The 110,158-nt window shown below is 68.1% G+C and carries 106 protein-coding genes and 1 other RNA gene (2 of these 107 running past the window's edge); 57 read left to right on the plus strand and 50 right to left on the minus strand.

Translation table 11 applies throughout. The features are described 5' to 3' along the window. The 5 genes from QLQ86_RS00725 to QLQ86_RS00745 form a co-directional block, all read left to right on the plus strand. A protein-coding gene (locus QLQ86_RS00725) for a chloride channel protein (protein WP_282733923.1) crosses the window boundary here: on the plus strand, positions 1 to 1,196 show its 3' portion. 577 nt of this gene lie to the left of the window's left edge; the window shows 1,196 of its 1,773 coding nt (coding positions 578-1,773); the start codon falls outside the window, past its left edge; the stop codon is at positions 1,194 to 1,196. Between the two features lie 9 nt (positions 1,197 to 1,205). Next, a complete protein-coding gene (hemJ, locus tag QLQ86_RS00730; RefSeq protein ID WP_282733922.1) occupies positions 1,206 to 1,637 on the plus strand; it encodes a protoporphyrinogen oxidase HemJ in 432 nt (143 codons plus the stop codon). Next, the gene (gene thiD / locus QLQ86_RS00735) at positions 1,637 to 2,497 is read left to right on the plus strand and encodes a bifunctional hydroxymethylpyrimidine kinase/phosphomethylpyrimidine kinase (protein WP_282815605.1); all 861 of its coding nucleotides are present in this window, start codon (positions 1,637 to 1,639) and stop codon (positions 2,495 to 2,497) included. Before hemJ ends, thiD begins: the two co-directional genes overlap by 1 nt. A 175-nt stretch (positions 2,498 to 2,672) precedes the next feature. Further along, positions 2,673 to 3,962 carry a glutamate-1-semialdehyde 2,1-aminomutase gene (hemL, locus tag QLQ86_RS00740; RefSeq protein ID WP_282815606.1) on the plus strand — a complete coding sequence of 430 codons (1,290 nt, stop codon included), beginning with the start codon at positions 2,673 to 2,675 and terminating at the stop codon, positions 3,960 to 3,962. 29 nt (positions 3,963 to 3,991) lie between these two features. After that, positions 3,992 to 5,239 carry a bifunctional aminoglycoside phosphotransferase/ATP-binding protein gene (locus tag QLQ86_RS00745; protein WP_282815607.1) on the plus strand — a complete coding sequence of 416 codons (1,248 nt, stop codon included), beginning with the start codon at positions 3,992 to 3,994 and terminating at the stop codon, positions 5,237 to 5,239. A 7-nt stretch (positions 5,240 to 5,246) separates the two neighbouring features. On the opposite strand, the gene QLQ86_RS00750 is transcribed toward QLQ86_RS00745, so the two are convergent. After that, positions 5,247 to 5,945 (minus strand): LuxR C-terminal-related transcriptional regulator, encoded by a 699-nt coding sequence (locus QLQ86_RS00750; protein ID WP_282733918.1) that lies wholly within the window; start codon positions 5,943 to 5,945, stop codon positions 5,247 to 5,249. Positions 5,946 to 6,351: 406 nt separating this feature from the next. Here QLQ86_RS00750 and rdgB point away from each other — a divergent pair, with 406 nt between their 5' ends. The 4 genes from rdgB to QLQ86_RS00770 all read left to right on the plus strand — a co-directional run bounded on the left by rdgB (position 6,352) and on the right by QLQ86_RS00770 (position 9,812). Continuing rightward, entirely contained in the window at positions 6,352 to 6,963 is a 612-nt protein-coding gene (gene rdgB, locus QLQ86_RS00755) for an RdgB/HAM1 family non-canonical purine NTP pyrophosphatase (RefSeq protein WP_282815608.1), read from the plus strand. After that, positions 6,960 to 8,162 (plus strand): radical SAM family heme chaperone HemW, encoded by a 1,203-nt coding sequence (gene hemW / locus QLQ86_RS00760; protein ID WP_282815609.1) that lies wholly within the window; start codon positions 6,960 to 6,962, stop codon positions 8,160 to 8,162. The genes rdgB and hemW overlap by 4 nt, the downstream gene beginning before the upstream one ends. A gap of 30 nt (positions 8,163 to 8,192) precedes the next feature. Beyond that, entirely contained in the window at positions 8,193 to 8,876 is a 684-nt protein-coding gene (locus QLQ86_RS00765; RefSeq protein ID WP_282733915.1) for an OmpA family protein, read from the plus strand. 87 nt (positions 8,877 to 8,963) lie between these two features. Next, entirely contained in the window at positions 8,964 to 9,812 is an 849-nt protein-coding gene (locus QLQ86_RS00770) for a 23S rRNA (adenine(2030)-N(6))-methyltransferase RlmJ (protein WP_282815610.1), read from the plus strand. Between the two features lie 193 nt (positions 9,813 to 10,005). Here QLQ86_RS00770 and mnmE read toward each other — a convergent pair whose 3' ends face one another. The 4 genes from mnmE to rpmH all read right to left on the minus strand — a co-directional run bounded on the left by mnmE (position 10,006) and on the right by rpmH (position 13,945). Continuing rightward, the gene (mnmE, locus tag QLQ86_RS00775) at positions 10,006 to 11,376 is read right to left on the minus strand and encodes a tRNA uridine-5-carboxymethylaminomethyl(34) synthesis GTPase MnmE (RefSeq protein ID WP_282733913.1); all 1,371 of its coding nucleotides are present in this window, start codon (positions 11,374 to 11,376) and stop codon (positions 10,006 to 10,008) included. Positions 11,377 to 11,478: 102 nt separating this feature from the next. Beyond that, positions 11,479 to 13,176, minus strand: a complete 1,698-nt coding sequence (gene yidC, locus QLQ86_RS00780) for a membrane protein insertase YidC (protein WP_282815611.1) — start codon at positions 13,174 to 13,176, stop codon at positions 11,479 to 11,481. Positions 13,177 to 13,380: 204 nt separating this feature from the next. After that, positions 13,381 to 13,797, minus strand: coding sequence for a ribonuclease P protein component (gene rnpA / locus QLQ86_RS00785; RefSeq protein WP_282815612.1), 417 nt, complete (start codon positions 13,795 to 13,797; stop codon positions 13,381 to 13,383). Between the two features lie 13 nt (positions 13,798 to 13,810). Next, the gene (rpmH, locus tag QLQ86_RS00790) at positions 13,811 to 13,945 is read right to left on the minus strand and encodes a 50S ribosomal protein L34 (RefSeq protein WP_010626003.1); all 135 of its coding nucleotides are present in this window, start codon (positions 13,943 to 13,945) and stop codon (positions 13,811 to 13,813) included. A gap of 508 nt (positions 13,946 to 14,453) precedes the next feature. Here rpmH and dnaA point away from each other — a divergent pair. From dnaA to gyrB, 4 genes are all read left to right on the plus strand, one after another. Continuing rightward, positions 14,454 to 15,917 (plus strand): chromosomal replication initiator protein DnaA, encoded by a 1,464-nt coding sequence (dnaA, locus tag QLQ86_RS00795; protein ID WP_282815613.1) that lies wholly within the window; start codon positions 14,454 to 14,456, stop codon positions 15,915 to 15,917. A gap of 61 nt (positions 15,918 to 15,978) precedes the next feature. Then, positions 15,979 to 17,082, plus strand: coding sequence for a DNA polymerase III subunit beta (gene dnaN, locus QLQ86_RS00800; RefSeq protein WP_282733909.1), 1,104 nt, complete (start codon positions 15,979 to 15,981; stop codon positions 17,080 to 17,082). Positions 17,083 to 17,137: 55 nt separating this feature from the next. Continuing rightward, positions 17,138 to 18,253 (plus strand): DNA replication/repair protein RecF, encoded by a 1,116-nt coding sequence (gene recF / locus QLQ86_RS00805; RefSeq protein ID WP_282815614.1) that lies wholly within the window; start codon positions 17,138 to 17,140, stop codon positions 18,251 to 18,253. 11 nt (positions 18,254 to 18,264) lie between these two features. Continuing rightward, positions 18,265 to 20,685: a DNA topoisomerase (ATP-hydrolyzing) subunit B gene (gene gyrB / locus QLQ86_RS00810; RefSeq protein ID WP_282733907.1), complete on the plus strand. Its 2,421-nt coding sequence runs from the start codon at positions 18,265 to 18,267 to the stop codon at positions 20,683 to 20,685. Positions 20,686 to 20,787: 102 nt separating this feature from the next. On the opposite strand, the gene gmhB is transcribed toward gyrB, so the two are convergent. The 3 genes from gmhB to glyQ form a co-directional block, all read right to left on the minus strand. Beyond that, the gene (gene gmhB / locus QLQ86_RS00815; protein ID WP_282733906.1) at positions 20,788 to 21,378 is read right to left on the minus strand and encodes a D-glycero-beta-D-manno-heptose 1,7-bisphosphate 7-phosphatase; all 591 of its coding nucleotides are present in this window, start codon (positions 21,376 to 21,378) and stop codon (positions 20,788 to 20,790) included. A 261-nt stretch (positions 21,379 to 21,639) separates the two neighbouring features. Continuing rightward, positions 21,640 to 23,706, minus strand: a complete 2,067-nt coding sequence (gene glyS / locus QLQ86_RS00820; protein WP_282733905.1) for a glycine--tRNA ligase subunit beta — start codon at positions 23,704 to 23,706, stop codon at positions 21,640 to 21,642. Next, positions 23,706 to 24,653, minus strand: a complete 948-nt coding sequence (glyQ, locus tag QLQ86_RS00825; protein ID WP_282815615.1) for a glycine--tRNA ligase subunit alpha — start codon at positions 24,651 to 24,653, stop codon at positions 23,706 to 23,708. The genes glyS and glyQ overlap by 1 nt, the downstream gene beginning before the upstream one ends. 94 nt (positions 24,654 to 24,747) lie before the next feature. Between glyQ and rfaD the strand changes: the two genes are divergently transcribed. Both rfaD and waaF read left to right on the plus strand, forming a co-directional pair. After that, positions 24,748 to 25,704, plus strand: a complete 957-nt coding sequence (rfaD, locus tag QLQ86_RS00830) for an ADP-glyceromanno-heptose 6-epimerase (protein WP_282733903.1) — start codon at positions 24,748 to 24,750, stop codon at positions 25,702 to 25,704. Then, positions 25,697 to 26,737, plus strand: a complete 1,041-nt coding sequence (waaF, locus tag QLQ86_RS00835; RefSeq protein WP_282733902.1) for a lipopolysaccharide heptosyltransferase II — start codon at positions 25,697 to 25,699, stop codon at positions 26,735 to 26,737. The genes rfaD and waaF overlap by 8 nt, the downstream gene beginning before the upstream one ends. Here waaF and QLQ86_RS00840 read toward each other — a convergent pair. The 4 genes from QLQ86_RS00840 to QLQ86_RS00855 all read right to left on the minus strand — a co-directional run bounded on the left by QLQ86_RS00840 (position 26,734) and on the right by QLQ86_RS00855 (position 31,592). Then, a complete protein-coding gene (locus tag QLQ86_RS00840) occupies positions 26,734 to 28,410 on the minus strand; it encodes a sulfatase-like hydrolase/transferase (protein WP_282733901.1) in 1,677 nt (558 codons plus the stop codon). The genes waaF and QLQ86_RS00840 overlap by 4 nt on opposite strands. A 199-nt stretch (positions 28,411 to 28,609) precedes the next feature. Next, positions 28,610 to 29,380: a glycosyltransferase family 2 protein gene (locus tag QLQ86_RS00845; protein WP_282815616.1), complete on the minus strand. Its 771-nt coding sequence runs from the start codon at positions 29,378 to 29,380 to the stop codon at positions 28,610 to 28,612. Further along, positions 29,377 to 30,477: a glycosyltransferase family 9 protein gene (locus QLQ86_RS00850; RefSeq protein WP_282815617.1), complete on the minus strand. Its 1,101-nt coding sequence runs from the start codon at positions 30,475 to 30,477 to the stop codon at positions 29,377 to 29,379. The genes QLQ86_RS00845 and QLQ86_RS00850 overlap by 4 nt, the downstream gene beginning before the upstream one ends. Before the next feature lie 368 nt (positions 30,478 to 30,845). Continuing rightward, positions 30,846 to 31,592 (minus strand): 3-deoxy-D-manno-octulosonic acid kinase, encoded by a 747-nt coding sequence (locus QLQ86_RS00855; RefSeq protein WP_282815618.1) that lies wholly within the window; start codon positions 31,590 to 31,592, stop codon positions 30,846 to 30,848. On the opposite strand from QLQ86_RS00855, the gene QLQ86_RS00860 reads away from it, so the two are divergent. The 3 genes from QLQ86_RS00860 to waaA are packed head-to-tail and all read left to right on the plus strand — an operon-like array spanning position 31,591 to position 35,409. Continuing rightward, a complete protein-coding gene (locus tag QLQ86_RS00860) occupies positions 31,591 to 32,688 on the plus strand; it encodes a glycosyltransferase family 9 protein (RefSeq protein WP_282815619.1) in 1,098 nt (365 codons plus the stop codon). The genes QLQ86_RS00855 and QLQ86_RS00860 overlap by 2 nt on opposite strands. Continuing rightward, positions 32,678 to 34,108, plus strand: coding sequence for a bifunctional D-glycero-beta-D-manno-heptose-7-phosphate kinase/D-glycero-beta-D-manno-heptose 1-phosphate adenylyltransferase HldE (gene hldE, locus QLQ86_RS00865; RefSeq protein WP_282815620.1), 1,431 nt, complete (start codon positions 32,678 to 32,680; stop codon positions 34,106 to 34,108). Before QLQ86_RS00860 ends, hldE begins: the two co-directional genes overlap by 11 nt. After that, complete coding sequence (gene waaA / locus QLQ86_RS00870; RefSeq protein ID WP_282733895.1) at positions 34,108 to 35,409, plus strand: lipid IV(A) 3-deoxy-D-manno-octulosonic acid transferase; 1,302 nt, start codon at positions 34,108 to 34,110, stop codon at positions 35,407 to 35,409. The genes hldE and waaA overlap by 1 nt, the downstream gene beginning before the upstream one ends. Before the next feature lie 22 nt (positions 35,410 to 35,431). Here the strand turns inward: waaA and rpiA are convergent, their stop codons facing one another. Next, on the minus strand, positions 35,432 to 36,106 hold the full coding sequence (gene rpiA / locus QLQ86_RS00875) for a ribose-5-phosphate isomerase RpiA (protein ID WP_282815621.1): 675 nt from the start codon (positions 36,104 to 36,106) through the stop codon (positions 35,432 to 35,434). A gap of 155 nt (positions 36,107 to 36,261) precedes the next feature. On the opposite strand from rpiA, the gene ilvA reads away from it, so the two are divergent. Beyond that, the gene (gene ilvA / locus QLQ86_RS00880; protein WP_282733893.1) at positions 36,262 to 37,776 is read left to right on the plus strand and encodes a threonine ammonia-lyase, biosynthetic; all 1,515 of its coding nucleotides are present in this window, start codon (positions 36,262 to 36,264) and stop codon (positions 37,774 to 37,776) included. Positions 37,777 to 38,177: 401 nt separating this feature from the next. On the opposite strand, the gene QLQ86_RS00885 is transcribed toward ilvA, so the two are convergent. The 3 genes from QLQ86_RS00885 to QLQ86_RS00895 all read right to left on the minus strand — a co-directional run bounded on the left by QLQ86_RS00885 (position 38,178) and on the right by QLQ86_RS00895 (position 39,355). Continuing rightward, positions 38,178 to 38,810 (minus strand): 5-formyltetrahydrofolate cyclo-ligase, encoded by a 633-nt coding sequence (locus tag QLQ86_RS00885; protein ID WP_282815622.1) that lies wholly within the window; start codon positions 38,808 to 38,810, stop codon positions 38,178 to 38,180. A gap of 9 nt (positions 38,811 to 38,819) precedes the next feature. Then, a non-coding RNA gene (ssrS, locus tag QLQ86_RS00890) (6S RNA) lies at positions 38,820 to 39,004 on the minus strand. Between the two features lie 51 nt (positions 39,005 to 39,055). Next, positions 39,056 to 39,355, minus strand: a complete 300-nt coding sequence (locus tag QLQ86_RS00895; RefSeq protein ID WP_282815623.1) for a cell division protein ZapA — start codon at positions 39,353 to 39,355, stop codon at positions 39,056 to 39,058. Positions 39,356 to 39,680: 325 nt separating this feature from the next. Between QLQ86_RS00895 and QLQ86_RS00900 the strand changes: the two genes are divergently transcribed. From QLQ86_RS00900 to QLQ86_RS00915, 4 genes are all read left to right on the plus strand, one after another. Further along, positions 39,681 to 40,259, plus strand: a complete 579-nt coding sequence (locus QLQ86_RS00900; RefSeq protein WP_282733890.1) for a YecA family protein — start codon at positions 39,681 to 39,683, stop codon at positions 40,257 to 40,259. 31 nt (positions 40,260 to 40,290) lie between these two features. Further along, positions 40,291 to 41,628: a Xaa-Pro aminopeptidase gene (gene pepP / locus QLQ86_RS00905; RefSeq protein ID WP_282815624.1), complete on the plus strand. Its 1,338-nt coding sequence runs from the start codon at positions 40,291 to 40,293 to the stop codon at positions 41,626 to 41,628. A 65-nt stretch (positions 41,629 to 41,693) separates the two neighbouring features. Then, positions 41,694 to 42,905 (plus strand): 2-octaprenyl-6-methoxyphenyl hydroxylase, encoded by a 1,212-nt coding sequence (ubiH, locus tag QLQ86_RS00910; RefSeq protein WP_282815625.1) that lies wholly within the window; start codon positions 41,694 to 41,696, stop codon positions 42,903 to 42,905. Positions 42,906 to 43,017: 112 nt separating this feature from the next. Continuing rightward, positions 43,018 to 44,289: a UbiH/UbiF/VisC/COQ6 family ubiquinone biosynthesis hydroxylase gene (locus QLQ86_RS00915; protein ID WP_282815626.1), complete on the plus strand. Its 1,272-nt coding sequence runs from the start codon at positions 43,018 to 43,020 to the stop codon at positions 44,287 to 44,289. Here QLQ86_RS00915 and QLQ86_RS00920 read toward each other — a convergent pair. The 3 genes from QLQ86_RS00920 to gpmI form a co-directional block, all read right to left on the minus strand. Then, positions 44,267 to 45,571, minus strand: a complete 1,305-nt coding sequence (locus tag QLQ86_RS00920; protein ID WP_282815627.1) for a S41 family peptidase — start codon at positions 45,569 to 45,571, stop codon at positions 44,267 to 44,269. The genes QLQ86_RS00915 and QLQ86_RS00920 overlap by 23 nt on opposite strands. Before the next feature lie 72 nt (positions 45,572 to 45,643). Then, complete coding sequence (locus tag QLQ86_RS00925; RefSeq protein WP_282815628.1) at positions 45,644 to 46,801, minus strand: murein hydrolase activator EnvC family protein; 1,158 nt, start codon at positions 46,799 to 46,801, stop codon at positions 45,644 to 45,646. A gap of 21 nt (positions 46,802 to 46,822) precedes the next feature. Beyond that, positions 46,823 to 48,397, minus strand: coding sequence for a 2,3-bisphosphoglycerate-independent phosphoglycerate mutase (gene gpmI / locus QLQ86_RS00930; protein ID WP_282815629.1), 1,575 nt, complete (start codon positions 48,395 to 48,397; stop codon positions 46,823 to 46,825). 211 nt (positions 48,398 to 48,608) lie between these two features. Between gpmI and QLQ86_RS00935 the strand changes: the two genes are divergently transcribed. The 8 genes from QLQ86_RS00935 (at position 48,609) to ruvX (ending at position 54,201) form a co-directional block, all read left to right on the plus strand. Beyond that, positions 48,609 to 49,031 (plus strand): rhodanese-like domain-containing protein, encoded by a 423-nt coding sequence (locus tag QLQ86_RS00935; protein WP_282733883.1) that lies wholly within the window; start codon positions 48,609 to 48,611, stop codon positions 49,029 to 49,031. Positions 49,032 to 49,090: 59 nt separating this feature from the next. Beyond that, positions 49,091 to 49,615 (plus strand): protein-export chaperone SecB, encoded by a 525-nt coding sequence (gene secB, locus QLQ86_RS00940; RefSeq protein WP_282733882.1) that lies wholly within the window; start codon positions 49,091 to 49,093, stop codon positions 49,613 to 49,615. Between the two features lie 13 nt (positions 49,616 to 49,628). After that, positions 49,629 to 50,375 (plus strand): 16S rRNA (uracil(1498)-N(3))-methyltransferase, encoded by a 747-nt coding sequence (locus QLQ86_RS00945; RefSeq protein WP_282815630.1) that lies wholly within the window; start codon positions 49,629 to 49,631, stop codon positions 50,373 to 50,375. 49 nt (positions 50,376 to 50,424) lie between these two features. Beyond that, positions 50,425 to 51,138, plus strand: a complete 714-nt coding sequence (locus tag QLQ86_RS00950; protein ID WP_282815631.1) for a CvfB family protein — start codon at positions 50,425 to 50,427, stop codon at positions 51,136 to 51,138. Between the two features lie 89 nt (positions 51,139 to 51,227). Beyond that, entirely contained in the window at positions 51,228 to 52,193 is a 966-nt protein-coding gene (gshB, locus tag QLQ86_RS00955; RefSeq protein ID WP_282815632.1) for a glutathione synthase, read from the plus strand. A 19-nt stretch (positions 52,194 to 52,212) separates the two neighbouring features. Further along, positions 52,213 to 53,133: a TonB family protein gene (locus QLQ86_RS00960; protein ID WP_282733878.1), complete on the plus strand. Its 921-nt coding sequence runs from the start codon at positions 52,213 to 52,215 to the stop codon at positions 53,131 to 53,133. A 17-nt stretch (positions 53,134 to 53,150) separates the two neighbouring features. Continuing rightward, the gene (locus QLQ86_RS00965; RefSeq protein WP_282733877.1) at positions 53,151 to 53,723 is read left to right on the plus strand and encodes a YqgE/AlgH family protein; all 573 of its coding nucleotides are present in this window, start codon (positions 53,151 to 53,153) and stop codon (positions 53,721 to 53,723) included. Positions 53,724 to 53,757: 34 nt separating this feature from the next. Continuing rightward, the gene (gene ruvX / locus QLQ86_RS00970) at positions 53,758 to 54,201 is read left to right on the plus strand and encodes a Holliday junction resolvase RuvX (protein WP_282733876.1); all 444 of its coding nucleotides are present in this window, start codon (positions 53,758 to 53,760) and stop codon (positions 54,199 to 54,201) included. Here the strand turns inward: ruvX and QLQ86_RS00975 are convergent, their stop codons facing one another. From QLQ86_RS00975 to QLQ86_RS00985, 3 genes are all read right to left on the minus strand, one after another. After that, positions 54,202 to 54,849, minus strand: a complete 648-nt coding sequence (locus QLQ86_RS00975; RefSeq protein ID WP_282733875.1) for a hypothetical protein — start codon at positions 54,847 to 54,849, stop codon at positions 54,202 to 54,204. Between the two features lie 93 nt (positions 54,850 to 54,942). Next, positions 54,943 to 55,971: an aspartate carbamoyltransferase gene (pyrB, locus tag QLQ86_RS00980; protein WP_282733874.1), complete on the minus strand. Its 1,029-nt coding sequence runs from the start codon at positions 55,969 to 55,971 to the stop codon at positions 54,943 to 54,945. 81 nt (positions 55,972 to 56,052) lie between these two features. Further along, positions 56,053 to 56,730, minus strand: a complete 678-nt coding sequence (locus QLQ86_RS00985; protein ID WP_282815633.1) for an IclR family transcriptional regulator — start codon at positions 56,728 to 56,730, stop codon at positions 56,053 to 56,055. 190 nt (positions 56,731 to 56,920) lie between these two features. On the opposite strand from QLQ86_RS00985, the gene QLQ86_RS00990 reads away from it, so the two are divergent. From QLQ86_RS00990 to QLQ86_RS01000, 3 genes are all read left to right on the plus strand, one after another. Next, the gene (locus QLQ86_RS00990) at positions 56,921 to 59,260 is read left to right on the plus strand and encodes a cytochrome P450/oxidoreductase (protein ID WP_282815634.1); all 2,340 of its coding nucleotides are present in this window, start codon (positions 56,921 to 56,923) and stop codon (positions 59,258 to 59,260) included. A gap of 71 nt (positions 59,261 to 59,331) precedes the next feature. Next, positions 59,332 to 60,387, plus strand: a complete 1,056-nt coding sequence (locus QLQ86_RS00995; protein ID WP_282815635.1) for a TRAP transporter substrate-binding protein — start codon at positions 59,332 to 59,334, stop codon at positions 60,385 to 60,387. A 176-nt stretch (positions 60,388 to 60,563) separates the two neighbouring features. Then, positions 60,564 to 60,995, plus strand: coding sequence for a hypothetical protein (locus QLQ86_RS01000; RefSeq protein ID WP_282815636.1), 432 nt, complete (start codon positions 60,564 to 60,566; stop codon positions 60,993 to 60,995). A gap of 62 nt (positions 60,996 to 61,057) precedes the next feature. Here QLQ86_RS01000 and QLQ86_RS01005 read toward each other — a convergent pair whose 3' ends face one another. Continuing rightward, a complete protein-coding gene (locus QLQ86_RS01005) occupies positions 61,058 to 61,843 on the minus strand; it encodes a helix-turn-helix transcriptional regulator (RefSeq protein WP_282815637.1) in 786 nt (261 codons plus the stop codon). 129 nt (positions 61,844 to 61,972) lie between these two features. Here QLQ86_RS01005 and QLQ86_RS01010 point away from each other — a divergent pair, with 129 nt between their 5' ends. Next, positions 61,973 to 63,670, plus strand: a complete 1,698-nt coding sequence (locus tag QLQ86_RS01010; RefSeq protein WP_282815638.1) for an FAD-dependent monooxygenase — start codon at positions 61,973 to 61,975, stop codon at positions 63,668 to 63,670. Continuing rightward, the gene (locus tag QLQ86_RS01015; RefSeq protein WP_282733867.1) at positions 63,667 to 63,867 is read left to right on the plus strand and encodes a hypothetical protein; all 201 of its coding nucleotides are present in this window, start codon (positions 63,667 to 63,669) and stop codon (positions 63,865 to 63,867) included. The genes QLQ86_RS01010 and QLQ86_RS01015 overlap by 4 nt, the downstream gene beginning before the upstream one ends. 47 nt (positions 63,868 to 63,914) lie before the next feature. On the opposite strand, the gene QLQ86_RS01020 is transcribed toward QLQ86_RS01015, so the two are convergent. The 7 genes from QLQ86_RS01020 to QLQ86_RS01050 form a co-directional block, all read right to left on the minus strand. Then, positions 63,915 to 65,186 (minus strand): multidrug effflux MFS transporter, encoded by a 1,272-nt coding sequence (locus QLQ86_RS01020; RefSeq protein WP_282815639.1) that lies wholly within the window; start codon positions 65,184 to 65,186, stop codon positions 63,915 to 63,917. Between the two features lie 53 nt (positions 65,187 to 65,239). Beyond that, on the minus strand, positions 65,240 to 65,884 hold the full coding sequence (gene maiA, locus QLQ86_RS01025) for a maleylacetoacetate isomerase (protein WP_282815640.1): 645 nt from the start codon (positions 65,882 to 65,884) through the stop codon (positions 65,240 to 65,242). Positions 65,885 to 65,894: 10 nt separating this feature from the next. Next, complete coding sequence (locus tag QLQ86_RS01030; protein WP_282733864.1) at positions 65,895 to 66,914, minus strand: fumarylacetoacetate hydrolase family protein; 1,020 nt, start codon at positions 66,912 to 66,914, stop codon at positions 65,895 to 65,897. Between the two features lie 69 nt (positions 66,915 to 66,983). Continuing rightward, positions 66,984 to 68,294, minus strand: coding sequence for a homogentisate 1,2-dioxygenase (hmgA, locus tag QLQ86_RS01035; protein ID WP_282733863.1), 1,311 nt, complete (start codon positions 68,292 to 68,294; stop codon positions 66,984 to 66,986). A gap of 14 nt (positions 68,295 to 68,308) precedes the next feature. Further along, positions 68,309 to 68,548 carry a DUF2783 domain-containing protein gene (locus QLQ86_RS01040; RefSeq protein ID WP_282815641.1) on the minus strand — a complete coding sequence of 80 codons (240 nt, stop codon included), beginning with the start codon at positions 68,546 to 68,548 and terminating at the stop codon, positions 68,309 to 68,311. Then, positions 68,535 to 70,259 carry an FAD-dependent oxidoreductase gene (locus tag QLQ86_RS01045; RefSeq protein ID WP_282815642.1) on the minus strand — a complete coding sequence of 575 codons (1,725 nt, stop codon included), beginning with the start codon at positions 70,257 to 70,259 and terminating at the stop codon, positions 68,535 to 68,537. The genes QLQ86_RS01040 and QLQ86_RS01045 overlap by 14 nt, the downstream gene beginning before the upstream one ends. A 70-nt stretch (positions 70,260 to 70,329) precedes the next feature. After that, entirely contained in the window at positions 70,330 to 71,298 is a 969-nt protein-coding gene (locus QLQ86_RS01050) for an MBL fold metallo-hydrolase (protein ID WP_282815643.1), read from the minus strand. Positions 71,299 to 71,667: 369 nt separating this feature from the next. Between QLQ86_RS01050 and QLQ86_RS01055 the strand changes: the two genes are divergently transcribed. The 4 genes from QLQ86_RS01055 (at position 71,668) to QLQ86_RS01070 (ending at position 75,097) form a co-directional block, all read left to right on the plus strand. Next, positions 71,668 to 72,717, plus strand: a complete 1,050-nt coding sequence (locus tag QLQ86_RS01055; protein WP_282815644.1) for a TRAP transporter substrate-binding protein — start codon at positions 71,668 to 71,670, stop codon at positions 72,715 to 72,717. Between the two features lie 20 nt (positions 72,718 to 72,737). After that, positions 72,738 to 73,277: a TRAP transporter small permease gene (locus QLQ86_RS01060; protein ID WP_282815645.1), complete on the plus strand. Its 540-nt coding sequence runs from the start codon at positions 72,738 to 72,740 to the stop codon at positions 73,275 to 73,277. Beyond that, positions 73,274 to 74,569: a TRAP transporter large permease gene (locus QLQ86_RS01065; protein ID WP_282733857.1), complete on the plus strand. Its 1,296-nt coding sequence runs from the start codon at positions 73,274 to 73,276 to the stop codon at positions 74,567 to 74,569. The genes QLQ86_RS01060 and QLQ86_RS01065 overlap by 4 nt, the downstream gene beginning before the upstream one ends. 72 nt (positions 74,570 to 74,641) lie before the next feature. Then, complete coding sequence (locus QLQ86_RS01070) at positions 74,642 to 75,097, plus strand: MarR family winged helix-turn-helix transcriptional regulator (protein WP_407650020.1); 456 nt, start codon at positions 74,642 to 74,644, stop codon at positions 75,095 to 75,097. 78 nt (positions 75,098 to 75,175) lie between these two features. On the opposite strand, the gene bhcR is transcribed toward QLQ86_RS01070, so the two are convergent. Further along, on the minus strand, positions 75,176 to 76,000 hold the full coding sequence (bhcR, locus tag QLQ86_RS01075; protein WP_282734043.1) for an HTH-type transcriptional regulator BhcR: 825 nt from the start codon (positions 75,998 to 76,000) through the stop codon (positions 75,176 to 75,178). 106 nt (positions 76,001 to 76,106) lie between these two features. Further along, positions 76,107 to 76,892, minus strand: a complete 786-nt coding sequence (locus tag QLQ86_RS01080) for an enoyl-CoA hydratase (protein WP_282734044.1) — start codon at positions 76,890 to 76,892, stop codon at positions 76,107 to 76,109. Positions 76,893 to 76,991: 99 nt separating this feature from the next. On the opposite strand from QLQ86_RS01080, the gene QLQ86_RS01085 reads away from it, so the two are divergent. Continuing rightward, positions 76,992 to 78,257, plus strand: a complete 1,266-nt coding sequence (locus tag QLQ86_RS01085; RefSeq protein ID WP_282815646.1) for an amino acid deaminase — start codon at positions 76,992 to 76,994, stop codon at positions 78,255 to 78,257. 57 nt (positions 78,258 to 78,314) lie between these two features. On the opposite strand, the gene QLQ86_RS01090 is transcribed toward QLQ86_RS01085, so the two are convergent. From QLQ86_RS01090 to serA, 3 genes are all read right to left on the minus strand, one after another. Then, complete coding sequence (locus QLQ86_RS01090) at positions 78,315 to 79,658, minus strand: uracil-xanthine permease family protein (RefSeq protein WP_282734046.1); 1,344 nt, start codon at positions 79,656 to 79,658, stop codon at positions 78,315 to 78,317. Between the two features lie 60 nt (positions 79,659 to 79,718). Continuing rightward, positions 79,719 to 81,074 carry an 8-oxoguanine deaminase gene (locus QLQ86_RS01095; protein WP_282815647.1) on the minus strand — a complete coding sequence of 452 codons (1,356 nt, stop codon included), beginning with the start codon at positions 81,072 to 81,074 and terminating at the stop codon, positions 79,719 to 79,721. Positions 81,075 to 81,423: 349 nt separating this feature from the next. After that, positions 81,424 to 82,674: a phosphoglycerate dehydrogenase gene (serA, locus tag QLQ86_RS01100; RefSeq protein WP_282815648.1), complete on the minus strand. Its 1,251-nt coding sequence runs from the start codon at positions 82,672 to 82,674 to the stop codon at positions 81,424 to 81,426. 249 nt (positions 82,675 to 82,923) lie between these two features. Here serA and QLQ86_RS01105 point away from each other — a divergent pair, with 249 nt between their 5' ends. From QLQ86_RS01105 to QLQ86_RS01125, 5 genes are all read left to right on the plus strand, one after another. Further along, entirely contained in the window at positions 82,924 to 83,208 is a 285-nt protein-coding gene (locus QLQ86_RS01105) for an exodeoxyribonuclease VII small subunit (protein WP_282734049.1), read from the plus strand. Further along, positions 83,195 to 84,082 carry a polyprenyl synthetase family protein gene (locus tag QLQ86_RS01110; protein WP_282815649.1) on the plus strand — a complete coding sequence of 296 codons (888 nt, stop codon included), beginning with the start codon at positions 83,195 to 83,197 and terminating at the stop codon, positions 84,080 to 84,082. Before QLQ86_RS01105 ends, QLQ86_RS01110 begins: the two co-directional genes overlap by 14 nt. A 15-nt stretch (positions 84,083 to 84,097) precedes the next feature. After that, positions 84,098 to 86,008, plus strand: coding sequence for a 1-deoxy-D-xylulose-5-phosphate synthase (dxs, locus tag QLQ86_RS01115; RefSeq protein WP_282815650.1), 1,911 nt, complete (start codon positions 84,098 to 84,100; stop codon positions 86,006 to 86,008). A 28-nt stretch (positions 86,009 to 86,036) separates the two neighbouring features. Then, positions 86,037 to 86,795: a co-chaperone DjlA gene (gene djlA / locus QLQ86_RS01120; RefSeq protein WP_282815651.1), complete on the plus strand. Its 759-nt coding sequence runs from the start codon at positions 86,037 to 86,039 to the stop codon at positions 86,793 to 86,795. 135 nt (positions 86,796 to 86,930) lie between these two features. Beyond that, positions 86,931 to 87,560 carry a glutathione S-transferase family protein gene (locus tag QLQ86_RS01125; protein WP_282815652.1) on the plus strand — a complete coding sequence of 210 codons (630 nt, stop codon included), beginning with the start codon at positions 86,931 to 86,933 and terminating at the stop codon, positions 87,558 to 87,560. A 7-nt stretch (positions 87,561 to 87,567) separates the two neighbouring features. Here QLQ86_RS01125 and trhA read toward each other — a convergent pair whose 3' ends face one another. Together trhA and ribA are read right to left on the minus strand one after the other, a co-directional pair. Further along, positions 87,568 to 88,239, minus strand: coding sequence for a PAQR family membrane homeostasis protein TrhA (gene trhA, locus QLQ86_RS01130; RefSeq protein ID WP_282815653.1), 672 nt, complete (start codon positions 88,237 to 88,239; stop codon positions 87,568 to 87,570). 48 nt (positions 88,240 to 88,287) lie between these two features. Next, positions 88,288 to 88,923, minus strand: coding sequence for a GTP cyclohydrolase II (gene ribA / locus QLQ86_RS01135; protein ID WP_282734055.1), 636 nt, complete (start codon positions 88,921 to 88,923; stop codon positions 88,288 to 88,290). A 154-nt stretch (positions 88,924 to 89,077) separates the two neighbouring features. On the opposite strand from ribA, the gene hemE reads away from it, so the two are divergent. Continuing rightward, on the plus strand, positions 89,078 to 90,154 hold the full coding sequence (gene hemE, locus QLQ86_RS01140) for a uroporphyrinogen decarboxylase (RefSeq protein WP_282734056.1): 1,077 nt from the start codon (positions 89,078 to 89,080) through the stop codon (positions 90,152 to 90,154). Next, entirely contained in the window at positions 90,147 to 90,554 is a 408-nt protein-coding gene (locus tag QLQ86_RS01145; protein WP_282734057.1) for a VanZ family protein, read from the plus strand. The genes hemE and QLQ86_RS01145 overlap by 8 nt, the downstream gene beginning before the upstream one ends. Here QLQ86_RS01145 and QLQ86_RS01150 read toward each other — a convergent pair. Continuing rightward, on the minus strand, positions 90,551 to 91,054 hold the full coding sequence (locus QLQ86_RS01150; protein WP_282734058.1) for a hypothetical protein: 504 nt from the start codon (positions 91,052 to 91,054) through the stop codon (positions 90,551 to 90,553). The genes QLQ86_RS01145 and QLQ86_RS01150 overlap by 4 nt on opposite strands. A 213-nt stretch (positions 91,055 to 91,267) precedes the next feature. Between QLQ86_RS01150 and QLQ86_RS01155 the strand changes: the two genes are divergently transcribed. Continuing rightward, a complete protein-coding gene (locus QLQ86_RS01155) occupies positions 91,268 to 91,696 on the plus strand; it encodes a host attachment protein (protein WP_282734059.1) in 429 nt (142 codons plus the stop codon). Positions 91,697 to 91,749: 53 nt separating this feature from the next. On the opposite strand, the gene QLQ86_RS01160 is transcribed toward QLQ86_RS01155, so the two are convergent. After that, positions 91,750 to 92,676: a LysR family transcriptional regulator gene (locus tag QLQ86_RS01160; protein ID WP_106231082.1), complete on the minus strand. Its 927-nt coding sequence runs from the start codon at positions 92,674 to 92,676 to the stop codon at positions 91,750 to 91,752. 144 nt (positions 92,677 to 92,820) lie between these two features. Between QLQ86_RS01160 and QLQ86_RS01165 the strand changes: the two genes are divergently transcribed. Next, positions 92,821 to 93,597 (plus strand): ferredoxin--NADP reductase, encoded by a 777-nt coding sequence (locus tag QLQ86_RS01165; protein WP_282734060.1) that lies wholly within the window; start codon positions 92,821 to 92,823, stop codon positions 93,595 to 93,597. 519 nt (positions 93,598 to 94,116) lie between these two features. On the opposite strand, the gene glnK is transcribed toward QLQ86_RS01165, so the two are convergent. The 3 genes from glnK to QLQ86_RS01195 form a co-directional block, all read right to left on the minus strand. Then, positions 94,117 to 94,455 carry a P-II family nitrogen regulator gene (glnK, locus tag QLQ86_RS01185; RefSeq protein WP_151442144.1) on the minus strand — a complete coding sequence of 113 codons (339 nt, stop codon included), beginning with the start codon at positions 94,453 to 94,455 and terminating at the stop codon, positions 94,117 to 94,119. Positions 94,456 to 94,608: 153 nt separating this feature from the next. Then, the gene (locus QLQ86_RS01190) at positions 94,609 to 95,859 is read right to left on the minus strand and encodes an ammonium transporter (protein ID WP_282734061.1); all 1,251 of its coding nucleotides are present in this window, start codon (positions 95,857 to 95,859) and stop codon (positions 94,609 to 94,611) included. 39 nt (positions 95,860 to 95,898) lie between these two features. Further along, entirely contained in the window at positions 95,899 to 96,237 is a 339-nt protein-coding gene (locus QLQ86_RS01195) for a P-II family nitrogen regulator (RefSeq protein ID WP_106231078.1), read from the minus strand. A 291-nt stretch (positions 96,238 to 96,528) separates the two neighbouring features. Between QLQ86_RS01195 and QLQ86_RS01200 the strand changes: the two genes are divergently transcribed. Both QLQ86_RS01200 and QLQ86_RS01205 read left to right on the plus strand, forming a co-directional pair. After that, complete coding sequence (locus QLQ86_RS01200) at positions 96,529 to 96,870, plus strand: accessory factor UbiK family protein (RefSeq protein WP_282734062.1); 342 nt, start codon at positions 96,529 to 96,531, stop codon at positions 96,868 to 96,870. Positions 96,871 to 96,943: 73 nt separating this feature from the next. Further along, on the plus strand, positions 96,944 to 98,446 hold the full coding sequence (locus QLQ86_RS01205) for a YifB family Mg chelatase-like AAA ATPase (RefSeq protein WP_282734063.1): 1,503 nt from the start codon (positions 96,944 to 96,946) through the stop codon (positions 98,444 to 98,446). A gap of 10 nt (positions 98,447 to 98,456) precedes the next feature. On the opposite strand, the gene QLQ86_RS01210 is transcribed toward QLQ86_RS01205, so the two are convergent. Together QLQ86_RS01210 and QLQ86_RS01215 are read right to left on the minus strand one after the other, a co-directional pair. Then, positions 98,457 to 98,936 carry a hypothetical protein gene (locus tag QLQ86_RS01210; protein WP_282734064.1) on the minus strand — a complete coding sequence of 160 codons (480 nt, stop codon included), beginning with the start codon at positions 98,934 to 98,936 and terminating at the stop codon, positions 98,457 to 98,459. Beyond that, a complete protein-coding gene (locus QLQ86_RS01215; protein WP_282734065.1) occupies positions 98,933 to 99,907 on the minus strand; it encodes an alpha/beta hydrolase in 975 nt (324 codons plus the stop codon). The genes QLQ86_RS01210 and QLQ86_RS01215 overlap by 4 nt, the downstream gene beginning before the upstream one ends. Before the next feature lie 232 nt (positions 99,908 to 100,139). Between QLQ86_RS01215 and QLQ86_RS01220 the strand changes: the two genes are divergently transcribed. Next, on the plus strand, positions 100,140 to 102,314 hold the full coding sequence (locus QLQ86_RS01220; RefSeq protein ID WP_282734066.1) for a malate synthase G: 2,175 nt from the start codon (positions 100,140 to 100,142) through the stop codon (positions 102,312 to 102,314). A 188-nt stretch (positions 102,315 to 102,502) separates the two neighbouring features. Further along, complete coding sequence (locus tag QLQ86_RS01225; RefSeq protein WP_282734067.1) at positions 102,503 to 102,916, plus strand: PaaI family thioesterase; 414 nt, start codon at positions 102,503 to 102,505, stop codon at positions 102,914 to 102,916. Here the strand turns inward: QLQ86_RS01225 and QLQ86_RS01230 are convergent. Next, positions 102,892 to 103,296 (minus strand): DUF423 domain-containing protein, encoded by a 405-nt coding sequence (locus QLQ86_RS01230; protein ID WP_282734068.1) that lies wholly within the window; start codon positions 103,294 to 103,296, stop codon positions 102,892 to 102,894. The two genes, QLQ86_RS01225 and QLQ86_RS01230, sit on opposite strands and share 25 nt — an antisense overlap. A gap of 182 nt (positions 103,297 to 103,478) precedes the next feature. Between QLQ86_RS01230 and trmB the strand changes: the two genes are divergently transcribed. Continuing rightward, the gene (trmB, locus tag QLQ86_RS01235) at positions 103,479 to 104,219 is read left to right on the plus strand and encodes a tRNA (guanosine(46)-N7)-methyltransferase TrmB (protein WP_282815654.1); all 741 of its coding nucleotides are present in this window, start codon (positions 103,479 to 103,481) and stop codon (positions 104,217 to 104,219) included. A gap of 254 nt (positions 104,220 to 104,473) precedes the next feature. Here the strand turns inward: trmB and QLQ86_RS01240 are convergent, their stop codons facing one another. Next, on the minus strand, positions 104,474 to 105,388 hold the full coding sequence (locus QLQ86_RS01240) for an AEC family transporter (protein ID WP_282815655.1): 915 nt from the start codon (positions 105,386 to 105,388) through the stop codon (positions 104,474 to 104,476). A 111-nt stretch (positions 105,389 to 105,499) separates the two neighbouring features. Between QLQ86_RS01240 and QLQ86_RS01245 the strand changes: the two genes are divergently transcribed. Both QLQ86_RS01245 and QLQ86_RS01250 read left to right on the plus strand, forming a co-directional pair. Then, the gene (locus QLQ86_RS01245; RefSeq protein WP_282815656.1) at positions 105,500 to 106,009 is read left to right on the plus strand and encodes a hypothetical protein; all 510 of its coding nucleotides are present in this window, start codon (positions 105,500 to 105,502) and stop codon (positions 106,007 to 106,009) included. Positions 106,010 to 106,011: 2 nt separating this feature from the next. Then, positions 106,012 to 106,608, plus strand: a complete 597-nt coding sequence (locus tag QLQ86_RS01250) for an SCO family protein (RefSeq protein ID WP_282815657.1) — start codon at positions 106,012 to 106,014, stop codon at positions 106,606 to 106,608. Between the two features lie 24 nt (positions 106,609 to 106,632). Here the strand turns inward: QLQ86_RS01250 and QLQ86_RS01255 are convergent, their stop codons facing one another. The 4 genes from QLQ86_RS01255 to QLQ86_RS01270 form a co-directional block, all read right to left on the minus strand. Then, positions 106,633 to 107,682, minus strand: coding sequence for a prolyl oligopeptidase family serine peptidase (locus tag QLQ86_RS01255; RefSeq protein ID WP_282815658.1), 1,050 nt, complete (start codon positions 107,680 to 107,682; stop codon positions 106,633 to 106,635). Positions 107,683 to 107,692: 10 nt separating this feature from the next. Further along, complete coding sequence (locus tag QLQ86_RS01260) at positions 107,693 to 108,382, minus strand: FKBP-type peptidyl-prolyl cis-trans isomerase (protein ID WP_282815659.1); 690 nt, start codon at positions 108,380 to 108,382, stop codon at positions 107,693 to 107,695. Positions 108,383 to 108,528: 146 nt separating this feature from the next. After that, positions 108,529 to 108,972, minus strand: coding sequence for a universal stress protein (locus QLQ86_RS01265; RefSeq protein WP_282734075.1), 444 nt, complete (start codon positions 108,970 to 108,972; stop codon positions 108,529 to 108,531). Positions 108,973 to 108,990: 18 nt separating this feature from the next. Continuing rightward, on the minus strand, positions 108,991 to 110,158 hold the 3' portion of the coding sequence (locus QLQ86_RS01270) for a TRAP transporter large permease (RefSeq protein WP_282815660.1). It continues 116 nt past the right edge of the window; the window shows 1,168 of its 1,284 coding nt (coding positions 117-1,284); its start codon lies beyond the right edge, outside the window; its stop codon occupies positions 108,991 to 108,993.

Consider the following 110,158-nt stretch of genomic DNA (forward strand, 5'->3'; position numbering starts at 1 on the left):
TGGTGATGATGGAGTACACCATCATCGGCTTCATGCCGGTGATCCTGGCTTCCTCCATGGGCGCCGTGGTGGCCCAGCTGGTCTACGGACCTGAACCCGCCATCGGCATCCCCGACCTGCACCTGAGATCCCTGCTGGACCTACCCTGGATCCTTGCCAGCGCCCTGCTGATCGGGCTGCTGGCGGCACTCTTCGTGCGCGTGGCCCGGGGGCATGAACGGCTTCAGCGGCTGCCCATGGCGCTGCGCTTCGCCCTGGCGGCGCTGGCGGTGGCAGGGGTCGCCTGGTGGTACCCCGAGGTGCAGGGGATGGGCTATGACACGCTGCAGCGGGCGCTGGGCGGGGCCGCCGCCGTGGACGTGCTGCTCGCGGTGGCCATCGGCAAGCTGCTGCTCACGGCCTTCACCGTGGCCTGCGGCATCCCGATCAGCATCATCGGCCCCATCCTGGTGGTCGGCGGTGCGGCCGGTGCCCTGTGCGGCCTGGCGGGCCAGGCCCTGCTGCCGGTGGGGGCCTCGGCCCCCGAGGTCTATGCCCTGCTCGGCATGGCCGCCATGATGGGGGCCGTGCTGCAGGCGCCCCTGGCGGCCCTGATGGCCCTGCTCGAGCTCACCCACAATCCCGGCATCATCATGCCGGGGATGCTGGCGGTGGTGGTGGCCGGCCTCACGGCGCGGCAGCTGAGCCGCAGCCAGGGATTCTTCCTCACCCAGACCCGTCAGGGGCTGCACCCGCTGCAGCAGCCCCTGATGCAGGCACTGTCCCGGGTCTCGGTGCCGGCGGTGATGGAGCGCAGCCTGGTGCGGACCTCGCGCATGGTGACCCGTGATCAGGCCAGCGTCCTGCTCGAGTCCAATCCTGCCTGGGTGCTGATCGAGCGTTCCACGGACGACAAGCCGACCCTGGCGCTCAAGGCGGCCGACCTGGCCCGCTGGCTGCTGGAGCATGATGCGCCCGAGTCGGAGGAGGACAGCGCCCTGCTGGACCTGCTGGAGATCCCCGGCCAGCGCCTGGACATGGCACCGATCCACCTGCAGGCGACGCTCTCCGAGGCCTTCGAGCGGCTCAACGACAAGGCGCTGGATGCCCTCTACGTCGAGCACGGTCACCGGCCGAAGCAGAAGCGGATTTCCGGTATCATCACCCGCGACGCCATCGAGCGCTATTACCGCTTTTCCGATTCGACCCACGGCTGAGGAGTCGTCATGTATCTGTGGATGAAGGCCCTGCACCTGGTGGCCATGGTGACCTGGTTCGCCGCCCTGTTCTATCTGCCGCGCCTCTATGTCTACCACGCCATGGCGCGGGACAGGGGCGAACAGCAGGCCATCGATCACTTCCTGGTGATGGAGCGCAAGCTCTACCGCGGGATCATGACGCCGTCGATGATCGCCGTGCTGCTGTTCGGGGGTGCCCTGCTGGTGCTCAATCCCGCCTGGTTCGCTCAGGGCTGGATCCATGCCAAGCTGCTGCTGGTGGTATTGCTGGTGGGCTATCACCATGTCTGCCTGATCTACCTGAAGCAGTTCGCCGAAGCGCGCTGTCGGCGCGGCCATGTGTTCTTTCGCTGGTTCAACGAGCTACCGGTGATCGCCCTGCTGCTGATCATCTTCCTGGCCGTGCTGAAGCCCTTCTGATGGCCGATTCCCCTGAACTCTCCCCCCACCTGCCGACGGTGCTGGTGCTGTCCGGCCACGACCCCACCGGCGGTGCCGGCCTGGTCGCCGACAGCGAGGCGGTGGCGGCCTGCGGCGGTTGGGCGCTGACCGTGCCCACGGCACTGACGGTGCAGAACTGCCGGGACGTGAGCGCGGTGAGGCCCGTGTCCGCCGCTGACCTGTACGCCATGGCGGCGGCCCTGGACGACTTCGAGATCGCCGCGATCAAGATTGGCCTGGTGCCGGATGGCGCCGTGCTGGATGCCGTGGTGGATATCCTGCGGCGCCGGCCGGGGGTACCGGTGGTGATGGATCCGGTCCTCAGGGCCGGCGGTGGCAGTGACTTGTCCACAGCCGAGCTCATCGACGCCATGTGCCGTCACCTGCTGCCGCATGTGGATATCCTGACACCCAACCGCCAGGAGCTGGCCCGGCTGGCGGGAGACGAATTCGACGATGACACCGAGCGGGCGGTGAGGCTGATGTCCCTCGGCTGCCAGGCCCTGCTGGTCACCGGCACCGACCACCCCGCGGGACGGGTGCCGGCCGACCGGGTGGAACATACCCTGCATGCACCGGAGACCAGCCGGCAGTGGACCTGGCCGCGACTCGCGGGGCGCTTCCACGGTTCCGGCTGTACCCTGGCGAGTGCGCTGGCGGCGCGCCTGGCATCGGGCGAGTCACTGGTCACGGCCTGCGAGCAGGCGCAGGCCTTCACCTGGCAGGCGCTGGCCCATGGCTGGCAGCCGGGGCAGGACCAGCGGCTGCCGCGGCGCCTCTGGCAGTTGCCGGCGAGGCCCGCCTTTCTCGCCATCGACGCCGCGACGCCGCCGGGATGACGGGCGGGCTGGTCATCGCTTCCCCGGCAGACGAGAATGGGGCGGAACCGGCAGAGGCGCGGTCAAGCGTCATTCGACGACATTCACCGACGCTTCACTGTCCGTCACGAGGTTATCCAGAGATCTATCCACAGCCCGCCTGGCCGGGCACGCATCAACAGGGCAAGAGGTTGACATGACCACATCCGCACAGCTCTTCGAGCAGGCCTGCCGCCACATTCCCGGCGGGGTCAACTCGCCGGTTCGCGCCTTCAAGGGGATGGACCGTCCCCCGGTGTTCATGGAGCGTGCCCGCGGCGCCTATCTCTTCGATGTGGAGGGCAAGCGCTATGTCGACTACGTCGGTTCCTGGGGGCCCATGATCACCGGTCACGCCGACCCCGAGGTGCTGGGCGCGGTGCGTGAGCGGCTCGACAGCGGCCTCTCCTTCGGCACCCCCACGGCCATCGAGACCACCATGGCCGACCTGATCTGCGAGATGATCCCCACCATCGAGATGGTACGCATGGTCAATTCCGGTACCGAGGCCACCATGTCGGCGATCCGCCTGGCACGCGGCTATACCGGCCGCGACAAGATCGTCAAGTTCGAGGGCAACTACCACGGCCACTCCGACTCGCTGCTGGTCAAGGCCGGCTCGGGCGCCCTCACTCACGGTGAGCCCAGTTCCCCCGGGGTGCCGGCCTCCCTGGCCGAGCACACCGTGACCCTCTCCTTCAACGATCCCGATGCCGTGGAGCAGTGCTTCGAGGAGATCGGCAGCGAGGTGGCCTGCATCATCGTCGAGCCGGTGGCCGGCAACATGAACTGCATCCCGCCGCAGCCGGGCTTTCTGGAGACCCTGCGGCGCGTCTGCGACCAGCACGGCAGCGTGCTGATCTTCGACGAGGTGATGACCGGCTTCCGCGTGGCGATGGGGGGCGCCCAGGCCCATTACGGCATCGAGCCGGACCTCACCTGCCTGGGCAAGATCGTCGGCGGTGGCATGCCGGTGGGTGCCTTCGGCGGTCGTCGCGAGATCATGGAGGTGATCTCGCCGCTCGGTCCCGTCTACCAGGCCGGCACCCTCTCCGGCAATCCGCTGGCCATGGCGGCCGGTATCACCCTGCTCGGGAAGCTTCGCCAGCCGGGCTTTCACGATGCCCTGGCGCAGCGGGTCGAGACCCTCTGCCACGGTCTTCAGGAGAGGGCCGATGCCGCGGGTATCGACATGATCACCCAGCGTGCCGGCGGCATGTTCGGGATCTTCTTCACCGGCCAGAGCCGGGTCGACAACTTCGCCCAGGCCACCGCCTGCGATGCCGATGCCTTCCGTCGCTTCTTCTCCCTGATGCTCGACCAGGGGGTCTACCTGGCGCCGTCGGCCTTCGAGGCGGGCTTCATGTCCAGTGCCCATGCCCCGGAGGACATCCAGCTGACCCTGGACGCTGCCGAGAAGGCATTCGCGGCGATGAAGCCGGCCTGAGACTCCACCTCCATAACGGGAGACCCCAGATGAGCCAGACAGATGCCGATCAAGCGGCCTCCTGCGAGGAGGCGCTGCAGCTGGAGGAGCTGGTCGACCGGCTGGTGGCCTTCCATCGCCGCTCGCGCGGCGCGGCTGGGCCCGAAGATGCCGGGCTGGCTGCCTTCCGGGAACGCCTCGACGGGGAAGTGGCGGCCATCGAGCCGCTGCTCGCCGGGGAGGAGGATCGCCAGCGTCTGGCCTGTCTTCGGCAGTGGCTCGCACAGGACCTCGCGCGACTGGCGCCGGTCTTCCTGGCACGCCGGGAGCGCGTGCTGGCGGCCAGCTGGGCCGTCGCGCATCCCGACAGTCGGCTCTGCGACCAGGGTCGGGTGCTGCTGGCCAATGCCATCGGTCGGGACCTCCAGGGGCCCGGGTGGAATGGCATCGTCGACCCGGGCAGCGACCTGGCCTCGCTGCTGGTGGGACTGGAATCCCATGGCGAGACCGGCCTGGCACGCCAGGCCCTCGATGGCTACCTGCGGCGGTCCGGGGACTATGGGCTGGCTCGCCTGCTCTCGGCCTTCCGTGTCGTCGAGGCCCTGGCCGGTGCGCGACGCGCCCTGCAGCGCCATCAGGCGGCCGGTGAGGACGGCGAACGCCCTGCCCTGCTGGCCGAGACCATGCGGGAGTGCCGTGGGTACCTGGACCTGGCCGAGGCCTATGCCGAGTTCCGCTTCCCGCCGCTGATCATCGGCATCGGTGTCTCGGGCAGTGGCAAGAGCCGCTTCACCCGGACCCTCGTCGGTCGTCTGGGGGCCGTTCGCCTCTGTTCGGATGTGGAGCGCCGACGGCTTCACAGCATCGATCCACAGGCGGTCGTGAGGGAATCGCCTGTGGACATCTTTGCCCGGGAAGCCACCGAGCGGACCTATCGTCGACTGGCCGAATGTGCCGGCACGCTTCTGGAGGCGGGTTTCCCGACCTGCGTCGATGGCACCTTCCTGAAGCGGGAGCAGCGGGATCTCCTGCGCCAGCAAGCCGAGGCCCGTGGCCTGCCGGTGCTGCTGGTCAGCTTCGAGGCCGATGACGTCACGCTGCACCGGCGCATCGACAAGCGCGCCCGGCGTCACAGCGTCCCGGTGGAGGACAGTCTCGCCATACTGGCGCGCCAGCAGGCCGACTTCGAGGCCTTCGGCGACGAGGAGCGCCTGCACCTGCTGCACCTCGATACCACGGCGGACAATGCCGCCGAGACCCTGGCGGGTCTGATCCAGGATCACGTGCGACTGATCTGAGGACCTCTCAGGTGCCGTTGGGTGGTTGGTGACTGGCCTCGCGCTGGCGGCGACCCACCAGCGGCGGCGGGGCACCGAGGTTCTGGCGGGCCCAGTTCACCGCCTGCAGGCGGTTGTGCACCTTGATCTTGCGGAAGATGTTGTAGAGATGGGACTTTACGGTGTGCTCGCTGACGAACAGCTGGTCGGCGATCTCGATGTTCGAGGCCCCCGTGCCCAGCATGGCGATGATCTCCAGTTCCCGGTGGGTCAGGCCGCAGACCGGCCGATAGGAGTTGAGTTGCTGGCGGCGAAAGAACTGGATCATCCGCGTCATCAACGTGCGTGACATCCACAGGTTGCCTTCCAGCAGGATCTTCAGCCCCTTGCAGATCATGTCCAGCGAGTCGCTGCGGTAGAAGACGCCCTGCAGGTTCATGGCCGAGAGGACCTCGACGGCATGCTCCTCGTCCCGCAGGTTGAAGGCGGCCAGCGACATGTCGCCGGCCTCGGCCGCCCTGACATGCCACTGCTGCATGGTGGCCTCGTCGATATGATCCGCATCGAGCAGCACCACGGTCGGCGAGGCATCCTTGCCCTTCCACTCCGTTCCCGGCGCGACGACCGAGACCGGACAGTCGAGCTGATCGTGGAGATAGTTGATGAAGAGTTGTGACTGAGGGTTGTTGGCGGTGACCAGCAACACCAGGCTCTTCCCCTGTTCCATGGTGCGACCCCTTCGCAAGGCGCGGTTAACTTTCATTATGAGGCAATCAGCCATTTGTGGCATAAGCGCCACACTGGCTCTTAGTCTTGGGCATAATGTAATTTTTCGTTACTAACTTTTGGTTATAAATATGTGCTTTTTTGTTTTCGTTTGTTTCTAGTTGGGCCGCCACCTAGCGCGATCAAGGACTTGGCGCCGGAAGAGGGCTCGGCTACCCCTGCCGTCGATACCGCCTGCCAAGGAAATTCATCCTGGTGCTCGCGGTTTAACGACTTAATTTCTCATAATTAAGAATGAGAAAAGTAGTTGTTGTGGATGACATACTTTCAACTCCTTGGCCCAGCCGTTCCCCCTTGTGGTGTCGGCTCGTAGAATGGGCGACCCCTGACCGTCTGGAGAACCGACCATGACCCCAGCCCTGCTGGTCCTGGCCAGTGGCAATGCCGGCAAGCTGCGCGAGTTTCATCAGCTGCTCGCGCCGCTGGGCTTCGACGTACGGCCCCAGGCCGACTACGGCGTTGCCGACGTCGAGGAGACCGGCCTGACCTTCGTCGAGAACGCCCTCCTCAAGGCCCGGGAAGCCAGTCGCCTGAGCGGTCTGCCTGCCCTGGCTGATGATTCCGGCCTGGAGGTTGATGCCCTGAACGGGGCGCCCGGCATCTACTCCGCGCGCTTTGCGGGTGAGCCGAAGAGCGATGCGCGCAATAACGCCCGGCTGCTGGCGTCCCTGGCCGAGGTGCCGGAGGGGCGTCGCCGGGCCCGCTACTGGTGCGTGCTGGTGCTGCTGCGTCATGCCGACGACCCGGTGCCGCTGATCGTGCAGCGTAGCTGGGAAGGCGAGATCCTGCAGGCTCCCCGTGGAGAGGGGGGCTTCGGCTATGACCCGCTCTTCTGGCTCCCGGACCAGGGAGCGAGTGCCGCCGAGCTCACCGCCGAGCAGAAGAACCGGCTTAGCCACCGCGGGCGGGCCCTGCAGGCGCTGGTGGCGGCGATGGATGCCGGACGAGATCGTCCATGAGCGCCCTTAACGAGTCTGCGCGTGCAGTGCCGCCGCTCTCGCTCTATGTCCATGTCCCCTGGTGCGTGCGCAAGTGCCCCTACTGCGATTTCAACTCCCACGGGGTAGGGCGGAGCGCCGAACTTCCCGAGGCGAGCTACCTCGAGGCGCTGATCGCGGATCTCGAGGCCGACCTGCCGCTGGCCGCGGAGCGTGAGCTGGTGAGCATCTTCATCGGCGGTGGTACTCCGAGCCTGATGTCGTCCGGTTTCTACGAGAGACTGCTGCAGGCCGTGGCGAGCCGGCTTCCGCTGGCAGCAGACATCGAGATTACCCTGGAAGCGAACCCCGGTACCCTGGAGCGGGGACGTTTCGCCGGCTACCGGGCGGCGGGGATCAACCGCCTGTCGCTGGGCGTGCAGAGCTTCCAGGATGCGCAACTGGCGGCCCTGGGACGTATCCATGGCGGTGACGATGCCGTGGCGGCTGTCGAGGAGGCGCGTCAAGCGGGGTTTGACAACCTCAACCTCGACCTGATGCACGGCCTTCCCCAACAGACGCCGGCATTGGCGCTGGCCGATCTCGACCAGGCCCTGTCGCTCTCCCCGGAGCACCTGTCCTGGTACCAGCTGACCTTGGAGCCCAATACCGAATTCCACGCCTTTCCGCCTGAGCTGCCCGTGGAGGAGGTCCTGTGGGACATCCAGGACCTGGGACACGAGCGCCTGGAGGCCGCCGGCCTGGAGCGCTACGAGATTTCCGCCTATGCCCGTTCTGGTCGGGGCTCGCGACACAACCTCAACTACTGGCGCTTCGGCGACTATCTGGGGATCGGGGCCGGTGCCCATGGCAAGCTCAGCGTCCCGGGAGCCGAAGGCCTGCAGATCCAGCGCCGCTGGAAATCGCGACTGCCCGATGCCTACCTGCGCCGGCTCGATGACCCGAGGGGATTCGTTGCCGGTCGATTCGACATCGATGAGCGGGAGCTGCCGCTGGAATTCGCCATGAATGCCCTGCGCCTGGTGGAGGGGGTACCCCTGTCGATCTGGAAGGCCCATACGGGTCGCGGGACGCGGACGTTGCTCTCCAGGCTGGTCGCGGCCCGTGAAAAAGGACTTCTTGTGGAAGATGCCGACTGGCTTAGGGCATCACCTCAAGGTCTACTATTCTTGAACGAGCTGCTGGCTCTGATCGATGATGAGCGGGCCAGTGAAGGATGATATTCCTCAACCCAAGGAGAAGAGGACACCATGAGCAGATCGATCCGACTGATTGCACCCCTGGCCGCCGCCGCGCTGCTGGTAGGCTGTACCACCACCGACCCCTATAGCGGGGAGACCCAGCGTAGCCAGACCGGGACGGGGGCGGCCATCGGCGCCGCCGTCGGCGCTGCTGCCGGTGCCCTCAGTGGTGACGGAAGCACCAGCCGGCGCGATCGCGCCCTGATCGGCGCCGCCGTGGGGGCCGCCGCCGGCGGTGGCATCGGCGCCTACATGGATCGTCAGGAGGAGCAACTGCGTCAGAGCACCCAGGGCACCGGCATCGGCGTTGATCGCCGCGGTGATGATATCGTGCTCAACATGCCGAGCGAGGTAACCTTCGATTTCGACTCCAGTGATCTGACGTCCGGTGCGCGCAATGCCCTCAATGACGTGGCCTCGGTGCTGCAGCAGTATCCCGACACCCGGGTCAATATCGCCGGCCATACCGACAGCACCGGTGATGCCGGTTACAACCAGCGGCTCTCCGAGCGTCGTGCCGATTCGGTGGGCAACTATCTGGCCCAGTCCGGCGTGTCGCGCAACCGCTTGAACATGCGCGGCTATGGTGAGAACCAGCCGGTGGCGAGCAACGACACCGAGCAGGGCCGGGCTCAGAACCGGCGGGTGGAGGTTACCCTGTCACCCATCGAGGACCGCTTCCAGGAGCAGTAAGCCGGCTTCCTTAAGCCCTTACCCCGGGCCCGTCACTGCAAGGCAGTGACGGGCCCTTTTGTCTTGCCGACTCACGGATCTCCTTCCATGCTTTCCTATCAGCATGCCTATCATGCAGGCAATTTCGCCGACGTTCACAAGCATCTGACGCTTTTTGCGGTCATCGATCATTTGTTACGTAAGGAATCACCTGTTACGTACATGGATACCCATGCCGGTCGCGGCCTCTACCCGCTGGCGGCGGAGGAGACCGCGAGGCTCGGGGAGTACCGTAAGGGCTTTGCTCGGCTATGGCAGGCGAGAACGCACGTGGCTGACGACCCGCTGCTCGGCGACTGGCTCGCGGCGGTCGGGCGGGTCCAGGCACGGGACGGCACTCTCGACCACTATCCTGGCTCGCCATGGTGGCTGTCGGACCGGTTGCGTGCCAGTGACCGGCTGATGCTCTTCGAGCTGCACCCCGGAGAGCATGGCCACCTGACCCGTCAGGCACTGCCTGACAATGTTCAGCGCATCCATGGTGACGGTCTCGAGGGGCTGGTGAAGTGCCTGCCGGTGGGCACCCCGCGGCTCTGTGTGCTGGTCGACCCCAGCTACGAGCGCAAGGCGGAGTATGGCGAGGTGGTTGATGCGGTGCTCAAGGCCATGCGCAGGGCACGCCATGCCGTCGTGCTGGTCTGGTACCCCCTGCTGCCGGCCGGCCGCCATCGGGAGCTGCTGGAGGGCCTGCGCGAGGGCGGCCTGCGCAAGATCTGGCGTAGTGAGCTGAGGCTGCGCGAGCCCCAGGAGGGCGAGCGTGGCATGGTCGGCAGCGGCATGCTGGTGATCAATCCGCCCTGGGGGCTCGATACGCGGCTGGAAGCGGCCATGCGGCAGGTCACGCCGCTGCTGGGCGCGACCTGCCGCCATCATGGCGACTGGTGGGTCGGGGAGTAGGGTGACGGCCCTGCGGGAAGGGGCTACTTGCCGATACAGAAACTGCCGAAGATCTCGCCCAGCGGGGTGGTAACGACCGCGCTGTCAGCGCGGCCCTGCGGGAAGGGGCTACTTGCCGATACAGAAGCTACCGAAGATCTCACCCAGCGGGGTGGTATCGACCGCGCTGTCAGCGCGGCCCTGCGGGAAGGGGCTACTTGCCGATACAGAAGCTACCGAAGATCTCACCCAGCAGGTCGTCCGCGCTGAACTCCCCGGTGATCTCGCCCAGCGCCTGCTGGGCGTCGCGCAGGTCTTCGGCAAGCAGCTCACCGGCCCCATAGCCGGCGAGCTGCGCCTCGCCGTTGGCGAGGGCCTGTCGGGCCCGGTCCAGGGCCTCCAGATGCCGGCGTCGGGCCGAGAAACGCCCTTCTGTGGTGGCGGCATAGCCCATCACCGCCTTGAGGTGCTCCCTGAGGCCATCCACCCCTGCGCCGCTCCTGGCCGACAGCCGGATCACCGGGGTGGCGGCGTCAGCATCGATGCCGGGGGCTTCGTGGCTGGCGTCAATCTTGTTGCGCACGAGCGTCAGCCGCGAGGGGTCCCGAAGGCGTGCGACGAATTCGGGCCAGATGGCCATGGGGTCGATGGCCTCGGTGGTAGCCGCATCCACCATCAGCAGCACGCGATCGGCCTTCTCGATCTCCTCCCAGGCCCGGGCCACCCCGATCTTCTCCACCGCGTCCGGGGTATCGCGCAGCCCGGCCGTGTCGATGACGTGCAGGGGCATGCCATCCAGGTGGATATGCTCGCGGAGGACGTCCCGGGTGGTGCCCTCGATGTCGGTGACGATGGCGGTGTCCTGCTCGGTCAGCGCATTGAGCAGACTCGACTTGCCGGCATTGGGGCGCCCGGCGATCACCACGCTCATGCCTTCCCGCATCAGGGCCCCCTGACCCGCGGCGGCCCGCACCTCGGCCAGTTCCGACTGGACCGCCGCCAGCCGGATGGCGACATGCCCGTCGGCGAGAAAGTCGATCTCCTCCTCCGGGAAGTCGATGGCCGCCTCGACGTACATGCGCAGCTCGATCAGCCGCTGGACCAGCGACGCCACGCGACGCGAGAACTCGCCCTGCAGGGAGCGCAGGGCGTTCTCGGCCGCCCCCCGGGAACTGGCCTCGATCAGGTCGGCAATGGCCTCGGCCTGGGCCAGGTCCAGCTTGTCGTTGAGGAAGGCGCGCTCCGAGAACTCCCCCGGGCGGGCGAGCCGTGCCCCCAGCTGCACGCAGCGCTCGAGCAGCAGGTCCATGATCATCGTGCCACCATGCCCCTGCAGTTCCAGGACATCTTCGCCGGTGAAGGAGTGGGGCCCCGGGAAGAACAGCGCGATGCCCTCGTCGATTACCGCGGATTCGCCGTGGAAGGGGCCGTAGTGGGCGTATCGCGGGGCCGGGCAGTGGCCCACCATGGCCTCGGCGATCGTCGTGCAGGCGGGCCCGGAGACGCGGATGATGCCCACGCCGCCGCGTCCCGGAGGGGTGGCCAGGGCGGTGATGGTGTCCTGATCATGGAGACTGGCGGTCATCGGCGGCACCTCTGCTGGAAGGGAAACATTGTCCGGGTCGGGCCCCGCAAACGCCAGACCCCCGCCGGGGCGGGGGTCTGGGTGTCGGGGAGAAGCACCGCGCTACTTGGTCTTCATGCCCTTGCCGATACTCGGGTCGGCCTCGATCTTGCGGGTAATCGCATACTGCTGAACGATGGAGATACAGTTGTTGACCACCCAGTAGATGACCAGGCCGGCCGGGAACCACAGGAAGAAGAAGGTGAAGACGATCGGCAGCATCTTCATGATCTTCGCCTGCATGGGGTCCGGAGGCGTCGGGTTGAGCATCTGCTGGACGAACATCGAGGCGCCCATCAGGATCGGCAGGATGAAGTACGGATCCTTCACCGACAGGTCCTGGATCCAGAACATGAAGGGTGCGTGGCGCAGCTCCACGGATTCCAGCAGCATCCAGTAAAGGGCGATGAATACCGGCATCTGCACCAGGATCGGCAGGCAGCCGCCCAGAGGATTGATCTTCTCCTTCTGGTAGAACTTCATCATCTCCTGGGACATCTTCTGGCGGTCGTCGCCGAACTGCTCCTTGAGGCGCTGCATCTCCGGGCCCAGCTTGCGCATGCGGGCCATGGACTTGTAGGCCTTGGCGGAGAGCGGCCACAGGGCCAGCTTCACCAGCAGGGTCAGCAGGACGATGGACCAGCCCCAGTTGCCGATCAGGTCGTGGATCTGGTCCAGCAACCAGAACAGCGGGTTGGCGATGAACCACAGCCAGCCGAAGTCCACCGTCAGCTCCAGGTGGGGGGCCACGGCCTCCAGTCGCTCCTGCACCTTGGGCCCCATGTAGAGGGTTGCCCCCAGCGCTGCCTCGCTGTTGGCGGCCACACTGCTGGTGGGGCCGGCGAAGGCGGCCACGTTGCGGCCGCGGGAGTCGGTGGTGGCGTAGAAGAGGTTCTGCTGGTTCTGGGCAGGGGCCCAGGCCGAGGTGAAGTAGTGCTGGATGATGGCGACCCAGCCCCCCTCGACGTCGCGGTTGTTGAAAGCGCCTTCCTGGATCTCCTCGAAGTCGACCTTCAGGTAGCGATCCTCCGGGGTCGAGTAGGCGGCGCCGAGGAAGGACTGCATGCCCAGGGCCGGTCCGCTGGAGGGGTCGCTGCTGTTGTCGCGGGCCAGCTGGCCGATGAAGCGGGCCGTGACCGGCTCCTCGGTGTTGTTGGCCAGGAAGTAGTCCACGTCCACCGCGTAGCTGTCACGCTCGAAGGTGAAGCGCTTGATCACCTCCACGCCATTCACCTCGGCAGCCAGGTCGACCTCGAGTCGCTCGTCGTTCCCGCCCAGCCGGTATTCGGTCGACTCGGGGGTGAAGGTGATGCGTCCCTCGTGGCCCTCGAGCTGAAGCCCTGAGCGTGCCACATAGCTGCGACCCTCGCTGTCGGAGAGCAGCACATAGGGTCGGTCGGAGTCGAGGCTGAAGCGGTGCTGGGGCAGCGCCGCATAGACGATGTCCCCGCCCTGGGGGTCGATGCGGACATCGAGCACGTCGGTGACGACGGCCACCAGGTCACGGCTTCCCGAGGTAGAGGCGGCCTCGCCGGGGATCTCGCCGGTCATGTCGTCCGACGGGCCGGCGGTCGCGGGGACCGAGAGGTCATCGCTGCCCGATGACGCCTGGTCCTGGCGAGCCCCTTCCTGGGCGCTGCCGGTGATGGCGGGAGCTTGCGGCTCAGGGGTCACCTGTCCGTAGTCCTGATTCCACTGGACGATCAGCAGGTAGGCGAGTACCGCCAGGGGAATCACGAGGAGAAGTCGTTTTACGTCCATGAGGAGTCTGCCCGATGGGTAGTGAACATTCCGATGGCGCAACGCAGGTCGCCCACCCGAGATACACGAAAGCCTGCCGGAGGCAGGCTGGACAACGCGTGCAGGCTGGCTGCATCCGAGGCGTCAGCATGGAGGGGCGCAACGAGGATGGCAGTGGTCATGCCCATGCCGGCGCCGGGACGGACCGGCACGCAGGGGTGCCGGTCATCGTTCGCGGCCCGCGTCACCGCTTTCCGGGCTGAGCAAGTCTGTCCCGTGGGACGACCTGCGCGCCTCTCGCTCCAGGCGACGCCACATCCCGTGGAGCTGACGATGCACGGTGGCATTGTCCAGTTCATGGACTCCTCGTCTTGCCAGCACCACGATATCCACCGAGGGCAGGCGATACTGCTGAAGCCGGATGGATTCACGCACGATGCGCTTGAGGCGGTTTCGGTCGACGGCTCTGCGGACGTTCTTCTTGCTGAAGATCAGGCCGAGACGCGGATGACCTCGCTCATTGGGCGAGGCGAGGGCCATCAGCCCCTTGCCGTGGACCTTGAATGCAGCCGTTTCGAAGACACGTCGATAATCCCCGGCGGTCAGCAGTCGCAACTGCCGGGGATAGCCCTGACTGGACACGCGAGGGCCGCGGTCAGGCGCTCAGGCGCTTGCGGCCCTTGGCACGGCGACGGGCCAGAACGGCACGACCATTCTTGGTGGCCATGCGCGCGCGGAAGCCATGCACGCGCTTGCGCTTGAGGACGCTGGGTTGAAAAGTACGTTTCATAACTGGTTATTCCCACGTGGTTTTCGGAACGAATCGATCATTCGGAGACATCCGGATGCCGCTGGCGGACCCGGGGGTATTCGGTTCAAGACCGGAAATTGTAGTGATTTCAGCCTCGCGGTGCAATTCTTCCGTGCGTCCCGATGCTGCCGGTGGGGCCTGGCACCCTTCTTCCTCCTCGATGAGGCACCAGGCCATCACCGTCAGTGATCCGTGCCTGTTATCACTATTGGGGATATGTATTGTGAGCAAGCCATTATAAATCTTTAATATCAATGTGTTGTTGTCACGGTTTTGCTGTGGACAAGGTGGGGATGCTGCGGGGATGACTTGCCCCGGCAGTCGACGGAGCAGGCGGCATCCGCGGGCCTCTGGTTCTGCCCCGCATGGCCTCCCTGCGGCTCACGGAGGGGTTTTCCACAGACCGTGTCACGGCATCGGGCATGTGGATAACCCGTCGCCTGAACGATACAATAGGCGGTCGTTTTCAATGCAATGGTGAGGTCGCGTGTCACTGGCTCTCTGGCAACAATGTCTGGATACCCTGCAGGATGAACTGAATTCCCAGCAGTTCAATACCTGGATCCGCCCGCTGCAGGCGGAGGAAGGGGAATCCAACCAGTTGCGCCTTCTGGCGCCGAATCGCTTCGTGCGTGACTGGGTCAGCGACAAGTATGCCAAGCGGATCAGTGAACTGATGCGTGAGCTCTCGCCCGCCAAGCCGCCGAAGGTGGTACTGACCGTCGGCAGTCGTCGCGCGACGCCGTCCCCTCAGCCCCGTGAGCTGGGCCATCCCGTCTCGGCGGCGCGTGCCCCTGCCGCGCCGGCGGTCCAGGTGCCGCCGCGGGGGGATGTGGGGGACGAGCGCGAGATCGATCAGTTGCGCGAGGAAGGTGCAGGCCAGCGGCGTGGCGGCGAGCGTCAGGTGCAGGTGGAGGGGAGCCTCAAGCACAGCAGTGGTCTTAACCCCAACTTCACCTTCGAGACCTTCGTCGAGGGCAAGTCAAACCAGCTTGCCAGGGCCGCCTCTCGCCAGGTGTCCGAGAATCCCGGCGGCGCCTACAATCCGCTTTTCCTCTATGGCGGGGTCGGCCTCGGCAAGACCCACCTGATGCATGCCGTGGGCAATGCCCTGGCAACGCGACGCGAGAATGCCCGGGTGGTCTACCTGCATTCCGAGCGCTTCGTGGCCGACATGGTCAAGGCGCTGCAGCTCAATGCCATCAACGACTTCAAGCGCTTCTATCGCAGCGTCGATGCCCTGCTGATCGACGATATCCAGTTCTTCGCCGGCAAGGAGCGCTCCCAGGAGGAGTTCTTCCATACCTTCAATGCGCTGCTCGAGGGCGGCCAGCAGATGATCCTGACCTCTGATCGATACCCCAAGGAAATCAGTGGGGTAGAGGAGCGCCTGAAGTCGCGTTTCGGCTGGGGCCTGACGGTGGCCATCGAACCGCCGGAGCTGGAGACCCGTGTGGCGATCCTGATGAAGAAGGCCGATCAGGCCAAGGTCGACCTGCCCCACGACGCCGCCTTCTTCATCGCCCAGAAGATCCGCTCCAACGTGCGCGAGCTGGAGGGTGCCCTGAAAAAGGTGATCGCCGACTCCCACTTCATGGGCAAGACGATCACTCAGGACTTCATCCGCGAATCCCTCAAGGACCTGCTGGCGCTTCAGGACAAGCAGGTCGGTGTGGACAATATCCAGCGCACCGTGGCCGAGTACTACAAGATCAAGCTTGCCGACCTGCTCTCCAAGCGTCGTTCCCGCTCGGTGGCCCGGCCCCGGCAGGTTGCCATGGCCCTGGCCAAGGAGCTGACCAATCATAGCCTGCCGGAGATCGGAGATGCCTTCGGTGGCCGAGATCACACCACCGTGCTGCATGCCTGCCGCAAGGTGAAGGCGTTGCAGGAGGAGAGCGCGGACATCCGCGAGGACTACAAGAATCTGCTGCGGCTGTTGACCAGCTGAACGGAACACCAGCGGTCGGGTCGCCGGCCTCAACCCCTCCAGGACAAGTAGTGGAGCCGACATGAAATTTTCCATCTCCCGAGAAGCGCTGCTGCGCCCGCTGACGCTGGTTGCCGGCGTCGTGGAGCGACGCCAGACACTGCCGGTACTCTCCAACGTGCTGATTCAGGTCGACCAGGACCAGGTGTCCCTCACCGGTACCGATCTCGAGGTCGAGCTGATCGGCCGCACGGCCGCCAGCCTGGTGGAAGAGCCCGGCTCGGCTACCGTGCCGGCCCGCAAGCTCATGGACATCTGCAAGTCACTGCCGGACCAGTCCGAGATACAGCTTTCCCTCGAGGAGGGAAGGGCGGTGCTGCGCAGTGGTCGCTCGCGCTTCACCCTCTCGACCCTGCCGGTGGCCGAGTTTCCCAACATCGAGGATGACCCGGGTAACGTGGAGCTCAGCCTGCCGCGGGGTACCCTGAAGCACCTGATCGATGCGACCTCCTTCGCGATGGCCCAGCAGGACGTCCGCTATTACCTCAACGGCATGCTGCTCGAGTTGGGCAACAACCTGGTGCGCACCGTGGCTACCGATGGCCATCGTCTGGCCGTCTGCTCGCGTCCGGCCGAGATCCAGGTGGAGCCTTCCCAGAAGCTGATCGTGCCGCGCAAGGGGGTCCTGGAACTGGTGCGCCTGCTCGATGACGGCGAGGAACCGGTCAGTCTGACCCTCGGCGCCAGTCATGTACGGGCCCATACCGGTGACTTCACCTTCACGTCCAAGCTGGTCGACGGCAAGTTCCCCGACTACGAGCGGGTCGTGCCACGCGGGGGTGACAAGGTCTTCATCGCCGACCGTGCCGAGCTGCGCCAGGTGCTGTCACGCACGGCCATCCTTTCCAACGAGAAGTACCGTGGCGTGCGGCTGAATCTCGAGGAGGGCAACCTGCGGGTGATGGCCAACAACCCCGAGCAGGAAGAGGCCGAGGAGAACGTCGCCATCGAGTACAGCGGTCCGGCCATGGAGATCGGCTTCAACGTCGGCTATCTCGTCGACGTGCTCAGCGTGCTGGACGAGGACCGGGTGCAGATGACCCTGGCCGACCCCAACAGCAGTGCGCTGATGGAAGAGCCCGGCGGCGGCGACGCCATGTACGTCGTCATGCCGATGCGCCTCTGAGGCGCCGGCAGATGGCGCCCGTGCCGGGTGCCACCGCCGCGGTCGACCCTGCCTGATGCCACTCGAACGCCTTGCCTTCCACGGCCTGCGCAACCTGCAGGCCGTGGACCTGAGCCCGGGTCCCCGTATCAACCTCTTCACCGGGGCCAACGGCAGCGGCAAGACCAGCCTGCTGGAGGGGATTCATGTCCTCGGCATGGGGCGCTCCTTCCGCGCCCGTCAGCTGCGTCATGCCATCGCTCACGATGCCGACGCCGTGACGTTGCACGGCCGCCTGTCCGGCGATCCGGCGATGACCATCGGCATACGCCGTCTCCGCGAGGGCGGCGAGCTGGAGATGCGCCTGGCGGGTGAGCGTCTGGAACGCGTCTCGCGTCTGGTGGAGACCCTGCCGCTGCAGCTGATCAACCCTGACGCCTTTCGTCTCCTGGAGGGGCCGCCGGTCGGGCGGCGCGAGTTTCTCGACTGGGGCGTGTTTCACGTGAAACATGGCTTTCTCGATGTCTGGCGGCGCTTTCGCCGCGCGCTGAAACATCGGAATGCCCTTCTCAGGCATGGTAGAATGACAGATGCTTCCCTGGATGCCTGGGAACAGGAACTGGTGCACTGGGGCGACCGGCTGGACAACATGCGTCGCGAATGGGTCGAGAGGTTCCTGCCGGTGTTCGAGGACACGCTGGCCGAGCTGATCACGCTGCCCGGGCTGACGCTGCGCTATGCGCGCGGCTGGGACCGCAAGCGTGAGCTGGCGGACATTCTTCGCCACGCCCGAGACACCGACCGACAGATGGGCTTTACCCAGCAGGGTCCGCAGCGGGCAGAGCTGGGTATCCGCCTCGGCAAGCGCCCGGCGGTGGAAGTGCTCTCCCGCGGACAGCAGAAGCTGGTGGTGAGTGCCCTGAAACTGGCCCAGGGGCGCCTGCTCGAGCAGGCCACCGGCCGCACCTGCATCTACCTGATCGACGACCTCCCTGCCGAGCTGGACAGCGAGCATCGCCGGGTGTTCTGCGGCTGGCTGGAGCGCATGCGCTGCCAGGTGTTCATCACCAGCGTCGATCCCGATGCCCTGATGGGCCTCTGGCAGCCGGATACCCAGGTGGCGATGTTCCACGTGAAACATTCCGAATCGGGGCAGGGACAGCTGCTGCCAATGGACAGACAGACTTCATGACGGAGTAGTCAATGAGCGAACAGGCTTACGACTCAACGAGCATCAAGGTCCTCAAGGGGCTGGATGCCGTACGCAAGCGGCCGGGCATGTACATCGGCGATACCGACGACGGCACCGGCCTGCACCACATGGTGTTCGAACTGGTGGACAACTCCATCGATGAAGCCCTGGCCGGGCACTGCAGCGAGATCCGGGTCATCATCCACCCCGACGAGTCGGTGACCGTGACCGACAACGGCCGTGGCGTGCCGACCGATCTCCACGAGGGGGAGGGCGTCTCGGCGGCCGAGGTGATCATGACGGTGCTGCATGCCGGCGGCAAGTTTGATGACAACTCCTACAAGGTGTCCGGTGGCCTGCACGGCGTGGGGGTCTCCGTCGTCAATGCGCTGTCCGAGGAGCTGAAGCTGACCATCTGGCGTGCGGGCCAGGTGCACGAACAGGTCTATCATCATGGTGTACCCGACGCACCGCTGGCGGTGGTGGGCAAGACGGAGAAGAGCGGGACCCGCGTGCACTTCCGTCCCTCGACCGAGACCTTCCACAACATCGAGTTCCACTACGACATCCTGGCCAAGCGTCTCAGGGAGCTCTCCTTCCTCAATTCCGGCGTGGCCATCCGGCTGATGGATGAGCGGAGCGGAAAGGAGGAGCTGTTCCACTACGAGGGTGGCCTCAAGGCCTTCGTCAACCACCTGAACACCAACAAGACGGTGCTCAATCCGGTATTCCACTTCAATGCCGAACGCGAGGATGGCGTCGGTGTGGAGGTGGCGATGCAGTGGAACGATACCTTCTCCGAGAACATCTTCTGCTACACCAACAACATCCCGCAGCGGGATGGCGGTACGCACCTGGCCGGCTTCCGCGCGGCCCTCACCCGCTCGCTGAATCACTATATCGAGGCCGAGGGGCTGCTCAAGAAGGCCAAGGTCAACACCTCCGGTGATGATGCCCGCGAGGGACTGACCGCGATCATCTCCGTGAAGGTGCCGGATCCCAAGTTCTCCGCCCAGACCAAGGACAAGCTGGTCTCCTCCGAGGTCAAGACCGCGGTAGAGCAGGAGATGGGCCGGTTGTTCTCGGAGTACCTGGTCGAGAAGCCCAACGAGGCCAAGGCCATCGTCAACAAGATGCTGGATGCGGCCCGGGCCCGTGAGGCGGCGCGCAAGGCGCGTGACATGACTCGCCGCAAGGGAGCCCTGGATATCGCGGGCCTGCCCGGCAAGCTGGCCGACTGTCAGGAGAAGGACCCCAGCCTCTCCGAGCTCTTCCTCGTCGAGGGTGACTCGGCCGGTGGCAGTGCCAAGCAGGGACGTGATCGACGCACCCAGGCGATCCTGCCGCTCAAGGGCAAGATCCTCAACGTCGAGAAGGCGCGCTTCGACAAGATGCTCTCCTCGGCCGAGGTCGGCACCCTGATCACTGCCCTGGGCTGCGGTATCGGCCGGGAGGAGTTCGATCCCGACAAGCTACGCTATCACTCCATCATCATCATGACCGATGCCGACGTGGACGGTTCGCACATCCGAACCCTGCTGTTGACCTTCTTCTTCCGCCAGATGTCGCAGCTCATCGAGCGTGGTCATGTCTTCATCGCCCAGCCGCCGCTCTACAAGATCAAGCGCGGCAAGCAGGAGCTCTATCTCAAGGACGAGCAGGCGATGATCGATTACCTGACGACGACGGCGCTCGATGGCGCCCGCCTGCATGTCAACGCGGATGCGCCTGGCATCGGCGGCGCCCAGCTGGAAGCCCTCGTCAACCAGTATCGCGACGTGATGAAACGCATCGATCGCCTGTCGCGCGTCTACCCCAATGTGGTGCTGCGCAAGATCGTCCATGCGGCGCATCTCGACGGTGAGCAGAGCCTGCGAGATCGCGTCACCATGCAGAACTGGATCGAGTTCCTGCAGGCCGAGATGGATGCGCTGGTCTCCTACGAGGGTGGACCGCGCTATACCTTCCGCCTCGAGGAGGAGGGCGAACGTGGCGTCTTCCTTCCGGCGGTGTCGCTGACTGCGCATGGCGTCACCACCGACTATGTCTGGGGCATCGAGTTCTTCACCAGTGCCGACTATCGCGCCATGGCAAGCCTCGGCGAGACGCTGGACGGCCTGATGGAGGAGGGCAGCCATGTGGCCCGCGGCGAGCGACAGAAGCCCGTCGCGACCTTCTATGATGCCCTGGAGTGGCTGATGGCCGAGGCCCAGCGTGGCCTCTCCATTCAGCGCTACAAGGGGCTGGGTGAGATGAACCCGGACCAGCTCTGGGAGACGACCATGAACCCTGATACCCGTCGCATGCTGCGGGTATCCATCGAGGACGCGGTCGCCGCCGACATGATGTTCAACACCCTGATGGGTGACGAGGTCGAGCCAAGGCGCGACTTCATCGAACGCTACGCCCTGGTGGCCAACCTGGATATCTGATGGCCGAGACGGCATGTTCCACGTGAAACATCGCACTGCCTGAAGTGACAGCAGAATGACAAGGCCGGCCATCGAGGCCGGCCTTGTCGCGTTCAGCGCTCTCTATCGGAATGGACTGGCTTGCGCGTCGTTGGCGCCTCCCTCCCGGGCCAGCAGCCACTCCACGAAGGCGGCCAGGTCATCGAAGATCATTGCGCCTTCGAGGCCTTCTCCCTTTTCCTCCGTCCGGCGTCCCTTGCCGGTTCGCACCAGTACCGGCCGGCACCCCATCGGCTCACCGGCCTGAAGGTCGCGGAGGCTGTCACCGACCATCCAGCTGCCTTCAAGGCTGTCCAGCGCCAAAGCCTCCCGAATCTCTTCAAGCAGCCCGGGCGATGGCTTGCGACATGCACAGCCATCACCCGGGCCATGGGGACAGTGGGCGATATGGGCAATCTCCCCGCCGGCCTCTTGCACCAGCTCGCGGAGTCGAACGTGTATGGCCTCCAGCATCTCCACGCCGTAGTAGCCGCGGGCTATGCCGGACTGGTTGGTGGCAACGGCCACCGTCCAGCCGTCACGGGTGAGCCTGGCGATGGCCTCGATGGCGGTGGGGAAGGGGATCCATTCTTCCAGAGACTTCACGTACTCGTCGGAGTCCTGGTTGATGACACCATCGCGGTCGAGGATCACGAGCCGTTCGGCTGCGGGCATGGTGGCAATCTCCTGAGGTGGGTAGTCTTTGAGCGGAAGTGTTTCACGTGGAACATCTGATGCCAAGCCGCCAAGCCGCCAAGCCGCCAAGCCGCCAAGCCGCCAAGCCGCCAAGCCGCCAAGCCGCCAAGCCGCCAAGATCGAGCTCTCGTCCATCTGCTCCTGCTGGTCTCGTTGGGGTGTTTCACGTGGAACAGCAAATATCAGGCATGAAAAAGGCCGGCGATTGCTCGCCGGCCTCGCTGTCACCTCAAACTCGCGTTACTGCTGGAGCAGGGCGATATCCGCCACCTCCAGGAAGAGGGCCTGAAGGCCGGCGAGCAGGGCCAGGCGGTTGCGGCGCACGGCCGGATCCTCGGCCATGACCATGACCTGGTCGAAGAAGGTGTCAACCGGTGCGCGCAGGCCGGCCAGGACGTCCAGTGCCTCGCTGTAGCGAGCCTCGGCGAAGAGCGGCATTACCGCCCGGCGGCTCGATGCCAGGGCCTCGTAGAGCGCCTTCTCGGCGGCTTCCTGGAGGAGACCGGCTTCTACCTCGGTGGTGCCATCGTGCTGTTGCTTGCTGAGGATGTTGGAGACGCGCTTGTTGGCGGCGGCCAGGGCCGCGGCTTCCTCGCGGCGAGAGAAGCCCTGGACGGCGCGCAGGCGGCGCGCGAAGTCGAGGGGCTGGGTCACCGGGCGGGCCCGCACGGCGAGGTAGACCTCGGTATCGATGCCCTCGTCGCGTGCCCAGGCGCGGAAGCGGTCGAGCATGTAGGTGAGCACCTCATCCACCAGCCCTTCGGCGTAAGGTAGCTCCTGGTGCTGCGCCGCGGCCAGTTCCAGCAACTCCCTCAGGTCGAGGGCAAGCTTGCCCTTGACCAGGATGTTGATCACGCCGATGGCGGCGCGGCGCAGGGCGAAGGGATCCTTGGTGCCGCTGGGGCGCTGGCCGATACCGAAGATGCCGGTCAGGGTGTCGAGGCGATCGGCCAGTGCCAGTGCCAGGCCGGTGCGGGTCTGGGGGATCGCATCGCTGGCGAAGCGGGGCAGGTACTGCTCCTCGAGGGCCTGGGCCACCTCGGCAGCCTCGCCGTCGTTCACGGCATAGTAGCGGCCCATGATGCCCTGGAGTTCCGGGAACTCGAGGACCATCTCGGTGACCAGGTCGCACTTGCCGAGCTCCGCGGCGCGACGTGCCTGGGCCACGTCACCGTCGATGCGGCCGGCGATGAAGGCCGCCACGGCGGCGCTGCGATGGGCCTTGTCGGCCAGGCTGCCGAGCTTCTTCTGGAACACCACGCCGGCCAGTTCTGGGGCCCGGTCGGCCAGCGTTCGCCGGCGGTCGGTGTCGTAGAAGAAGGCGGCATCGGCCAGGCGGGGGCGGATCACCTTCTCGTTGCCTTGGATCACCTGCTCCGGTTCGTGGCTGTCGATGTTGGCGATAGTGATGAACAGCGGCTTGAGGTGGCCCTCCTGGTCGAGTAGGTGGAAGTACTTCTGGTTGGCCTTCATGGACGAGATCAGGCACTCGGCGGGCACCTCGAGGAAGCGCGCATCGAAGCTGCCGGTCAGGGCCACGGGCCACTCCACCAGGCCGCTCACCTCGACGAGCAGTTCCTCGTCGATCACCGCCGTGGCGTCCTGGACCTCGGCCTCGGCCAGCACCTGCTCGCGGATGCGCTCGCGTCGCTTGTCGCGGTCGGCCAGCACCCAGGCCTGTTCCAGGGCGCCGAGGTAGTCGTCGGCGTGGGCCAGCTCGATGGGTGCCGGCGCATGGAAACGGTGGCCGCGGGTGGCGCGTCCTGCCTGCAGGCCCAGGGCGCTTGCCTCGACGACCTCGTTGCCATAGAGCATGACAAGCCAGTGGACGGGACGGGAGAACTCCACCCGCGAGGCGCCCCAGCGCATGTTCTTGGGCACCGGCAGGGCGCCGATGGCCTGTTCGACGATGGCGGGGAGCAGGGCCGTGGTGGCCTCGCCCTGCTGCTGCTCGCGATACCCCAGCCAGGTGCCCTTGTCGGTCTCCAGGTGGATCAGGTCATCCACGCCGACGCCGCAGGAGCGCGCGAAGCCCTCGGCGGCGCGTGTCGGTTGGCCTTCCTTGAAGGCGGCGGCCAGGGCGGGACCACGACGCTCGACCTCGCGGTCGGGCTGCTTGTCGGCCAGCTCGCGCACTTGGACGGCCAGGCGTCGCGGGCCGCCATGGGCGAGGACCTCGCCGAAGTCGATGTCGGCCTCGACGAGACCCCGGCGGAGGCCCTCGGCAAGGGCGTCGGAGAGGTCATCGATGGCGCCCGGTGGCAGCTCCTCGACGCCCAGTTCGACCAGTAGGGTATTGGCAGCCATCAAGCGTCTCCCTGTTCGGCAAGCAGTTCGCGGCGCAAGGCTTCGGGGGCCAGCGGGAAGCCGGCGGCCTTGCGCGAGTCAAAGTAGGCCTGGGCCACGTCGCGGGCCATGGTGCGCACGCGCAGGATGTAGCGCTGGCGTTCGGTCACCGAGATGGCGTGGCGGGCATCCAGCAGGTTGAAGGTGTGCGATGCCTTGAGCACCTGTTCGTAGGCGGGCAGTGGCAGGCCGGCCGCCAGCAGCTTGGTGCACTCGCGCTCCTGGTGGTCGAAGGAGGCAAAGAGGAAGTCAACGTCGGCGTGCTCGAAGTTGTAGGCCGACTGCTCGCGTTCGTTCTGCAGGTAGACGTCGCCATAGGTGACGCGGCTGCCATCCGGTGCCACCGTCCAGACCAGGTCGTAGACGCTGTCGACATCCTGCAGGTACATGGCGATCCGCTCCAGGCCGTAGGTGAGCTCGCCGGTGACCGGGTAGCACTCCAGGCCCCCGGCCTGCTGGAAGTAGGTGAACTGGGTCACCTCCATGCCGTTGAGCCAGACCTCCCAGCCCAGGCCCCAGGCGCCGAGGGTGGGCGACTCCCAGTTGTCCTCGACGAAGCGGATGTCATGGACCAGCGGGTCGAGCCCCAGGTGCTTCAGGGACCCCAGGTAGCGCTCCTGCAGGTCGGCGGGGGAGGGTTTCATCACCACCTGGAACTGGTAGTAGTGCTGCAGGCGGTTGGGGTTCTCGCCGTAGCGGCCATCGGTGGGGCGTCGGGAAGGCTGCACGTAGGCCGCGTTCCAGGTCTCGGGGCCGATGGAGCGCAGGAAGGTGGCGGTGTGGAAGGTGCCGGCGCCCACCTCCATGTCCAGGGGCTGGAGGATCACGCAGCCCTGGTCGGCCCAGTACTGCTGCAGGGCGAGGATCAGGCCCTGGAAGGTTGTCACGTCTGGCGTCGACTGTGTCATTGGAAGCACCGTTGGCCATGAATTCACGAGCCGTCAAGTATACAATCACCGGAAGATCGGTTATAGGCGCAGGCCCGGAGACGAGAGGATTCCCATGATCGTAGTGACAGGCGGGGCCGGCTTCATCGGCTCGAATCTGGTCAAGGCACTCAATGCCCGCGGCCGTGACGATGTGCTGGTGGTCGACGACCTCAGCGACGGTACCAAGTTCGTGAACCTGGCCGACTGCACCCTCGGCGACTACCTGGACAAGGAGGACTTCCTCGCCCGGGTGACGGCGGCGATGAATGGCGAGGCGTCACACCTGCCGCCCATCGAGGCCATTTTCCACGAGGGCGCCTGCTCGGACACCACCGAGTGGGACGGACGCTTCATGCTCGAGAACAACTTCGAGTACTCCAAGGTGCTGCTTCACTTCTGCCAGCGCGAGGGCATCCCTTTCCTCTACGCCTCCTCGGCGGCCACCTACGGGGGCAGCGAGGTGTTCTTCGAGGCCCCCGAGCACGAGAAGCCGCTCAACGTCTACGGCTACTCCAAGCTGCTGTTCGACCAGTACGTGCGTGCTCGCCACGACGACTTCACCAGCCAGGTGGTGGGTTTCCGCTACTTCAACGTCTACGGGCCCCGGGAACAGCACAAGGGCAAGATGGCCAGCGTCGCCTACCATCACCATACCCAGATCAGCGCCGGCCAGAACGTGAAGCTCTTCGGTGCCTGGGATGGCTATGAGGCCGGCATGCAGAGCCGCGACTTCATCTATGTGGGCGACGTGGTGGACGTCAACCTCTGGTTCCTGGATCACCCCGAGGCCTCCGGCATCTTCAATCTGGGCACCGGCCGCGCCGAGCCCTTCAAGGCCATCGGCGAGACCGTGGTCGACTACTATGGCCGCGGCAGGATCGAGTACATCGATTTTCCCGAGGAGCTGAAGGGCCGCTACCAGAGCTATACGCGCGCCGACATCAGCCGCCTGCGCGAGGCCGGCTACGATCGCGAGTTCCGTACCGTGGCCCAGGGGGTACGCGACTACCTGGAGTGGCTGAATGGCTGAGGCCCGGCAGATACCGGCCTCATGGAAGCCACGCATCCTGGTGGTGGGGCCTTCCTGGGTCGGCGACATGGTCATGGCGCAGAGCCTCTTCAAGACCCTGAAGGCGAGGCAGCCGGGCAGCCGGATCACCGTGGTGGCCCCTGCCTGGTCACGGCCGATCCTCGAGCGGATGGACGAGGTCGACGAGGTGGCCAGCCTCGAGGTAGGGCATGGGCAGTTCGGCCTGGCCACACGGCGGCGGCTTGCCCGTTCCCTGCAAGGACGCTTCGACCATGCCATCGTCCTGCCACGCTCCTGGAAGTCGGCGCTGGTGCCCTTCCTGGCGCGTATCCCCCTGCGTACCGGCTTTACCGGCGAACAGCGCCTCTGGCTGCTCAATGACCGCCGGCGGCTCGACAAGGCGGTGCTGGACCAGACCGTGAAGCGCTTCGTGGCCCTGGGCCTGCCGGTGGAGGAAGCGGCTCGGGGCGACTTCCCCATTCCCCGGCCCCGGCTGCGCCTGGACACCGAGAACCTGGTGGAGCGCCGCGTCGACCTGGGACTCTCGTCGCGCCCTGCCATCGGCATGATGCCGGGGGCAGAATATGGTCCCGCCAAGCAGTGGCCGCTCGCGTATTTTCGGGAACTGGCGAGATCACTGGTGGTGGAGGGATTCGAGGTGCGCGTGCTGGGAGGCCCCAAGGACGTGGATGCCGGCGAGGTGATCGCCGATGCGCTGCCCCACACCCACAACCTCTGTGGAAGGACGCGGCTGGCGGATGCCGTCGACCTGCTCGGTGACTGCCAGCAGGTCGTGACCAACGACTCCGGGCTGATGCATGTGGCGGCCGCGGTAGGGACCCGGGTGCAGGCCATCTATGGTTCGTCATCGCCTGCCTATACGCCGCCGTTGACCGAGAATGCCGAGGTGCACTACCTCGCCCTCGACTGCTCGCCCTGCTTCCGGCGCACCTGCCCGCTGGGGCACACCAACTGCCTGAAGCAGCTCAAGCCCGAACGGGTCCTGCAGGCGATGCTGGCGACCGCCGGCTAGGGCAGTTCCTCGGGTGCCTCTGGTGTCTGGTCCTCGGGGGTCTCGACGACCTGCTCGACGACCGGTTCGGGAGGGGGTGGCGGGGCTTGCGGCGGCGCCAGGCCTTCCCACAGGCGCTCCTGGAGGGCCGTCTCCTCGCGCAGATGGGTATTGAGGGTGTCCAGCCCGTGCTCCTCGATCAGGGTCGGTTCACCGGAGAGCAGCGACACGCCCAGTCCCGCACGATGCCAGTCGATGACGAACCCCATGGCCTCGAGCACCGTGGGCAGGACATCCATGGTCGATGCCTCGACCTTGAGCCGGCGCGGCTCGAGCTGATCCCCCAGCAGCATGAAGGTATTGTCTCGCTTGCCGGCGACCAGCTGCTCCCAGGCAGAGACGCGCATGGTCAGGTGGTCACTGGCGACCACCACCAGGGTGTTCTCCAGCAGGCCTTCATCCTCGAGTCGCTCGACCAGCCGGCGCGCCAGCCAGGCCGAGCATTCCACCGAATAGAGGATGTCCACGCCGTCGAACTCGCCCTGACGCTCCCGGCAGTCGCGAGCCGGATAGCCATTGGGGGCATGGCCGGTGATGCTCAGGTTGACCAGTCCCCAGGGGGCGTCCTGCCGTTCCAGCCGGCGGATCTCCTCGACGGTGAGGTCATAGAGCGTATCGTCATACAGGCCCCAGCTGTTCACGTAGTCGGGCTCCTCGAGCCGTGGCTCCAGCTCTTCCCGTCCCAGTATCCTGTCGAAGCCGTGGTCCCGGTAGAAGACCCCCTTGCCGGCGAAGCGGGTGCTGGCCCCGCCCATGTAGGACAGCTTATAGCCATGGGCGGCGAGCAGGTCGCCCAGGCAGTCGACGCCCGGCACTACCTTGCCGAGGGGCTCGAACTGGCTGTCATGCAGCAGGCCGGCCGGCATCAGTGGCGTGCCGCACTGGCTGGCAATCATGCCGGCCATGGTCCAGCCGGTGTTGTCGACCTGGCGGACCCCCTCGAAGACCACGGCCTTCTCCCCCAGGGTCTCCAGGTGGGCATAGGCATCCCCGAAGCGTTCCCGGTCGGCGTAGGTGCGCTCGATGCTCTCCAGGTAGAGCAGCAGCAGGTTGGGCGGGTCGCGAGGTGCCTCGAGGATGACCGGCTCGACGTACTGGCGCTCCAGCCAGGCGCCATCCTCGGTGACGATGGCGGCGCCGCGTTGGCCGATGCCATAGAGCATGGGGTTGCCTACCAGCAGGGCCAGGGCCAGCAGGCGCTCCGCCAGTCGCCAGCGATGGTCGACCCGCACCAGCCAGGTGAAGGAGGCCAGCAACAGCAGCATGCTGAGGGTATAGAGCAGGGCAGCGCCGATGCGATCACCGCCGCCATGCTCTTCCATGCCGGCCTGGAGGTGAAAGAATACCGCCCCGAGATCGACCATGCCGAAACTGTTGGCCAGGTAGACGTAGAGCCCCCACAGGGCGATCGGGAACAGCGACCAGGGCCAGATCCTGCGCACGGGGCGAGGGTGTGATGGCGCGCCCCAGCGCCACCAGCGGGCCACCAGCAGCCACCCCACGGTGATCGGGACCATGCTCCAGAGCGGAATGCGGGGCAGCGCGGCCACGGCAAACCCCAGCCACAACCCGATGACGATCAGGGCCCACCAGCGGGGCTGGCGAAGCGGGGGCGGCAGGAAACGGCTGGGCATGGTGGGAAACACTGAGGAGAATTCCCCTACAGCTTACCAAGGGACAGGAAGCGAAAGTACCAATGAGTCCTGGAGAGGCGTCCTACCGTCGCGGTGGCTACCCAGCCTGCCACATCCCCCCCGTTCCACCGACTGGTGGAACGGCACCGTGAGTTCGGCGCTTCGCGACCAGGCCGGTAGTAGCGCAGCATCCAGGAGATCAGGCCTGCCCCGAATGATCGGAACGCTCCTTCTCATAGAGCTCGTTGAGCTTGGCATACTTCATGTAGGCATGAAACGCGGTGGTCACGGCCACCGTCATCCCGTCGGCGCCCTGGAACAGGCCTCCCTTGAGGATCAGTTTCCTCAACAGGGCACTCAGTGCATGCCAGGTTGGGCGGCAGCGGGAAGGCTTCTTCCCCCGCTGCTTCATTGCCCAGGCATCCCGGCTCGAGAGCTGATCGATGCGGATGACCCAGTGGGAGAGGTCCCGGTAGGTGAAATGCCGGATATGGCCCTTCGTATCGAGGACCTGCGGTGCCTGAACGGAGGAGTGGGCCTTCTTTGGCAGGTAACCCGAAGTAGTGCGGTTGTAGAGTCGCGTCACCGGGTCCGGATAGAAGCCGGCTGCCTTGATCCAGTGTTGGCCGGCAAAATTGCGGCGGTTGAAGCGATACGCCTTGTCGGGATCCTCCAGTGGCAGTGACCGGATGGCGGCCACGGCATCCTCCTCGAGTCGTTCGTCGGCATCCAGGGCTAGGATCCAGTCGTTGCGCGCCCGGGGCACGGCAAAGGCCTTCTGGGGGCCGTCACCGAGGTAGGGCTGATAGATGACAGAGGCCCCCTCGCGCTCGGCGATCTCAACGGTGTCGTCCCGGCTGCCCGAATCCACGACGATGATCTCGTCACAGACGGGGCGCAGCGAGGCGATGCAGTCGGAGATGTTCTCCGCCTCATCGAGGGTGATGATGATTCCGGTGATCGGCATCATGGGGTCGTCTCGCTGGTCGGGAAGTGGCGAAGGTGGTCGGCGATCCGGCTCGCTGCGGCCTCCAGGTCGATGCTGTCCATGTCGCGCTCGCCGGCTCCGGGGGGCGGGCAGAAGGCCAGTCGGTGGGCCTCGGCATTGCAGGTCTGCCAGCGCAGTGGGGTGGCAGAGCGGCGGGACGGATAAAAGCCCGCGGTGGGGCGATCCAGGCAGCCGGCGATGTGCAGGGGACCGGTGGAGCCGGCGATGAACAGGTCGGTAGCCGACAGGCTGAGGGCGAAGTCATCGAGACCACGGCGGGGCGGCAGCAGGCCTGCCGTCACGCCTTCGCCGAGGAGTCGCCTCCGGAGTCGGTCGGCCGCGGCCTCCTCGCCGGGGCCGGCGGTCAGCACCCAGGCCGGGGCGGGACGACTCGCCTCGGCCAGCCGCGCCTCCACGCCCAGCACCAGGGCGGCATAGCGCTCGAGGGAGAGGTTCACGGCCGATCCGCCGCTGCCGGGATGCAGGAAGAGCCAGGGGCGCGAGCTGTCAAGGCCCAGCTCATCGGCAATGCGCTCCCGCTGCGCCTCGCGGGTCCCCTCGGGAAGCGGCCAGTAGGGCGGCTCGGGGCGTGCCGGCAGCGCGAGACCGAGCTCCCCCAGCAGGGCCTCGGCCAGTTCCATGTTGTAGAGGTACTCCGGCTTCTCGGAGCGGGACCTGCGCTGCACGATGCGTCGGTTGTAGAATAGCTGGGCCCACTTGGTGGCCGGGGCCAGGCGCAGGGGAATGCCGGCTCGCCAGCCCAGCCAGCCGATGCGCGGGGTGGAGAAGAGCGTCAAAAGGGCATCGAAGCGCGCCTCGCGCAGGCGCTGGAGCAGCGCCCGGCGCCCCGCTCGGCCGCCTGCGCCACCCGGGTCGATCAGCACCTCGTCGATCCAGGGACACTGCCTGGCCAGCGGCGCGGTGTAGGCGGGAACCAGCACGCTGACATGGGGCGCCGCGCCGAGGGCCTTGAGGCAGGCAAGTGCCGGCCAGGCGAGCATGAAATCCCCGAGCTTGTCGTTGCGAACCACCAGCAGGCGAGGGCGGTTACCGTCACCGCCGGCAGGACCAGGTGTCATCATCCGGGCTCCCGAGCCCCGTCACCGCAAAGGAGATCTCCTTGTCACGAAAGGTCATGCATATCTGTCTCTCGAACGGCTGGGGCGGACTGGAAATGTATTCGTCGCGGATTATACCCGAGCTTAGGCGACAGGGGGGGGAGGAGGCCCCACGGCCTGGCGCTGGCGGGTTCACGGGTTGCCGCCAGTCTTGCCATCCATGGCGAGACTGGCCGCTTCGCCGCCCCGATGATCCCCTGGCCTGGCGTGACGCCCTGGGAGAACTGGCGGGCGACGCCACGCTGAGGAAATGCCTGGGTCCGGCGGCTCGCCAAGAAGGTGAATGCTCACTTCGCCCTGAGCGTCCATGTGCAGGGGCTGGTGGAGGCTTATGCCGACGCCGGCACGGGAGCGTCATAGCCCCCACGGATGGCCGCCATGGCCTTGGAAGCGCCGAACTTCGCCAGCGAGCGTTCGAGACGCGCCAGGTTGTCGGCCTGCCAGGCGCCCTCGGGCCGCAGCCGGCAGCGGTCGAGGTCGATCAGCCACACCTTGCCCTGCGGATCGACCAGCAGGTTGCGGGCGTTGAGGTCCACGTGATCCAGGCCGGTATCATGGAAGCGCCGGATGGTGGTGCCGACGCGTGCCAGCAACGCGGTATCGGCATCGTCCCGCTGCAGGAGGTCTGCCAGGGCGCGGGCACCGGGGACGCGCTCGGTGATCAGGGCGGCTTCATAGGTGAGGCCATGGCGGGTCACACGAGCGGCGACCGGGCGAGGGACGGGCAGGCCGCGCGCATGCAGGCCGGCGGTCAGGCGACACTCGCGAAAGGCGCGGGTCCGCTCCAGGCCGGTCCACAGGTAGTAGTTGTCGCTGAGCCGGGCGATGAGGCCGCCGCGGCGATAGGGTCTTAGCACCCACTGGGCGCCTTCCTCGAAGGGGCTGGCATCCAGGAAGAGGCTGGCACCGCGACCGGGGGCCTCGCCGATGACCCGACCGGCGTCTCGCCAGCAGGCGGGATCGAAGGCGCATGGGGGAATGGGCGGCACCGTTTGTGGCGCCCGGCCGGCGTCACATAAACTGTCCGCATCATATAGAATGAAAATCTTTCCCGCTCGATACGTTGCCAACCGCATGAAGCATCCTCTGCCCGCCCGACCCCAGCATATCTGCGTACTGCGGCTCTCCGCCCTGGGCGATGTCTGTAACCTGGTGCCGACGGTGCGTGCCCTGCAGCGCCAGTGGCCCGAGGCGAGGCTCACCTGGATCATCGGCAAGGGCGAGCACAGTCTACTGGCGGGCCTCTCCGGGGTCGAGTTCGTCGTCTATGACAAGGCGACGGGACTTGCCGGCATGCGCGCCCTGTGGCGCGAACTGGCCGATACCCGCTTCGACCTGCTGCTGCACATGCAGCAGGCGCTGCGGGCCAGTGTGCTCTCCCTGGGGCTCAAGGCCGACGTGCGGGTGGGCTACGACAAGGCCCGGGCCAAGGATGCCCAGCACTGGTTCACCCAGCGCCACCTGGCGCCCCATCCCCGGGCCCATGTGCTGGAGTCGTACCTCGACTTCGCGCGCCTGCTGGGCGTCGAGGACCTCTCGCTGGCCTGGGACCTGCCGGTGCCCGGAGCGGCCGTCGAGGAGGCGCGGCAGATTATCGGAGAGTCGCCCTACCTGCTGATCAGCCCGTGCGCCAACCCGCGCCTGCGCAACTTCCGCAACTGGTCCGCCGAGGGATACGCGGCGGTGATCGAGCATGCCTGGCGCCAGCATGGCCTGAAGACGGTGCTCACCGGCGGTGGCAGCACCCAGGAGCGCCAGCTCGGCGAGCGCATCCAGGCCCTCTGTCCCGGTGGGGTGGTGATCGACGTCATCGGCGAGACCTCGCTCAAGGGCCTGCTGGCACTGATCCGGAAGAGCCGGGCGGTGATCGCCCCGGACTCGGGCCCGGTGCACATGGCCAATGCTCTGGGCGCCCCGGTGGTCGGGCTCTACGCCACCACCAACCCCGACCGGGCCGGCCCCTACCTGTGGCGCGACTTCGTGGTCGACCGCTATGCGGACGCCGCTCGCGCCTTCCTGCACAAGGAGCCAGCAGAACTCTCCTGGGGCCAGCGGGTCCGTCACCCCGATGCCATGTCGTTGATTCGTGCCGAGGACGTGATCGACCGCCTCGAGGCAGTGCTGGCCTCCCCCGAGACCCCAAAGGACACGGAGTTCCCCGATGAAGCTTGACCTGACCGCCCTGGAGCGCTCCCGCCTGCTGGTGGTGGGCGATGTCATGCTCGATCGCTACTGGCATGGCGGCACCTCGCGCATCTCCCCGGAGGCGCCGGTACCGGTGGTGCGGGTCGACGAGTCCGAGGACCGCCCCGGGGGGGCCGCCAACGTGGCCCTCAACATCGCGTCGCTAGGCGCCCATGCCGCCCTGGCCGGCCTGGTGGGCGACGACGACAATGCCGACCGGCTGGCCACCCGGCTGGAGGATGCTGGAGTGAGCACTCACTTCGACCGCAGCCCGGGTATCCCCACCATCACCAAGCTGAGGGTGATGAGCCGCAACCAGCAGCTGATCCGCCTGGACTTCGAGGAGGGCCTCGGCGACGTCGACACCACCGGGTTGCTGGCACGGGTCGAGGCGGCCCTGCCCGACTGCGACCTGGTGATTCTCTCCGACTACGGCAAGGGAACCCTGAACCAGGTCGAGGCACTGATCCGGCTGGTCAAGGCCGCCGGCAAGCGGGTGCTGGTGGACCCCAAGGGCAGCGACTTCAGCCGCTACCGCGGGGCCAGCGTGATCACTCCCAATCTGGGCGAGTTCGAGACCGTGGTCGGCCACTGCCGGGACGACGCCGAGCTCGCCGCCAGGGGCGAAGCGCTGCGCGCTGAGCTGGAGCTGGAGGCGCTGCTGATCACCCGCAGCGAGAAGGGGATGACACTGATTCGCGAGGGACACGAGCCGCTGAACCTGCCTACCCGGGCCCGCGAGGTCTTCGATGTCACCGGGGCGGGCGATACCGTGATCGGCGTGCTCGGCCTGGCGCTGGCGGCCGGGCACGGCTTCGCCGAGGCGATGACCCTGGCCAACCTGGCCGCCGGCCTGGTGGTGGCCAAGCCCGGCACCGCGACCCTCTCCATTGCCGAGCTCTATACCGCCCTGCACGGCGACAAGCTGGCCGAGTTCGGGGTGATCGAGGAGCCGGCGCTGATCGAGGCGGTGCGTGCCGCCCAGGCCCGCGGCGAGCGGGTGGTGATGACCAATGGCTGCTTCGACATCCTGCATGCCGGCCACGTCGCCTACCTGGAGCAGGCCCGCCGCCTCGGCGACCGGCTGGTGGTGGCAGTCAACGACGATGCCTCCATCGGCCGCCTCAAGGGCCCCAAGCGTCCCATCAATCCCCTGGCGCGGCGCATGCAGGTGCTGGCCGGCCTGGGCGCCGTCGACTGGGTGGTGCCCTTCGGCGAGGACACCCCTCAGCGGCTGATCGAGGCGGTGCTGCCCGACGTGCTGGTCAAGGGCGGTGACTATCGTCCCGAGGAGATCGCCGGCGGCGCGGCCGTCCGCGAGGCGGGCGGCGAGGTCAGGGTGCTGGGCTTCGAGGATGGCGTCTCCACCACGGCGATGATCTCCACCATCCTCGACCGCGAGACATGATGTCGGTGTCTCGCCCCTGGATCCGTCGGGGCTATGCGGCGGTCCTCTATCTGCTCGCGCCGCTGATCTGGCGACGCGTCTGGCGCGAGCAGCTGCCCGGGCGGCCGCGCAGCGAGCGGCTGGGCCTTATCCCGTCCGTCGGCCAGGGGGAACGTACCCTCTGGCTGCACTGCGCCTCGGTGGGTGAGGTGCAGGCCGCCCGACCCTTGATCGAGGCGCTGCGGCAACGCTGGCCCGGTCACCGCCTGGTCATCACCACCATGACCGCGACCGGGGCGGAACGGGTGCTGGCGCTGGCAGGAAGCCGCCAGGATTCGGGAGCTGTCGCCGAAGTGAACCATCACTTCGTGCCGCTGGATTTCCCCGGCGCGGCCCGCCGCTTCGTCGCCCGCTTGCGCCCCGAACTCGCCATCTTCTTCGAGACCGAGCTCTGGCCCAACCTGCTGGCTGCCTGCGACCGGTCGGGCGTGCCGGTGGCGGTGGTCAACGGCCGCCTCTCGCCCCGCGCCTGGCGGGGTTATTGCCGCCTGCGCCCCCTGATGGCGGAGGCCCTGAGCCATGTGGCCTGGCTGGCGGCCAAGTCCGAGGCCGATGCCCGGCGCTACGCCGATCTGGGCATGGCGCCGGCACGCACCACGGTGGTGGGCTCTCTGAAGTTCGATATCGGCACCGGCGGCGAGGCCCGGGAGGTGAGTGATCGCTTGCGTACCCGGCTCGGCAGCCGGCCGGTCTGGGTGGCCGGCTCCACCCATCCCGGCGAGGACGAGCAGGTGCTGGCCGCCCATGCCCGCCTGCGCGAGCGGCTTCCCGATGCGTTGCTGGTCCTGGTGCCCCGCCATCCCCGCCGCTTCGACGCCGTGGCCGCGCTGTGCCGCCAGGAGGGCCTGACGCTGGCGCGCCGCTCGCGCGACGAGTGGCCCCAGGACGACACGGCGGTCTACCTGGGTGACTCCATGGGGGAGTTGCTGACGTTCTATGGCGCGGTCGACCTGGCCTTCGTCGGTGGCAGCCTGGTGCCTATCGGCGGGCACAATCTGCTGGAGCCGGCCGCCCTGGGCACGCCGGTCCTTTCCGGGCCGGCGCTGGCCAACTTCGAGGACGTGGCCGAGGTAATGCGCGGCGCCGGGGCCCTGGTGGAGGTCGATGACGCCGAGACGCTCACCGCGGAACTGCTGCGCCTGTTCGACGACCGGGAGGAGCGGCACCGCCTCGCCGAGGCCGGCCGCGCCGTGGTCGCGGCCAACCGGGGCGCCCTCGCGCGCACCCTGGCGGGCCTGGAAGGGCTCATGCAGGCGGAGTGAGCGTTCACTTCGGAATGAGGAGTCAGGCGGGAAGCAGGCGCTCCACGCCCTTCTCGGTCCCCAGCAGCAGCACATCGGCACCGCGCGCCGCGAAAAGGCCGTTGGTGACCACGCCGACGATGGCATTGAGCCGTGCCTCCATGGCCACCGGGTCGTCGATCATGAACTCGAAGCAGTCGATGATCTGGTTGCCGTTGTCGGTGACCACCCCCTGGCGATAGACCGGATCCGCCCCCAGCCTGACCAGTTCCCGGGCCACGTAGGAGCGAGCCATGGGGATCACCTCCACCGGCAGCGGAAAGTTCCCCAGCCGCTCGACCCTCTTGGAGGCGTCGGCGATGCAGATGAAGCGTTCGGCACAGGCGGCGACGATCTTCTCTCGTGTCAAGGCCGCACCGCCCCCCTTGATCATGTGAAGGTGAGCGTTCACTTCGTCGGCGCCATCGATGTAGAAGGGCACGGTGCCGGCCTCGTTGAGCTCGAAGACCTCGATACCGTGGCCACGCAGGCGCTCGGCGCTGGCCTCGGAGCTGGCCACGGCACCGCGGAAGTCATGGCGCAGGGCCGCCAGCCGGTCGATGAAGCGGTTCGCGGTGGAGCCGGTACCGATGCCGAGGATGGTGTCGCGCTCGAGGCGGGGGCGGATCTCGTCGATGGCCGCGGCCGCCACGGCGTCCTTGAGTTCGTCCTGGGTCATGTCGTGCTCGCTGTCGGGTGGATGGCGAATGCCGCGCCATTATAGGCGATGCCGGTGGCGGGTGCTGGACGCCATGGCCGCCGCAATGCTACCAATAGGGGTTCTCTGCAGCGCAGCAAGATCTGCCGCCCGCGTCACGCCTCTGGGATATCAGGATGCTCGAAGCTACCGTCAAGAAGATTCTCCAGGCCCGGGTCTATGAAGCCGCCCGGGAAACGCCGATCTCCCCGGCCCCCTTCCTCTCCCGCCGTTTCAACAACCAGATCCTGATCAAGCGCGAGGACCTGCAGCCGGTCTACTCCTTCAAGATCCGCGGCGCCTACAACAAGATGGCCCAGCTCAGCGAGGCGCAGAAGGCCCAGGGCGTGATTGCCGCCTCGGCGGGCAACCATGCCCAGGGGCTGGCGATGGCGGCCAAGCTGATGGGCGTCAAGGCGGTGATCGTGATGCCCCGCATCACGCCGGAGATCAAGGTCCAGGCGGTGCGGGCGCGGGGCGCCAAGGTGGTGCTCAAGGGGGATGCCTTCGCCGAGGCGGCGGCCCATGCCCAGGAGCTGATCGCCGAGCACGGCTACACCTACATCCCGCCCTTCGACGACATCGATGTCATCGCCGGCCAGGGGACCATCGCCGTGGAGATCCTGCGCCAGCATGGCGGGCCGATCGACGCCATCTTCGTGCCGGTAGGGGGTGGCGGCCTGATCGCCGGCATGGCCGCCTACATCAAGTACCTGCGGCCCGAGATCAAGGTGATCGGGGTGGAGTCCGAGGACAGCGCCTGTCTCAAGGCGGCGCTGGCCGCCGGGGAGCGCGTGGTGCTGGACCAGGTCGGGGTCTTCGCCGAGGGCGTGGCCGTGGCGCAGGTCGGCGAGGTGCCCTTCTCGATCCTGCGCGACCTGATCGACGACGTCATCACCGTCAACACCGACGAGATGTGTGCCGCGGTGAAGGACATCTTCGAGGATACCCGGGCGGTCTCCGAGACCTCCGGGGCGCTCTCGCTGGCGGGCCTCAAGAAGTACATCCAGCAGACCGGTGCCGAGCACCAGACGCTGGTCTGCATCAACTCCGGGGCCAACACCAACTTCGACCGCCTGCAGCACATCGCCGAGCGTACCGAACTGGGCGAGCAGCGCGAGGCGATCCTCGCCGTGACCATCCCCGAGAGGCCCGGCAGTTTCAAGAAGTTCTGTCGCACCATCGGCAAGCGGATGGTCACCGAGTTCAACTACCGCTATGCGGACCCGGAGAAGGCCCACATCTTCGTCGGCGTCCAGGTGAAGCCCGGCGGCGAGGACCGCCAGGCGGTGATCGACAAGCTCCGTGGGGCCGGCTATCCCGTGGAGGACCTCACCGACAACGAGCTGGCCAAGCTGCATATCCGCCACCTGGGGGGCGGCCGGCCGAAGGAGCGCTTCGACGAGGAGGTCTACCGCTTCGAGTTCCCGGAGCGGCCCGGGGCGCTGATGAACTTCCTCACCCACCTGCCCCACGACTGGAACATCTCGCTGTTCCACTACCGCAACCACGGGGCCGCCTATGGCCGGGTGCTGGTGGGCATGCAGGTCCCCAATGGAGATCGCACCCACGTCGAGGAGTACTTCGATGATATCGGCTATCGCTACTGGAAGGAGAGCGACAACCCGGCCTATCGGCTCTTCATGGCCTGAGGCCGGGCCATCCTCGACACGCCGAGTGAGCGCTGACTCACTCTGCAGCCTGGATCTCCCGAGTGTTTAAAAATGTAACACCCTAAGTATGCTGGTTGTCATACTGAGGCATCAGGCCCTATAGTCACGTCGTTGCCGCATGCCTCGCGGTCACCCCACAACAACATCCACAACGACCCTCGCGGTCCTGTCTCCCACGGAGTCGACAATGAAGCGCAAGCCCGATCTGGTCATGGCACTGGTGCTGGTCTTCGGCATCGGGGTCGTGGCGACCGGCTATGCCCAGGCGCTGGCGGGCGGCTGAATCCCCCCGCAAACGGAGTGGAGAGCGCCGGAATCGCCCGATGACGAAGGTCGATGCATATCTGCATCGGCCTTCGTCGTTCGTGCGGCAGAGTCCCTCAGGGGCGTATCACCCGGGCATCGCTGACGATGGCGTCCAGCGGCACGTCCCAGGGGGCGGCGGGGAGGCGCTCGACACGCTGGCAGTCGTGGGCCAGGCCGATCAGGCGAGGGCGCGGCCCCGGGCGGCGGGTGAAGGCCAGGCTTCGGTCGTAGAAGCCGCCGCCCATGCCCATGCGCTGACCTCGGTCGTCGAAGCCCACCAGCGGCAGCAGGATCACATCGAGGGCCCAGGCCGGGGTGCGCCGCGCACGATGCGCCCCGTGGCGGGCCTCGGGCTCCGGGATGCCGAAGCGGTTGGCCACCATGGGCGTCCCCGAATGGTAGTGCACGAACCACAGCTGGTTGCGGGAGAGCGGCTTGAGGACCGGCAGGTGGACGCGTGTGCCGCGGCGCTCGAGCCAGGGAATCAGTGGGGTGGGATCGATCTCGCCGTCATTGGGCAGATAGAGGGCCAGGCGACGGGCGCGCTGGATCTCGGGCAGTTTCCGGAGGTGTCGGCAGAGGCGTTCTGCGGCGTCACGGCGAGCCTCGGCGCTCAGTTCGCGTCGGCGCAGGCGCAATTCGCGTCTCAGCCGGCGACGGGCGTCGTCGGTCAGGGGGGTGGCGGCGGTATCCTGCATGTGGGTCATGTCGGATGAGGGTTCCCCAGAGTGCCGCTGTCGTTCTGGCCCTTGAACCCAGTGGTTCAAGGTGGGTGGCCGCAGCCGAACCGTCAGGCTTTCCGACGCACGGACATGCACACGGGTCCGGCTAGCATTTGGCCCCCTGGGTACTGCGCATAGGCTCGAGGGACGATAACGACTGGCAAACACCCCAGGGAACCCCTTCATCCTACCAGAGGCACTGGCAGGGCCAAAGGGATGATTGCGTCGGCTCAACGCGCGGGCATGGCGTCCAGCGCTTTCTCGAGGCGGGCGTTGAGCTCGTTGAGGCTCTCCTCGCCGGCCCGCTGGTCATCCAGGGCCTCGAGCAGCTCGTGGGAGATATTGAGGGCCGCCATGATGGCGATCTTCTCGCGGTCGATCACCCGGCCACGGGAGTGGATGCCCTGCATGGCGCGGTCGAGGTAGCGGGCGGCCCGCTCGAGCTTGTCCTGCTCCTCCGGCGCGCAGGCGATGGCATAGCTGCGCTCCAGGAGGGTGATCTCGGTGGTGGGCCGTTTAGGCTCGGTCATGGCAGGCTCCGGAAAGGGGCAGGGGAAGGGGATCGCACGCCGGGTGCGCGTCACAGGGAGCCGATGCGTTAACATCGAGGCCAGGAGCCTGTCGCACTTAACACTGACCTACGACGAGTGTCGGTCTTGCGGCCAATTTCATTCGATCTGATTCATTACATAGCGGGCTATTCGCTACTTCAGATCGATAAATCTGTCTCGAAGTCCGACGCTCTCACGACGATCGGTCAAATCCGACAGGCGCCAAGAGGATGAATGCCAGTCACTATAAGAGAGCCGTTTGCGGGCGGTCAACGCGCCCGGCGGCCCACCAGCGGATCTTGCCATGTCACTGATCAACGAACGCCAGGACTTCTCGACCATTGCCGACACCTTCCTGCTGCACGGCAGCATGCAGTCGCCGGCCTTCCTCGACGGGCGCCTCTGTGCCGAGCTTGCGCTGCACGACCTCACCCCCGAGGCGTGGCTGGAAGAGGTCTGCCTGAGTCTCGGGGTCGACCAGCCCCGCGACGAGCCGAGTGCCGAGCGGCTGCTGGGCTGGCGCCGCCAGACCCTCGAGGCCCTCTCCGCCGCCGAGCTCAACTTCGAGCCCCTGCTGCCGGATGAGCTCTTCTCCCTGGCCGAGCGTGCCCTGGGCCTGCAGGAGTGGACCCTCGGCTTCCTCGAGGTGGTGGCCGATGCCGGCGAGGAGCCCCGCCGTGCCTGGTCGCCGGCCCTGCGCGAGGCCCTCCAGGATCTCGAGGGCCTGACGGGCATCGAGACCGATATCGAGGACAGTCCGGAGAACGAGAACGACCTCTTCGCCCTCACCGAGCACGCACGCATGGCCGCCATGCTGCTCTACACCGAGCGGCATCCCGGCAAGCCCCAGGTCGAGCAGGTCGACGAGCCCACCCGCCACTGAGAGCGGCCAGAGAACCCACCCAGGAGCCGTGATGCACCCCGAGATCCTGCCCCGTCCCGCCCCGATCACCAATGACGAGTACCGTGCCCGCCGCCGGGCCCTGATGGATAGGCTGCCCGCCGACAGCGCCGTCCTGCTGCCGGGAGCGGCACTGGTCACCCGCTCGCGGGACAGCGAGTTCCCCTTCCGCCAGGACAGTGACTTCCACTACCTGACCGGCTTCCCCGAACCGGAGGCCCTGCTGCTGCTGCTGCCGGGCCGCGAGGCCGGCGAGAGCGTGCTGTTCTGCCAGGACCGCGACCCGACGCTGGAAGCCTGGACCGGCATCCGCCTGGGCGCGGAGGGTACCGTGCGCAAGCATGGCATCGACCAGGCCTTCGAGAATGCCGAGCGCGAGGCGCGGCTGGCCGAGCTGCTCGACGGTCGTCACACGCTCTACCTGCCGCTGGGCGATGCCGAGGCCCTGGCGCTCGCCGAGGAGGTGCGTGGTGAGCTGGCCGGCCGCTCGCGTCGCGGGGCGGTGGCGCCATCGGCCTTCGCCGACGTCAGCGAACTGATCCACGAGCAGCGCCTGTGCAAGAGCGAGGCGGAGCTGGCCCTGATGCGCCACGCCGGGGCGATCTCCGCCCGGGCCCATGTGCGGGCCATGCGCACGGCTCGCCCGGGGCTCATGGAGCGACAGCTGCAGGCCGAGCTCGAGCACGAGTTCCGCTGGCAGGGCGGCAGCGGCCCGGCCTACGCCAGCATCGTCGGTGGCGGCATCAATGCCTGTGTGCTGCACTACATCGAGAACCATGCCCCCCTGGAGGATGGCGCCTTGGTGCTGATCGATGCCGGCGGCGAGTTCGATCTCTATGCCGGCGACATCACCCGCACCTTCCCGGTCAACGGCCGCTTCTCCGAGGCCCAGCGGGCCCTCTACGAGGTGGTGCTGGCCGCCCAGGAGCGCGCCGTCGCCGCGGTCCGCCCCGGCATCACCCTGGCGACGATCCACGAGGGCGTGGTGCACGACCTCACCGCCGGTCTCATCGAGCTCGGGCTGCTGGAGGGCGACGTCCAGGCGCGCATCGACGATGGCAGCTACAAGCGCTTCTACCTGCACTCGACCTCCCACTGGCTGGGGCTCGACGTGCATGACGTGGGGGCCTATCGCCACGAGGGGCAGCCCCGCGCCCTGCTGCCCGGCATGGTGCTCACCGTGGAGCCCGGCCTCTACGTGCCTGCCGATGACGATCTGCCCGAGGCCTTCCGCGGCATCGGCATCCGCATCGAGGATGACGTGGCGGTGACGTCCGACGGCCGCGAGGTACTGACCGTGGACGTGCCCAAGCGGGTAGCGGAAATCGAAGCCCTGATGGACAGTAATTGACCGGTCAAGGAGCCGTTGGCAATGCCTTTATGTAATGTACGTTATGGGATAAAAGGGTGCCTGCCATGAGCTCGACCGCGCAGCTGCGGGTGGATATCGCCATCATCGGCGGCGGACTCGTGGGGGCCAGCCTGGGCTGTGCCCTGGCCGCGCTGGTCGAGCGGGCGGGGCTCCGGGTGGCGGTGATCGAGGCGGCACCGCTGCCGCCGCCGCAGGCCGAGCCCTGGCAGCCCAGCTTCGATGCCCGGGCGAGCGCCATCGCCGGTGGCTCCGCCCGGCATTTCGCTAACCTGGGGGTCTGGGGCAGCATGGCCGAGATGGCCGCCCCGATCCGCACCATTCACGTCAGTGAACGGGGCCGCCTGGGCGTGACGCGGCTGCGCGCCGCTGAGCTTGGGGTCGAGGCGCTGGGTCAGGTGATCCCCAATGCCTGGATGGGGCGAGTGCTGCATGGCCGGCTGAGCGAGCTGCCACTGGCCTGGCACTGTCCGGCCAGGGTCGAGGCGATCCACCCCGTCGCCGAGGGATATCGGCTGCAGCTGTCGGATGGCAGCGAGCTGGAAGCCGGGCTGACGGTCCTCGCCGACGGCGGACGCTCGGGGCTCAAGGAACGGCTGGGGATCGAGAGCCGCGAGCGGCCCTATGACCAGGTGGCACTGATCGCCAGCGTCGAGGTCAGCCGCCCCCACAGGGGCGTCGCCTATGAGCGGTTCACGCCGGCGGGACCCATCGCCCTGCTGCCCCTCCAGGGCCAGGCCATGGAGCTGGTCTGGACCCACGAGCGCGGCGAGGAGGGGCGCCGCCTGGCCCTGTCCGACGGGGATTTCCTGGCCGAGCTGCAACGGGCCTTCGGTGACCGGGTCGGGCATTTCCGACGGGTCGGCCACCGTCATGCCTACCCGCTGTCGCTGATCACCGCTCGCGAGACCACTCGCCCCGGACTGGCGGTGCTGGGCAATGCGGCCCATGCCCTGCACCCGGTGGCCGGCCAGGGCTTCAACCTGGCGCTGCGTGGGGTCATGGATCTGGTGGCTGCCATCGAGGCCGGCATCGAGCGGGGCGATGGCCCGGGGAGCGCGGCGGTCCTGCGGGACTTCGAGGTGCGTCGAGACGCCGACCGTGACAACGTCATCCGCTTCAGCGACGGCCTGATTCGCCTGTTCGGGCTCGATATTCCCCTGCTCTCCCATGCCCGCGGCGCAGGTCTCGTGGGGCTGAACCTGCTGGGGCCACTGCGCCGCGGCCTGGCCCGCCGGGCCATGGGGCTGGAACGCTAGAGGCTGTTGCGACAGGAAACGACAAGGGCTGGATGGCAGGAGCGCGAAGGTTGGGTATCGACACGCTGAACAGGCAGCATGGTCATCGGGGCCGTCACGAGGAGCAGAGTTCATGAGCACAGGACAGGGACGCGCCTCGGCGCCGTTCGAGGTAATCATCGTCGGCGGAGGCATGGTGGGCACGGCCCTGGCCTGCCTGCTGGGCCGGGCCGGGCTTGAGGTGGCGTTGCTGGATGCCCGCGAGGCGCCGCTCGACCGCGACGCCGTGGGCAAGGGGCCGCCCTCCATGCGGGTCAGTGCCCTGACGCCGGTATCGCAACAGCTGCTGAGGGGACTGGGTGCCTGGGCGTGGATGGCCTCGCGCCGGGTGAGTCCCTATCGCTTCATGCAGGTCTGGGACGGCGAGGGCAGCGGCGAGGTGAACTTCTCCGCGTCCCAGGCCGGGGTGCCGGTGCTGGGGCATATCGTCGAGAACGACGTCACCCTGGCGGCGCTCGAGGCGTGCCTGGCCGAGTTGCCGAGCGTCCAGGCGCGCTTCGGCGCTCGCGTGGCCGGTCTCGAGGCTGACGACGCCGGGCGGACGGTGCTGCTGGAGGATGGCCGCCGGCTGACGGCCTCCCTGGTGGTGGCCGCCGACGGGGCCCGGTCACCGCTGCGGGCGATGGCCGGCATCGGCGTCTGCTCCCGCGACACCGGCCAGGTGGCGGTGGTCACCACGGTGCGTACGCGCCTCGCCCATGGCGGCGTGGCGCGCCAGGTCTTTCTCCCGACGGGGCCACTGGCCTTCCTGCCGCTGCACATGGAGGGCGGCGACCATCACTGCTCCATCGTCTGGTCCACCAGCCCGCAGGAGGCCGAGCGTCTGCTGGCCCTGTCCCGGGAGGCGCTGGGCGTCGAGATGGCGGTCGCCATCGAGCACCGGTTGGGCGAGGTGACGGTGACCGACCGGGCGCTGGCGGTGCCGCTCACCCAGCGACATGCCGAGCGCTACGTGCTGCCGGGCTTCGCCCTGGTGGGGGATGCGGCGCACAGCATCCATCCGCTGGCAGGCCAGGGGGTGAACCTGGGGCTGATGGATGCGGCGGTGCTCGCCGAGGAACTGGTCACGGGCCGGCGACGGGGGCTGTCACCAGGCGATGCCGTGCTGCTGGGGCGCTACGCCCGGCGCCGGCGTGGCGACAATGCCGCCATGCTGGCGCTGATGGACGGCTTCCGGCTGCTGTTCGGGGCGCGCCACCCGGCGCTCACCCTGGCGCGTAACCTGGGGCTCTCCGGCGTCGACCGGTTCGGGCCGCTCAAGCGGCTGCTGATGCAGCAGGCGACGGGGCATCGCGGGCGCCTGCCTCGCGCCTGTCGCGCCCTCAGCCGCCGCGACGCTGGCTGAGCACGTCGAGGGCCTTGAGCAGGTTGAGGGCCTCGCCGAGCTGGTAGTCCTCGCGCAAGCGCTCGCTCATCTCGCTGCGGGTGCGCTGCTCGTCCTGGGAGCGCAGGTGGCCCTCCAGGTCCGATTCGCGCACGTTCAGGCCACTGCCCTCGGCCACCTCCAGGCGGCCACGGATCACCTCCACGTCGGGCTCGATGCCCTGGGCCTGGATCGAGCGGCCTTCGGGGGTGAAGTAGAGCGCTGTGGTCAGCTTAAGCCCCTCGCCGTTGCCCAGCGGCATGATCTGTTGCACCGAGCCCTTGCCGAAGCTCTCGGTACCCATCACCACGCCGCGGCGCTGGTCCTGCAGGGCGCCGGCGACGATCTCCGCCGCCGAGGCGCTGCCGCCATTGATCAGCACCACCAGCGGCACGTCGGCCGCCGCCGTCTCGCGACCGGCCGAGAAGCGCATCTCGCTGTCCGGCAGGCGCCCCTCGGTGTAGACGATCAGTCCCTCGTCGAGGAAGGCGTCGGCCACGTCCACCGCAGCCTGCAGCACCCCGCCGGGGTTGTTGCGCAGGTCGAGCACCAGGCCCTTGAGCGGCCCGTCGCGTTCCAGGCGACGGATGGTGCTGCCGACCTGCTCGCCGGTGCGGGTCTGGAACTGGCTGACCCGCAGGTAGCCGTAGCCCTCCTCAAGAAGCTCGCTCTTGACGCTCTCGGTGCGGATGACCTCGCGGGTCAGGGTGACCTCCTGGGGGGCGCTCTCGCCCTGGCGCAGGATGGTCAGCCGGATCTCGGTGCCGGGGTCGCCGCGCATCAGGTTGACCGCCTCCTGCAGCGAGAGCCGGTCGGTGGGCGTATCGTCGATGCGCAGGATCTTGTCCCGGGACTGCAGGCCGGCTCGTGAGGCCGGCGTGTCGTCGATGGGGGTGATCACCGTCAGCTGGCCATCCTCCAGGCCCACCTCGATGCCCACGCCGCCGAACTCTCCCTGGGTGGACTCGCGCAGGCTCTCGAACTCCTCGCTGTCCAGGTAGGCGGAGTGGGGATCGAGCTCGCTGAGCATGCCGCGCATGGCGTTGCGCAGCAGGTCGGCATCCTCGACCTCCTCGACGTAGGCGCGCTTGATGCGCTCGAACACCTCGGCGAAGGCCTGGATCTCGGCGACCGGCAGGTCATCCTCCGGGCTCTGGCCCTGTGCGGTGGCAGGCAGGGGAGCGAGCGCCAGCAGGGCGGCCGACAGCAGTGCCGACACCAGGCGGCGCGTCACGGTGGGCAGAGCGGCGGGACGTAGGGACATGCAGATTCTCGCGGTTCCGGAGGTGGCAGCCCAGCATAGCCCGTGGCCGGGCGTCTATGGAATAGCCGGGGCTCACGGCTGGCGGGCGATCCAGCGCCGCGGGTCGATGGGGTCGCCGTTGCGGCGTACCTCGAAGTAGAGCCCCGGCCGCTGTTGACCGCCGCTGTCGCCCACCGCGCCCAGGGAGTCGCCACGGGTGACGGCTGCCCCCACCGGTACCTCGAAGTGCTGCAGGTGGGCATGCAGGGTCATTACCTGGTCGCCGTGATCGACGATCAGCAGGTTGCCGAAGCCGCGCATCCAGTCGGCGAACACCACTCGCCCCGCATGCACGGCCTTGACCGGGGTGCCCGCGGCAGCCTGGATCAACAGGCCGTTGAGGTGGACGCCCTCCCCCTCATGAAAGGCCGAGGCGATGCTGCCCTGCACCGGCCATGGCAGCTCGCCCCGGGTCTGTTCGATGGCCGTGGAGGGCGGTGGCCGCTCCAGGCGCGCCAGCTGCTCCTGCACCTCGCGCAGGGTGCGCTCGGCATGGGCCCGGTCCTGGGCGAGCGTCGCCAGGCGTGCCTGTTCGCTGGCGAAGCGCTCGTCCAGCCTGGCCACCAGGGTGGCACGCTCCGACATCTGCTCGGCCAGGGTGGCGCTGCGTGCGGCAAGCTCCGTGGCGACGGCCTCGAGGCGCTCGCCACGCTCATCCAGTGCCCGGCGATTGTCTACCAGTTCGGCATCGAGCCTTTCCAGCTCGTCGAGGCGCTCGTTGCGTGCCCGGGCCAGGCGGTTGAGATAGTGCTGAAGGCGGTCGAGTCGCGCCGGGTCGTCCTGGTTGAGCAGCAGCTTGAGCTGGGGGGTGCGGCCGAGGCGATAGAGGGCATCGAGCTGGGCCGACAGGGCCTCGACCTGCTGGGCGCGCTCGGCGGCCAGCTGCTCGCGTCGCGCCTCGAGGGAGGCGATCTCGTCGCCGAGCGCGCGTCGCTCGGCCTGCAGGTCATCGAGGTGGCGGTGGGTCTCGGCGAGGGCGGTCTCCACCTCGCGCAGGGCCTCGCTGGCCTCGTCCCGGGCCTCCCGGGTGGTGGAGAGCTGCGCGGAGGCCTCCCTGAGCTCCTCGCCGAGGGCATCGAGGCGCGCCTGTGCCTCACGTTCGGAGGGCTGGGCGGCAAGCGGCGACGCCAGGCCCAGCACCATCGCCAGTCCCGGCAGCCATGCGCCGAGCGTTGTGACGCCTCTCGCCATCCCCTGGCCTCCCCGCCCGGCTCAGTCGCGCTCGATCAGCACCCGGCCGGTCATCTCCTCGGGGATCGGCTGGTCCATCATCGTCAGCAGGGTCGGGGCGATGTCGCACAGGCTGCCGTCGTCCGCGAGCCGCACCGGACGCTCGCCGACATAGATCAGCGGCACCTCGAAGGTGGTGTGGGCGGTCTGGGGCGCTCCGGTCTCGGGGTGGACCATCTGCTCGGCGTTGCCGTGGTCGGCGGTGACCAGGCAGGCGCCGCCGGCGCGCCGGATCGCCTCCACCACCCGGCCGACGCAGGCGTCCACTGCCTCGATGGCCCGGACGGCGGCGTCGAAGTCGCCGGTGTGACCGACCATGTCACCGTTGGCGTAGTTGCAGACGATCAGGTCGAACGTGCCGGCATCGATCGCCTCCACCAGCCGGTCGGTGACTTCCGCGGCGCTCATCTCGGGTTTCTCGTCGTAGGTCTTCACCTCCTGGGGCGAGGGCACCAGCACCCGGGTCTCGCCCCGGTACTCCTCCTCGCGGCCACCGGAAAAGAAGAAGGTGACGTGGGCATACTTCTCGGTCTCGGCGATGCGCAGTTGGGTGAGGTCGCGCTTCTCCATCACCTCGCCCAGGGTGTTGACGAGCTCCGCCGGCGGAAAGGCCGCCGGCGCAGGGATATCGGCAGCATACTGGGTCAGCATCACCAGGCCCTCGGCGGCGAGCCTGGGTCGCACGCGGCGCTCGAAGCCGCTGAAGCCCGCCTCGACGAAGGCGCGGGTCAGCTCCCGGGCGCGGTCGGCACGGAAGTTCATGAAGATGGCGGCATCGCCCTCGGCCAGGGCCACCGGCGCGCCGCTCGGGCGGATGCTGGTGGCAGTGACGAACTCGTCGGTCTCGTCGCGCGCGTAGGCCCGGCGCAGCCCCTCCTCGGCCCCGATCGCCTCGAATTCGCCCTCGCCCTCGGTGATCAGGCGGTAGGCCTTCTCCACGCGATCCCAGCGGTTGTCGCGGTCCATGGCGTAATAGCGGCCGATGATCGAGGCCACGAAGCCGTTCTCGGGGCCCACCAGCTCGGCGAGGCGCGCGTTGGTGCGTTCCAGCGACGCCATGGCGCTCTTGGGCGGCATGTCGCGGCCGTCGAGGAAGGCGTGGACGTAGATCCGCCGTGCGCCGCGGCGGGCGGCCAGCTCGGCCATCGCCAGGAAGTGGTCCTCGTGGCTGTGCACGCCGCCTGGCGAGAGCAGGCCCAGCAGGTGCACCGCCTTGCCGTCTGCCACGGCGGCATCGATCGGCGCCGTCAGCACCTCGATGGTGTCCAGGTCGCCGTCCTCGACGGCCTTGGTGATGCGCGTGAAGTCCTGGTAGACGATGCGCCCGGCGCCCAGGTTCATGTGGCCGACCTCGGAGTTGCCCATCTGGCCATCCGGCAGGCCCACGTGGCGGCCGTCGGTATGGATCAGGGTGTGCGGCTGCTCCTGCCACAGGCGATCCATCACCGGGGTGCGGGCGGCGAGCACGGCGTTGTCCCTGGCGTCCTCGTTGTAGCCATAGCCGTCGAGGATGATCAGCGCCACCGGACGCGGGGTAGGGGTGCGGGGTTCGGTCATGGGGAGGGCCTCTTTGTCCTTGTCAGCCCCGGCAGGCGCGCGGGCGGTCACCGGGGTCGCGACTTGCATCTGCTTGCGGCATCATATCGCAGGGCACCGCCAGACGTCATTTGAGCGGCCCCCGGCCTGCCGTGGCTTTGTGTATACTGGGCGCCGCCGCGACGAGCCGGCCCCGTTCACCGTGCATCCGAGACAAGAGTTAGCCGAACCCATGATCGATCAGCTGTTCGAATTCGTGCAGAATCACCCGCTGCTGGTGGGGGCCTTCCTGCTGGTGTTGACCGCCTGGATCGCCTACGAGGTCCGCAACAGCAGCAGCGGTGGCGTGACCTCCGGCGAGGCGACCCAGCTGGTCAATCGCGAGGACGCCGTGGTGCTCGACCTTCGCGAGGCCGGCGAGTTCAAGGCGGGCCACATCGCCGGCGCGCGCAACATCCCCCAGAGCAAGCTCGACGAGCGCATGCGTGAACTCGAGAAGTTCAAGGGCAAGCCGATCATCGTGGCCTGCAAGCATGGCCAGAGCGCCGGCGTCGCCCAGGCCAAGCTGACCAAGGCAGGCTTCGAGCGGGTGCTCAAGCTCAAGGGCGGCATGGCCCAGTGGCAGGCCGATGGCCTGCCGGTCGTCAAGAAATAGCGCCCATCAGGCCGCGACGCATCATCGACACGCATTCACCGAATCAAAGGACCTTTCCCATGGCGGAAGAGAACAACCAGAACGCCGGCCCCAATGGCCAGGCGGCCGGCCAGCAGGACAAGCCCCAACTGCAGTTCGCCCTGCAGCGCATCTACGTCAAGGACATCTCCTTCGAGGCCCCCAACTCGCCGACGGTCTTCCAGCAGCCGTTCAAGCCCAAGGTCGGTCTGGACCTGAACACCACCAGCCGCCAGGTCGGGGAAGGCCTGTACGAGGTGGTCATCAAGGTCACCGCCCAGGTCACCCACAGCGAGGAAGGCACCACCTCCTTCCTGGCCGAGATCGAGCAGGCCGGCCTGTTCCGTATCAGCGGCATCGAGGGGCAGCAGCTCGACCACACCCTGGGCGCCTTCTGTCCCAACATGCTCTTCCCCTATGCCCGGGAGTGCATCGACAATCTGGTCAATCGGGGCGGCTTCCCGCCGCTGATGCTGGCGCCGGTCAACTTCGAGGCGATCTACGCCCAGAAGAAGAAGCGTCAGGCCGAACAGGCCCAGCCGTCGGGCGAGCAGGCGACCCAGTAAGCGTGACCGGCCCGTGTCAGTGAATGCCCCGCGAGTGAAGGCCCCGCGCATCCACGTTGCCGCCGACCNTGTGGTCGGCGGCGACGTGGTTCTGCCCGAGGGACCGGCCCGCCACGTGGCGCGAGTGCTGCGCCTTACCGAGGGCGCGCCTCTGCGGCTCTTCGACGGCGCCGGCCGGGAGGCCAGGGCGGTGATCGTCGAGGCCTCCCGCAAGCGGGTGGTGGTGCGCATCGAGGCCGTGGCCCCGGGCACCGGCGAGTCGCCGCTCGCGGTGCACCTGGGGCAGGCGATCTCCAAGGGCGATCGCATGGACTACGCCATCCAGAAGGCGGTGGAGCTCGGCGTCGCCGCGATCACCCCGCTCTACACCGAGCATGGCGACGTGCGCCTCCGGGGCGAGCGCGAGGCGAAGAAGCTCGCCCACTGGCAGGCCGTGGCGGCCAGCGCCTGCGAGCAGTGCGGTCGCGCGACCCTGCCGCCCGTGCACCCCCCCGCCGGCCTGGCCGACTGGCTGGCCGGCCGCGACGAAGCGCTGCGCCTGGTGCTGCATCCCGGCACCACCGGGGCCCTGGAACAACGGGAAGCGCCTGCCAGCGCCGCCCTGCTGATCGGCCCGGAGGGTGGACTGTCCGAGGCCGAGGTCGAGGCGGCCCTGGCCGGCGGCTTCGTCCCCCTCTCCCTCGGCCCGCGCATCCTGCGCACCGAGACCACGCCGGTGGTGGCGCTGTCGCTGCTGCAATCCCGCTTCGGCGACCTGTGAGCGCCAACGCATCCCCGGCGCCTTGTGCCTCTCCTCACCGGAGCTCCCCATGCCCGACTCCCGAGACCGCCGCCCATCCACCTCGCCTCGCTCCGCCGGCACGCGCAACTATTGTGCCCCCAGGGCGGCCGTCGGAGAGGTGGCCTACCTCGAGGTGGTTACCGTCAACGACACCGGGGCCTTCCTCGACTGGGGCCACCCCCGCGACCTGCTGCTGCCCTATGGCGAGCAGCGCTTCCGTCCCAGCGTGGGCAAGCGGGTGCTGGTGATGATCTACGAAGACCAGCAGGGCCGGCCGGTGGCCTCCCAGAAGCTCGAGCGCTTCATCGCCGACGAGGCCGTGGGCCTGCAAGCAGGTGATGCGGTGTCACTGGTGATCGCCGAGGCGACCGACCTGGGGGTCAAGGCCGTGGTGAACCACCGCTTCTGGGGCCTGCTCTACCGTGACGACCTCAACCGCCCGCTGCGCCGCGGCCAGCGTCTCACCGGCTACGTGAAGCGCCTGCGTGACGACGGTCGGCTGGACCTCTCGCTGCTGCCGCCGGGCGAAGCGCGGCTCGACGTGGTGGGCGAGCAGGTGCTCAAGGCCCTGCGCGAGAGCGGCGGCTACCTGCCGCTGGGCGACAAGAGCGACCCGGCGGAGATCAAGGCGCGGCTGGGGGTGAGCAAGAGCGCCTTCAAGCAGGCCATCGGCCGGCTCTACAAGCACCAGCAGATCACCCTGGAGCCTGGCGGGATCCGCCTGGTGCCGGGCGGGGAGTAACCGGTTGGTGCAGGCCTGGCAACTTGGTGCGCCTGCCGGCCCTGCGGCATACTGACCGGACCCACTCCCCGGACCGGAATCCCGACCCCATGAACGAACCCGCGCTGAAGATCGGCGTGGTGATGGATCCCATCGCCGACCTCACCTACAAGAAGGACACCAGCCTGGCCATGCTGTGGGCCGCCAGGGACCGCGGCTGGTCGCTGCACTACCTGGAGCAGGAGGACCTCTTCCTGCGCGAGGGACGTGCCTTCGGCCGGATGCGCGCGCTGGAGGTGCACCGCGACCCCGGGCACTGGTTCGACCTGGGCGAGCCGGAGGTGGGGCCCCTGGCCGAACTCGACGTGATCCTGATGCGCAAGGACCCGCCCGTCGATGGCTACTTCCTCAACGCCGTCTACCTGCTGGGCTTCGCCGAGCGCGAGGGCGTGCTGGTGGTCAACCCCACCCAGGCGCTGCTGGAGTGCAACGAGAAGCTCTTCGCCCAGCAGTTCCCCCAGTGCTGCACCCCGACCCTGGTCTCCTGCAACGAGGCCGTGCTGCGCGACTTCCACGCCGAGCACGGCGACGTGATCTTCAAGCCGCTGGACGGCATGGGCGGCACCGGGATCTTTCATGTCCGCCCCGAGGGCCGCAACCTGGGCGCCATCATCGAGATGCTGAGCGAGCGCGGCAGGCGCCAGGTCATGGCCCAGCGCTACATCCCCGAGATCAGCGAGGGCGATACCCGCATCCTGCTGGTGGACGGCGAGCCGATCCCCTACGGCCTGGCCCGCGTGCCCATGGCCGGCGAGACCCGCGGCAACCTGGCCGCCGGCGGCACGGGGACCAGTCGCGAGCTCACCGCCCGCGACCACTGGCTGATCGAGCAGGTCCAGCCGACGATCCGCGAAAAGGGGTTGATGTTCGTCGGCCTCGACGTGATCGGCGACTACATTACCGAGATCAACGTCACGAGCCCCACCTGCGTGCGCGAGATCGACGACCAGCGCGGTACCGATATCGCCGCCCAGCTGATGGACGCCATCCAGCGCCGTCTCGGCGAGCGGCGCTGATCCGGGAGGCCTACGGCCCATGACGAGCAGCCCCCTCAGCGACCCCATCCAGTATGCCCCGGTCTCCCGGCCGTACCGGCACTGGCTGGCCTGGTCGCTGGCGCTGCTGCTGCACCTGGTGGTCATCGGGGTGGTGGCCAGTCGCCAATTCGCGCCGGCGCCCGTCGAGCGCTCCAGCATCGACGTGGTGCTGGTGAGCCGGCCGTCGCCGGAGGCCGTGGAGGCTTCGGCCATCGCCGAGGCCGACCAGCGCGCCGCCGGCTCGCCCCAGGAGCAGGCTCCGGCGGAGGCCAGGGCCGCGCCCATGGACGAGTTGCCCGAGCTGCAGGCGGCCGAACCCGAGGTGGACCCGGCCACCCCGGCAGAGCCGGAGAGTGCCGCCCGCCCCGAGCCCGAAAGCGAGGCGCCCGAGCCCCCGGCGGCCGAGCGCCCCCGCGAGGCCCAGGCGACGCCCGTGCCTCGCGACAGTGCCCCCCAGTCGGCCGAGACCTCGGCGCCACCCACCGCCTCGGCCCCCTCCGCCTCGGGGCGCGACCTGCTCGCCCAGGCCACCTCCAGCATCCGCGAGCAGGGCCTCTCGTCGGAGTTCGCCGGCGAGCAGCCGGGGGAGGGGCGCCAGGCCGCCCAGCAGGCCGCCGAGGCACGCTATATCGACGACTGGACCCGCCGGGTCGAGGATTACGGCAACCGGGTGCACCCGGCGCCGCGTCACCTGGAGGGGCAGCTGCGCATCCGGGTGGTGATCGGCCGCGACGGTCAGGTTCGCCAGGCAGAGGTGGTACAATCCTCGGGACATGCCGAACTCGACCAGGCGGCCCTGGACACGGTGCACGGTGCCGCCCCCTATCGCCCCTTCGACCGGGGCATGGGCACCCTGGACAGCCTGTCCATCACCCGGGTCTGGCGGTTCGGCCAAGGCAATCATTACGGCGTGCAATAGGTCCGCCGGGGAGTCTCATGCAATCCGTGCAACACTTCGGCTTGAAAAACCACTTCCTGCTGGCGATGCCGCACCTGGAAGACCCCAATTTCGCCGGCAGCCTCAGCTACCTCTGCGACCATGACGAGAACGGCACCATGGGCGTGATCGTCAACCGGCCCCTGGAGCTGACCCTGGACGCCCTCTTCGAGCAGCTCGAGCTGGGCGGCGACGAGAGCCCCCATCGCGATGCGCCGGTCTACTATGGCGGCCCGACCCACAAGGATCGCGGCTTCATCCTGCATCGCGGGTCCAGCGATTCCTGGGATTCCAGCATCCAGGTCGCCGACGATATCGCCCTGACCACCTCCATGGATATCCTCCAGGCCCTGGCGGACGGCAAGGGGCCCGAGCAGTTCCTGGTCTGCCTGGGCTGTGCCGGCTGGGAGTCGGGCCAGCTGGAGGCCGAGCTCAAGGAGAATGCCTGGCTCACGGTGGAGGGGCGCGCCGACATCCTCTTCACGGTGCCGCCCGAGCAGCGCCTGGGCGCCGCCGCGGGCATCCTGGGCATCGACCTGAACCTGATGACCCGCGAGGCGGGCCACTCCTGATGAGGGGGCGGCGCGTGATGACGGAGCCGGACTGATGGCCGAAGCCGGTTCGCGACTGATCCTGGCCTTCGACTTCGGCACCCGGCGCATCGGCGTGGCGGTGGGCAACGAGCTGCTCGCCAGTGCCCGGGAGCTCGAGCCCTTGCCGGCCCGGGACGGCATCCCCGACTGGGCGCAGGTGGCGCGGCTGGTGGACGAATGGCGCCCGGACCTCTTCGTGGTGGGGCTGCCGCTCAACATGGACGGCAGCGAGTCGGTCATGAGTACCCGCGCGCGCAAGTTCGGCAAGCGTCTCTATGGCCGCTACGGCATCCCCTGCGAGATGGTCGACGAGCGCGGCTCCACCCGCGAGGCCAAGTCGATCGCCCGGGAGGCCGGCCACCGCGGCAACTATCGTGAACAGGGCGTCGACGGCATCGCCGCGGTGCTGATCCTGGAGGGCTGGTTCGCCCGGCACGAGGGTCTGCCGCCGCGCTGATCAGGCCGGACGGGTGTCGCCGGCACGGTATTTCGTGGCGAAGTCGCCCACCGAGATGCAGGTGAACTTCTCGATGAAGAACGCCAGGGTCGCCGGGCAGCGGAAGCGCTCCTCGAAGGCCTCCACCTCTCCTTCCCGCTCTCGCTCGACGCTCGCCAGGTAGCCATCACCGGCCTTGCGCACCCTGACGGTCGCCTGGCTGTCCTCGGCCTGTTTCTCGACCATCAGCTCTGGCTGCCCCTCGAGCAGCTCCCCCAGCACCTTGCCCCCCTCGCGCTCCTCGGGCGAGGCCCAGAGGGGCTGGTCACGGTCGCCGTAGCGATACAGGAAGATCATCGGCAGCACCGAGAAGATGGCGGTCGTGAGGGTCCAGGTCAGCGCCGCGCTGGAGAGATCCGCCGTGAACACCGCGACCATCTGCACGACGATGCCCAGCGCCAGCAGTCCCGCCAGGGGGCGCCACATCCGCGGGTTCATGAAGCCCCTGTCCAGGAAGTAGCCCCACAGTCCGATCACCACCACCGCTCCCACGCCCAGCTGGATCATGGCGAGCAGCGACCCTCCCCCCATCAGCAGGGCGATGACGCCGATCAGGATCAACAGGGTGTAGAAGCCACACAGCAACAGGTACGCACGCTTCAGGTTCATCGGTGTTGCGCCTCCAGGCCTGGTCGCCATGTGCGGCGACGCGGATTGTCGTTCCCCACCAGCATAGGCGATCGGTTGCGACCTGCAGGCCGCTCAGAAGGTGGCGTCGTCAACGCCCAGGCGGTCGGGCACGAACCAGGGCACGTCGCGCAGGTCCCTGTCGATGAGCGCCTCGACCCCGAGCAGGGTCGCGAAAATCGCCATGCGCACCGGGATGCCGTTGTCGGTCTGGCGGAAAATCGCCAGGCGCGGGTCGCCGTTGAGGTCCACGTCCAGGTCGTTGGCCTCGGGGCGGCTGTCGCGGGGCAGCGGGTGCATGACGATGGTGGAGGGGCCGCAGCGGCTGTCCAGGAAGGCGCGATCCACGGTGAAGTCCCGGGAGAGGTTGAAGCCCTCGCTCATCTCGGCGGTGAAGCGCTCCTTCTGGATGCGGGTGGTGTAGACCACGTCCACGTCGGAGAAGTCGCCGGCCAGGCTCTCGCGGACCTCCACGCTGAGCCCCTGGCGGCTGACCCGCTCGATCAGGTGGCTCGGCATCTCGAGGCCGGGCGGCGCCACCAGGGTGACGCGCATCGGGGCGTAGCGAGACAGCAGCTTGATCAACGAGTGCACCGTGCGGCCATACTTCAGGTCGCCGGTCATCAGCACGTGGGCGTCCCTGAGCGCCTTACCCTGCAGGGCGAACTCCTTGTCGATGGTGTAAAAGTCCAGCAGCGCCTGGCTGGGATGCTCGCCGGGGCCGTCACCGGCGTTGATCACCGGCACCTTCGTCGCGGCGGCGAATTCGGCCACCGAGCCCTGGTCCGGGTGGCGCATGACGATGGCGTCGCAATAGCCGCTCATCACCCGGCTGGTATCGTAGAGCGACTCGCCCTTGGCCATGGACGAGAAGGTGAAGCCGGTGGTGTCGCAGACGCTGCCGCCGAGCCGGCAGAAGGCGGCATGAAAGCTGACCCGAGTACGGGTGCTGGCCTCGAAGAAGAGGTTGCCGAGCACGGCCCCTTCCAGTACCCGGGTGATCTTGCGCCGACTTGCGATGGGCTCCATCCGCGCGGCGACGCGCATCAGGTGGTCGATGTCGTCGCGGGACAGGGAGTCGATGGATAGCAGGTGGGAACTCATCACAGGCCTCGGCTGGTGGCTGGGGGACGGGGCTAGTGTACCCCCCCCGAGGGGATGGCTTCACGGGCCGCCCGCCTCAGGCTACTGGCCGATCAGGTCGGCGAGCTGGCCGGCATGGTCCATCACCTCGCGGATGGCCGTGTCGGTGTCCAGATCATCCATGGCGACCACCCCGACGCAGGCCTCCACGCCGGGCCGGACCTGCGGCGAGGCGATGGCACTGGCCACGCCGACGGCCCCGCGCTGCAGCTGACCGCGGGTCAGGCTGAAGCCCTCGGTTCGCGCCTGGCGTACGGCCTCGTCATCGTCTGGCTGCGGGGGACGAGCGGCCAGGATGGCGATGCCGGCCGCCCCTCGTTTCAGCGGGTGGCGGCTGCCCACCCGGTAACCGACCCGCAGCAGCCCCTCCTCGGGCTCGGCTTCCATGATCACCACGCACTCATCGCCCTGGGCGACCGAGATGAAGGCCGTGGCCCGGGTGGCCCTCGCCAGCCTTTGCAGCAGGGGCTGTGCCACGCCGCGCAGCTGGGGCTCGAAGCGCGAGGCCAGCAGCGAGATGCCCGCCCCCAGGCGCACCGGGCCCTCACGGGTCCGCGTGATCAGCCCACGCCCCTCGAGGGTGGTGACGATGCGATAGGCGATGGCGCGGTGCACCGCCAGTTGCTCGGCGAGTTCGGCGATGGTGACGCCCTCGGCATGCTCGGCGACGATTTCGAGCGCGCGCAGGCCGCGATCCAGGGTTTGCAGGGTGGTGGCCATCGAACGACATTCCTCGAATCGGGGGTGGCGGGGCAAGGAAGTGCAGTCGCCCGGGGATTGACGTCCCCATCGGAACTGCCTATGTTCAGCCATAAGTTCGATAAACGATACATCTTGTGCGATAAAAGTAACAATAGATCCGCGACTCATGACCGCTACGATGCCGGGCGACAGTCCCGCGGGAGGCCCCATGACATCAGCAATCCACCGGACCGAAACCGGCGGGGGCGGCTGCCCCTTCCACCAGGCCGCCGTATCGCCCACCGGCTGCCCGGTATCGCCCGAGGCCGCCGCCTTCGATCCTTTCGATGCGCCCTATCAGCTCGACCCTGCCGAGGCGCTGCGCTGGGCGCGCGAGCAGCAGCCGGTGTTCTACAGCCCGAGGCTCGGTTATTGGGTCGTGAGCCGCTATGAGGACGTGAAGGCGGTGTTCCGCGACAACCTCCTCTTCTCGCCCTCAATCGCCCTGGAAAAGCTCACCCCGGCGCCTCCCGAGGCGATGAAGATCCTCGAGAGTCACGGCTATGCGATGCGCCGCACCATGGTCAACGAGGACGAGCCGGACCACATGGAACGCCGCCGACTGCTGATGGAGGCCTTCCTGCCCGAGCACCTCGAGAAGCACGAGGCATGGGTGCGCGAGTTGGTGCGCGACTACATGGACCGCTTTATCGACAAGGGGCACGTCGATCTGGTGGCCGAGATGTTCCGAGAGATTCCCATGACCGTGGCACTGCGCTTCCTGGGGGTGCCCGAGGAGGATGCCCAGGAGCTTCGCCGCTTCTCGGTCGCCCACACGCTCAATACCTGGGGCCGCCCCTCCCCGGCACAGCAATTGCAGATTGCCGAGGACGTCGGCCGCTTCTGGCAGTCGGCACAGGCGATCCTCGATCGCATGCTGGCCGAGCCGACCGGCGAGGGCTGGATGTATGACTCGATCCGGATGCACGCGGAGCATCCTGACATCGTCCCGGAGAGCTATCTGCGCTCGATGATGATGGCGATCCTGGTGGCCGCCCATGAGACCACCGCTTTCGCCACCACCAACGCCTTTCGTACCCTGCTGTCGCACCGCGAGTCCTGGAACGACATCTGCGAGAACCCTGCCCTGATTCCCAGCGCGATCGAGGAGTGCCTGCGCGTCGCCGGGTCGGTTGTGGCCTGGCGTCGCATCGCCACCGACGACACCGAAGTCGGTGGGGAGAAGATTCCGAAGGGCGGCAGACTGCTGATCGTGCAGGCGTCGGCCAACCAGGATCGTCGCCACTGGGAGAATCCCGAGGCGTTCGACATCTACCGCCACAACGCGGCCGAGCACCTCACCTTCGGCTATGGCGCGCACCAGTGCATGGGCAAGAATATCGCCCGGATGGAAATGCGGGTCATCCTCGATGAATTCGTTCGTCGTCTGCCGCATATGCAGCTGGTCGAGGACCAGGCGTTCGAGTACCTGCCCAATATCTCGTTTCGTGGCGCCACGTCGCTATGGGTGGAATGGGATCCCGCGCAGAATCCCGAACGGCGCACTCCCTCGGTGCTGGAAAACCCCACGCATTTCCGCATCGGGGCACCGGTCAAGGATGACATCCTGCGCCGGGTCGTCGTCAGCGAGGTGGAGCGCGAGGCCGAGGCGGTGATCCGTGTCGACCTGGTCGATCCCCATGGGCGTGAGCTGCCCGACTGGTCCCCCGGTTCCCATATCGAGCTGGTGTCGGGCGAATGGCGCCGCTGCTACTCGCTGTGCGGGACGCGCGGTGACCGCCGCCGCCTGTCCATCGCCATCCTGCGCGAGCCCGAGGGGCGCGGGGGCTCGGTGCATTTCCACGACACCCTCGAGCCGGGTGACGTGCTGCATATCGCCGGTCCCAAGAACCACTTCCCTCTGGACGAGGCCGCGCCGCGCTATACCCTGATTGCCGGCGGTATCGGCATCACGCCGATCCTGGCCATGGCCGATCGGCTCAAGGCGCTCGGCAAGCCCTATGCGTTCCACTACTGCGGCGCCGGGCGGCGAACCATGGCCTTTCTCGACCGGGTCGAACGTGACCATGAGGCGGCGCTGACCCTCCATGCCGGCGACGAGGGCTGCCGACTCGACCTGCCGTGGGGGCTCGCCGGCCTATCCGAGGGCGAGCAGGTCTACGCCTGCGGCCCGGAGCGCATGCTGGAGGCGCTCGAGGCGCTGGCGGTGGACTGGCCGGAGGGTACGCTGCATGTCGAGCATTTCACGGCCCGCTCCAGCATCCTCGATCCCGAGCACGAACATGCCTTCGACGCACGACTCGCCGACTCCGACCTGACGGTACGGGTCGGCAACGACCAGACCCTGCTCGAGGCACTGACGGCGGCCGGTGTAGATGTGCCCAGCGACTGCTGTGAGGGCCTGTGTGGTACCTGCGAGGTGGCGGTGGCCGAGGGCGACATCGATCACCGCGACCTGGTGCTCAGCCGCGCCGAGCGCGATGCCAACGACCGGATGATGGCCTGCTGTTCGCGTGCCAAGGGCAAGCGTCTGGTGCTCTCGCTATGATCCTGATGATCATCAGGACAGCCTGTTGCGCACGCCAACCCCGATATCAATAACAACCAAGGAAACCGACAATGAAGAAACTGGCGACACTGACGACACTCACCGCCCTTTCCCTTGGCGCCTTCCAGAGCGCTGCGGCCACCGAGCTGCAGGTCAGCACCTGGGCGGGCCCCAACCACGGCGTCAACACCATCGTCTGGCCGACCTGGGCCAGCTGGGTGGAGGAGGCGACCGAGGGGCGGGTCACCGTCAACGTGGTCCACGACATGGGCCCGCCCGACGCCCAGATGGAGTTGATCGCGGACGGCGTGGCCGACGTCACCTGGCTCTTCCATGGCCTGATGCCGGGGCGCTTCGAACTGACCAAGCTGCCCGAGCTGCCCACCTTCGAGGACTTCTCCTCCGAAGCGGCCTCGGTAGCCTACTGGCGCACCCACAATGAATACCTGGTCCAGGCCGGCGAGCACCGCGGCGTCGAGGTCATCGGTCTGGGCGTGCACGGCCCCGGGTCGCTGTTCCTCGATGAATCGATCGACAGCCTCGATGACCTGGACGGCAAGCGCGTGCGCATCGGCGGCGGGATCATGGCCGACATCTCCAACGCACTGGAGCTGACCGGTGTCGCCCTGCCGCCGGCCAGCACCTACGAGGCCGCGACGCAGGGCGTGATCGACGGCGCCATGCTCACCCTCGAGGGCCTCAAGAGCTTCCGCCTGGCCGAGGTGCTGCCCTACACGGTGCAGATGCCAGGCGGCTTCTATCGCGGCAGCTTCTCCCTGGTCATCAACCCGGATACCTGGGCGTCGCTCTCCGACGAGGACCGAGCAGCGATCGAGGAGGTCTCGGGTGAGCGCCTCTCCCGGCTGTTCGGCTACATGATGGATGTCGTGGACGTGCGCGGCATCGAATTCGCCGAGCAACAGGGCAACACCTTCATCGAACTGCCGGACGAGGAGGTCGAGCGCTTCCAGCAGATGGCCACAGAACTGCCGGGTGCCTGGTTCGAAACGGCCGGCGCCCAGGGGGTGGATGGCGAAGCCGCCCGCGGCTACTTCCTCGAACAGCTCGATGCCGTCGGCGAGGAAGAAGGCCTCTCCGCCGATGAGGTGATCGACCCGGGCGCCTGATCCCTGGCAGCCATCGGCCCGACCCACGAGCACGGCCACGGCCGTGCTCGCCATCGTTCGGACCGGGATCCGTCATTCTGTTTCAATTGAAACTATTTTGATCCCCGTCAAGGCAGCCCGGCTCCCCCAGCTCGATACTGGTACCGACAGCACGATCACCTGACGGGAGCATTACGATGGCCACTGCACAGACCACCCGCACCGCCTCCTGGTGGGAGCGCCTGACCGAACGCTGCTATGCCACGTCCACGGCCCAGCTGGTGCGTGACGTCCAGCACGACGCGGGCCCTACCTATCATGCCCTTCTGAATGACCTGGAGAGCCCCCTCGAGCCTGGCTTCGAACGCGAGATGGCGCGCCAGCTGGCGGCGGGGCAGCCGAGTGACTTCGTCCCGGCCAGGACCCTGATGCCGGTGATGATGCAGCGCTTCGGCCTGCAGGATGCCGAGGTGGCGGCGGAGCCGGGATACAACGCGATGCGCAAGACCTGCAATGGCTGCCCGGTCGTTGGCCAATGCTGGAGGGCCATGCGCGCCGGTGCCGAGGTCGAGGAGTGTCGCGGCTTCTGCCCCAACGCCAGGGCGTTCGACAGCCTCGCCGCTGGCTGAGGTCATTCGGCACAAGGCGTCGTCGGGCCCTGGCCATGCGCCGGGGCTTCTTATGACTGGAGTCAGCCTTTCCGGCACAGCGCCACCAGCCGTGCCTTAGAGCGCACGCCAAGCTTGGCATACGCACGCTTGCGGTAGGTCTCGGCGGTGGAGAGGGCGATGTCGAGCTCGGCGGCGGCGGTCTTGAGGGTGTGGCCGCGCAGCAGCGAGAGGCAGAGCTGGCGTTCCCGCGCGGAGAGCGGCTTGAGGGCCTCGGCTTCCTCGTGACTGGCGGGCAGGGCGGCCGGGTGTGCCTGGCGATAATGGCGGCATACCAGGCTGGCCAGCAGCGGGATCAGGGCCTCCAGCCGCGCCATGTCCAGGGGAGCGAAGGGGCCGCGCCCGAGGTCACGGTAGAGGTTCAGGTAGTAGACGGTTGCGCCGGCGGGAATCACCACCGAGACCTTGTCGGCCAGGTCGGGAAAGGCGAACAGGTGGCTGCGGTAGGCCGGCGACATCGCCTCGGTCGGCATGGGCATCAGTTCGGCGTCTGCCTGCTCCCTGCCTGCCTCGAGCAGCTGTCGCAGCCGGGGATAGTTGGGGTCCTGACGGAACAGCCCGCCGGCGTAGAGGTCGGCCAGGCGTCCGGCCACCTTGGGGTAGCGCGGGTTGTCCACCAGCAGGGACTCCATGGTGTCGCGTCCCGAGTAGGCGAAGAGAATGCACTGCTCGATGCCCACCCCCTGACGCAGCAGGGCGATCAGCTGGCCGTCGAAGCGTTCCGTGCCCAGGTGCGTGACGCACTCGGCCAGGGTGGCCAGCAGCCCCGGCCAGTCCGGGGGGGCCTTCCTCGGGAATCCTGTCGCCATCAGGGTTGCTACCATCGTCGTAGGGAGTGTGTCGTCTGTCCCCGCTTTCACGGGACAGGGTGCGGCGCGGCACCGGGATAACCTGCCCGCACGTCAGACCACAACCTGAACTCCTGGCAGGAGGTGCCCATGCGACCCGCCGGACGCGCCGAGACCGACTCGCTCTACTTCGATTATCCGCATTTTCCCTTCGTTCGTCCTCCCGAGCTGGATGGCCAGGCGGTTCGTCACCGCGTGGCCATCGTCGGTGCCGGGCCGGTGGGGGTGACCGCTGCCCTGGAGCTGGCCCGCCACGGCATCGCCTCGGTGGTGCTGGACGACAAGGACACCGTCAACGACGGCTCGCGGGCGATCTGCCTCTCACGCCACAGCTTCGAGATCCTCCAGCAACTCGGCGTCGCTGCGCCCTTCGAGGAGAAGGGGCTGGGCTGGACCCAGGGCCGCACCTATTTCCGCGACCGCGAGATCTACCGCTTCCAGATGCCGCACTCCGACCAGGAGCGCTACTACCCGATGGTCAATCTGCAGCAGCAGTACATCGAGCAGTTCCTGATCGACAAGGCTCAAGCCAGTGACCTGATCGAGATGCGTTGGCAGAGTGCCGTGACCGGTGTGAGTCAGGCCGATGCCGGCGTCACCCTGCAGGTGACCACCCCCGAGGGTGACTACCGGCTGCAGTGCGACTACCTGCTGGCCGCCGACGGCGCGCGCAGCGTGGTGCGCAAGGCCTTCGACCTCTCGTTGCATGGCGAGGCCTATGAGGGGCGCTACGTGATCGCCGACGTGCGCCTCAGGTCCGACTTTCCCACCGAGCGCCGCGCCTTCTTCCACTCCCATGCGCTGCCCGATACCACCATCCTGGTGCACAAGCAGCCCGATGATATCTGGCGCATCGACTACCAGCTCGGCCCCGGCGAGGACCCCGAGCAGGCGGTCGAGGAGACCAAAATCCGTGAACGGGTCGAGCTGATCGTACGCGAGGTGATGCACGAGGAGGGCGACTGGGAGCTGGAGTGGTGGAGCCTCTACAAGGCGCATACCCTGGCGCTGGACGACTATCGCCACGGCCGTGTGCTGTTCATCGGCGACAGTGCCCACCTGGTGCCGATCTTCGGTGTGCGGGGCCTCAACAACGGCCTGGCCGATGCCGCCAATGCCGGCTGGAAGCTGGCCTGCGTGCTCAAGGGCCAGGGCACAGACGGGCTGCTCGACAGCTACAGCCCGGAGCGCCGTGGCGCCACCCTGGATGTCTTCGCCAACGCCGGCAAGAGCACGCGCTTCATGACCCCGCCGACCCGGGGCCATGCGCTGATGCGCGATGCCGCCCTGGCCCTGGCGTTCCATAATGATTACGCCAGTGGCTTCGCCAACCCGCGTCAGGTCACCCCCTACACCTATGCCGACAGCCCGCTGACCCTGGCCGACGGTGCCGCCTTCGAGGCCGGGCCGATTCCCGGCGCGCCCCTGATCAATCGCCGTCTGGGGGATGACGACTTCCTGCTCGACCACCTCGGCACGGGCTTCACCCTGATGCACTTCAGCGAGGCAGGCGAGGTCGAGCCGCCCCTGCAGCAGAGACTCGCGGCGCTTCAGGCCAAGGGTATCGATCTCACCCTGCTGCGCGTGGCCCGGTCGCCGGGCGCCGAGGACGCCCTGGTCGACCCCGACGGCAGCCTTTTCACCGGCTATGGTGCCGCGCCGGGCGCGGCCTACCTGGCGCGCCCCGACCGCCACGTGGCGGCCCGCTGGAAGTCTTTCGAGCCCGCCGCCCTCGAGGCCGCCCTGAACCTTGCCCAAGGTCGGGCCCTGGAAGGAGAAACATCATGACCGATGCGACACTGCCCTTTGCCGACCTGGAGCGGGTCTACGAGCACCTGGCCGAGACCCTCGACGCCCTGCCCGAGGCGCAGGAGAGCCACTTTCTTGCCCAGCTGGCGCTGGCCCTGGCCCACCGCGTGCCCGAGGTCGAGCGGGTGATGGCCGCCATCGACGAGGCCCGGGAGGGCGCCAGCATCAGTTCATGAGGGCTGGCCAGGGTGCCCGGCGCTCTCGCGCCGAGCTTCTTTGCTGATCAGCCTTGCCGGCAGTTCGGTTGAGAGATGCTTGAGGCCCCGTTGCGTTGCCTGATCAATCCAAGATAGGAGGTGAGCGATACAAGGCCCCCCAATGCAATGGCGATGGCCATGGTGCGCGAGGTGCCGTCGTGGAACTGGCCGACCAGGGCGCCGCCCAGGGCGGCGATGGTCATCTGCAGGAAGCCGAACAGCGACGAGGCCGAGCCGGCGCACTGGGGGTTGGGTGCGAGTGCGCCGGCCATGCTCTGCGGCATCACGATCCCGAAGCCGAACAGGAACAGGATGTGGGGCCCGATCACCGCCCAAGGCTCATGAAGGCCGGCGATCGCCAGTCCCGCCATGGTGGTGCCGGCCAGGGCGCACAGCAGGGTGGCCAGCAGCAATAGTCGGTCGCGTCCCAGCCGGTGGCTGTAACGGCCGCTGAACAGGGTGCCCGAGAAGAAGCCCAGGACGATCAGCATGAAGCCGATGCCGTACTGGAACGGCGACAGGCCCATGTATTCGATGAGCACGAAGGAGGATCCCGAGAGAAAGGCGAACAGGCCGGCGAAGCCGCTGGCGTTGATCAGGGTGTAGCCGATGAAGGCCCGCTGGGTCAGCAGCATGCGATAGTTGGCCAGTATCACTCGGGGGGCCACCGACTGGCGACGGTCGGCGGGCAGCGGTTCGGGCATCATCAGGGCGAGAACCAGCAGCATGATCGCCGCATAGATGGCCAGCAGCAGGAAGACTGACTCCCAGCCGAAGAACAGCAGCAGCCCTGCTCCCACCACCGGCGCGAGCGCCGGGGCCATCGCCATGGTACTGGCCATGTAGGAGAGCACGCGTCCGGCCTCGACCGGGCCGTAGATATCGCGCACCGCGGCGCGGCCTAGCACCGGGCCGGCGGCACCGCCGAAGGCCTGCAGGAAGCGCCCCGCCAGCAACCACTCGACATTCGGCGCGAAGGCACACAGCAGACTGGCCAGCAGGAACAGGCCGAAGCCGGCGATCATCACCGGGCGCCGCCCGAAGCGGTCGGATACGGGCCCGCAGAACAGCTGGGCGAGGGCAAACCCTGCCATATAGAGGCTCAGCGTCAGCTGGACCTGGTCGGGACCGGTATTCAGCGCCTCGGCCATGGCTGGCATGGCCGGCAGGTACATGTCGGTGGCCAGTGGACCCAGCGCGGTCAGTGCCGCCAGTACCGCCACGGTGGCGGGAGAAGTCAGCCTCAGCACCCGGTTCTCCTCGATGATCTTGTTGTCCTGGTACAGAAAAGCGGGCACGGCATCGGCAACTTGCCGTGAGCCGTGCCCGCATCATTAGCCCGCTTAGTATATCAGCGAGCGTCCGGCTGCGCCTCCGGTGCGGCCTGACGGAAGGCAGGCAGCGCCCGACAGTTGGCGGTGATGCGCTGGATCGTCGGGTAGGCCGAGAGGTCGCACGCGAAGCGCTCGGCGTTGAAGACCTGAGGCACCAGGCAGAGATCGGCCAGGGTCGGGGTGTCGCCATGGCAGAAGTCGCCGGTGCCCAGCTCTCGCTTCAGCAGGGTCTCCAGTGCATCGAAACCCTCGATGATCCAGTGCCGGTACCAGGCCAGCTTGGTGTCGTCGTCCACCCCGAGCTCGCCCACCAGGTATTTGAGCACCCGCAGGTTATTGAGGGGATGGATCTCGCAGGCCACCAGCTGGGCCAGTGCACGCACCCGAGCTCGCCCCTCGGCATCGGCCGGCAGCAGGGGCGGTTCGGGGTGCACCTCGTCCAGAAACTCGCAGATCGCCAGCGACTGGATCAGCTGGACCCCGTCATCGGTCTCCAGCGTCGGTACCAGGCCCTGGGGATGACGCGCGACGTTCGCCTCAGTGCGCTGCTCGCCCTTCACCAGGTTGACCGGGACCTGGTCATAGGCCAGGCCCTTGAGGTTCAGGGCGATGCGCACCCGGTAGGCGGCCGACGAGCGGAAGTAGCCGTACAGCGTCGTCATGGAGCCTCCCTTACCTGGGCTGGTACTTGACGACCTGCTGGTCGATAGCGCCGAAGATGCTCTTGCCTTCCCGGTCGAACATCTCGATGCGTACCCGGTCGCCGAAGCGCATGAACGGCGTCTTGCTGTCGCCGTGCTGGATCTTCTCCACCATGCGCACCTCGGCCAGGCAGCTGTAGCCCACGCCGCCGTCGGCCACCGGCTTTCCGGGGCCGCCGTCGGGGTCCGGGTTGGAGACGGTGCCGGAACCGACGATGGCGCCGGCGCCCAGGTAGCGGGTCCTGGCCGCATGGGCCACCAGCTGCGGGAAGTTGAAGATCATGTCCGGCCCGGCTTGCGGCTCGCCGAACTTCTCGCCGTTGAGGTGCACGGTCAGCGGCAGGTGGACGCGGCCGTCCCGCCAGGCGTCGCCCAGCTCGTCCGGCGTCACCGCGATGGGCGAGAAGGCGGAGGCCGGCTTGGCCTGGAAGAAGCCGAAGCCCTTGGCCAGCTCGCCCGGGATCAGGCCGCGCAGGCTGACGTCATTGACCAGCATCACCAGCTTGATGTGCGCTGCCGCCTGCTCGGGCGTCACCGCCATGGGCACGTCGTCGGTGATCACGGCGATCTCGCCCTCGAAGTCGATGCCGTGCTCCTCGCTGATCGCCTCGATGTCCTCGGTAGGTGCCAGGAACTTGTCGCCGCCGCCCTGGTACATCAGCGGGTCGGTCCAGAAGGTCTCGGGCATCTCGGCGTTGCGCGCCTGGCGCACCAGCTGGACGTGGTTGAGGTAGGCGGAGCCGTCGGCCCAGTGGTAGGTGCGCGGCAGCGGCGAGTGCAGGGCGCTCTGGTCGAGGTCGAAGGCGCCTTCGGCCTTGCCCGCGTTGAGTTCGGCGTAGCGGGACTCGAGCGTCGGGCTGACGGCGTCCCAGTTCTCGGTGGCCTGCTGCAGGGTGGGCGCAATGTCCGCGGCGCGAACGGCGCGGGTCAGGTCGCGGGAGACGACGACCAGTTCGCCGTCGCGGCCGTTCTTGAGGGTGGCGAGCTTCATCTTGTCTCGGTCCTTGTCGTCAGGGGCGGGGCAGTCGGCCCCGGCCGGTCGATTCGTGGCGTCGGTGGTTCAGGGTTGGCGCGGGTCGAAGTGCGAGCGCAGGGTGGACCAGACGTCCACGTAGTCGCGCTGGCGGAAATCGGCCTCCAGCGCCGCCTCGGTCGGATGGTAGACGTAACGGCTCTCGAACATGAAGGCCAGGGTATCGCCCTGGTACTGGGGCGTCAGCTCGGCTTCGCTGGCCTTCTCGAAGGTCTCGGCATCCGGCCCATGGGGCGACATGCAGTTGTGCAGGCTGGCGCCACCCGGCAGGAAGCCCTCGGCCTTGGCATCGTACTCGCCGTGGATCAGGCCCATGAACTCGCTCATCAGGTTGCGATGGAAGTAGGGCGGGCGGAAGGTGTTCTCGGCCACCATCCAGCGCGGCGGGAAGATCACGAAGTCGAGGTTGGCCATTCCGGGGGTGTCGGAGGCCGAGGTCAGCACGGTGAAGATCGACGGATCGGGGTGGTCGAAGCTCACGGTGTTGATGGTGTTGAAGTGGGCCAGGTCGTACTTGTAGGGCGCAACGTTGCCGTGCCAGGCCACGACGTCGAGCGGCGAGTGCCCGAGCCGTGTCTCCCAGAAGCGGCCCGAGAACTTGGCGACCAGCGAGAACTCACCCTCGAGGTCCTCGTAGGCGGCCACCGGGCTCAGGAAGTCGCGCGGGTTGGCCAGGCCGTTGGCACCGATGGGTCCCAGGCCGGGGAGCTCCAGCGGGCTGCCGTAGTTCTCGCAGACATACCCCCGGGCGGCATCGGCGCCGTCACCCAGGCGGACCTGGAACTTGATGCCGCGCGGGATCACGGCGATCTCGCCGCTGGCGACGTCGAGCTCGCCCATCTCGGTGCGCAGGCGCAGGGTGCCGAGCTGCGGCACGATCAGCAGCTCGCCGTCGGCATCGTAGAAGAAGCGCCCGGTCATGTCGCGGTTGAAGGCGTAGACATGTACGCCAACGCCGCTCTGGGCCCCGGCATCCCCGTTGACGGCGATGGTCAGCAGGCCATCGACGAAGTCGGTGGGCTCGCCGGGCACCGGTACCGGGTCCCAGCGCATCTGGTTCGGGTCGGCGGCAGGCCGGGCCAGCGGAGAGGTGGCCACGGGCCTGTCGGGCAACGGCTGGTAGGCGCTCTGCAGCACCGAGGGACGGATGCGGTAGAGCCAGCTGCGCAGGTTCTGGTGGCGCGGGGCGGTGAAGGCCGAGCCGGTGTACTGCTCCGCATAGAGGCCGTAGGCGCAACGCTGGGGCGAGTTCTGCCCCTCGGGAAGGGCACCGGGCAGGGCCTCGGTGGCGAAGTGGTTGCGAAAGCCGCTCTGGTACTGAAGCGTATCGGTGGTCATGGAAATATCCTCGTTCAGCGCTGTTCTTGTTGGGCGGACGGGCCTTGAGCCGGTGCCGGCTCCACGGCCTGGCCGGCGATGGCCAGGGCCTCCTCGAGTACCCGCTGGTCACCGACATGATTGGCCAGCAGCAGGATCAGCCGGGCGTTGATGCGTTCGCTCGCCTCCTCGCTGCGCTCGCGGTGCACCTCGGTCAGCGCCGCGTAGAAGGCGTCCGGATCGGTGAAGTTCGGGGTCAGTTCAAGCCGTGGCATGGCGACCTCCCTGAATTCGGGAATGAGGGGTAAGGTGGATGCCCAGGGCGCGGTCCAGTGCCGTGCCGACCGCCTCGACCGACACCTCGCCCCAGCGGGCCGTCACGTGCTGGTCGGGGCGGAACAGGTAGCCGGCGCCGGGGGTCAGGCCGTAGCGCTCGGCCACCAGGCCCTCGGCATCCTCGATCAGGGTGATGCGTGGCAGGCTCGCCAGGGCCTGGGAGGCGGGCCCCAGCACCAGCAGGTCGAGGTCGGGCCGCGCCTGCAGCAGTTCGTCCAGGCGATGCTTCAGATCCTCGGCCGTTGCCGTCCCCAGGCGGCCATCGATCAGCAGCACGAAGCGGTTGCCGACCTGATTCAGCAGCCAGGCACGCTGATCGCCCAGGCGGATGGGGGCATCCTTGGCCGGGCTCCCGGGGCGCAGCTCGGCCGGCATCCCCTCGGCATCGGGGCCATTGAGCGGCGAGTCCTCGTAGCGGCAGGGCTTCGACAGCCGACCGCTGTTGACCAGGCTGCGGGCAAAGGGATACTGCTCCGCCAGTTCCAGGGTGGTGTCGCGGAACAGCCGGCTGACGCGGCTCTTGGGCGTGATGAAATCGGTGGCACGGGTGGAGTTGAGGATATTCTCCTCTGCCCCGTGCTGGCGTTCGGTGTCGTAGGTCTCGAGCAGCGCCGCGGGCGCCTGGCCCTTGATCACCCGGGCCAGCTTCCAGGCCAGGTTGTCGATGCCCTGGGCCCCCCCGTTGGCGCCGCGGGCCCCGAAGGGTGAGACCTGGTGGGCGGCATCGCCCATGAAGAACACCCGCTGGTGGATGAAGTTGTCCATCTTGCGGCAGCGGAAGGTATAGACGCTGGCCCATTCCAGCTCGAACTCCACTTCCTCACCGAGCATGGCCTGCACGCGGGGGCGGATGTTCTCCTCCTTCTTCTCCTCTTCCGGGTCGGCGTCCCAGCCGAGCTGGAAGTCGATGCGCCAGACGTTGTCCGGCTGCTTGTGCAGCAGCACCGACTGGCCGGGGTGGAAGGGCGGGTCGAACCAGAACCAGCGCTCGGTGGGGAAGTCGGCCTTCATCACCACGTCGGCGATCAGGAAGCGGTCCTGGAAGATCTGGCCCTTGCACTCCAGGCCCAGCATGTCGCGGATCTTGCTGTTGGCGCCGTCGGCCACCAGCAGGTAGTCGCAGCTGAGCCGGTAGTCACCGTCCCGGGTGGCGATCGTCACCACGCTATGCTCCGGCTGGCTGTCCACCGCGGTGACCCGGCTCAGCCAGCGCAGGTCGATGTGCGCGTCCAGCGCCTGGGCGCGATCGACCAGATACTCTTCCAGGTAGTACTGCTGCAGGTTGATGAAGGCCGGCACGCGGTGGCCCTCCTCGGGCAGCAGGTTGAAGTCGTAGACCTCGCGATCCTGGAAGAAGACGCGACCATGCTGCCAGGTCACGCCCTTGTCGAGCATGGGCTGGGCGGCGCCCATCCGATCCATGATCTCCAGGGTGCGCTTGGCGAAGCAGATCGCCCGCGAGCCGACGCTCACGGTGTTGTTGTCGTCGAGCACGATGCTGTCGATGCCCTGCAGGGCCAGGTCGATGGCGGCGGTCAGCCCCGAGGGGCCCGCCCCGACGATCACCACCGGGCAGTGGCGTACCTCGCTGAGGTCCAGTTCGGACGGGCGTCGATAGGGATAGACGGGATTCTTGTAGGTCTTGGGCATGAGTGGCTCCCACGGCTTCGCCGGGCCAGGACCCCGGCGAGCGTGTCGTGATCCGGACGGCAGTTAGGGGTTACTGGTTCTCGACGACGTCCTGCAGCGAGTGCCACATGTCGTTGTCACGCTCGGCGGTCCAGATGCGCGGATCCGGGTACTCGCCACCCGCCTCGTCATAGCAGCGCGTGATGTCGAAGGGCACACAGTGGTCGAAGATCACCCAGTGGCCGTACTTCGGCTTGAGCAGGGCGTAGGTCTCGGCGTAACACTCGGACAGCGACTTGCCGGCGGCCTTGCCCGCCTTGACGCTCTCGTACATGTCGGCGAGGAAATCGCGGGTACCCTGGATCGCCTCCTCGCACTGCTCGGGTGTCTGCAGCGCCTCGCCGCGTCCCGGCACCAGCTTCTCGGGGGCCATGGCCTGCAGGCGGTCCAGGGTGGCGGGCCAGTATTCGTGATAGGCGTCGCCGGTGTAGGGGGTAGCCCCGAACTCGACCAGGTCGCCGGAGAACATCACCTTCTCCTCGGGGAGCCAGACGATGGTGTCGCCCTTGGTGTGGCCGCGGCCCAGGTGGATGATGCGCACCTCGCGCTTGCCCATGTACACCGTCAGCTCCTCCTGGAAGACGATGTTCGGCCAAGTCAGGCCGGGCACGGAGTCGACGCCCTTGAACAGGCGCGGGAAGCGGCCGACCTCGGACTCATAGTCCTGCTGGCCGCGTTCCACGATCAGATCAAAGGTGTGCTGGCTGGCGATGATGTTCTCGGCCTCGTAGGCGGAAGCACCCAGCACGCGTACGGCGTGGTAGTGGGTCAGCACCACGTGCTTGATCGGCTTGTCGGTGATCTCGCGGATCCGGCGAATCACGTCCTGGGCCATGATCGGGGTGGCCTGGGTGTCGATGACCATCACGCTGTCATCGCCGATGACGATGCCGGTGTTGGGGTCGCCTTCGGCGGTGTAGGCGTAGAGGCCCTCGGCCAGTTTGTCGAAGCTGATCTGCTTCTCTTCGGTATCGGCGTGGGACGCGAACTTCTTGCTCATGATTCCTCCAGTGTCGTCAGGGCGCCGGGGTCCCCGGTCATCATCGGGCTATGCCGACGGGGGTTCGGCAGTGAAGCGATAATAGTTTCCTGTGAAACTTTATGTCCAGTCGAACATACTTCTCTGTTGCTGTGAAGGCCTGGGAGAGGCGCGCATAGGCCGGTAAGCCGGCCTCTACCACCGCTGTTAGACCTAAGTTCTAGGCATTTTAGTTGCACAGGAGACTAAGCAGCGGGCAAGGTGTCGCCCAGAGGAACATCGTTCCCCGTGCAACTGGCAGCGTTTCCTGCCTCTGCCCGATAGAAGAAGATCCTTACAACAACCGGCGGTGACCTGGCCGCCTTTCCCGTGACGACGGAGGAGTACAAGATGAAGAAAGCGACCGGACTGATCTTGGGGACCCTGGCGGCAGCTATTCTGAGCTCCACGGCTCTTGCCCAGACCACCATCAATGTCAGCAGCTGGGGGGGTCCGAACCACGGCATCAACACCATCGTCTGGCCGACCTGGCAGGCCTGGATCGAGGAAGCCACCGAGGGGCGCGTGACGCTTCAGGTCACCGAGGACCTGGGTCCGCCGGCGGCCCAGATGGCCCTGGTGGCCGATGGCGTCGCCGACGCCAGCTGGATCTTCCATGGCCACATGCCGGGCCGTTTCGAGCTGACCAAGCTGCCGGAATTCCCTACCTTCGAGGACTTCTCTTCCGAGGTTGCCTCCTCCGCATACTGGGAAACCTTCGAGGCGCATCTTGCCCAGGGCAACGAGCATCGCGGCCTGGAGGTCATGGCCGTAGGGGTACACGGCCCGGGGCAGATCTATACCGCCGACAAGGTGGAGACCTTCGACGAGCTGGAAGGCAAGCGCCTGCGGACGGGTGGCGGAGTGATGAGCGACCTGGCGGATGCCATGGGCGTGACCGGCGTCGCTCTGCCACCCACCGGGGTCTATGAGGCGGCCTCTCAGGGGGTCATCGATGGTGCCATGCTGACCCTGGAAGGTCTGCGCAGCTTCCGCGTGGCAGAGGTGCTGCCCAACACCCTGCAGGTCGATGGCGGCTTCTATCGTGGCAGCTTCGCCATCATCATGAGCCCGATGGTCTGGGACCGAGTCTCCGCCGAGGATCGCGAGGCCATCGAGGCCGTATCGGGCGAGTCGCTGTCGCGCCTGTTCGGCTACATGATGGATGTCTCGGATCAGCGTGGCGTCGAATTTGCCAAGGAACTCGGCAACACCTTCACCGAGGCTTCCGAAGAGGACATCGCCATGCTTCAGGAGGTCAGCGATGACCTGATCGACCAGTGGGCGGACAAGGTCAGCAACGGCGACCTGGACGCCAGGGAGGCGCTGGCGTACTTCCGTGACCGGCTTGCCGAAGCGGCCGACGCCGACAGCATCGAGTCCCGTGTGGTGCAGGAATAAGCCCGTCTGGAGTGTTGACCATGACTAGCATGCCGACCCGCTGGCATCGCGTCGGCCGGGGCCTGCAGCTGGGGCTGGAGGGGGTGGCGGGAGCCACCCTCTTTGCCATGATGCTGCTGACCACGGCCGACGTTACCGGCCGCTTCATCTTCAACTCCCCGATCCTCGGCAGCGTGGAGCTGACCCAGCTGATGCTGGCGGCAGTGGTCTTCCTGTCACTGCCAGTGGTCTGCTGGCGGGAGGAGCACGTCAGCGTCGACCTGCTCGATGCGATCTTTCCGGCGCGCTGGGTCTGGTGGCGACAGGTGATCGTCAACTTGATCGTTACCCTGGCCCTCTGGGTCATGGCCGGGCGTGTCTGGGCACTGGGTGTACGAGCCTTCGATTGGGGGGATGTCACCGAGTTTCTGCGCATTCCCGTGGGTTACCTGATCTACCTCATGGCGATCATGCTGGCTCTCTCGGCGCTGCTCACCCTGATGCGCGCTGGGGGCTACCTGCTGGAGGGCATCGGCGTCCTCGAGCGGGGGGGGCCGCTGAGCCCGGGAGGTACTCCATGATCGAGTCGCTCTACGGGTTTGCCGCGCTGCTGATGCTGGCGTTCCTGCGGGTGCCACTGGCCTTCGCCATGGGCATCGTCGGCTTCGTCGGGTTCTACTACCTCACCGGTAACTGGACGGCAGCCGAGGCCATGGCGGCGCGCCGCGTCGTGGATACGGGGATGGATTATGGCCTGTCGGTGATCCCGCTGTTCATCCTGATGGGTAACCTCGTATCCCATGCCGGCCTATCGGATGCCCTGTTCCGCGCCTCCAATGGCTTTCTCGGTCACCGCAAGGGGGGCCAGGCGATGGCGACCATCGTCGCCTGCGGTGGCTTCAGTGCCATCTGCGGCTCGAGCCTGGCCACCTGTGCCACCATGGGTCGGGTGGCCATGCCCCAGATGCGCAAGTACGGCTACAAGGACTCGCTGGCCGCGGCCTCCATCGCCGCCGGCGGCACCCTGGGCATCCTGATTCCGCCCAGCGTGATGCTGGTGATCTACGGTATCCTCACCGAGACCAGCATCCGCGAGCTGTTTGCCGCGGGATTCATTCCCGGGATGATCGGCATCCTGTTCTACCTGGTGGCGGTGAAATGGGTGCTGTGGCGCGACCCTGATGCCGGCCCGGCCGGCGAGACGGTGCCTTGGTCGGAGCGCTTTGCCGCCCTCAAGGATGTCGGCAGCACCCTGGCACTGTTCGTTCTGGTGATCGGCGGCATCTACCTGGGCGTGTTCACGCCCACCGAGGCGGCCGGCATCGGGGCCATGGGGGCCTTCGTGATCGCTCTGCTGAAGCGGGCGCTGACCCTGCAGGTGCTCATGAACGTGCTGATGGATACCGTACGCACCACGGCCATGCTGTTCGCCGTGGTACTCACCGCCCTGATCTTTGCCAACTTCATCAACCGCGCGGGGCTGCCCAATGACCTGCTGGCGCTGGTCAACGGCCTGGACGTGGCGCCCTTCGTGGTGATCCTGGTGATCATCGCCATCTATGTGGTGCTGGGCTGCGTGTTCGAGAGCATGTCGATGCTGCTGCTCACCGTGCCGGTGTTCTTCCCGGTGGTGGCAGGGCTCGGCTACGATCTGGTGTGGTTTGGCATCCTGGTGGTGATCGTGATCGAGATCAGCCTGATCACGCCGCCGGTGGGGATGAACGTCTTCGTCCTGAGGGCGGTACTGCCGGACGTCTCCACGGGGACGATCTTCCGCGGGGTGACGCCGTTCTGGGTGGCCGGTACGCTGCGTGCCTTGCTGGTGCTGGTGTTCCCGGGCATCGTGTTGTTCCTGCCGCAACTGCTTTACTAGGGGATGATGGAGATGGAAGGGCGACCGAAGATGTCTCAAGAGCCGGCGAGTCCTGTGGGGGAGGCTGCCGGGGTGGGCCTTCCTCCCAAGCCGGAGCTGGACCTCAACCAGTTCCTACCCTATCGGCTCAACCGGCTGGCCGATCGCATCAGCGACGAACTGGAGCGCATGTATGCACAGCGCTACGACCTCAACGTGGCCCAGTGGCGAGTGCTGGCCTGGCTAAGCCACTGCGATGACCTGACCGCCAAGAAGGTCTGCACCTATACCAACATGGACAAGGCGCGCGTCTCCCGGGCGGTGCAGGCGCTGGTCGATCGTGGCCTGGTGACCCGGACGCCCTCGGCCAGGGACCAGCGGGTCCATGACCTGCACCTTACCCGCGAGGGGGCAGGGCTGCTCTCGCGCCTGATCCCGGAGGCCCAGGACTGGGAGGCGGAGCTCGTGGCGACCCTCAGTGCGGGCGAGTACCGCGACCTGCTCAATGCCATGGGCAAGCTCGAGCGGCAGCTGGAGCGGATCGGCTAGGCCCGCCCGCGAGCCCTCTGTACGACAGCGCCCGGCCAAGGCGGGGCGCTGTCGTGTCGGTCAGGGGCAGGGCGGCGGTCAGGCCGTCGGGACCTTGCCGCCTAGCCGCGCGGTGATCTCGGCGGCGGTGTCGCGCACCAGGGCACCCAGCTCGGCCAGCCGCGCCTCGGGGATGCGGGCCTTGGGGCCGGAGACCGAGATGGCGGCCAGCGGGGTGCCATGCTCGTCGTGGATGCAGGCGGCCACGCACTGCAGGCCGATGGCGTGCTCCTCCCGATCGCAGGCGAAGCCCTGGCGGCGGATCTCGGCCAGTCCCTCGCGCAGCGACTCGGGGGTGTGAAGGGTGTTCTCGGTGACGCGCGCCAGGCCCCGCTCGTCGAGGATGCGCTCGAACTCGTCGTCCGGCAGCCAGGCCATCAGCGCCTTGCCGACGCCCGAGGCGTGAAGCGGGGCCCGGGAGCCGAGCCGGGTGATCATGCGCATCATCTGCGGCGACTCGCTCTGGGCCAGGAAGACCGCGGTGCCGTCGTCGCGCACGCCGAGGTTGGCCGTCTCGCCGGTCTGGACGGTGAGGCGACGCAGGAAGGGGCGGCTGGTGCCGACGAAGTCGCGGGCCTCGAGGAAGCTGTTGCCGATGCGGAAGGTCTTGACGTCGATCTTCCACACGCCGAGCTCGCTGTCCTGGGCGACGAACCCCTGGCTCTGCAGGGCCTGCAGCAGCCGGTGGGTAGTGGAGGGGGCGAGCTCCGCCTGCTCGGCCACCTCGGAGAGGGCCAGGCCGCCGGGGCTGGCCGCCAGGCGCTCGAGCAGGTTGAGCCCGCGCACCAGCGACTGGCTGTGGCCGCTGGTGCTCTTGCCCGACCCGGCGGGCCGTCCCGCTGTCCTGCGCTTGCCTTCGCTCACCCGGATTGTCCTCCTGCCGCATTCTCTCGAGGCCACAGGATACCGTGTCAGCTGGGCGCTGTCGCGGTTGCGGAAATGGCTTCCATCCAGCGATGACGTCGCGATCTCAGCGATGTCGCCACTCGGGCGGGCGCTTCTCGATGAAGGCGTCGATCCCCTCGCCCGCATCCTCGGCCATCATGTTGCAGGCCATCACCTCGCCGGCATAGGCGTACGCCTCGTCCAGCGGCATGGCGAGCTGGCGGTGGAACATGGCCTTGCCGGTGCGCACCGCGACCGCGCTCTTGGCGCAGATGCTGGCGGTTAGCGCGCCCACCGCCTCGTCGAGGGCCTCGTCGTCGGCGACCCGGTTGACCAGCCCCCAGTCGCGGGCCTGGTCGGCGTCGATGAACTCGCCGGTGAAGAGCATCTCCATGGCTCGCTTGCGGCCGACATTGCGCGAGAGTGCCACCGCCGGGGTGGAGCAGAACAGCCCGGCATTGATGCCCGAGACGGCGAAACGTGCCGAGCGTGCCGCCACGGCCAGGTCACAGCTGGCCACCAGCTGGCAGCCCGCGGCCGTGGCGATGCCCTGCACCCGGGCGATCACCGGCACCGGCAGGTCGACGATGGCCTGCATCAGGGCCCCGCAGCGCGCGAAGAGCTGCTGGTAGTAGGCCTCGTCGGGGTTGGCACGCATCTGCTTGAGGTCGTGACCGGCACAGAAGGCGCGGCCCTCGGCGGCGATCACCACGCAGCGCACATGCGCGTCGTCGGCCACGCGGTCGAGCTCGCCGCCCAATGCCTCGAGCATCTCCTCGGAGAGTGCGTTGAAGTGCGTCGGCCGGTTCAGCGTCAGGGTGGTCACGCCGTCGAGATCGTGGCGGCGTACCAGGGGGCTGTCATCCTGCATCTTGGGGACTCCGGTGGAAGGAAGAGCCTCCAGCCTAGCGCCCCGGGCAGCGCTTTCGTTAGGCTTGCGACCAAAGACGGTCCCTGGCGAGGAGTGCCCATGAGCGACGTTTCCCCCGAGTCCACCGCCTTCCTGGCGGACCCCACCCGCACAGAGCACAAGGGGGTGCCCGAGACCGGCCTGCGCCTGCTGGCGGACGTGAGCCTGCCGGCGGCGGTGTTGCACGAGGCATCGCTGGCCCACAACCTGGGCTGGATGCAGGCCTTCTGCGACGACCACGGCGCCTTGCTGGCGCCCCATGGCAAGACCACCATGGCCCCGGCGCTCTTTCGCCGCCAGCTGGAAAGCGGCGCCTGGGCGATCACCCTGGCCACCGCTCCCCAGTGCCGGGCCGCCTTCGCTCATGGCGCGACGCGCCTGCTGCTGGCCAACCAGCTGGTGGGGCGGGCCAACATGGCCATCGTGGCGGACCTGCTCGAGGCTGGTGCCGAGCTCTGGTGCCTGGTGGACTCCGCCGACAACGCCCGTGAGCTGGACGCCTTCTTCGCCGGGCGTGGCCTGCGCCTGCCGGTGCTGATCGAGCGGGGGGTGCCGGGCGGGCGCTGTGGCTGTCGCGGCCGCGAGGAGGTGCTGGCGCTGGCCGACGTGGTCCACGAAGCGGCCGGCCTCGAGCTGTCCGGCGTGGAGGGCTACGAGGGCTTGGTCCAGGCCGAGGCGGAGGCGTCTCCGGAGGCGGCGGTGGCGGCCTATGCGGCCGACCTGGTCGACACCCTCACCGCCCTGCAGCGGGCCGGCCGACTGGCGGTGGCGCGGCCGCTGGTTACCGCCTCCGGTTCCGCCTGGCACGACATCGTCGCCGAGGCCTTCCGCGATGCCGGGCTGGACGGCCGGGTCCGAAGGGTGATGCGTCCCGGCTGCTACGTGACACACGACCACGGGCTCTACGGCGAGGCCCAGGCCCGGGTGCTGGGGCGTCGGCCGACCCTCGGCGAGGGGCTGCGCCCGGCCCTGGAGGTCGTCGCCCAGGTGCAGTCGCTGCCGGAGCCGGGGCTGGCCATCGTCGCCATGGGGCGTCGCGATGTCGGCGGCGACCGCCTGCCGCTGGCGCTGCGCCGCTATCGCGAGGGCGGGACGGCGGACCGGACATTGTCGGTCGAAGGCTGGCGGGTGGAGAAGCTCATGGACCAGCACGCCTTCGTGCGCCTGCCCGAGGTGGCGGGCGACAGGCGTGTAGGCGACGTGCGTGTGGGCGACATCGTCGCCTTCGGCATCTCCCATCCCTGCCTGACCTTCGACAAGTGGCGGCGCCTGTGTCGGGTCGACGAGTCGCTGGCGGTGGTCGAGGTCCTCGAGACCTGCTTCTGACCCACAGCGCACGATGCCCCGCCACCTCGACGAGGTGGCGGGACGGGCTCGTCGACCTCAGACGTCGCTGCGGAAGGGACGCTCCTCGTGGGGCAGGATCAGGTTAAGGACGATGGCGCAGAGCGCGCCGGGGATCAGCCCCGACTCGATGATCGCCTGGAGGTTGTCGGAGAGGTCGGCGTAGAGCCCCTCCTGGGCCGGCAGGCCGATGGCCGCCGACAGTGAGACGCCGATGATCACCATGTTGCGCTTGTTGAAGCTGATATGGGAGAGCATCTTGATGCCGGCGCTGGCGATCATGCCGAACATGATCACCACCGCTCCGCCGAGCACCGCATTGGGGATGCTGGAGACGATGGCGCCGAGCTTGGGCAGCAGGCCGGCGATGACCAGGAAGCCGCCGCCGATGGCCACCACGTAGCGGCTGACCACGCCGGTCAGCGCCACCATGCCGACGTTCTGGCTGAAGCTGATCTGGGGGAAGGCGTTGAAGATGGCGGCGAAGACGCTGGCCAGGCCGTCGGCCATCACCCCGCCGGAGAGCTCCTTCGGAGTGGGCGCGCGATCCAGCCCCCCGGCGGTAGTGCCGGCGATGTCACCGATCGACTCGGCGCAGGTCACCACGGCCAGCAGCACCACCGGCAGCACGGCGGCCCAGTGGAACTCCAGGCCGATGGCCAGCGGCGTGGGCAGCGAGAGCCAGGCGGCGCCGCCGATGGCGGAGAAGTCCACCAGGCCGAAGGCCGTGGCCGCGGCGTAGCCGACCAGCAGGCCGATCAGCGGGGCCGCCTCCGACCAGATGCCGCGACCGAACTGGTGCAGGCCCAGGGTGATGACCAGCACCAGCCCCGCCAGCAGCAGGTGGTGCGAGGCCCCGAAATCCTCGGCGCCGAAGCCGCCGCCGACATAGGCCAGGCCCACCGGCATCAGCAGGGTGCCGAGCATGATCACGAAGGTGCCGGTGACCACCGGCGGGAAGAGGAAGCGGAACCAGGGCAGGAAGAGCCCCACCAGGGCCATGGCGACCCCGCCGCACAGTGCCGCGCCCAGGGCCGCCGGCAGCCCCATGCCCACGGCGATGGGGATCAGCACCGGCACGAAGCCGAAGCTGGTGCCCATGACGATGGGCAGGCGTGCCCCGATGGGACCGAGCCCCAGGGACTGCACCAGGGTCGCCACCCCGGCCACGAACATAGCGGCCTGGATCATGAAGGTGGTCTGCTCCGCGGAAAGGTCCGCGGCACCGGCGATGATGATGGGCACGGTGACGTTGCCGACGAACATCGCCAGCACGTGCTGCAGTCCCAGGGGGATGGCGCGCCCCAGGGGCGGCATGGCATCGACGTCCTGGGTGCTGCGCACCCGGTGCTCCGTGGTTGCGGCGCTGGACTCGGTGGTCATGGGGTGTCTCCTGTTGTCGTTGTTGGAGGTGGTTGAGAACAGAGGGAAACGGGAAGGGAATCAGAGCGACCCACGCAGCTCGCTGGCGGCCTGGTCATGCCGGGCCAGCAAGGCATCGAGGTCGACCTCCCGTGGCCGGCCATCGATCAGGCGCCATCGCCCGGCGACCATCACCCGGTCGGCGCGGTGGGCTCCGCACAGCAGCAGGGCGGCGACCGGGTTCTCGGCGCCGGAGAAGCGGGCCTCGTCCAGCCGGAACAGCGCCAGGTCGGCCTGCTGGCCGGGTGCCAGCCCGCCGATGTCGGTGCGCCCCAGGCAGGCCGCCGAGCCGCGGGTGGCCCAGCGGATCACGTCGTCGTGGGTCACCCGGCTCGGCGAGTAGCGCAGCCGGCCCAGCAGCAGGGCCTGGCGCATCTCCTCGGCCAGGTTGGAGTGATCATTGGAGGCCGAGCCGTCCACCGCCAGGCCCACCGGGCAGCCGGCGGCCTCGAGCTCCAGGGTGCGGCACATGCCGGAGCCCAGCACCATGTTGGACGACGGGCAGTGGGCGATGCCGGTGCCGGCCTGCCCCAGGCGAGCGATTTCGGGGTCGGTGAAGTGGATGCCATGGGCCAGCCAGGTGCGCGGCCCCAGCCAGCCGGTGGCCTCCAGGTAGTCCAGCGGGCGCATGCCGAAGAGCCGCTGGCAGTAGGCCGTCTCGTCCTCGGTCTCGGCCAGGTGGGTGTGCAGGCGCACGTCCTTCTCCTCGGCCAGTCGGGCGCTCTCCTGCATCAGCTCGCGGCTCACCGAGAAAGGCGAGCAGGGGGCCAGGGCGATGGTGGTCATGGCGCCGTCGCCACGCTGGTGGTGGGCGTCGATGAGCCGGCGGCTCTCGTCGAGGATGGTGGCCTCGTCCTGCACCACCGACTGGGGCGGCAGGCCGCCATCGTCGCGGCCCACGCTCATCGAACCCCGGGTCAGGGCGGCCCGCACGCCGAGGCGGTCTGCGGTCTCCACCTGGACGTCGATGGCGCTCTCCAGCGCGCCGGAGAAGACGTAGTGGTGGTCTGCCACGGTGGTGCAGCCGGACATCAGCAGCTCGACCATGGCGAGTTCGCTGGCGAGTGCCAGCTGGCGCTCGGTGAGGTTGGCCCAGACGTCATAGAGGGTCGTCAGCCAGGGGAAGAGTTCCTTGTTCAGGGCCGGCGAGTAGGCCCGGGTCAGGGTCTGGTAGAAGTGATGATGGGTATTCACCAGCCCCGGCAACAGCACATGCGCCGAGGCGTCGAAGACCTCATCCACCGGCGTTGTCGGTGCGGCACCAGCGGGCACCGCTTCCACGATACGTCCTCCCTGAATCACCACACCGTCGGCGGCGCGCGCATCGCTGCAGGCGAGCGGCCGGCGGATCCACAGGGTCGGGTTGGGCTGGGGCATGTTGTCCTCCCGGTGGGCCGTCGAGCGGCCGCTGAATGGACAAAGGGTTACCCAAGCGTGGCCGGGCAGCGGCGTCTTGGTTCAGGTGCCTTCGACATGTTGTGTGTACTTTAACTGTCATCCATTGCTTGGCATGGATTGTGTACAAAATGGGAGGCTTTGGAGAAACTGTCAAGAGCGTGATGCTCAACGCTCGTCGGCTCCCGGCATGCTGCGCCAGAGCGGCCGACAGAGGCGTGCCTCGGGGCGGGGGAGAGCCGGCAGGAAACCCGGCGGCACGGGTGCCGTTCATGAAAAGAGCCGCCGCGTCATCGACGCGGCGGCTCCGGTCTGCCGGAATGAAACGGGGTCAGTCGGCGTAGCTGCTCTCGGAGTAGAGCACCCGCACGCGCAGGGTATGCTTCACCTGGCGCAGGGCCTCCAGCGCCCGCGAGCCGTAGGCCTTATCCACGTCGATGACCACGTAGCCGATGCGCTCGTTGGTCTGCAGGTACTGGCCGAGGATGTTGATGTCGTTCTCGGAGAGCACGCGGTTGATCTCGGAGAGGACCCCGGGCACGTTCTCGTGGATGTGCAGCAGGCGGTGCTTGCCCGGGTGGGCCGGCAGGGCCACCTCGGGGAAGTTGACCGAGCTGACGGTGGTGCCGTTGTCGGAGTAGGTGACCAGCTTCTCGGAGACCTCGATGCCGATGTTCTCCTGGGCCTCGAGGGTGGAGCCGCCGATGTGCGGGGTGAGGATGACGTTGGCCAGGCCGCGTAGCGGGCTCTCGAACTCCTCGTCATTGCCCTTGGGCTCCACCGGGAAGACGTCGATGGCGGCGCCGTTGAGGCGGCCGGCCTTCAGGGCCTCGGCCAGGGCCTCGATCACCACCACGCTGCCGCGGGAGGCGTTGATCAGGATGCCGCCCGGCTTCATCAGGGCGATCTCGGCCTCACCGATCATCCAGCGGGTGGAGGGCAGGTCCGGCACGTGCAGGCTGACCACGTCGGCGCGGGCCAGCAGTTCCTCGAGGCTGGCCACCTGGCGGGCGTTGCCCATCGCCAGCTTGGTCACCACGTCGTAGTAGATGACGTCGAAGCCCAGCGACTCGGCGAGCACCGAAAGCTGCGAACCGATGCTGCCATAGCCGATGATGCCCAGCGACTTGCCGCGCGCCTCGTGGGCGTTCTTCGCCGACTTCAGCCAGCCGCCCTGATGGGCGCGGGCGCTCTTCTCGGGGATGCCGCGCAGCAGCATGATCGCCTCGGCCAGCACCAGCTCGGCCACCGAGCGGGTATTGGAGAAGGGGGCGTTGAAGACCGGGATGCCGCGCACCAGGGCGGCATCGAGATCCACCTGGTTGGTCCCGATGCAGAAGCAGCCCACCGCCACCAGCTTCTCGGCCGCGTCGAAGACGCGCTCGTTGAGCTGGGTGCGCGAGCGGATGCCGATGAAGTGGACGTCGCGGATCCTCTCGATCAGCGTCGCCTCGTCCAGCGAGGTCGGCAGGTGCTCGATGTTGGTGTAACCGGCATTGAGTAGGTTGTCCACCGCGCTCTGGTGGACGCCCTCGAGCAGCAGGATCTTGATCTTGCTCTTGTCCAGGGACGTTTTGGCCATGGTCGATTCAACCCCTTCGTCGGCGCGCGCCGCATGCATGTGTCATGAAGATGCTGAAGAGCCTGGGGCCCAAGGGCAGGCTCGAAACAGGGCCGATAGCTTACCACAGCCGCCATGAGCGAGGATGAAAATGCTGAGCGCCATGGATGAATGGCATGCAAGTTGTCCGGGGGCCGGCCGGGGCAGACGACCCCCCGGGGAGAGCGTGTATACTGTCCGCCCATGAACCAGCCACCAGCGAGAGAGGCGATGGCGGAACAGCACAGCCAAGGCAGCGGCGACGAGCCGGCACCGGCCGACTTCGCCGCCACCGTCGAGCGGCTCGAGCAGCTCGTCGAGCGACTGGAGTCCGGCGAGCTGTCCCTGGAGGGGTCGCTGGCCGCCTTCGAGCAGGGGGTTCGCCTGACCCGCGACGCCCAGCGTCGGCTCGACGAGGCGGAGCTCAGGGTGCGCACCCTGACCGAGGGCGAGGCCGGCGGCGTTGACCTGCAGCCCTTCGCCGCGCCCTCCGCGGAGGACGATGGTGAGCGCTGATCGCCTGGCAAGCCAACTGATCGCGGATCGTGCCCGGGTCGATGCCCGTCTCGAGGCGCTCTTCGCGGCGCGCTCGGCTCCCTCGCCGCGCCTCGAGGCGGCCATGCGCCACGGCCTGCTGGTGGGCGGCAAGCGGCTGCGGCCGGTGCTGGTCTATGCCGCCGGTCGCGCCCTGGGGGCAGCGGACGACGACCTGGATGCCCCGGCCATGGCGCTGGAGCTGGTCCACGCCTATTCGCTGGTCCACGACGACCTGCCGGCGATGGACGACGATGACCTGCGCCGCGGCCAGCCCACGGTGCACCGGGCCTATGACGAGGCCACCGCGATCCTTGCCGGTGACGCCCTGCAGGCCCTGGCCTTCGAGGTGCTGGCGCGGGCCGCCCCCCCCCGGCTGCCGGCATTGGTCGCCGGCCTGGCCGGGGCCGCCGGGCGAGACGGCATGGTGGCCGGCCAGGCGCTTGACCTCGCCGCCGTCGGCGGGCATCCCGACGCGGCAGCCCTGGCGGCCATGCATGGCCTCAAGACCGGCGCGCTGATCCGCGCCGCGGTGCGCCTCGGCGGCCTGGTCGCCGTCGACGAGGCCGACCCTCGGCTGGTCGCCCTGGACGCCTATGCCGATGCCATCGGCCTGGCCTTCCAGATCCACGACGACGTCCTCGACGTGACCGGCGACACCGCCACCCTGGGCAAGACCTCCGGGGCCGACGCCGCCCGGGCCAAGCCCACCTACCCGAGCCTGCTGGGGCTCCAGGGCGCCCGCCGACGGGCCGACGAGCTGGTCGAGACGGCCGTGGCGGCCCTGGCGCCGCTGGGCGAGGCCGCCACTCCCCTGGCCGACCTGGCCCGCTACATGATCGAGCGTGACCATTGACACTACAGGGCCCACATGAAGCTGTTCGATGACATTCCCGTCGAGCGTCCGGCCACGCCGCTGCTCGATACCCTGGACGCTCCGGCCGCGCTGCGCGCGATGAATGCCGGCCAGCTGGCCCAGGTGGCCGACGAGCTGCGTGCCTACCTGCTCTACAGCGTGGGCGTCTCCGGCGGCCATTTCGGTGCCGGCCTGGGCGTGGTGGAGCTCACCGTGGCCCTGCATCAGGCGCTGGAGACCCCCTTCGATCGCCTGGTATGGGACGTGGGCCATCAGGCCTATCCCCACAAGATCCTTACCGGGCGTCGTGAGGCGATGACCGGCATCCGCCAGCATGGCGGTCTCGCCGCCTTCCCGCGGCGGGCCGAGTCGGAGTACGACACCTTCGGCGTGGGCCATTCGAGCACCTCGATCTCGGCCGCCCTGGGCATGGCCCTGGCCGCCCGCACCCGCGGCGAGCAGCGCCGGGTCTGTGCGGTGATCGGCGACGGTGCCCTGACCGCCGGGATGGCCTTCGAGGCCCTGGCCCATGCCGGCCACGTGGATGCCAACCTGCTGGTGGTGCTCAACGACAACGAGATGTCGATCTCCGAGAACGTCGGCGGCATGGCCAGCTACCTGGCACGCATCCTCACCAGCAAGCCCTACACCAGCATGCGCGAGGGCGGCAAGCGGGTGCTCTCCCACCTGCCCGGGGCCCTGGAGCTGGCGCGGCGCACCGAGGAGCACATGAAGGGCATGATCAGCCCGGCCACGCTCTTCGAGGAACTGGGCTTCAACTACATCGGGCCCATCGACGGTCACGACCTGCCGCTGCTGGTACAGACCCTGCGCAACATGCGCGATCTGGAGGGGCCCCAGTTCCTCCATGTGAAGACCTGCAAGGGCAAGGGCTTCCTGCCCGCCGAGGCCGACCCCATCGGCTATCACGCCATCACCAAGCTGGAGAAGAACGGCGAGACGCCACCGCCGCTCAAGCCGGCCAGCCCGCCGGCCAGCAGCAAGCAGAAGTACTGCCGTGTCTTCGGCAACTGGCTGTGCGACATGGCGGCGGTGGACGAGCGCCTGGTCGGCATCACCCCGGCCATGCGCGAGGGCTCCGACCTGGTGCGCTTCTCGAAGGAGTACCCGGAGCGCTACTTCGACGTGGCCATCGCCGAGCAGCATGCGGTGACCCTGGCCGCCGGCCTGGCCTGCGAGGCCATGAAACCGGTGCTGGCGATCTACTCCACCTTCCTGCAGCGCGGCTATGACCAGCTGATCCACGACGTGGCGGTGCAGGCGCTGGATGTCACCTTCGCCATCGACCGCGCCGGCCTGGTGGGCGAGGACGGCCCTACCCACCACGGCAGCCTGGATCTCTCCTACCTGCGCTGCGTGCCGGGGCTGGTGGTGCTGGCTCCCGCCGATGAGGCCGAGTGCCGGGCGATGCTCAGTGCCGCCTACCACCATCCCGGCCCCGCCGCGGTGCGCTACCCGCGCGGCACCGGCCCGGGCGTCGCGACACCCGACCACCTCGAGCCGATCGCGATCGGCCGCGCCGAGTGGCGGCGTCGTGGCAGCGGCAGCGCAACGCGGGTGGCCCTGCTGGCCTTCGGCAGCCTCAACGGCCCGGCGGCGGAGGTGGCCGAGCGCCTCGACGCCAGCCACCTCAACATGCGCTCGATCAAGCCGCTGGACCGTGACGCCGTGCTGGCCGCGGCCGACGAGCACGACCTGCTGGTGACCCTGGAGGAAAACGTGGTCGCCGGAGGTGCCGGCAGTGCGGTCAACGAGCTACTGATGGCCGAGGGAGTCCAGGTGGAAGTGCTCAACCTCGGGCTGCCCGATGCCTTCGTCGAGCACGGCAAGCCCGCCGAACTGCTCGCCGAGTGCGGCCTGGACGCGGACGGCATCGAGGCCTCGATCCGCGCCCGGCTGCCCTGACACGTCACGTCTTTCTCACGAGGTTGCGATGCTGTTCCTGATACTGATCGGTGCCCTGCTGGGGCTCGCCATCGGCGGCCCCATCGGCCTGCTGGTAGGTGGCGCCCTGGGCTACGGGCTGGGCAAGGGCCTGCGAAATCGGCTGATGAAAAAGCTGGTCGGCGTCCAGTCACAATTCCTGGAATCGACCTTCGCCGTCATGGGGTGCCTGTGCAAGGCCGATGGTCAGGTCTCCGAGGACGAGCTGGAAGCCTCACGAAAGCTATGGGATCGGCTGCGGCTCAGCGAGGCCCAGCGCGCGCAGGCCCGCGCCGACTTTACCCGCGGCAAGAGCCCCGACTTCGACCTGGACGCCGAGCTGGCCAGGATTCGCCGCATTGCGGCACACCAGCCCGCGCTGCGCCAGGTCTTCCTGCAGGTGCAGCTGGCCGCGGTCGCCGCCGATGGTGAGCTGCACCCCGCCGAGCACGAGATGCTGATGCGGGTCGTGCGGGGCCTGGGCTGTTCCGAGGCCGAGATTGCCCAGATCGAGGCCATGCTGCGCGGTGGCCCCCGGGGAGCGGGCGAACAGGGCCCGTCGCTGGAGGATGCCTACCGTGTGCTGGGCGTCGACCAGGATGCCAGCGACGCCGAGATCAAGAAGGCCTACCGCCGCCTGATGAGCGAGAACCATCCCGACAAGCTCGCCGCCAAGGGACTGCCCGAGAGCATGCGCGAGGTCGCCAAGGAGCGCACCAGCGAGATCGGCAGCGCCTACGAGCGCATCCGCAAGGCCCGCGCCGCCTGACGCTGGCCAGGCGGCCGTTTCCCTCCCCCCTCCCGAGCCGCCCGCATCCCATGCCCGGTGCTGGCATCTGCCTCGCCACCGGCGGCGTGCTGCGCTAGCGTATCGGGATCGATGGACTGCCCACGGAGCCGCCCGATGATTACCCTGTACAGCTTTCCCTCCTCCCGTTCGCTGCGGGTCGCCTGGACCCTGGAGGAGCTGGGGCTCGACTACGCCTGCCAGCACGTGGACCTGGCCGCCGGCGAGGGCCGGCAAGGCGCCCATCTCGACCGCCATCCCGATGGCAAGGTGCCGGTGCTGGTGGATGGCGACCTGACGCTGTTCGAGTCGGCGGCGATCTGCCGCTACCTGGCGGAACGCTACGGCGAGCCGGGGGGCCTGCTGCCGGCCTCCCTCGAGGATCGCGCCCGGGTCGACCAGTGGCTGTTCTTCACCACGGGCGAGCTGGAGCAGGCGCTCTGGACCCAGGCCAAGCACAAGTTCGCCCTGCCCCGGGGGCGGCGTGTGCCGGCGGTGTTGCCCACCGCGGCCTGGGAGTTCCAGCAGGCCCTCGAGGCCCTGGCGCGGCGCTTCGAGGGCGAGGGCTGGCTGGTGGGCGACCACTTCAGTCTGGCGGACCTGCTGCTGGGGCACACCCTGAGCTGGGCGGTGCAGTTCAAGACCCGCCTGCCGGCGGCGCTGGAGGCCTACCGGCAGCGCTGCGCTTCCCGCCCGGCCCTGGCCAGGGCGGTGGCCCGGGAGCGTGCCGCGGCCGAACCGGCGTGAGGCACGCTCAGGCCGCGAAGGGCAGCACCGCGGTGTAGACCGCGAAGTAGTGGCAGGTGCTGCCGCCCATGACGAACAGGTGCCAGATCGCGTGATTGAAGGGGATGGCGCTGATGGCATAGAAGGCCACGCCCAGGGTGTAGGTGACGCCGCCGGCGACCAGCAGGGCGAGGCCGGTATCGGACAGGCGGGCCGCCAGTTCGTCGCCGGCGAAGACGACCAGCCAGCCCATCACCAGGTAGATGGCGACCCGCAGCCCGGCGAAGCGGTGCGGCCAGGCCAGCTTGCAGGCGATGCCGGCCAGGGCCAGGAACCAGACGGTGGCGAACAGCGTCCAGCCGGTCGGACCGCGCAGGTTGACCAGCAGGAAAGGCGTGTAGGTGCCGGCGATCAGCAGGTAGATCGCGCAGTGGTCGAGCGACTGGAACAGGCCCTTCAGCCGCGGGTGGCGGACGCCGTGGTAGAGGGTGGAGGCGGTGTAGAGCAGCACAAGGCTGAATCCGTAGAAGCCGATGCCGACGAGTTTCCAGGGATCGATCCGGGTGGCCATACTGGCCAGCACGAGCAGCACCACGACCCCCACGAGGCTGAGCGCCGCGCCGATGCCATGGCTGATGCTGTGCACCAGTTCCTCGAGGCTACTGAAGGGTGTCTCGTCGTCGCGGGTGGGGTGCGTCATCGGGGAGCCTCCTGTCGAGGAGCCAGCCCGATGCCGGGACCCGGTGGCTCAGGGCTTGCGCTCGATATCCACGTCGCTGGCCTGGGTGAAGTCGCCCAGCGCCATCATGTGGCCCAGCTTGCCGGCCTTGGTGGTGAGGTACTGCTCGTTATGCGGGTTTAGACCGGTGGTCAGCGGAACGCGTTCCACGACCACCACGCCGGCCTGGGTCAGGGCGTCGACCTTGCGGGGGTTGTTGGTCATCAGGCGCAGCGCCTTGACCCCCAGATGGTCGAGCATCGGCACGCAGAGATCGTAGCGGCGCAGGTCGGCGGCGAAGCCCAGCTGCTCGTTGGCTTCCACGGTGTCGGCGCCGGCATCCTGGAGGTGATAGGCACGGATCTTGTTGAGCAGGCCGATGCCGCGGCCTTCCTGGCGCAGGTAGAGCAGCACGCCCCGCCCTTCCTCGGCGATGCGCTTGAGCGCTTCCTGCAACTGGAAGCCGCAGTCGCAGCGCATGGAGAAGAGGGCATCGCCGGTCAGGCACTCGGAGTGGACCCGTCCCAGCACCGGTTCGCCATCGGCCACGTCGCCCAGGGTCAGGGCGATGTGATCCTTGCCGGTGGCATCGTCCTCGAAGCCATGCATGGTGAAGGTGGCCCAGGGGGTGGGGAGCCGGGAGGCGGCGATGAATCGAATCGTCACGATGTACCTCGGTGGAAGACCACGGCGTTGCCGACGGGTGGAGGGCCATTCTATCAGGAAGGCCTGGCCGGCTCACCGTTGTGTCACGGGGCTCATCCCCGGGCCGTTCGATGGGGTACAATGGCGCCCACATTTTCCGTGGACGAGCGCCCGCATGGAACTCAAGAACGACCGCTTTCTGCGCGCCCTGGCGCGTCAACCCGTCGACCGCACCCCGGTGTGGATGATGCGTCAGGCCGGCCGCTACCTGCCGGAGTATCGCGAGGTGCGCGGCCATGCCGGCAGCTTCATGGACCTGTGCCGCAACCAGGAGCTGGCCTGCGAGGTCACCCTGCAGCCGCTGGAGCGCTATCCGCTGGATGCGGCCATTCTCTTCTCGGACATCCTGACCATCCCCGATGCCATGGGGTTGGGGCTCTACTTCGAGACCGGCGAGGGCCCGAAATTCCGCAAGCCGGTGCGCACCTCGGCCGAGGTGGATGCCCTGCAGGCGCCGGACGCCGAGCGTGACCTTGACTACGTGATGCGGGCCGTCTCGACCATCCGCCGCGAGCTGAACGGCCGGGTGCCGCTGATCGGCTTCTCCGGCAGCCCCTGGACGCTGGCCACCTACATGGTGGAGGGCGCCTCCAGCAAGGACTTCCGCCACGTCAAGACGATGCTCTACGATGCGCCGGACACCATGCATCGGCTGCTCGATACCCTGGCCCATGCCGTCACCGACTACCTCAACGCCCAGATCCGCGCCGGCGCCCAGGCGGTCCAGGTCTTCGATACCTGGGGCGGTGCGCTCTCCACGCCGGCCTACCTGGAGTTCTCGCTGCGCTACATGGAGCAGATCGTCGCCGGCCTGATCCGAGAGCACGAGGGACGCCGAGTGCCGGTGATCCTCTTCACCAAGAACGGCGGCCAGTGGCTCGAGGACATCGCGGCGGCCGGCTCCGATGCCGTCGGCCTGGACTGGACCACCGAACTCTCCGATGCCCGGGCCCGGGTCGGCCATCGCGTCGCCCTGCAGGGCAACCTCGACCCCCACGTGCTGTTTGCCCGCCCCTCGGCGATCCGTGCCGAGGTGGCGCGCACCCTGGACAGCTTCGGCCACGGGCCCGGCCATGTCTTCAATCTGGGGCACGGCATCAACCAGTTCACCGACCCGGACCATGTGACGGCCTTCATGGAGGCCCTCCATGACCTGAGCCCGGCCTACCATCGCAACATCCCTCATGGCTGACTGGCTGGACCGGCTGGCCGCCGGGGAGGACAGAGGGTGGCGCCGTCGCTGGGCGGTGCTGGCCTGCCTGGCGGCCCTGGTGATCGCCTGGGGCAGCCTGACGCCCGGCAGCGAGTTGCCCGACACCCTGCCCTGGGACAAGGCCAGCCACTTCATCGGCTATGCCGGCCTGGCGGGCCTGGTCGGGCTCGCCGGTGTGCGCCTGCCGCTGGCCTTCCTGGCCGTGCTGCTGCTGGGCATCGTCATCGAGTTTGCCCAGCTCCCGGTGCCCGGCCGCAGCGGCGGTGACTGGGCCGACATCCTGGCCAACGGCCTGGGTGCCGCCTCGGCGGCAGTCCTGCTCCATGCCTTCCGCCGGGTCTGCCTGCGCCGTCCGCCTCGGCGCGTGCCGCGCCCCTAGAGGCGCGGCTCACGGCTGGTGTCGGGCTCCGCCTGGCCGTCGGTCGCGAGGTCCAGGGTCGGCTCGCTGGCGGTGCGCTGGGGGCGGTGGCGTTCGGCGGGGCGCATCACCCGGGCGCTGCCCAGCACGCTTTCCTCCTCGGGCGCGACGCTGCTCGCCGCGCTGGTCCAGGCGGCCTCGCGGTCATGCACCGCCGGGCGTCGCTCCCAGGAACGGGTGACCACGGCGCCGGGGGCGAAACCGGGGCGCTGGGCGCCCAGGTGGTGGGGCAGCAGCCAGAGCTCGGCGAGCAGGCGCAGGGCCACGGCGGCGAGCAGCCAGGCCCCGCCGGCCAGGGCCAGGGTGGGCCAGGCGGAGGCCCAGTCGACGGGAGCGAGCCAGGGCGTGCGAGGGGCCAGCCACAGGGCCGCGCCGGCCAGCAGACCGAACTGCAGCAGCAGGTGGCAGGTCAGCAGGGTGGTGCGGGCCAGCGGCCGGCGGGGAAACAGGAACTGTCGCATCGGGGTCCTCCCGGGGATGCACATCGTGGTGATGAGTCGTGCCGACTTCCGTGCCGGCCAGGGCAGGATGCTACCCCAGATTCCGCCGCCCTGCAGTCATCGCTTGTCGCCAGGTTGACCAACGGGAGCGGGCTTGCCAATGTGGAACGAGAGGCGGAAGTGGGTGTCCCGTCGGGAGGACTTCCGTCAACTCACCAGCATCAAGGAGCGGCTATGACAACCTATATCGTGGTGGCTGATGCGGCGCGGGCGCGACTGTTCACCCGCGATGGGCTCAAGGTCAGCGAGAAGGACAGTCTTGTCCATGCCGAGGGGCGCATGCACGAGGGAGACCTGGTGACGGACCGCGGTGGCGACGTCCACGAGTCGACCTCGACGACCGCGCGCAGCGCCGGCGGGGAGAACGTCGCAACCCAGCACCACGAGGAGATCTTCGCCCGCGAGGTCGCCGACCGGCTCTATCGCGCGCGCGTCGACAACACCATGGAGAAGCTGATCCTGGTCGCGCCGCCTCGCTTCCTCGGCCAGCTGCGGGACAAGGTCGATGGCCCCACCGCCAAGCTGGTGATTCACACCCTGGCCAAGGATCTCACCAAGGCCTCCCTCGCCGATATCCGGGAGGCGGTCAGCGACCTCCGCTAGCCTCCCGCTGTCGCCTTCCTTGCGGCCCGGCCCTGTCGCCGGGCCGCGCTGCGTCAGGGCACCTGAGGCAGGTCGATCTGGTCGCTGCGACGGATGCCCTCGGTCATCTGCCGGCACAGCTTGAGGAACTCGCGCATGCCGGTGGCCAGGTACTTGTGGCGGTGCCAGATGAAGGTGAACTGGCGGCTCAGGTCCAGCTCCGGGGTGGCGATGGGTACCAGGCTGCCGCGGCGGAAGGCGTCGCGCAGGGCCAGTTTCGAGACGCAGCCGATGCCGAGCCCAGATTCCACCGCCCGCTTGATGCCCTCGGTATGCTCCAGCTCCAGCAGGATGTTGAAGCGACCGCGGCGGTGCCGGGCCGCCTGCTCCAGGGTCAGCCGGGTGCCGGAGCCCTGCTCGCGCATGATCCAGGCCTCGCGCAGCAGCCGGTCCAGCTCCACCGGGCCGGCCGTAGCGAGCGGATGGCGGGGCGAGCAGAACACCGCCAACTCGTCCTCCACCCAGGGCTGGGTGATCACGTCCTCCTCCTCGCACTGCCCCTCGATCAGCCCCAGGTCGAGCCCGTGCTGGCGAACGCTGTCGATGATGGTCCGGGTATTGCGCACCGAGAGGCGCACCCGGCTGCCCGGATGGCGCTGCATGAAGTCGCTGATCAGCAGGGTCGCCAGGTAGTTGCCGATGGTCAGGGTGGCGCCCACGTCCAGGGTGCCGATGCCCTGCTGGCCACGCAGCAGCTCCTCCACCTCCTCGGCCCGGTCGAGCAGGGCCACCGCCTTGGGCAGCAGCTGGAACCCCAGGGCATTGAGCTTGAGGCGCTTGCCGATGCGGTCGAGCAGGCGGCAATCGAACTGCCGCTCCAGCTCGGCGAGGGCGGTACTGGTCGCCGACTGGGAGAGCGCCAGGGCGCGGGCCGCCCGGGAGACGCTCTCGTGCTGGGCCACGGCGACGAAGACTTCCAGCTGGCGCAGGGTGTAACGCATGACGCTCCTCGGGGGATTTGATATCCATAGTATAGATAAGTGTTATCCATACAATCCATTTAACAGATATTGCCCCGGCTCTTAGAATTGCACTCAAAGATTGGCTGTCCGATCTATTCTATTCTGGAATATCAAGGAGTCGGCATGAGCAAGTTTGCGCTTGAGGACGTTCTGAGTGTGCACCACTGGAACGATACCCTGTTCAGTTTCCGGACCACCCGCGAGCGCAGCCTGCGCTTCAAGAACGGCCAGTTCGTGATGATCGGCCTCGAGGTGAACGGCAAGCCGCTGATGCGGGCCTACTCCATCGCCAGCCCCAACTACGAGGACCACCTGGAGTTCTTCAGCATCAAGGTGCCCGATGGCCCCCTAACCTCGCGCCTCCAGCACCTCCAGGTGGGGGACCAGATCATGGTCAGCCGCAAGCCCACCGGCACCCTGGTCACCGACGACCTGCTGCCGGGGCGCAACCTCTACCTGCTCTCCACCGGCACCGGCCTGGCCCCGTTCATGAGCCTCATCCAGGACCCGGAGGTCTACGAGCGCTTCGAGAAGGTGGTGCTGGTGCACGGCGTGCGCAACGTCAGCGAGCTGGCCTATGCCGACTTCATCCAGAAGGACCTGCCCGCCCACGAGTACCTCGGCGAGGAGATCAGCGAGAAGCTGGTCTACTACCCCACCGTGACCCGCGAGGCCTTTCACACCATGGGGCGGCTGACCGACCATATCCGCAGCGGCAAGCTGGCCGAGGACACCGGCCTGCCGGCCATCGACCCCAAGCAGGATCGCGCCATGATCTGCGGCAGCCCGGCGATGCTCGACGACACCAGCACGCTGCTCGACGAGCTCGGCTTCACCATCTCGCCGCGCATGGGCGAGCCGGGGGACTATGTCATCGAGCGGGCCTTCGTCGAGAAGTAAGCAGCGCCGAGCTACAAGCGCCGAGCCGCCAAGCTGTTCGGTGATGCGCGATAGTTAGCGAGGCAGAAACGCCAAACCCCACCGGGCTAACCTCTGGTGGGGTTTCTTGTTACTGGTTACTTGTCACTTTGACCAAGACTCTGCCTGGCCGCTTGGCGCTTAGACGGCGTCTTTTCCCGTTTCGCCGGTACGGATGCGGATGACCTGCTCCAGGGCGGTGACGAAGATCCTGCCGTCGCCGATCTTGCTGAATGTGTCGGTGCGACCTGGAAGATGTCGGTTAGACGGCGTCCTTGCCGGTCTCGCCGGTGCGGATGCGGATCACCTGCTCCAGGGCAGTGACGAAGATCTTGCCGTCGCCGATCTAGCTGAATGTGTCGGTGCGACCTGGAGGATGTCGGTTAGACGGCGTCCTTGCCGGTCTCGCCGGTGCGGATGCGCAGCACCTGCTCCACGGTGACGAAGATCTTGCCGTCGCCGATCTTGCTGAATGTGTCGGTGCGACCTGGACGATGTCGGTTAGACGGCGTCCTTGCCGGTCTCGCCGGTGCGGATGCGCAGCACCTGCTCCAGGGCGGTGACGAAGATCTTGCCGTCGCCGATCTTGCCGGTATTCGCGACCTGGGTGATGGCGTCGATCACCTTCTCGGCCATCTCGTCATCCACGGCCACCTCAAGCTTCACCTTGGGCAGGAAGTCGACCACGTACTCGGCGCCGCGATAGAGCTCGGTGTGGCCCTTCTGGCGACCGAAGCCCTTGACCTCGGTAACGGTGATGCCCTGGACGCCGATCTCGGAGAGCGACTCCCGTACGTCGTCGAGCTTGAACGGCTTGATGATGGCGGTCACCAGTTTCATGGTCTTGATCCTCGTCGTGTCCGTTGGTCGGTGGCGCTGGCCGCCACCCCTGCTACGTTCATTGTGCCAGAGCATACACCCGGTGCGGGAGGAATAAAAAAGGCCCCCCGAAGGGGGCCAGGAGGAGCACGCCAGCTCACTCTGGGGCCTGCCTCACTTCTTGGAAGCGCTGAACTCGGGGTAGGCCTCCAGGCCGCACTCGGCCAGGTCGACGCCTTCGTACTCTTCCTCCTCGGTGACCCGGATGCCCATCACGGCCTTGAGGATCAGCCAGACGACCAGGCTGGCCACGAACACCCAGACGAAGATCCCGAGGATGCCGATGATCTGGGGGCCGAAACCGGCCTCGGCGTTGGTGAAGGGGACCGCCAGCACGCCCCAGATGCCCACCACGCCGTGGGCGGAGATGGCACCCACCGGGTCGTCGAGCTTGAGCTTGTCGAGGACGACGATGGAGGTGACGACCAGCAGGCCACCCACGGCACCGATCAGCACGGCACCCAGGGCGCTGGGCGATAGCGGGTCGGCGGTGATGGCCACCAGGCCGGCGATGGCACCGTTCAGGGCCATGGTCAGGTCGGCCTTGCGGAACCACAGCTTGGCCAGGACCAGGGCGGCGATCACGCCCCCGGCAGCGGCCGCGTTGGTGTTGACGAACACCTGGGCCACGTTGTTGGCGGAACCGACGTCGGACATCTTCAGCTCGGAGCCGCCGTTGAAACCGAACCAGCCCATCCACAGGATGAAGGTGCCCAGGGTGGCCAGCGGCAGGTTGGCGCCGGGGATGGCGTAGATGCTGCCGTCCTTGCCGTACTTGCCCTTGCGCGGACCGAGCACCAGCACGCCGGCCAGGGCCGCGGCGGCGCCGGCCAGGTGCACGATGCCGGAGCCGGCATAGTCGGAGTAGCCGACCTCGGCCAGCCAGCCGCCGCCCCAGGTCCAGTAGCCCGACACCGGATAGATGAAGCCGGTCATGACCACGGCGAAGGCCAGGAAGGACCACAGCTTCATGCGCTCGGCCACGGCACCGGAGACGATGGACATGGCGGTGGCCACGAACACGACCTGGAAGAAGAAGTCCGACCGCATCGAGTAGTAGGGGGCATCGTCACCGCCGGCCAGCACCGCGTCGACGCCGTTCTCGCTACCGATCAGCACGCCGAGGCTGGGCAGGAAGCCGCCTGCGCCGCTGGAGTACATCAGGTAGTAGCCCACCAGCAGGTACATGGTGCAGGCGATGGCAAACAGCGCGATGTTCTTGGTCAGGATCTCGGCGGTGTTCTTGGAGCGTACCAGGCCCGCCTCGAGCATCGAGAAGCCGGCGGCCATCCACATCACCAGGACGCCGCAGATCAGGAAGTAGAAGGTATCGAGCGCGTAGCTCAGCTCCGGTAATTCGACCATGAGGGTCTCTCCACGTCAGGAATGGGAAGGGGGCGTCGGTCAGACGGCATCGGCGCCGCGCTCACCGGTGCGGATGCGGATGACGTCCTCCAGCGGCGTGACGAAGACCTTGCCGTCGCCGATCTTGCCGCTGTTGGCCGCGCTGCAGATGGCATCGAGCACCGTCTCCAGCCGTGAGTCGTCCACCGCGACCTCGACCTTCACCTTGGGCAGGAAGTCGACGACGTACTCTGCACCGCGGTAGAGCTCGGTGTGGCCCTTCTGGCGACCGAAGCCCTTGACCTCGGTGACGGTGATGCCCTGAACGCCGTTGTCGGCGAGTGCCTCGCGCACGTCGTCGAGCTTGAACGGCTTGATGATGGCAGTGATCAGCTTCATCCCGGATCTCCCCTGCTGGATGTCGGCGGCGTGATGCCGCGCGATGGGTGGCTGCCCTGCCCAAGCGCAAACCGTGCCATGTTCCGGAATATGGCTTTGATATCAGCGTCATGAGGTGAGAGGCGGGGGGAGTTTCCGACACGGGCAACCGCCGCGTGGTCGCGACTGCCCTGTTGTGGTGCGCGGTCGTGGTGCGCATGCCCCACAAGAGGGCGGCGGTGGGGAATGCGCCGGGCGGGGGCCTTGCGTATCCTGTGGGCAGGCATCCCATCACGATTCAGGAGAGACACCATGGTGAGCCATGATCGCATCAGCCGCCTGGCCCAGCAGATCGGCGATCGCCTGCAGGGCGCCTCCCAGGCCCCGGAGGAGGTGCAGAAGGGTATCCAGCAAGTGGTGAAGGGCGCCTTCGACCGCCTCGAGCTGGTCTCGCGGGAGGATTTCGACATCCTGATGGACGTGTTGCAGCGTACCCGGGCGCGTGTCGAGGCGCTGGAGACGCAGGTGGCGGCCCTCGAGGCGGCGCTGGACAGCAATGCGTCGCGGGAGGCGGCGCCGAGTGAGCCCCCGGGCGCGCTGCCGGAGGCGCCGAGCCCCGAGGAGGATGCCGGCGCTGGCGAGACCGACCGCTGATCCCCGGCCGGCGCCGGGCGGATCCCGGCGGCCTGGGCTAGCCTGAGGTCAGACGGGCTGCGAGGGATCGCCGATGACGCTGGCAATCATCCACACCCGGGCCGGCCTCGGGCTCGAGGCGCCCGAGGTGCTGGTCGAGGTGCACCTGGCCAATGGACTGCCCGGCATGACCCTGGTGGGCCTGCCGGAAGCCGCCGTCAAGGAGAGCCGCGAGCGGGTGCGCAGTGCCCTGGTGAATGCCGGCTTCGACTTCCCGCTGCGGCGCATCACCCTCAACCTGGCGCCCGCCGACCTGCCCAAGGAGGGGGGGCGCTTCGACCTGCCCATCGCCCTGGGCCTGCTGGTGGCCTCCGGCCAGGTACCGCCCGAGGCGCTGGCGGGCGTCGAATGCGCCGGCGAGCTGGCCCTGGATGGTCGGCTGCGCCCGGTGACCGGCGTCCTGCCGCTGGCCATGGCGACACGCCGCGCCGGCCGGCGGCTGATCGTGCCGCAGGCCAATGCCGACGAGGCGGCCCTGGCCGGCGATCTCGAGGTGCTGCCCGCGGATCACCTGCTGGAGGTGGTGGCCCACCTGCTGGGTCAGGCGCCCATCGCGCCCCATCGGCCATCGAGCGTCGTCCCGACACCCGAGGCGGGCCCCGACCTGGCGGAGGTACGGGGCCAGCACCAGGCCCGGCGCGCCCTGGAGGTGGCCGCGGCCGGCGGGCACAACCTGCTGTTTGCCGGTCCTCCCGGGACCGGCAAGACCATGCTGGCCAGCCGCCTGCCGGGGATCCTGCCGCCGCTCTCCGAGGAGGAGGCCCTCGAGGTGGCGGCGATCCGCTCGGTCAGCGGGCTTTCGCATGCCGAGCAGTGGGGCGTGCGCCCCTTCCGTGCCCCGCACCATACCGCCAGCGCCGTGGCCCTGGTGGGTGGCGGCTCCCGGCCGCGGCCCGGCGAGATCTCCCTGGCCCACCGCGGGGTGCTGTTCCTCGATGAGCTGCCCGAGTTCCCGCGGCATGTGCTGGAGGTGATGCGCGAACCCATGGAGTCGGGGCAGATCCATATCGCCCGGGCCAGCCACGAGCGGCGCTACCCTGCCGGCTTCCAGCTGGTGGCGGCCATGAACCCCTGCCCCTGCGGCCACCTGGGCGACCCGCGCCAGGCCTGCCATTGCACGGCGGCCCAGATCCAGCGCTACCAGGCGCGCCTCTCGGGACCGCTGCTCGATCGCATCGACCTGCAGGTGGAGGTGCCGGCGCTGGCCCCGGAGCAGCTCACCTCCCGTGAACCGGGTGAGTCCTCGGCGGTGGTGCGCGAGCGGGTGCTGTCGGCCCGGGCGCGTCAGGCGGCCCGCGGCGCGCTGAACGCGCAATTGGCCGGTCAGGCCCTGGAGGAGGCCTGCGCCCTGCAGGCGACGGATCGCGCCTGGCTGGCCGGCGTGCTGGAGCGTCTCAAGCTGTCGGCCCGGGCCTACCACCGGGTCCTGCGGGTGGCCCTGACCCTGGCCGACCTGGCCGGCGAGGCGCGTCCCGGGCGTGACCAGCTGATCGAGGCGATCGGCTACCGCCAGCTCGATCGCCTGCTCAAGGGGTGAGGGAATCCGCTCAGAGGGCGGTGGCGTCCAGGGCCCCGCTGATCTCGCTGCCCCACTCTGGCGCGTCGCTCCCCGCGCGTCGCAGCTCCAGGCTCAGTCGATAGGGCAGCAGCTCGCGGTCGGAGAGCTGCAGCCGGGGGCCGTCGGCCTCGAGTCGGCTTTCCAGGCGCCACTGGTTGTCGCCGCCCCCCTCGGCCATGGCGTCCCGCCACTCCAGCACCTGGGGGCCGTCTGAAACCGCCAGCAGGGCACGGGTCAGGCTCTCGAGCACGCGTTCTTCGCCGAGCCCCAGGTCGGGGTCGACCTCCGGCCTGGCCAGCAGCAGGACCTGGTCGGCCGCCGGTCTGGGCATGGGCGGCGTCGCCGTGACCCGTTCGGCGGCGCGCTCGCCAAGCCCGAACAGGGCCTGGCGCAGGGTGGCGGGCTGCTCCGGGGCAGCGGCACAGCCGGCAAGCAGGGTCACCAGCAGCAGGGGCAAGTGGGGTTTCATGGCGAGGTCGTCTCCCGGGGCGAGGTGTCGGCCGGTTCCAGTCGGGCAATGAAGCGGTCGAGCACCGTGAACAACTCGCGACGGATCGGCTCCGCCTCGTTGACCAGATGGTGACGGGCCTCGGGGTGGCGATGGATCTCGGCGTTAGGGAACTTGCGCGCCAGCACTTCGAGGTTCCACTCCCAGTCTACCGTCAGGTCCTGCTCACCCTGCAGGATCAGGGTGGCAACCGGGCTCGGTGGCAGCGCCAGCAGCTGCGGCATCCAGCGGCGCATGGCCCCCACCCAGTCCATCGCCAGGCGGTCCGCCTGGAGGGGGTCGCCCTCGCGCAGGAAGTCGGCGAAGTCGGCATCCGTGGAGTTGGCGCGGAACTTGCGCGGGATCGACTCCACGAAGGGGCCCACCAGGCGGTGCAGCCAGCTCGACTGGTTCCAGCCCCAGGGACGCACCAGCGGCGCCAGCAGCGCCAGGCCCGACCAGGCACCATCGTCGCCGCGGGTCAGGGCGTCGGTGGCGAGAATCGCCGCCCCGGTGCTCTGGCCGACGCCCAGCCAGGGGCGGGGGGCCAGCCCTTCTTCCTCGAGATGTTGCTGCAAGTGGTGCAGGCAGCTGCCATAGTCCTTGAAGTCGTCGATGGAGGCACGGCGGCCGCTGGAGAGACCATGGCCGGGCAGGTCCCAGAGCACGACCCGCCAGCCCCGCGCGAGCAGGCACTCCAGCAGGTGACGGTAGAGGCCGAGATGGTCAAAGTAGCCGTGTACCACGAAGGCCGTGCCGATGGGCGAGTCGGGACTCCAGACCTGGGTCCAGAGGCGGAAGCCACCGGCCTCCAGGTACCCCACATAGAGCCCCACATGCTCGGCAAGCAGGGGCGCCAGGCCGTAGTGACCCAGGTAGTGCTCGAGGTCCTGTCCGGACAGGTCCGCAGGGGCGAGGGGGCCCAGGGCCTGCAGGGGGGTGAAGTCGCTCATCGGTTTCTCCGCAATGCCCGTTCATGCTAGCGCCAAGCCGACGGCCCGGCCAGCAATGCCTCGGTGACCGGTGTCGGCCTCATCATTTGGTCTAGCTCGGGGCGGCAGGCGGCAGGTACGGGTTTACATATGGAAGCATTTTCCACAAAATTGATGCTACGCAGTCACCATTCCCTGTCCGGCCGGTCGGTGCCAGGGGGCACCGAGCAGCCAAGCATGAGGAGCACGACCCATGACCCAACGCATCACTCGCCATCGCCTTCAGGTGGCCGCCGAGCTGGACCGTTTCATCAACGAACAGGCCCTGCCGGGCACCGGTGTCGACCCCGAGGCCTTCTGGGCCGGCGTCGACGCCCTCTTTCATGATCTGACCCCGCAGAACCGCGAACTGCTCTCCGAACGCGACCGCCTGCAGGAGAAGCTCGATGCCTGGCATCGCGAGCATCCTGGGCCGATCCGCGACATGGCCGCCTACCGTGCCTTCCTCGAGGAGATCGGCTACCTGGTGGAGGCACCGGCCAGCGTCAGCGTGACCACCGCCAACGTGGACCGCGAGATCGCCGTCCAGGCCGGCCCGCAGCTGGTGGTGCCGGTCAACAACCCGCGCTATGCCTTGAACGCCGGCAATGCCCGCTGGGGCAGCCTCTATGACGCCCTCTACGGCACCGACGCCATCTCCGAGGAGGGCGGGGCCGAGAAGGGCGCGAGCTTCAACCCCAAGCGCGGCGAGAAGGTCATCGGCTATGCCCGCGGCGTGCTCGACCGCGCTGCCCCGCTGGCCACCGGCTCCCACCACGATGCCGTCAAGTATGCCCTGCGTGACGGTCACCTGGTGGTCTCCCTGGACGGCGGTCGCGAGACCGGCCTCAAGGACCCGGGCAAGCTGGTGGGCTTCAACGGCCCGGCCGAGAGCCCCGAGTCCGTACTGCTGGCCAACCACGGCCTGCACCTGGAGATCCAGATCGATCCGAGCCACCCGATCGGCAAGACCGACCCGGCCGGCGTCAAGGACGTGGTGGTCGAGGCGGCATTGACCACCATCATGGACTGCGAGGACTCCGTGGCCGCGGTGGATGCCGAGGACAAGGTCGGAGTCTATGCCAGCTGGCTGGGCCTGATGAAGGGCGACCTGGAGGAGCAGGTCGAGAAGGGCGGCAAGACTATCACTCGCCGCCTCAATGCCGATCGCACCTGGCACAACACCGACGGGGGAACCATCACCCTGCCGGGCCGCTCGCTGATGTTCGTGCGCAACGTGGGCCACCTGATGACCACGCCGGCGGTGCTGGATGCCGACGGCAACGAGCTGCCCGAGGGCATCCTCGACGGTATCGTCACCGGCCTGGTCGCCCTGCACGACCTGAAGAAGGGCGAGAACGAGCCGCGCAACTCGCGCACCGGCTCCATGTACATCGTCAAGCCGAAGATGCACGGCCCGAAGGAGGTCGCCTTCTCCAATGCGCTGTTCGGTCGCATCGAGGACATCCTCGGCATGGCCCGCGATACCCTGAAGATGGGCATCATGGACGAGGAGCGTCGCACCTCGGTCAACCTCAAGGCCTGCATCGCGGAGGCCAGCTCGCGGGTGGTGTTCATCAACACCGGCTTCCTCGACCGCACCGGCGACGAGATGCACACCGCCATGGAGGCGGGCCCGATGATCCGCAAGGGCGACATGAAGGGCTCCGCCTGGATCCAGGCCTACGAGAAGAACAATGTCCAGGTCGGCCTGGCCTGCGGCCTGCGCGGCCGCGCCCAGATCGGCAAGGGCATGTGGGCCATGCCGGACCTGATGGCCGCCATGCTCGAGCAGAAGGTCGGCCATCCCAAGGCCGGGGCCAACACCGCCTGGGTGCCGTCGCCCACCGCCGCCACCCTGCATGCCCTGCACTACCATCAGGTGGACGTGGCGGCCCTGCAGCGCGAGATGGAAGGCCAGGGCGAGGTGGACTTCCTGAATGACCTGCTCACCGTGCCGGTCGCCGAGTCACCGCAGTGGAGCGACGAGGAGCTCCAGCAGGAACTGGACAACAACTGCCAGGGCATCCTCGGCTACGTGGTGCGCTGGGTCGAGCACGGCGTGGGCTGCTCCAAGGTGCCGGACATCCATGACGTGGGCCTGATGGAAGACCGCGCCACCCTGCGGATCTCCAGCCAGCACATCGCCAACTGGCTGCACCACGGCGTGGTCGATGCCCCCCGGGTCCAGGAGACCCTGGAGCGCATGGCCAAGGTGGTCGATCAGCAGAACGCCGGTGACCCGGCGTACACGCCGATGAGCGCCGACTTCGCCGCCTCGACTGCCTTCCAGGCCGCCAGCGACCTGATCTTCAAGGGCCGCGAGCAGCCCGCCGGCTATACCGAGCCGCTGCTGCACCACTGGCGCGCCGTGCACAAGGCCAAGTAACGCCATCGACGAATGGGGCGCCGGCCAGCGCCGAGCCCCGGTACAGAACGCCCCCGCGGTATCGGCCGCGGGGGCGTTTCCATGATGGGGCCGGCGTTGAAGCGCTCGACGTTCGGCGACTGTCGGCCAGGGGCGGGCTCGGCTATCGTGGGGCCTGCCTCGCCACCACCACCGCAAGGAGCCTGCCGATGACCGTGATGACCGCCGCCGCCATCGAGGACTTTCTCGACGAGATCTTTCCCCAGCGGATGGGGACCATCGAGGGCGTTGACGAGATGCGCGCGACCATGAGCCTGGCCATCGACGACGAGCACCTGCGGCCCGGGGCCAGCGTCTCCGGCCCCACCCTGATGGGGCTGGCCGACGTCTGCCTCTACGTGGCGATACTGGCCCAGATCGGCCCCGAGCCCATGGCCGTGACCAGCGACCTGCACTGCCGCTTCCTGCGCCGGCCCCGGGGCGATCGCGACATCATCGCCAACGCCCGGATCCTCAAGCTGGGGCGCCGCCTTGCGGTGGGGGAGGTGCAGCTCTTCTCCGACGGCGACGAGCGGCCGGTGGCCCTGGTCACCGCGACCTATGCGCTGCCGGACGGCGACTGACCCGTTGGCCGGGCACGCAGCACCGCCACGGCCAGCGCCAGCCAGCCGCCGATCATCAGCACACCGCCCACCGGGGTGACCATGCCCAGGCCACCAAGGCTCGTCAGCGCCATGGCGTAGAGCGAGCCCGAGAAGAGCGCCATGCCGGCTGCCCAGAGCCCCATGGCCAGCCGCTGGCCCGCCTGGGGTCGCGATGCCCGCCAGGCCAGCAACGCCAGCAGCGCCAGGGTATGCCAGGCCTGGTAGCGCACCCCGGTCTCGAAGGCCGCCGCCAGCCGCGGGGCCAGCTGGCTCTCCAGCGCGTGGGCGCCGAAGGCGCCGGCGATCACCATCAGGGCGCCGGAGAGCGCCGTGCCCAGCCACCATCCCCTGTCCTGCATTCTGACCCTCCTTGTCTTGACTGACCGTTATGGTTGCGCGGATTCGCGAGAGGCGCCGGATCAGCCTCGGGTGTCACGTTAGCTTGGACTGCCTACCGTACCCGGCGGCGTCCTGAGCCGCTACAATACGCGCCCCCAGTTGCTTCCAGGCAAGCGTTTCTCCCGACAAGAGCTCCCGCGCCATGACCGACCCGCGACACGACGACAAGATGACCGGCCCCGAGAGGCCGGACGCCCCGCTGCACCGCCGCGGCATCAAGAGCTACGTGCTGCGCGCCGGCCGCATGACCCAGGCCCAGACCCGGGGGCTCGAGGAGGTCTGGCCGCGCCTGGGGCTCTCCCTCGCCGATGGCCGCCAGGACCTCGATGCCCTGTTCGGACGGCAGGCGCCCCGGGTGCTGGAGGTCGGCTTCGGCATGGGGGCCTCCCTGGTCGAGCAGGCCGAGCGCCACCCGGACACCGACTTCATCGGCATCGAGGTGCATGCGCCGGGGGTCGGCAAGCTGCTCGACGAGGCCGACAAGCGTGGCCTGACCAACCTGCGCGTCTACCGCGAGGATGCCCTGGTGGTGCTCGAGCAGTGCCTGCCCGAGGCGAGCCTCGATACCCTGCAGCTGTTCTTCCCCGACCCCTGGCCGAAGAAGAAGCACCACAAGCGCCGCATCGTGCAGCCGGCCTTCGTCGAGCTGGTGCGCACCCGCCTCAAGCTCGGTGGCACCCTGCACATGGCCACCGACTGGCAGGCCTATGCCGAGTGGATGGCCGAGGTGATGGACGCCGCCCCCGGCTTTGCCAACACCGCCGGCACCGAGACGGCCCCCTATGTGCCACGCCCCGAGTTTCGCCCGCTGACCAAGTTCGAGGCGCGTGGCGAGAAGCTGGGCCACGGCGTCTGGGACCTGATCTTCAAGCGGGTCGACTGACTTCCGCCCTGCTGTTCTCGTTCGGCGCCCCCGGAATCCGTGTCAGGCGCCGGGCGCCGTCGTCCGGACAAAAGAAAGCCGCCCCGGGAGGGGCGGCAAAGGGACCGTGACTAGCAATGAGAGGGAGAAACCAGGGCAGGAAACTGGCGGGTTCCTGCCCGGTGTGGCGCCTCATCAACGCCACGATTTAAGCGTAACCATTCTCGTTTGCGCTGTCAATACAAATGCGAACGCTTTTCGTTAGCAGCGTTTCTTCAGCCGGCAAAGCGCAGCCAGAGCGGCAGGGTCACCATGGCCAGCAGCGTCTGGCCGGTGATCAGGGCCGCCATCAGCTCGGCGTCCCCGCCCAGCTGGCGGGCCAGGATATAGGCCGAGGTGGCGGTGGGCAGGGCGGCGAAGAGCAGGGCAATGTCGCGGGTCACCGGATCGAGGCCCAGCAGCAGGGCCAGGGCGAGCACCAGGGCCGGCATCAGTCCCAGCTTGACCAGGTTGGCGGCCCAGACCCCGCGGTCGAGTCTCAGCAGGGCGGCGGGGCGCAGCGCCACGCCCACCGCCACCAGGCCCAGCGGCAGGGCGGCACGACCCAGCAGCTCCATGCCGGGCTGGCTCCAGCCGGGCAGGCCGATCCCGCTCAGGTTGAGGGCGATGCCGGTCAGGCAGGCCAGGATCAGCGGGTTGCGGGTCAGGGCGGCAAGGCTCCTGCCCAGGCTCGCCGAGCCCAGGGTGCCGGCAGCGATGAAGCTGGCCACGCAGAGCACGTTGACCACCGGCACCATCAGCGCCACCGCGACCGCCGCCACCGTGGCCCCGGCACTGCCGTGCAGGGCGGCGGCCCCGGCCACGCCGACATAGGTGTTGAAGCGCAGCGCGCCCTGGAAGGCCGAGGTGAAGGCGGCCGCATCGAGTCGCAGCCGGTCTCGCAGCCCCCACAGCAGCAGGCCGAACAGGCCCATGGCGCCGAGCAGGGCCACGGCCAGCCGGGCGACCGGCACCTGGCCGACGTCCGCGGTGGCCAGGGTCGAGACCAGCATGGCGGGGAACAGCAGGAAGTAGATCAGCCGTTCCATGCGCGGCCAGAAGTCGCCGCCCGGCTGGCGCCACCAGCCGAGCCCGGCGCCCAGCAGGATCAGCAGGAACAGCGGCCCCAGTGCATTGCCCACGCCTTCCATGACACCTCCCTCCCGATGGTCTCCCCTGCGACATCCTTGCGCACTTCGCCGCAGGCAAATGCTGATAAGCTTACCGTCATCCTGCCACCGATGGAGGCCCCGTTCTCCGCCATGCCACAGCGCATCCTGTCGTCGACCGGCGCGGCTCGCCCCCCGCTGCTGCGCCTGCTGATCATTCTCACCCTGCTGACCCTCGCCGTGGCGCTCTGGTACCTGACCCGCTACAGCCTGCGCGACGAGGCCGGCGTGCACTGGTCTCCGCCGGCGGCGGACCGCTGCGATCTCCATGCGGCCCCCTGCACGGTGAACCTGGGGCAGGGCATCGCACTACGCCTGGCGGTCGAGTCGGACGGTCCCATCCGGGCCCTGGAGCGACTGCCGCTGGAGGTGCGACTGACCGGCATGCCGGCCGAGTCCGCCCGCGTCGACTTCGTCGGCCGCGACATGGAGATGGGGCTGCACCGCTTCCCCCTCGAGGCCATGGGGGGCGGCGTCTTTCGCGGGGAGGGGCAGGTAGCGATCTGTACCGAGGCGGTCATGCCCTGGCGCGCGAAGGTGGTGGTGGACACGCCGCAGGGGCGTCTGGGAAGCTGGTTCGACTTCGAAGTGACGAGGCGGTGATCATGAGGCGGCGAGGCATCTGGCTGGGGCTGGGCGCGATACTGGTGGTGGTCGCGGTTGGCCTCGTTCTCTACCAGCAGCAGCTGAGGGGCCCGGCGAACGGCGAACCCCAGGGGGGGCCGATCGAGCTGCCGTCGACCGAGGGCGAGTTCTCGCTGAGCCAGCTCGATGATGACCAGCTGGCGGTGGTCTTCTTCGGCTACACCTGGTGCCCGGATGTCTGCCCGATGAGCCTCGCCGTGGTGCGTCAGGTGATGGGGCGTCTCGACCCCGAACAGCGGCGCCGGGTGGTCCCGCTGATGGTCTCGGTGGACCCCGAGCGGGACACCCTGGCTCGGCTCGAGGAGTACCTGGCCTTCTTCGGGGAGGAGTTCATCGGCGCCACCGGCAGCCAGCAAGCGCTCGAGGAACTGGCCGAGCGCTACGGCGTGATCTGGCGCAAGGTGGAGACCCCGGACTCGGCCATGGACTACACCATCGACCACAGCGCCTCGCTGTTCCTGGTGGACCGCGACGGCGAGATTCACCGCCGGGTGCTGCACTCCCCCACCTCCGGCCCGCTGCAGGCCGCCCTGGAGAAGGCGCTGGCCGAGGGCTGACGTGCCGCCACGGGAATGGCCGTCTCACTTCTCGTCGGGTGACTGCTGCAGGCGCTCGACCATGGCCATCAGCGCGCCCGTCTGGGAACCCTGACGGCTGTCATGCAGGGGGTCGAGCTGCCAGGTGCTCTCGGCAAAGCCCCACCAGTCCCAGCAGCCCTGTGGATTGGGCAGGCTGGTTTCCGCCTGGGGGTAGAGCACCACCCGTCGATTGGTGGCGGCCCACTCGTTGAGGCCACTGTGGCGAACGAAGGCCTGGTCGATCTGCTCGACATCCATGGCACAGCCATGCAGCGCCATGGTCAGCTCACAGCCGCCGTCCTCGCAGCCCGCCGGCACGAACAGGTAGCCGGTGTCACCCAGCCCTCGAGCGTCGAAATCCGACTGATCGAAGCGCACGAGTTCGCCCTTGGGCTTGCCTGGCGCGGGGGGCACCTGGTCGCCGTGCAGCCAGTCCAGCATCTCACCGGCGATGTCCAGGTCGCAGGCCAGCAGGTGGGTACCGCCCCCGCTGCGGCAGTCCGCCAGCGCGTCCACGGGCGTGCCCGGGCGCGCTGCCAGCGGCCAGCCGTGGCCGGCTTCCTCGCTCTCCATGAACACCAGCTGGTCATCGGGGGAGGCCAGCCAGTCGCGGAACTGCTCGGCCAGGGCGCGACCCAGTGACGGGACCACGGTCTCGTCCTCCGCGCCATGCCAGATGAAGACCCGCAGCTCGGCCAGGGCCTCGGGGTCGCCGACCAGCTCGCGCTGGCGGTACTCCCGGTAGCGGGTCTGCAGCTCCGCCGGGTCCGGCATGCCTCGCCGGGTCGTCATGCACTGACCCAGGGCCAGACCCAGGGAGCCGCGGGCACAGGCCCAGGGGCCGGCGGCGGCGACGCCCAGCCCGGCGAAATGCTCGGGCCACGCCACCGCCAGCTGGGTGGCCATATACCCCCCCGACGAGACACCGAGCACGCTGGCCCCATCCTGGTCGACGCCGGAGCGCGGCAGCTGTGCCGGCGGTTCCTGGGCGAGCAGCGGGGTGGCCAGCCCCAGGCAGAGGCCGGCGGCGACCAGGCAACGGAGGGCGGTCATCGCGACCGGATCATTCACCGGCCACGTCGAGCAGCTCGACCTTGAAGATCAGCGTCTCGTGGGGGCCGATGGGACCCTGTCCCTGGTCGCCGTAGGCGAGGTCGGAGGGAATCACCACCTCCCAGGTGTCGCCCACGCTCATCAGCTGGAGGGCTTCCTGCCAGCCCTCGATGACCTGGCCGACCTGGAAGCTCACCGGCTCGCCGCGCTCATAGGAGCTGTCGAAGACGGTGCCGTCGATCAGGGTGCCCTCGTAGTGGACCTCGACGGTGTCGTCGGCGGCGGGGGTCGCACCGTCACCGGACTCCAGCTCGCGATACTGCAGGCCAGAGTCGGTGACCGTCACCCCGTCCTGTTCGGCGTTCTCGGCCAGGTAGGCCTCGCCCTCGGCGCGGTTGGCCGCGGACTGCTGTTCGGCCTCGGCCTCGCGGGCGGCCATGGCCTCCTGCTGGAACGTCGTCAGGGCCTCGGCCATCTCCTCGTCGCTCATTTCCAGTTCGCCGCCGTCGAAGACGTCACGGATGGCCTGGGTGAAGGCGTCGATGTCCAGGTCCTCGACGTCCTGCTGGATGCTCTGGCCCAGGGTCACGCCGAGGCTGTAGCCCAGCTTCTCGTCGTCGGTCTCCGGGGTGGCGGCCAGTGCCAGGGGAGTGGCGGCCAGCAGGGCCGCCAGGGAAGCGGAGGTCAGCAGTGTCTTCATGAAGGAACCTTGTACGTTGGCGCGCACGCGCCTCGGGTGGATGTAAGGGAATGCATGGAATGCATGGGACTCTAACAGGGCAGGACCGGTTCCGCACCCGCATGGCATGCGGGGGGAACCGGCCCGGTGAGAGACGTGCGTGAGGGTCAGACGATCAGGGTCGGGCAGTGGGCGGAGCCGGCCACCCGCTGGGCGACGCTGCCCAGCAGCAGGCTCTTGTCGCCGTTGGTGCCCTGGGAGCCGATCACGATCAGGTCGCACTCGCGCTTGCGGGCGAAGCGCACGATGGTGCGCGATGGCCGCCCCCCCTTGACGAAGGCGCGTACCCTCTCGGCCGGCACCCCGAGTTCCACGGCATGGGACTTGGCGTGGACCGCGATCTCGGTGGCGTACTCCTTGAGGGCATCATCCGGGATCTCCAGCTTGTCGGGGCGTACCATGGAGAGCGAGGCCTCGAGCAGGCTGTGGTGCTTGAAGACGCACAGGATGTAGAGCTCGGCCCCGGTCAGCAACTGCAGGCCGGCGCCTTTCTCCAGCGCCTTTAGGGCGCCCTTGGAGCCATCCACCGGGACCAGTATCCGATTGAACATGGTCGTTACTCCTTGGGGTCAGGCGAACGCCAGGTCACGCAGGAACAGGGCGATCTGCGGGAACATGATCAGCAGGGCCGCGGCCAGGATCAGGATGAACACGAAGGGCGGGGTGCCCTTGATCACGTCCAGGTAGGGGCGCTTGAAGATGGCGATGGCGGTGAAGATGTCGCACCCGAAGGGCGGCGTCGCCGAGCCGATGGCCACCTGCAGGGTGATCAGGATGCCCACCAGCACCGGGTCGAGCCCGGTGGCCGCCACGGCCGGGGCGAAGATCGGGGTCAGCACCAGGATCACCACGATGGGGTCGACGAACATGCAGGCCACGAAGAAGGCGACGCAGATGGCGATCAGCACGCCCGTGGGGCCGGCCTCGTTGATGCCCGCTGCCGCCAGGATCTCCTGGGGGATCTGGGCGAAGGAGATGATCCAGGAGAAGCCATTGCCCACCGCGACCAGGATGAACACCACGGCGGTGATCAGGCCGGTGGACTTGGCGATGGCATAGATGTCATTGACCTTCAGCGACCGGAAGATCAGGAACTCCAGGAAGATGGCGTAGAGCACGCAGGCCGCGGCCGCCTCGGTGGGGCTGAAGATGCCGCCGTAGATGCCGCCGACGATGATCACCGGGAAGCCCAGCGGCCACAGGGCCAGGCGAACCGCGGTGAAACGATCTCCCCAGTTCGACTTGGGCTCGGTGGGCACCTTGCGCACGATGGCGTAGATCACGCAGTAGATCGAGAACATCAGCAGGATCATCAGCCCGGGCCCGATGCCGGCGATGAACAGTTCGGCGATGGAGGTCCCCGAGATGACCCCGTAGATGATCATGCCGATGCTGGGCGGGATCAGGAAGGCGATATCGCTGGCGTTGATGATCAGCGCCAGCGTGAAGGAGTCCGAGTAGCCGGCCTTGAGCAGCTTGGGTCGCAGCGGTGAACCCACGGCTACTACCGTGGCCTGGGTGGAGCCCGACACCGCGCCGAACAGGGTGCAGGAGGCCGCCGTGGAGACCGCCAGGCCGCCCTTCACGTGGCCGATGAAGGACATCACCATGTTGATCAGCCGCTCGGCCGACTGGCCTCGCGTCATGATGTCCGCGGCGAGGATGAACATCGGTACCGCGATCAACGAGGCGGGGCGGATGCCGGCCATCATCTGCTGGATGAGCGTGTCCATCTGG

Origin of the sequence: Halomonas rhizosphaerae (genome assembly GCF_030012485.1) — a bacterium.
GTDB lineage: Bacteria > Pseudomonadota > Gammaproteobacteria > Pseudomonadales > Halomonadaceae > Halomonas > Halomonas rhizosphaerae.

Excerpts from the sequence above, each read along its gene's own strand:
- QLQ86_RS01155 (WP_282734059.1), top strand. The coding sequence starts at position 91,268 with ATGACAACCTATATCGTGGTGGCTGATGCGGCGCGGGCGCGACTGTTC.
- trmB (WP_282815654.1), top strand. The coding sequence starts at position 103,479 with ATGACCGACCCGCGACACGACGACAAGATGACCGGCCCCGAGAGGCCG.
- waaA (WP_282733895.1), top strand. The coding sequence starts at position 34,108 with ATGTCGGTGTCTCGCCCCTGGATCCGTCGGGGCTATGCGGCGGTCCTC.
- hemE (WP_282734056.1), top strand. The coding sequence starts at position 89,078 with ATGGAACTCAAGAACGACCGCTTTCTGCGCGCCCTGGCGCGTCAACCC.
- QLQ86_RS00750 (WP_282733918.1), bottom strand. The coding sequence starts at position 5,945 with ATGGAACAGGGGAAGAGCCTGGTGTTGCTGGTCACCGCCAACAACCCT.
- serA (WP_282815648.1), bottom strand. The coding sequence starts at position 82,674 with ATGGCCAAAACGTCCCTGGACAAGAGCAAGATCAAGATCCTGCTGCTC.
- QLQ86_RS01230 (WP_282734068.1), bottom strand. The coding sequence starts at position 103,296 with ATGCAGGACAGGGGATGGTGGCTGGGCACGGCGCTCTCCGGCGCCCTG.
- QLQ86_RS01080 (WP_282734044.1), bottom strand. The coding sequence starts at position 76,892 with ATGCAGGATGACAGCCCCCTGGTACGCCGCCACGATCTCGACGGCGTG.
- dnaN (WP_282733909.1), top strand. The coding sequence starts at position 15,979 with ATGAAATTTTCCATCTCCCGAGAAGCGCTGCTGCGCCCGCTGACGCTG.
- QLQ86_RS01015 (WP_282733867.1), top strand. The coding sequence starts at position 63,667 with ATGACCGATGCGACACTGCCCTTTGCCGACCTGGAGCGGGTCTACGAG.
- QLQ86_RS00985 (WP_282815633.1), bottom strand. The coding sequence starts at position 56,730 with ATGGCCACCACCCTGCAAACCCTGGATCGCGGCCTGCGCGCGCTCGAA.
- QLQ86_RS01010 (WP_282815638.1), top strand. The coding sequence starts at position 61,973 with ATGCGACCCGCCGGACGCGCCGAGACCGACTCGCTCTACTTCGATTAT.
- QLQ86_RS01255 (WP_282815658.1), bottom strand. The coding sequence starts at position 107,682 with ATGACCGCCCTCCGTTGCCTGGTCGCCGCCGGCCTCTGCCTGGGGCTG.
- QLQ86_RS01065 (WP_282733857.1), top strand. The coding sequence starts at position 73,274 with ATGATCGAGTCGCTCTACGGGTTTGCCGCGCTGCTGATGCTGGCGTTC.
- QLQ86_RS00855 (WP_282815618.1), bottom strand. The coding sequence starts at position 31,592 with ATGCGGTTGGCAACGTATCGAGCGGGAAAGATTTTCATTCTATATGAT.
- rfaD (WP_282733903.1), top strand. The coding sequence starts at position 24,748 with ATGATCGTAGTGACAGGCGGGGCCGGCTTCATCGGCTCGAATCTGGTC.
- QLQ86_RS01240 (WP_282815655.1), bottom strand. The coding sequence starts at position 105,388 with ATGGAAGGCGTGGGCAATGCACTGGGGCCGCTGTTCCTGCTGATCCTG.
- QLQ86_RS01125 (WP_282815652.1), top strand. The coding sequence starts at position 86,931 with ATGATTACCCTGTACAGCTTTCCCTCCTCCCGTTCGCTGCGGGTCGCC.
- QLQ86_RS01225 (WP_282734067.1), top strand. The coding sequence starts at position 102,503 with ATGACCGTGATGACCGCCGCCGCCATCGAGGACTTTCTCGACGAGATC.
- QLQ86_RS01040 (WP_282815641.1), bottom strand. The coding sequence starts at position 68,548 with ATGCCACGGCTTGAACTGACCCCGAACTTCACCGATCCGGACGCCTTC.
- hldE (WP_282815620.1), top strand. The coding sequence starts at position 32,678 with ATGAAGCTTGACCTGACCGCCCTGGAGCGCTCCCGCCTGCTGGTGGTG.
- gyrB (WP_282733907.1), top strand. The coding sequence starts at position 18,265 with ATGAGCGAACAGGCTTACGACTCAACGAGCATCAAGGTCCTCAAGGGG.
- rpiA (WP_282815621.1), bottom strand. The coding sequence starts at position 36,106 with ATGACCCAGGACGAACTCAAGGACGCCGTGGCGGCCGCGGCCATCGAC.
- QLQ86_RS00935 (WP_282733883.1), top strand. The coding sequence starts at position 48,609 with ATGATCGATCAGCTGTTCGAATTCGTGCAGAATCACCCGCTGCTGGTG.
- QLQ86_RS01245 (WP_282815656.1), top strand. The coding sequence starts at position 105,500 with ATGCCACAGCGCATCCTGTCGTCGACCGGCGCGGCTCGCCCCCCGCTG.
- QLQ86_RS01145 (WP_282734057.1), top strand. The coding sequence starts at position 90,147 with ATGGCTGACTGGCTGGACCGGCTGGCCGCCGGGGAGGACAGAGGGTGG.
- hmgA (WP_282733863.1), bottom strand. The coding sequence starts at position 68,294 with ATGACCACCGATACGCTTCAGTACCAGAGCGGCTTTCGCAACCACTTC.
- QLQ86_RS00960 (WP_282733878.1), top strand. The coding sequence starts at position 52,213 with ATGACGAGCAGCCCCCTCAGCGACCCCATCCAGTATGCCCCGGTCTCC.
- thiD (WP_282815605.1), top strand. The coding sequence starts at position 1,637 with ATGGCCGATTCCCCTGAACTCTCCCCCCACCTGCCGACGGTGCTGGTG.
- gmhB (WP_282733906.1), bottom strand. The coding sequence starts at position 21,378 with ATGCCCGCAGCCGAACGGCTCGTGATCCTCGACCGCGATGGTGTCATC.
- secB (WP_282733882.1), top strand. The coding sequence starts at position 49,091 with ATGGCGGAAGAGAACAACCAGAACGCCGGCCCCAATGGCCAGGCGGCC.
- QLQ86_RS00840 (WP_282733901.1), bottom strand. The coding sequence starts at position 28,410 with ATGCCCAGCCGTTTCCTGCCGCCCCCGCTTCGCCAGCCCCGCTGGTGG.
- QLQ86_RS00860 (WP_282815619.1), top strand. The coding sequence starts at position 31,591 with ATGAAGCATCCTCTGCCCGCCCGACCCCAGCATATCTGCGTACTGCGG.
- QLQ86_RS00885 (WP_282815622.1), bottom strand. The coding sequence starts at position 38,810 with ATGACCCACATGCAGGATACCGCCGCCACCCCCCTGACCGACGACGCC.
- QLQ86_RS01030 (WP_282733864.1), bottom strand. The coding sequence starts at position 66,914 with ATGAAGCTCGCCACCCTCAAGAACGGCCGCGACGGCGAACTGGTCGTC.
- maiA (WP_282815640.1), bottom strand. The coding sequence starts at position 65,884 with ATGACGACGCTGTACGGCTACTTCCGCTCGTCGGCCGCCTACCGGGTG.
- QLQ86_RS01205 (WP_282734063.1), top strand. The coding sequence starts at position 96,944 with ATGACGCTGGCAATCATCCACACCCGGGCCGGCCTCGGGCTCGAGGCG.
- recF (WP_282815614.1), top strand. The coding sequence starts at position 17,138 with ATGCCACTCGAACGCCTTGCCTTCCACGGCCTGCGCAACCTGCAGGCC.
- QLQ86_RS00845 (WP_282815616.1), bottom strand. The coding sequence starts at position 29,380 with ATGATGCCGATCACCGGAATCATCATCACCCTCGATGAGGCGGAGAAC.
- QLQ86_RS01095 (WP_282815647.1), bottom strand. The coding sequence starts at position 81,074 with ATGCCCCAGCCCAACCCGACCCTGTGGATCCGCCGGCCGCTCGCCTGC.
- hemL (WP_282815606.1), top strand. The coding sequence starts at position 2,673 with ATGACCACATCCGCACAGCTCTTCGAGCAGGCCTGCCGCCACATTCCC.
- QLQ86_RS00915 (WP_282815626.1), top strand. The coding sequence starts at position 43,018 with ATGAGCACAGGACAGGGACGCGCCTCGGCGCCGTTCGAGGTAATCATC.
- QLQ86_RS01250 (WP_282815657.1), top strand. The coding sequence starts at position 106,012 with ATGAGGCGGCGAGGCATCTGGCTGGGGCTGGGCGCGATACTGGTGGTG.
- QLQ86_RS00965 (WP_282733877.1), top strand. The coding sequence starts at position 53,151 with ATGCAATCCGTGCAACACTTCGGCTTGAAAAACCACTTCCTGCTGGCG.
- QLQ86_RS01045 (WP_282815642.1), bottom strand. The coding sequence starts at position 70,259 with ATGCCCAAGACCTACAAGAATCCCGTCTATCCCTATCGACGCCCGTCC.
- QLQ86_RS00920 (WP_282815627.1), bottom strand. The coding sequence starts at position 45,571 with ATGTCCCTACGTCCCGCCGCTCTGCCCACCGTGACGCGCCGCCTGGTG.
- QLQ86_RS01260 (WP_282815659.1), bottom strand. The coding sequence starts at position 108,382 with ATGAAGACACTGCTGACCTCCGCTTCCCTGGCGGCCCTGCTGGCCGCC.
- QLQ86_RS01090 (WP_282734046.1), bottom strand. The coding sequence starts at position 79,658 with ATGACCACCGAGTCCAGCGCCGCAACCACGGAGCACCGGGTGCGCAGC.
- QLQ86_RS01085 (WP_282815646.1), top strand. The coding sequence starts at position 76,992 with ATGAGCGACGTTTCCCCCGAGTCCACCGCCTTCCTGGCGGACCCCACC.
- glnK (WP_151442144.1), bottom strand. The coding sequence starts at position 94,455 with ATGAAACTGGTGACCGCCATCATCAAGCCGTTCAAGCTCGACGACGTA.
- glyS (WP_282733905.1), bottom strand. The coding sequence starts at position 23,706 with ATGGCTGCCAATACCCTACTGGTCGAACTGGGCGTCGAGGAGCTGCCA.
- QLQ86_RS01110 (WP_282815649.1), top strand. The coding sequence starts at position 83,195 with ATGGTGAGCGCTGATCGCCTGGCAAGCCAACTGATCGCGGATCGTGCC.
- QLQ86_RS00995 (WP_282815635.1), top strand. The coding sequence starts at position 59,332 with ATGAAGAAACTGGCGACACTGACGACACTCACCGCCCTTTCCCTTGGC.
- hemW (WP_282815609.1), top strand. The coding sequence starts at position 6,960 with ATGAGCGCCCTTAACGAGTCTGCGCGTGCAGTGCCGCCGCTCTCGCTC.
- QLQ86_RS00765 (WP_282733915.1), top strand. The coding sequence starts at position 8,193 with ATGAGCAGATCGATCCGACTGATTGCACCCCTGGCCGCCGCCGCGCTG.
- QLQ86_RS01160 (WP_106231082.1), bottom strand. The coding sequence starts at position 92,676 with ATGCGTTACACCCTGCGCCAGCTGGAAGTCTTCGTCGCCGTGGCCCAG.
- QLQ86_RS00770 (WP_282815610.1), top strand. The coding sequence starts at position 8,964 with ATGCTTTCCTATCAGCATGCCTATCATGCAGGCAATTTCGCCGACGTT.
- ubiH (WP_282815625.1), top strand. The coding sequence starts at position 41,694 with ATGAGCTCGACCGCGCAGCTGCGGGTGGATATCGCCATCATCGGCGGC.
- QLQ86_RS01005 (WP_282815637.1), bottom strand. The coding sequence starts at position 61,843 with ATGGCGACAGGATTCCCGAGGAAGGCCCCCCCGGACTGGCCGGGGCTG.
- pepP (WP_282815624.1), top strand. The coding sequence starts at position 40,291 with ATGCACCCCGAGATCCTGCCCCGTCCCGCCCCGATCACCAATGACGAG.
- QLQ86_RS01215 (WP_282734065.1), bottom strand. The coding sequence starts at position 99,907 with ATGAGCGACTTCACCCCCCTGCAGGCCCTGGGCCCCCTCGCCCCTGCG.
- QLQ86_RS01195 (WP_106231078.1), bottom strand. The coding sequence starts at position 96,237 with ATGAAGCTGATCACTGCCATCATCAAGCCGTTCAAGCTCGACGACGTG.
- hemJ (WP_282733922.1), top strand. The coding sequence starts at position 1,206 with ATGTATCTGTGGATGAAGGCCCTGCACCTGGTGGCCATGGTGACCTGG.
- dxs (WP_282815650.1), top strand. The coding sequence starts at position 84,098 with ATGAAGCTGTTCGATGACATTCCCGTCGAGCGTCCGGCCACGCCGCTG.
- QLQ86_RS01050 (WP_282815643.1), bottom strand. The coding sequence starts at position 71,298 with ATGAGCAAGAAGTTCGCGTCCCACGCCGATACCGAAGAGAAGCAGATC.
- rpmH (WP_010626003.1), bottom strand. The coding sequence starts at position 13,945 with ATGAAACGTACTTTTCAACCCAGCGTCCTCAAGCGCAAGCGCGTGCAT.
- QLQ86_RS00745 (WP_282815607.1), top strand. The coding sequence starts at position 3,992 with ATGAGCCAGACAGATGCCGATCAAGCGGCCTCCTGCGAGGAGGCGCTG.
- QLQ86_RS01060 (WP_282815645.1), top strand. The coding sequence starts at position 72,738 with ATGACTAGCATGCCGACCCGCTGGCATCGCGTCGGCCGGGGCCTGCAG.
- yidC (WP_282815611.1), bottom strand. The coding sequence starts at position 13,176 with ATGGACGTAAAACGACTTCTCCTCGTGATTCCCCTGGCGGTACTCGCC.
- waaF (WP_282733902.1), top strand. The coding sequence starts at position 25,697 with ATGGCTGAGGCCCGGCAGATACCGGCCTCATGGAAGCCACGCATCCTG.
- ilvA (WP_282733893.1), top strand. The coding sequence starts at position 36,262 with ATGCTCGAAGCTACCGTCAAGAAGATTCTCCAGGCCCGGGTCTATGAA.
- gshB (WP_282815632.1), top strand. The coding sequence starts at position 51,228 with ATGAACGAACCCGCGCTGAAGATCGGCGTGGTGATGGATCCCATCGCC.
- QLQ86_RS00850 (WP_282815617.1), bottom strand. The coding sequence starts at position 30,477 with ATGACACCTGGTCCTGCCGGCGGTGACGGTAACCGCCCTCGCCTGCTG.
- QLQ86_RS00895 (WP_282815623.1), bottom strand. The coding sequence starts at position 39,355 with ATGACCGAGCCTAAACGGCCCACCACCGAGATCACCCTCCTGGAGCGC.
- QLQ86_RS01165 (WP_282734060.1), top strand. The coding sequence starts at position 92,821 with ATGAGCAAGTTTGCGCTTGAGGACGTTCTGAGTGTGCACCACTGGAAC.
- QLQ86_RS00925 (WP_282815628.1), bottom strand. The coding sequence starts at position 46,801 with ATGGCGAGAGGCGTCACAACGCTCGGCGCATGGCTGCCGGGACTGGCG.
- QLQ86_RS00900 (WP_282733890.1), top strand. The coding sequence starts at position 39,681 with ATGTCACTGATCAACGAACGCCAGGACTTCTCGACCATTGCCGACACC.
- pyrB (WP_282733874.1), bottom strand. The coding sequence starts at position 55,971 with ATGAGTTCCCACCTGCTATCCATCGACTCCCTGTCCCGCGACGACATC.
- QLQ86_RS01220 (WP_282734066.1), top strand. The coding sequence starts at position 100,140 with ATGACCCAACGCATCACTCGCCATCGCCTTCAGGTGGCCGCCGAGCTG.
- QLQ86_RS01055 (WP_282815644.1), top strand. The coding sequence starts at position 71,668 with ATGAAGAAAGCGACCGGACTGATCTTGGGGACCCTGGCGGCAGCTATT.
- QLQ86_RS00950 (WP_282815631.1), top strand. The coding sequence starts at position 50,425 with ATGCCCGACTCCCGAGACCGCCGCCCATCCACCTCGCCTCGCTCCGCC.
- QLQ86_RS00975 (WP_282733875.1), bottom strand. The coding sequence starts at position 54,849 with ATGAACCTGAAGCGTGCGTACCTGTTGCTGTGTGGCTTCTACACCCTG.
- ruvX (WP_282733876.1), top strand. The coding sequence starts at position 53,758 with ATGGCCGAAGCCGGTTCGCGACTGATCCTGGCCTTCGACTTCGGCACC.
- rdgB (WP_282815608.1), top strand. The coding sequence starts at position 6,352 with ATGACCCCAGCCCTGCTGGTCCTGGCCAGTGGCAATGCCGGCAAGCTG.
- gpmI (WP_282815629.1), bottom strand. The coding sequence starts at position 48,397 with ATGACCGAACCCCGCACCCCTACCCCGCGTCCGGTGGCGCTGATCATC.
- QLQ86_RS01210 (WP_282734064.1), bottom strand. The coding sequence starts at position 98,936 with ATGAAACCCCACTTGCCCCTGCTGCTGGTGACCCTGCTTGCCGGCTGT.
- mnmE (WP_282733913.1), bottom strand. The coding sequence starts at position 11,376 with ATGACCGCCAGTCTCCATGATCAGGACACCATCACCGCCCTGGCCACC.
- QLQ86_RS01265 (WP_282734075.1), bottom strand. The coding sequence starts at position 108,972 with ATGTTCAATCGGATACTGGTCCCGGTGGATGGCTCCAAGGGCGCCCTA.
- QLQ86_RS01200 (WP_282734062.1), top strand. The coding sequence starts at position 96,529 with ATGGTGAGCCATGATCGCATCAGCCGCCTGGCCCAGCAGATCGGCGAT.
- trhA (WP_282815653.1), bottom strand. The coding sequence starts at position 88,239 with ATGACGCACCCCACCCGCGACGACGAGACACCCTTCAGTAGCCTCGAG.
- QLQ86_RS01190 (WP_282734061.1), bottom strand. The coding sequence starts at position 95,859 with ATGGTCGAATTACCGGAGCTGAGCTACGCGCTCGATACCTTCTACTTC.
- QLQ86_RS01000 (WP_282815636.1), top strand. The coding sequence starts at position 60,564 with ATGGCCACTGCACAGACCACCCGCACCGCCTCCTGGTGGGAGCGCCTG.
- djlA (WP_282815651.1), top strand. The coding sequence starts at position 86,037 with ATGCTGTTCCTGATACTGATCGGTGCCCTGCTGGGGCTCGCCATCGGC.
- QLQ86_RS01150 (WP_282734058.1), bottom strand. The coding sequence starts at position 91,054 with ATGCGACAGTTCCTGTTTCCCCGCCGGCCGCTGGCCCGCACCACCCTG.
- glyQ (WP_282815615.1), bottom strand. The coding sequence starts at position 24,653 with ATGACACAGTCGACGCCAGACGTGACAACCTTCCAGGGCCTGATCCTC.
- QLQ86_RS00990 (WP_282815634.1), top strand. The coding sequence starts at position 56,921 with ATGACATCAGCAATCCACCGGACCGAAACCGGCGGGGGCGGCTGCCCC.
- QLQ86_RS01105 (WP_282734049.1), top strand. The coding sequence starts at position 82,924 with ATGGCGGAACAGCACAGCCAAGGCAGCGGCGACGAGCCGGCACCGGCC.